This window comes from Sphingobacterium sp. UT-1RO-CII-1, assembly GCF_026711005.1.
In the GTDB taxonomy this organism is placed as follows: domain Bacteria; phylum Bacteroidota; class Bacteroidia; order Sphingobacteriales; family Sphingobacteriaceae; genus Sphingobacterium.
In genome coordinates, this window is the sequence record NZ_JAPPVJ010000005.1 from 370,599 (window position 1) to 463,166 (window position 92,568).

The 92,568-nt window shown below is 38.1% G+C and carries 66 protein-coding genes and 3 tRNA genes (1 of these 69 cut by a window edge); 25 read left to right on the top strand and 44 right to left on the bottom strand.

Features of this window, described 5'->3' with window-relative positions:
• Positions 1–2,826: the 5' portion of a SusC/RagA family TonB-linked outer membrane protein gene (locus tag ORI89_RS13375; protein WP_268230993.1), read on the bottom strand. 231 nt of this gene lie to the left of the window's left edge; the window shows 2,826 of its 3,057 coding nt (coding positions 1–2,826); it begins with the start codon at positions 2,824–2,826; the stop codon falls past the left edge of the window.
• A gap of 610 nt (positions 2,827–3,436) precedes the next feature.
• Between ORI89_RS13375 and ORI89_RS13380 the strand changes: the two genes are divergently transcribed.
• Positions 3,437–4,459 (top strand): LacI family DNA-binding transcriptional regulator, encoded by a 1,023-nt coding sequence (locus tag ORI89_RS13380; RefSeq protein ID WP_268230994.1) that lies wholly within the window; start codon positions 3,437–3,439, stop codon positions 4,457–4,459.
• Here the strand turns inward: ORI89_RS13380 and nagA are convergent.
• From nagA to ORI89_RS13410, 6 genes are read right to left on the bottom strand one after another with little or no spacing between them, the layout of a single operon-like run.
• The gene (gene nagA, locus ORI89_RS13385; protein WP_268230995.1) at positions 4,447–5,637 is read right to left on the bottom strand and encodes an N-acetylglucosamine-6-phosphate deacetylase; all 1,191 of its coding nucleotides are present in this window, start codon (positions 5,635–5,637) and stop codon (positions 4,447–4,449) included. The two genes, ORI89_RS13380 and nagA, sit on opposite strands and share 13 nt — an antisense overlap.
• Positions 5,638–5,646: 9 nt before the next feature.
• Positions 5,647–6,939, bottom strand: coding sequence for a sugar MFS transporter (locus tag ORI89_RS13390; RefSeq protein WP_268230996.1), 1,293 nt, complete (start codon positions 6,937–6,939; stop codon positions 5,647–5,649).
• 19 nt (positions 6,940–6,958) lie between these two features.
• A complete protein-coding gene (locus tag ORI89_RS13395) occupies positions 6,959–7,690 on the bottom strand; it encodes a glucosamine-6-phosphate deaminase (RefSeq protein ID WP_268230997.1) in 732 nt (243 codons plus the stop codon).
• A gap of 22 nt (positions 7,691–7,712) precedes the next feature.
• Positions 7,713–9,149, bottom strand: coding sequence for a Gfo/Idh/MocA family protein (locus tag ORI89_RS13400; protein ID WP_268230998.1), 1,437 nt, complete (start codon positions 9,147–9,149; stop codon positions 7,713–7,715).
• Positions 9,150–9,186: 37 nt separating this feature from the next.
• Positions 9,187–10,731, bottom strand: a complete 1,545-nt coding sequence (locus ORI89_RS13405; protein ID WP_268230999.1) for a SusD/RagB family nutrient-binding outer membrane lipoprotein — start codon at positions 10,729–10,731, stop codon at positions 9,187–9,189.
• A 12-nt stretch (positions 10,732–10,743) separates the two neighbouring features.
• Positions 10,744–13,824 carry a SusC/RagA family TonB-linked outer membrane protein gene (locus ORI89_RS13410; RefSeq protein WP_268231000.1) on the bottom strand — a complete coding sequence of 1,027 codons (3,081 nt, stop codon included), beginning with the start codon at positions 13,822–13,824 and terminating at the stop codon, positions 10,744–10,746.
• Positions 13,825–14,105: 281 nt separating this feature from the next.
• Here ORI89_RS13410 and ORI89_RS13415 point away from each other — a divergent pair, with 281 nt between their 5' ends.
• Positions 14,106–15,743, top strand: coding sequence for a UxaA family hydrolase (locus tag ORI89_RS13415; RefSeq protein WP_268231001.1), 1,638 nt, complete (start codon positions 14,106–14,108; stop codon positions 15,741–15,743).
• A gap of 81 nt (positions 15,744–15,824) precedes the next feature.
• On the opposite strand, the gene ORI89_RS13420 is transcribed toward ORI89_RS13415, so the two are convergent.
• The 3 genes from ORI89_RS13420 to ORI89_RS13430 are packed head-to-tail and all read right to left on the bottom strand — an operon-like array spanning position 15,825 to position 20,658.
• Positions 15,825–19,364 (bottom strand): AAA domain-containing protein, encoded by a 3,540-nt coding sequence (locus tag ORI89_RS13420; RefSeq protein ID WP_268231002.1) that lies wholly within the window; start codon positions 19,362–19,364, stop codon positions 15,825–15,827.
• 39 nt (positions 19,365–19,403) lie between these two features.
• Positions 19,404–19,910, bottom strand: coding sequence for a thermonuclease family protein (locus ORI89_RS13425; protein WP_268231003.1), 507 nt, complete (start codon positions 19,908–19,910; stop codon positions 19,404–19,406).
• Between the two features lie 34 nt (positions 19,911–19,944).
• On the bottom strand, positions 19,945–20,658 hold the full coding sequence (locus ORI89_RS13430) for a class I SAM-dependent methyltransferase (protein ID WP_268231004.1): 714 nt from the start codon (positions 20,656–20,658) through the stop codon (positions 19,945–19,947).
• A gap of 266 nt (positions 20,659–20,924) precedes the next feature.
• Here ORI89_RS13430 and ORI89_RS13435 point away from each other — a divergent pair, with 266 nt between their 5' ends.
• Entirely contained in the window at positions 20,925–21,758 is an 834-nt protein-coding gene (locus tag ORI89_RS13435) for an MBL fold metallo-hydrolase (protein WP_268231005.1), read from the top strand.
• 48 nt (positions 21,759–21,806) lie between these two features.
• On the opposite strand, the gene xpt is transcribed toward ORI89_RS13435, so the two are convergent.
• Entirely contained in the window at positions 21,807–22,379 is a 573-nt protein-coding gene (gene xpt / locus ORI89_RS13440) for a xanthine phosphoribosyltransferase (protein WP_268231006.1), read from the bottom strand.
• Between the two features lie 302 nt (positions 22,380–22,681).
• Between xpt and ORI89_RS13445 the strand changes: the two genes are divergently transcribed.
• Entirely contained in the window at positions 22,682–23,974 is a 1,293-nt protein-coding gene (locus ORI89_RS13445; RefSeq protein WP_268231007.1) for a (Fe-S)-binding protein, read from the top strand.
• 13 nt (positions 23,975–23,987) lie between these two features.
• Complete coding sequence (locus ORI89_RS13450) at positions 23,988–24,782, top strand: (Fe-S)-binding protein (RefSeq protein WP_268231008.1); 795 nt, start codon at positions 23,988–23,990, stop codon at positions 24,780–24,782.
• A 69-nt stretch (positions 24,783–24,851) separates the two neighbouring features.
• On the opposite strand, the gene ORI89_RS13455 is transcribed toward ORI89_RS13450, so the two are convergent.
• From ORI89_RS13455 to ORI89_RS13470, 4 genes are all read right to left on the bottom strand, one after another.
• Positions 24,852–24,934 (bottom strand) — tRNA-Leu (locus tag ORI89_RS13455).
• A 63-nt stretch (positions 24,935–24,997) separates the two neighbouring features.
• A complete protein-coding gene (locus tag ORI89_RS13460) occupies positions 24,998–25,879 on the bottom strand; it encodes a Ppx/GppA phosphatase family protein (RefSeq protein ID WP_268231009.1) in 882 nt (293 codons plus the stop codon).
• Positions 25,880–26,029: 150 nt separating this feature from the next.
• The gene (locus tag ORI89_RS13465) at positions 26,030–26,593 is read right to left on the bottom strand and encodes a hypothetical protein (RefSeq protein ID WP_268231010.1); all 564 of its coding nucleotides are present in this window, start codon (positions 26,591–26,593) and stop codon (positions 26,030–26,032) included.
• 75 nt (positions 26,594–26,668) lie between these two features.
• Positions 26,669–29,242: a phosphoenolpyruvate carboxylase gene (locus ORI89_RS13470; protein WP_268231011.1), complete on the bottom strand. Its 2,574-nt coding sequence runs from the start codon at positions 29,240–29,242 to the stop codon at positions 26,669–26,671.
• A 358-nt stretch (positions 29,243–29,600) separates the two neighbouring features.
• On the opposite strand from ORI89_RS13470, the gene ORI89_RS13475 reads away from it, so the two are divergent.
• Both ORI89_RS13475 and ORI89_RS13480 read left to right on the top strand, forming a co-directional pair.
• Positions 29,601–31,763 (top strand): FUSC family protein, encoded by a 2,163-nt coding sequence (locus tag ORI89_RS13475; protein WP_268231012.1) that lies wholly within the window; start codon positions 29,601–29,603, stop codon positions 31,761–31,763.
• A gap of 4 nt (positions 31,764–31,767) precedes the next feature.
• A complete protein-coding gene (locus ORI89_RS13480) occupies positions 31,768–32,748 on the top strand; it encodes a YpdA family putative bacillithiol disulfide reductase (RefSeq protein WP_268231013.1) in 981 nt (326 codons plus the stop codon).
• Here the strand turns inward: ORI89_RS13480 and ORI89_RS13485 are convergent.
• Positions 32,737–33,351: a TetR/AcrR family transcriptional regulator gene (locus tag ORI89_RS13485; RefSeq protein ID WP_268231014.1), complete on the bottom strand. Its 615-nt coding sequence runs from the start codon at positions 33,349–33,351 to the stop codon at positions 32,737–32,739. The genes ORI89_RS13480 and ORI89_RS13485 overlap by 12 nt on opposite strands.
• A gap of 99 nt (positions 33,352–33,450) precedes the next feature.
• Here ORI89_RS13485 and murB point away from each other — a divergent pair, with 99 nt between their 5' ends.
• The 3 genes from murB (at position 33,451) to ORI89_RS13500 (ending at position 35,514) form a co-directional block, all read left to right on the top strand.
• Positions 33,451–34,467, top strand: coding sequence for a UDP-N-acetylmuramate dehydrogenase (gene murB / locus ORI89_RS13490; RefSeq protein ID WP_268231015.1), 1,017 nt, complete (start codon positions 33,451–33,453; stop codon positions 34,465–34,467).
• A gap of 271 nt (positions 34,468–34,738) precedes the next feature.
• On the top strand, positions 34,739–35,251 hold the full coding sequence (locus tag ORI89_RS13495; protein ID WP_268231016.1) for an RNA polymerase sigma factor: 513 nt from the start codon (positions 34,739–34,741) through the stop codon (positions 35,249–35,251).
• Between the two features lie 17 nt (positions 35,252–35,268).
• Positions 35,269–35,514: a cytochrome b5 domain-containing protein gene (locus ORI89_RS13500; protein ID WP_268231017.1), complete on the top strand. Its 246-nt coding sequence runs from the start codon at positions 35,269–35,271 to the stop codon at positions 35,512–35,514.
• Between the two features lie 12 nt (positions 35,515–35,526).
• On the opposite strand, the gene ORI89_RS13505 is transcribed toward ORI89_RS13500, so the two are convergent.
• From ORI89_RS13505 to ORI89_RS13520, 4 genes are all read right to left on the bottom strand, one after another.
• Positions 35,527–36,450: a PfkB family carbohydrate kinase gene (locus ORI89_RS13505; protein ID WP_268231018.1), complete on the bottom strand. Its 924-nt coding sequence runs from the start codon at positions 36,448–36,450 to the stop codon at positions 35,527–35,529.
• A 55-nt stretch (positions 36,451–36,505) separates the two neighbouring features.
• Positions 36,506–36,579: transfer RNA gene (locus tag ORI89_RS13510), tRNA-Asn, on the bottom strand.
• A gap of 152 nt (positions 36,580–36,731) precedes the next feature.
• Complete coding sequence (locus tag ORI89_RS13515) at positions 36,732–36,950, bottom strand: heavy-metal-associated domain-containing protein (RefSeq protein ID WP_268231019.1); 219 nt, start codon at positions 36,948–36,950, stop codon at positions 36,732–36,734.
• A gap of 104 nt (positions 36,951–37,054) precedes the next feature.
• Positions 37,055–39,466, bottom strand: a complete 2,412-nt coding sequence (locus tag ORI89_RS13520; protein ID WP_268231020.1) for a heavy metal translocating P-type ATPase — start codon at positions 39,464–39,466, stop codon at positions 37,055–37,057.
• 1,083 nt (positions 39,467–40,549) lie between these two features.
• Here ORI89_RS13520 and ORI89_RS13525 point away from each other — a divergent pair.
• Positions 40,550–42,841 carry a hypothetical protein gene (locus ORI89_RS13525; RefSeq protein WP_268231021.1) on the top strand — a complete coding sequence of 764 codons (2,292 nt, stop codon included), beginning with the start codon at positions 40,550–40,552 and terminating at the stop codon, positions 42,839–42,841.
• 10 nt (positions 42,842–42,851) lie between these two features.
• On the opposite strand, the gene ORI89_RS13530 is transcribed toward ORI89_RS13525, so the two are convergent.
• Positions 42,852–43,271: a hypothetical protein gene (locus ORI89_RS13530; protein ID WP_268231022.1), complete on the bottom strand. Its 420-nt coding sequence runs from the start codon at positions 43,269–43,271 to the stop codon at positions 42,852–42,854.
• 51 nt (positions 43,272–43,322) lie between these two features.
• Entirely contained in the window at positions 43,323–43,490 is a 168-nt protein-coding gene (locus ORI89_RS13535) for a hypothetical protein (RefSeq protein WP_268231023.1), read from the bottom strand.
• A 796-nt stretch (positions 43,491–44,286) separates the two neighbouring features.
• Here ORI89_RS13535 and ORI89_RS13540 point away from each other — a divergent pair.
• Positions 44,287–48,006, top strand: coding sequence for a helicase-related protein (locus ORI89_RS13540; RefSeq protein ID WP_268231024.1), 3,720 nt, complete (start codon positions 44,287–44,289; stop codon positions 48,004–48,006).
• Positions 48,007–48,160: 154 nt separating this feature from the next.
• On the opposite strand, the gene ORI89_RS13545 is transcribed toward ORI89_RS13540, so the two are convergent.
• A tRNA-Asn gene (locus tag ORI89_RS13545) sits at positions 48,161–48,234 on the bottom strand.
• A gap of 123 nt (positions 48,235–48,357) precedes the next feature.
• Positions 48,358–49,731, bottom strand: a complete 1,374-nt coding sequence (gene mgtE / locus ORI89_RS13550) for a magnesium transporter (protein ID WP_268231063.1) — start codon at positions 49,729–49,731, stop codon at positions 48,358–48,360.
• Between the two features lie 615 nt (positions 49,732–50,346).
• Between mgtE and ORI89_RS13555 the strand changes: the two genes are divergently transcribed.
• Positions 50,347–53,154: a hypothetical protein gene (locus ORI89_RS13555; protein ID WP_268231025.1), complete on the top strand. Its 2,808-nt coding sequence runs from the start codon at positions 50,347–50,349 to the stop codon at positions 53,152–53,154.
• An 80-nt stretch (positions 53,155–53,234) separates the two neighbouring features.
• On the opposite strand, the gene ORI89_RS13560 is transcribed toward ORI89_RS13555, so the two are convergent.
• On the bottom strand, positions 53,235–54,425 hold the full coding sequence (locus ORI89_RS13560; RefSeq protein ID WP_268231026.1) for a phosphoglycerate kinase: 1,191 nt from the start codon (positions 54,423–54,425) through the stop codon (positions 53,235–53,237).
• A gap of 337 nt (positions 54,426–54,762) precedes the next feature.
• Positions 54,763–56,529: a signal peptide peptidase SppA gene (gene sppA, locus ORI89_RS13565; protein ID WP_268231027.1), complete on the bottom strand. Its 1,767-nt coding sequence runs from the start codon at positions 56,527–56,529 to the stop codon at positions 54,763–54,765.
• 352 nt (positions 56,530–56,881) lie between these two features.
• On the opposite strand from sppA, the gene ORI89_RS13570 reads away from it, so the two are divergent.
• Positions 56,882–57,241, top strand: a complete 360-nt coding sequence (locus ORI89_RS13570; RefSeq protein WP_268231028.1) for an Hpt domain-containing protein — start codon at positions 56,882–56,884, stop codon at positions 57,239–57,241.
• Here the strand turns inward: ORI89_RS13570 and ORI89_RS13575 are convergent.
• Together ORI89_RS13575 and rho are read right to left on the bottom strand one after the other, a co-directional pair.
• Positions 57,238–57,918, bottom strand: coding sequence for a CDP-alcohol phosphatidyltransferase family protein (locus tag ORI89_RS13575; RefSeq protein ID WP_268231029.1), 681 nt, complete (start codon positions 57,916–57,918; stop codon positions 57,238–57,240). The genes ORI89_RS13570 and ORI89_RS13575 overlap by 4 nt on opposite strands.
• A 75-nt stretch (positions 57,919–57,993) precedes the next feature.
• Positions 57,994–59,484 carry a transcription termination factor Rho gene (gene rho / locus ORI89_RS13580; RefSeq protein ID WP_268231030.1) on the bottom strand — a complete coding sequence of 497 codons (1,491 nt, stop codon included), beginning with the start codon at positions 59,482–59,484 and terminating at the stop codon, positions 57,994–57,996.
• A gap of 638 nt (positions 59,485–60,122) precedes the next feature.
• Here rho and ORI89_RS13585 point away from each other — a divergent pair.
• Positions 60,123–60,980, top strand: a complete 858-nt coding sequence (locus ORI89_RS13585) for an N-acetylglucosamine kinase (RefSeq protein ID WP_268231031.1) — start codon at positions 60,123–60,125, stop codon at positions 60,978–60,980.
• 75 nt (positions 60,981–61,055) lie between these two features.
• Here ORI89_RS13585 and ORI89_RS13590 read toward each other — a convergent pair whose 3' ends face one another.
• Positions 61,056–61,751, bottom strand: a complete 696-nt coding sequence (locus tag ORI89_RS13590; protein WP_326494315.1) for a metal-dependent hydrolase — start codon at positions 61,749–61,751, stop codon at positions 61,056–61,058.
• Positions 61,752–61,766: 15 nt separating this feature from the next.
• Positions 61,767–62,081 carry a YbaB/EbfC family nucleoid-associated protein gene (locus tag ORI89_RS13595; RefSeq protein ID WP_268231032.1) on the bottom strand — a complete coding sequence of 105 codons (315 nt, stop codon included), beginning with the start codon at positions 62,079–62,081 and terminating at the stop codon, positions 61,767–61,769.
• 125 nt (positions 62,082–62,206) lie between these two features.
• Here ORI89_RS13595 and ORI89_RS13600 point away from each other — a divergent pair, with 125 nt between their 5' ends.
• The gene (locus ORI89_RS13600) at positions 62,207–62,704 is read left to right on the top strand and encodes an ABC transporter substrate-binding protein (RefSeq protein WP_268231033.1); all 498 of its coding nucleotides are present in this window, start codon (positions 62,207–62,209) and stop codon (positions 62,702–62,704) included.
• A gap of 37 nt (positions 62,705–62,741) precedes the next feature.
• Here ORI89_RS13600 and ORI89_RS13605 read toward each other — a convergent pair whose 3' ends face one another.
• Positions 62,742–63,740 (bottom strand): hypothetical protein, encoded by a 999-nt coding sequence (locus ORI89_RS13605; RefSeq protein ID WP_268231034.1) that lies wholly within the window; start codon positions 63,738–63,740, stop codon positions 62,742–62,744.
• A gap of 278 nt (positions 63,741–64,018) precedes the next feature.
• On the opposite strand from ORI89_RS13605, the gene ORI89_RS13610 reads away from it, so the two are divergent.
• Positions 64,019–64,594 carry a thymidine kinase gene (locus ORI89_RS13610; protein ID WP_268231035.1) on the top strand — a complete coding sequence of 192 codons (576 nt, stop codon included), beginning with the start codon at positions 64,019–64,021 and terminating at the stop codon, positions 64,592–64,594.
• 58 nt (positions 64,595–64,652) lie between these two features.
• Here ORI89_RS13610 and ORI89_RS13615 read toward each other — a convergent pair whose 3' ends face one another.
• Together ORI89_RS13615 and ORI89_RS13620 are read right to left on the bottom strand one after the other, a co-directional pair.
• Positions 64,653–65,174: a glutathione peroxidase gene (locus ORI89_RS13615; protein ID WP_268231036.1), complete on the bottom strand. Its 522-nt coding sequence runs from the start codon at positions 65,172–65,174 to the stop codon at positions 64,653–64,655.
• 12 nt (positions 65,175–65,186) lie between these two features.
• Complete coding sequence (locus ORI89_RS13620; protein ID WP_268231037.1) at positions 65,187–66,050, bottom strand: N-acetylglucosamine kinase; 864 nt, start codon at positions 66,048–66,050, stop codon at positions 65,187–65,189.
• A 143-nt stretch (positions 66,051–66,193) separates the two neighbouring features.
• Here ORI89_RS13620 and ORI89_RS13625 point away from each other — a divergent pair, with 143 nt between their 5' ends.
• The gene (locus tag ORI89_RS13625; protein ID WP_268231038.1) at positions 66,194–67,924 is read left to right on the top strand and encodes a M61 family metallopeptidase; all 1,731 of its coding nucleotides are present in this window, start codon (positions 66,194–66,196) and stop codon (positions 67,922–67,924) included.
• A gap of 44 nt (positions 67,925–67,968) precedes the next feature.
• Here ORI89_RS13625 and ORI89_RS13630 read toward each other — a convergent pair whose 3' ends face one another.
• On the bottom strand, positions 67,969–68,496 hold the full coding sequence (locus tag ORI89_RS13630) for a hypothetical protein (protein ID WP_268231039.1): 528 nt from the start codon (positions 68,494–68,496) through the stop codon (positions 67,969–67,971).
• 372 nt (positions 68,497–68,868) lie between these two features.
• Between ORI89_RS13630 and ORI89_RS13635 the strand changes: the two genes are divergently transcribed.
• Both ORI89_RS13635 and ORI89_RS13640 read left to right on the top strand, forming a co-directional pair.
• Complete coding sequence (locus ORI89_RS13635; protein ID WP_268231040.1) at positions 68,869–70,629, top strand: AMP-dependent synthetase/ligase; 1,761 nt, start codon at positions 68,869–68,871, stop codon at positions 70,627–70,629.
• A 1-nt stretch (position 70,630) separates the two neighbouring features.
• Positions 70,631–71,611, top strand: a complete 981-nt coding sequence (locus ORI89_RS13640) for a YihY/virulence factor BrkB family protein (RefSeq protein ID WP_268231041.1) — start codon at positions 70,631–70,633, stop codon at positions 71,609–71,611.
• Positions 71,612–71,709: 98 nt separating this feature from the next.
• Here ORI89_RS13640 and ORI89_RS13645 read toward each other — a convergent pair whose 3' ends face one another.
• Both ORI89_RS13645 and cls read right to left on the bottom strand, forming a co-directional pair.
• On the bottom strand, positions 71,710–74,430 hold the full coding sequence (locus tag ORI89_RS13645) for a carboxypeptidase-like regulatory domain-containing protein (RefSeq protein WP_268231042.1): 2,721 nt from the start codon (positions 74,428–74,430) through the stop codon (positions 71,710–71,712).
• Positions 74,431–74,496: 66 nt separating this feature from the next.
• Positions 74,497–75,972 (bottom strand): cardiolipin synthase, encoded by a 1,476-nt coding sequence (cls, locus tag ORI89_RS13650; protein WP_268231043.1) that lies wholly within the window; start codon positions 75,970–75,972, stop codon positions 74,497–74,499.
• A gap of 350 nt (positions 75,973–76,322) precedes the next feature.
• Between cls and ORI89_RS13655 the strand changes: the two genes are divergently transcribed.
• The 3 genes from ORI89_RS13655 (at position 76,323) to ORI89_RS13665 (ending at position 82,121) form a co-directional block, all read left to right on the top strand.
• Positions 76,323–77,417 (top strand): efflux RND transporter periplasmic adaptor subunit, encoded by a 1,095-nt coding sequence (locus ORI89_RS13655; RefSeq protein ID WP_268231044.1) that lies wholly within the window; start codon positions 76,323–76,325, stop codon positions 77,415–77,417.
• 78 nt (positions 77,418–77,495) lie between these two features.
• On the top strand, positions 77,496–80,651 hold the full coding sequence (locus ORI89_RS13660; protein WP_268231045.1) for an efflux RND transporter permease subunit: 3,156 nt from the start codon (positions 77,496–77,498) through the stop codon (positions 80,649–80,651).
• A 3-nt stretch (positions 80,652–80,654) separates the two neighbouring features.
• Positions 80,655–82,121: an efflux transporter outer membrane subunit gene (locus tag ORI89_RS13665; protein WP_268231046.1), complete on the top strand. Its 1,467-nt coding sequence runs from the start codon at positions 80,655–80,657 to the stop codon at positions 82,119–82,121.
• A 41-nt stretch (positions 82,122–82,162) separates the two neighbouring features.
• Here the strand turns inward: ORI89_RS13665 and ORI89_RS13670 are convergent, their stop codons facing one another.
• The 7 genes from ORI89_RS13670 to ORI89_RS13700 all read right to left on the bottom strand — a co-directional run bounded on the left by ORI89_RS13670 (position 82,163) and on the right by ORI89_RS13700 (position 89,000).
• Positions 82,163–82,855, bottom strand: a complete 693-nt coding sequence (locus ORI89_RS13670) for a sulfite exporter TauE/SafE family protein (protein ID WP_268231048.1) — start codon at positions 82,853–82,855, stop codon at positions 82,163–82,165.
• A 2-nt stretch (positions 82,856–82,857) separates the two neighbouring features.
• Entirely contained in the window at positions 82,858–83,280 is a 423-nt protein-coding gene (locus ORI89_RS13675) for a FixH family protein (protein ID WP_268231049.1), read from the bottom strand.
• A 6-nt stretch (positions 83,281–83,286) separates the two neighbouring features.
• Positions 83,287–84,678, bottom strand: a complete 1,392-nt coding sequence (gene ccoG, locus ORI89_RS13680) for a cytochrome c oxidase accessory protein CcoG (protein ID WP_268231050.1) — start codon at positions 84,676–84,678, stop codon at positions 83,287–83,289.
• A gap of 67 nt (positions 84,679–84,745) precedes the next feature.
• Positions 84,746–85,642, bottom strand: a complete 897-nt coding sequence (locus ORI89_RS13685) for a cbb3-type cytochrome c oxidase N-terminal domain-containing protein (protein WP_268231051.1) — start codon at positions 85,640–85,642, stop codon at positions 84,746–84,748.
• A complete protein-coding gene (locus ORI89_RS13690) occupies positions 85,639–85,839 on the bottom strand; it encodes a hypothetical protein (protein WP_268231052.1) in 201 nt (66 codons plus the stop codon). The genes ORI89_RS13685 and ORI89_RS13690 overlap by 4 nt, the downstream gene beginning before the upstream one ends.
• A 38-nt stretch (positions 85,840–85,877) precedes the next feature.
• Positions 85,878–87,989: a cytochrome-c oxidase, cbb3-type subunit I gene (ccoN, locus tag ORI89_RS13695; protein WP_268231053.1), complete on the bottom strand. Its 2,112-nt coding sequence runs from the start codon at positions 87,987–87,989 to the stop codon at positions 85,878–85,880.
• Positions 87,990–88,193: 204 nt separating this feature from the next.
• On the bottom strand, positions 88,194–89,000 hold the full coding sequence (locus tag ORI89_RS13700) for a lytic transglycosylase domain-containing protein (RefSeq protein WP_268231054.1): 807 nt from the start codon (positions 88,998–89,000) through the stop codon (positions 88,194–88,196).
• A 259-nt stretch (positions 89,001–89,259) separates the two neighbouring features.
• On the opposite strand from ORI89_RS13700, the gene ORI89_RS13705 reads away from it, so the two are divergent.
• Both ORI89_RS13705 and ORI89_RS13710 read left to right on the top strand, forming a co-directional pair.
• On the top strand, positions 89,260–90,621 hold the full coding sequence (locus ORI89_RS13705) for a pseudouridine synthase (protein ID WP_268231055.1): 1,362 nt from the start codon (positions 89,260–89,262) through the stop codon (positions 90,619–90,621).
• A 116-nt stretch (positions 90,622–90,737) separates the two neighbouring features.
• Positions 90,738–91,205 carry a nucleoside triphosphate pyrophosphohydrolase family protein gene (locus ORI89_RS13710; protein WP_268231056.1) on the top strand — a complete coding sequence of 156 codons (468 nt, stop codon included), beginning with the start codon at positions 90,738–90,740 and terminating at the stop codon, positions 91,203–91,205.
• A 72-nt stretch (positions 91,206–91,277) separates the two neighbouring features.
• Here the strand turns inward: ORI89_RS13710 and ORI89_RS13715 are convergent, their stop codons facing one another.
• Positions 91,278–92,234: a TIGR01212 family radical SAM protein gene (locus tag ORI89_RS13715; RefSeq protein WP_268231057.1), complete on the bottom strand. Its 957-nt coding sequence runs from the start codon at positions 92,232–92,234 to the stop codon at positions 91,278–91,280.
• Positions 92,235–92,568: the final 334 nt, after the last annotated feature.

Here is a 92,568-nt window from a genome sequence, read left to right on the forward strand (position 1 = left end):
ATTCTTCTCTAAATAACGTGTGGAGACTTTGTTACCTTGGTCTGTGTTACCGTAACGGGCAATAGGGTGTGTAGCCACATCTCCCGGTTTTTCCCAACGGCTCCAACCTGATAATAACCTCATTTGATTTCTATCATTATATGTTCCATCCGAATCATACTCTTGACGGGCATAATTATAAGCTTTGCCACCAATAGAATAACCAAATACAGCATTCAAATCAAATTGTTTGTAGCGCAAGAAAGTAGAGAAACCACCAAACACATCAGGAGATGATTTACCTAATTTCTGATAAGTAGCTTTAGAATAATCGGAAGTAGTATTGCGCACAGTATTACCTTCATCATCTTCACCTACGACATACCACATAGGAGCTCCAGTATCAACGTTTACACCAGCCCATTCTTTCATATAATATGTATCAACCGGCAAACCTGGCTCCAACACTCGTTGAGCCGAGCCTGCAATATTCAAACCGTCACCAACAATAATAGGTCTGGTCGAGTAAGTACCATCTGCACCTTTGGTTTTATAGAGTTTAGTCAACTTGTTTACGTTATGTCCAAGATTAACATCTACACTCCACGTCCAATCATCTTTACGGATAATATCACCGCCAAGTGTTAACTCAATACCTTTGTTACGCATTTCACCGATATTCTGCCAAATAGAAGTAATACCGACAGTACCCGTTACAGGGACACGATAGAGTATATTATCGGTGTTTTTCACATAATAATCCATCGTTACACGTGCACGATTATTCCAAAAAGAAGCATCTGCACCTACACCTGTAGTATATGTTTTTTCCCACGTAAGGTCTTTATTACCCTTTTGACTAATTAATGCTCCAGGTTTTCCGTTATAGCTTGAAGACACCGAGTACAAATCATATTGTGGATATAAAGAGCTCGGGCGGTTACCCACAGAACCATAGGAAGCCCGTACCTTCAACTCATCTACCCAAGCAGCATTAAACCATGATTCTCTGTGCAAATTCCACCCTCCACTTACTGAAAAGAAATTTCCATATTTGGCATTATCACCAAAATTAGAAGCTCCGTCGCGACGGAATGAAACTTGAGCTAAATACCGACCATCATAAGAATAATTGGCATTAGATAATAGGGACTGAACAGCCCACTCAGAAATAGCTCCCTTCGTACGCTCAGGCAATGCAACAACATCCAACACTTCAAAACCCGGTATAAAACCTGTGCCATATACATCTAATGTTTTACTCCAGTAATCATTAAATTCATAACCGGCAACACCATTTAAAGAGTGTTTATCCCAAGTTTTGTTAAACCTCAATATTTGACTCGTGTAGCGGCGGGCATATTCCGAACGATAATCTGTTAAACGACCGTCTATATTTTGTCCTCCATTTGATCTTGGATCTGTATATCCTGCTGCACTATAAGTATTATATCTATAATTATTAACAGAAGCAAAAGTCAACCAATCGGTTATCTTTACATCGAAGTCCAAGTTCCCCATAAACTCGTAGTTCTTATTAGCAGAATGATTCCACTGTAAATCACGTAAGTAGTTTGTATTTGCGCTGTTTACCCAGCCACTATAACGATGTGGCACTAGATTACCGTTTTCATCATAAGGACTATCCCACGGCAAATTTGAATACATAGCTCCTACAGAATACTGTCTATCTTCCACGTCACGCTTTGCGCCAACAATCGATGGTTTAATAGAAAGCCATTCATAAGGCTTGTAGGTAGTTTTTAAACGGAAGTTGTAGCGTGTAAAATCATAACCTTTAACTGCTCCCACTTCATCGTAAAGCCCTACAGACATGTACGACTGTAATTTTTCATTACCTCCTTGAATGGAAATATTGTGATTTTGTGTGAAACCACTTTTTGTTGCTAAGTCCCACCAATCAAAATTACTTTCGCGCAATTCCGGGTTCCATCGCGGAAATTCAATGGTACTAGCATTAGCAAAAGAAGCATAATAATCATATAACTCCGCCCCGTTCATCATCTTCATCCGACCATTGCTCAACGAGTTGAAACCAATTTTGCTGGAAGCATTAATCACCGTTTTACCAACTTTCGCATTTTTTGTAGTAACGACAATCACACCATTTGCACCTTGCGAACCATAAATGGCCGTAGAAGCTGCATCTTTTAAAATCGTCATCGACTCCACATCGTCCGGGTTAATATCACCAACATTGGAACCAACAATAACCCCATCAATCACCCATAAAGGCGCGGTAGTACCATTTAATGTCGCCTGACCTCGGATAACTACAGCTCCTCTAGAACCTGGTTGACTAGAACCTGGAGAAACATACACACCTGGCGATTTGCCATTAAGCATATTCTCCAATGATGGAGTCGTTACGTCACGTAAATCATCCCCTTTAACACTGTGTAAAGCTCCTGTAAGGCTTTCCTTCTTTTGAGTACCATAGCCAACTACAACCACTTCCTCTAAAGCTTCTTCATTTGAACTTAAAAAAACTTGAACCGTACCGCTTCCTATAACCTCACTATATGAAGCATAGCCAACTGCTGTAAAAACTAAGCTTTCTCCAACGGAAGCAGAAATACTAAAATTCCCTTCATCATCTGTAGAGGTAGCTAAACCTGTTTTGCCCTTTACCGATACAGTTACGCCAGCCAAGGGGCCATTGGACGAAGTAACTTGACCAGTTACCTTGGTCTGTTGTACAACTTCAACAACTGACACATCATTAGTTGCAAAAGCAACATTAATAGCAGGAATAGCGAGCATTAAGCAAGAAGCTAAATGTAAACTCTTACATGCAAAAAAAGGATGTGTAATTTTTTTCATCATAAAATAACATCTTTAATTAATTATTAGCTAACAAATTGTTAAACTATTGTTAAAATCTAAGGTATAGTATTGAAAACAATTAATGAAAGAGCAAATAACATCAAACGATTGCGTAAAGAAAAAATGACAAAACGCACTAAATAACGTAGCTAAAACAAACAAAAGCTAAACAACTAAATAAATAAAATGAAAGCCAAAAACACCATTATATTTGCTAAACAACTAAAAATACATTATCTTTGTCGCATCATAATTTAGGTTTATAATTGGTTAGTTAATAGGTTTTCATTCTCCCCGTTTGAAAACCTATTTTTTTATAATACCATAAATCAAATCGATAATAACCTATTCCCCATCAATACAAACCATCAGTAATAACATAATAACAAGAGAAGCACATAAAAAAAGCTGTATCTCAAAATCCAATAGAAATTAGACTTGAAATACAGCTTCCTCTGTAGGAAAGGCTAATAATATGCTCCCGTTTACCTTATGCGAACGTATTGTTTAACAAATACCAGCATAAGAGACATTTCCAAATATCATTTACTTTAAGCATATTTACAGATAGCATCTATTTAAAACAACAAATTGTGATATTCAACTCTTAATGAAAAAGAACTTCGGAATCAAAGATATTGCCAAAATGCTTAACATCTCGGTATCAACTGTTTCGAGAGCTCTTCGTGATGCACATGATGTTAATCCAGAGACGAGAAGAAAAGTCCTAGATCTCACTGAAAAGCTAAATTTTAAACCAAATAAAAATGCAGCAGCGTTAGCTTCTGGAAACACTCGTAATATAGGTGTCGTATTACCTTTCATTACCAACTATTATTTTTCTACAGTTATTTCTGGTATACAAGAGGAAGCCTATAACCAAGGATACAATATCATTTTGTATCTCACACACGATGATGTCGAGAGAGAAAGAAAACTTCTAAAAAACATCGAAATGACCAGCCTTGATGGTTTATTAATATCCATTTCTTCAAATTCAGACATACTGGACCATTTTCAAAATTTATTAAACAATGGCCTACCAATCGTATTTTTTGACCGGGTTCCGCCTATCGACGAAGTCTCCAAAGTAATGCAAAGTGATTTTGACGGGGCTTACCTTGCCACATCCCATCTCCTTGAAAATGGCTATAAAAAAATTGCACATATTGCAGGTCCTGAAAATTTAAACTTCACACAAGAGCGTCTTCGTGGATATCGCCAAGCACTGCAACATGCCAATATCCCCTACCAATCAGATTACACTATTTTTTCAGGGTTCGATCAGTCGAGTGGCTTTACTGATACACTGAACCTCTTTCAACTTCCTTCTCCTCCTAACGCAATCTTTGCTGTAAACGACAGAAAGGCTGTAGGCGCAATACAAGCTCTTAAATCAATAAAAGTAAAAGTAGGTCTGGAATGTGCAGTTATAGGGTTTACAAATGATCCGATAGCAACAGTTATAGAACCCAATTTAACAACTGTTGAGGAACCTGCTTTTGAAATAGGAAAACAAAGCTGTCAATTATTAATCAAACATATAAAAAATAAAAGTTACGAATCTCGAGAAATTCTTATTCCCGGCAAACTTCTCCGACGAGATTCTGTAAAGAACAATCAATTACGATAAACTACCTTTCCCCTTATAATTGTACTTTTTACATTTATATCTTCATCAAAGAGAACCAGATCCGCATTTTTACCGACCGCAATAGTCCCCATAAATTTGGCACAATTAATTATACGCGCCGGATTAAGTGTAAGCATCTGCACGGCAGTTGATAAATCTACCTCAGCCACATTCACCATCGTTCTAATCAACCTATCTGCTGTTGCTACACTTCCTGCAAAAGAACTGCGGTCAGGTAGCTTTGCCACACCGTCCTCCACAATAACCTCAAGACCTGTAGACTTCCCTCCCAAGATACTTTTACCTTCAGGCATACCTGCTGCTCGCATAGCGTCCGTCGTAAGTATAATACTATCTTTAGATTTAATCTTACAGATCAGCTTCAAAAAAGGTTCAGGCAGATGTACCCCATCAGCAATAATTTCTACATCGATATCATCTATTAACAGACACGATTCTATCGCACCTGCATAGCGGTATGAATCTTTACGTGTCATACCCGACATCCCAGAATAAAGATGCGTGGCCAAAGTATATCCATTTTCAACCGCTTTTAGAATATCATCATACACAGCATCTGTGTGAGCTATAGAAGCAATAACACCCATCCTATTCAAATAAAGTGCAAGTTCCAAAGCTCCCGGAAGTTCTGGCGCAGCACTCCATCGTGCAATGAGATGACCATAGTTCTTTAGTATATCTAAATACTCTCTACGATCTGGATTTCGAATATATCGAGGGTCCTGCGCGCCTCTTTGATTCATTGCAAAATAAGGACCTTCCAGATGTAATCCTAAAAATCGAACTCCCTTATTACTCGCATTCAAAACCTCATCGTAAACAGCAAATGTATCAAGCAGCGCCTTCCTATCACTAGTTAAGGTAGTCGGTAACATCGACGTCGTCCCATATTTCACATGAGTTTCAGCAACAGTAAAATAAGCATCCACTTCATTATCCATAAAGTCTGCCCCACCCCCACCATGTACATGAAGATCAATAAAACCCGGAGAAAGGTAAAGTCCCCCCGCATCGATCACCTTTTCATTCACATGCTTAAGATTTGGTTTATCTTTTTCGTCCCCCATAGCAACTATAGTAGGACCTTTTGCTTGAAGCCACCCATTTTTAATAATGCGAAACGGCGTTATTATTTGTGCATTTATAATTGTTAGCATATTTATACCCTATAAACGTGTCCATGACTTTATTCTGTGCCCGTAAAAAGCGTAAAATGCAATATACGAAAAACAAGGGACTAATACCCAATAAGCTATCTGTTCCCCCACACTATCAGCCAGCCCTCCATAAACGATTGGTAAAATCGCATTACCACATAATCCCATAATCAATAACGCTGACCCTTGCTTCGCATACTCACCAAGACCATTTAAAGCCAAAGGCCAAATACCCGCCCAAATTAAAGCATTAGGCACTCCGATAAGCGCTAAAAACCAAATGGAAATATTTAAATCAAAGCCTAGCCAACCAACTTGAAACTGTACCGTACTCACTAACACAGCTAATAATAAGCCAACCAGTGCACAGATTTGTAACATAAGTTTTTGCGAAAGAAAACGTGGGATTAAAAAAATTCCCAAAAAATATCCTACAATAGTAGCAGCCAGCGTATAGGACGGAAACGCTCGAGCTTCCAATAAAGTAACACCCATCGAGTCGGCATAACTTATTATGGTATCAATAGCAATAACCTGTGTGCCGACATGCAAAAAAATAGCAATCGCACCCAATACCAAATGCGGGTATTGTAACACGCTGGTTCTCTTGTTAGCATCATTGCCTCGCTCTTCGTTCTCGATCTCGGGAAGTGGCGAAAAGCGCACAAATACACCTATTAAAAACAAAACGATAGCCATAACCGTATAAGGCACTACTACTCGTAAAATAAGTTCATCTAACGCTGCTACCCTTGTGATTTCGTCCATCAACGGAATCTGCCTAAACAATTCATTATCGGTTGGACGAAGCACTGCCCATGAAAATGCTAATGGTGCTAAAATACCAGCTCCTTTATTACAGATACCCATAATACTAATGCGCTGTGCCGCCCGTTCTTTATCACCAATTAAGGTAATATAAAGGTTAGCCACCGTCTGTAGCACGGCCAAGCCTGTACCCAAGGTAAATAAGCCCAATAAAAAAACAGGAAAGGTGCGCCCATAAGCTGCCGGGACAAAAATAAGCGCACCTAAAGCCATTATCCAAAAACCTATTACAATTCCCTTCTTATACCCAACACGCTTCAACAAATAAGAAGAGGGCATAGACATGACCAAATAGGAAATATAAAAAGCAAAAGCTACTAAATAGGATTCAAAATTTGTCAATTCACAGGCAATCCGAAAGTAGGGAATAAGTATAGCATTTACCCACGATACGAACCCAAAAACAAAAAACATCAATCCGATAATCCCTATCGATATATATGTACTCCTCTTATCTAATGGTTGTGTTGTCATTAATTCAGGCTAATAGATTTTATAATAAAGATGCAGAGTCCTTGTCTAAAAACACAACGCAATGTTCGTGCTGTTGCAGTATACTCGCCGGACTCATAACGGATACAGGCTCAGACAGACAAGCCCGTACCGCTTTTGCCTTTCTACTATCGGGAACAGCACAAACAATCTTTCGTGATTTCATTATCTGTTTAATTGACATCGATATAGCCTGCAACGGCACATCATCAACAGTTTCAAACCAACCTTCCCCTAATTGCTGCTGTCTACATTGTGCATCTAAATTAACAACCAGATAAGCATCTTCAACCTCAAAGTCTGCCGGTGGATCGTTAAAAGCTAAATGCCCATTTTCGCCTATTCCTACAAAGGCCACATCAATCGGAAACTCTGCTATTTTTTTTCCTAAACGCGTGCACTCTTCTTCTGGATTATTTTCCCCGTTGATCAAAACAACATCTAATAACCCTTCAACTTTATTAACAAAACGTTCTGTCAGATACTTTCTAAAACTGGCTTTATGCGTAATTGGCATACCAATATACTCGTCCAAATGAAACATACGAACTTTACTCCAGTCAATCTCCTTATCATTCACCAAAGTTTCCATAGTCTCAAATTGACTTTGACCTGTTGCTAATATAATATTAGCCTCACCACGTGTTTCGATAGCTTCTTTAATCCACGCAGCTCCAAGTCTACCTGCTTTTTCACCTAAAGCTTCACGTGTTTCGCTTTTTTCAATTCTCATTGTTCTCCTTAATAATATATATTTAAACTTTAATCACTTCTGTTGTAGCACCATGTGCTAAATCAATATCATGTACTTTGTTTTCTTTCCATCGTCCCATTGTAAAATCAGGTATCTTAATCGGCTTAGACCCATTAGCGACAGACCATTCACTCAACGGCCCGATTACGCTCCATGCTGCCGCATCATAAACATCCATATCTACGGGTAATCCATTGCGCAAGCAATCAATCAAACGCCAATCCATCATAAAATCCATCCCTCCGTGTCCACCAATATCTTTCGCCAATTCGCCAATATGTTTTATAATTTTTGGCTGATACTGCTCTTCTAGTTTACGCAAAGACTCCTCATCCATAAAATCATTATCACCAATAGCAATTTTTCCGGGCAGCGGATATTTTTGAGCGAAAGCTTTTGTTCCGCTTATCATATGAATTCTAGAATAAGGCCTGGGTGTGCTCACATCGTGCTGTAAGGTAATTGTACTTCCTGAAGCCGTTTTAATATTAGAAACATTCATATTTCCTCTAAACGGCTTATTGACAAACGACCCGAAACGAGCATCTTCCTGAGCCATCGCTTTCGCTTTCGGGTTTAGCATAAAATCATCCGACGACATGGACGTCATAAAATCCATCTTATTACCACGGTTAACTTTCAGTACCTGACAAATCGGGCCTAAACCATGCGTAGGGTAAAGGTTTCCATTACGTTCTGCATTTTCCCGTAAACGCCAAAAATCATAACGTTTCTCTTCCTGAAAAAAACTGTTTAAAATATCGTGTATATAAGCTCCTTCTGTATGCACTATATCGCCAAAGAACCCTTGTCGTGCTAGGTTTAACGTCAGAAGCTCAAAAAAATCGTAGCAGCAATTTTCCAAAATCACACAATGTTTTTTTGTTTTTTCTGAAGTCATCACTAACCGCCAGCAATCCTCTACAGATGTTGCAGCAGGAATCTCCAAAGCCACATGCTTACCATGCTCCATAGCATAAATTGCTATTTCAGCATGCATTGCCCAATGTGTTGCAATATAAACAAGGTCTATATCTTCACGTCGGCATAATTCCTTCCACGACTCTTCATCTTTCGTATAGAGAGTTGCTTCATGCCCACTCGACTTAATACGAGCCTTTGCTGCACTAGCTTTTTCTGGCTGAACATCACAGATTGCTTTTATATCCACCCCCTGTATTCTACTCATCCGCTCAACCGCCGCCGCCCCGCGGTTTCCCACCCCCACAAATGCGGTGCGCACAATATCTAACGCCGGAGCAGCATAACCCGACATATTAAATACTGGTTTATAAGGGCGCTCTGCTTCTTTTAATATATGTTCTAAAGCCGTTCTATCCTGACTCTTCAAAGTTGAATTGGCATGAACTTTACCCGATAACAGTCCTATACCTGCCAAACTTGATAACTTCAAAAAGGATCTTCTATCTGTTGCCATATTTTAGTATTGTTTATAGTTTTTCATAAAAAAGATCTTAATCCACATCCCACCATAGACGAGTTGCAGCATTATCCTCACCTCCCAGTAAAGCACGTCCCTTTGTTAGCTCTTCTAAATTATTTGTTTCTTCCGTCAAAGGATAAGGCAAGCGTTTAATAAAAGTACCTACTGGTAAATCTGGATTTTCTGAAACAAGAAGGTCATACATTTTCGGATAGCCTGATCGTCTAAACTCAGCCCAAGCTTCCATACCGTTAGGAAAAATCGCTATCCACTTCTGTACTCCCACCTGCTCTCTTTGCTCACTAATAGTCGATGACCAAGCAACACCTATATTGGAAACCGCTGGAGAATTATGAAAATCATCAGGCTGAGTTGGTGTAAGAGAAGATTGAATATAATCAAGAGCTTCAGTTTCTTGCACTCCCCACTGCTCCATACTCATTTTGATTCCAGACTCATAAAGTAGCTGTGCTGTTCCGCCCATATTCCACCCATTTAACGCTCCTTCGGCTCGCAGAAAGTAAGATTCCGAAGCGGCCATAACATGCAATCTAGCAGTAAGCTCACCAACAAACACTTGCCCATTATGTGAAACCCAATATTTGCCTACATTAGAATTCGAAACAGCTTGATTTCGAATATCGCCTAAGTCTGAAGAACTAAGCCCATTTCTCACACTATTAAAGCTACTAGTAGCAATACTAGGTTGAAAATAGATAGACAATCGAGGGTCATCGTAGCCCTTCAAATAAGACGCTATCGTCGAGCTCATAGCAAATTCATTCCACACAGCTACTTGTGAAAGTCCATTGGTATCATTACCCGATAGCGCTTTTGCCACTGAAGCATTCTGATTATTATTTAACATCACTCCCGACGCAACAGCTGCTTCCGCTTCTACTTTGGCTTTGTCAGAATTAACCTTCGATATCCGCAAGGCTAATCTCAAACGCAAAGAATTGGCAAATACAATCCAGTTTTGAACATCACCGTTATACATAAGATCGTAACCTTCATATATCTTAGTTCCCTGCGGAAGTGCTTTTAAATGTTCTACAGCTTTAGTCAATCGCTTAAAGAAATCATCATAAATTTCATCTAAAGGATCATAAGCTATCACACCATCAGCCTTAGCCGCATCAAAATAAGGTATAGGACCAAAATGATCGGCTAGTCTGTGAAATGCATACACCCACATAATATTAGCAAGCGCAGCTTCACCCGAGTCTTCGTCTACACTTTCTAGAATAGACAATAGTTGAGGTGCAGTATCTACATAAACAACTGTCCAAAACCGCCGCTGCCAGTCCGGAGTAAGCGCATACCTATCCGTACGGAATGAGGTCGTAGTTAATGCAAAGTATTGAGAATATAAGTCTGCACCTAAATTTTGAACAGTCTGATAAAAAGATCTATTCATCGAAGCAGAAGATTGGGCTTTAGCAAACATAAATGGTCGTTCCCTAGCACCAACGACTGTTAACCGATTAGGATCTTCATTATAATCTTCAAAATTCTTAGTACATGAAAACAGACTCATGCTGATTAATACGCTATATAAAAATGATTTTCTCATGATTGTTTCTTTTTAAAATGACAATTTAACACTCATACCAAATGTTCTTACTGCTGGAGGTAAACCTACTTCCACACCTTGGTAATTCCCAGCACCTAATGCACCTTCTGGATCGATAGGGCTGTTTGTTTTTCCTAACCCAGGGGTGTTTAACTTAGACTTCCCCCGGTAAAAAAAGAAAAGGTTTCGTCCAATAAGTGAAAATTGAGCTGCTTTAATACCTTTTATAGATTCAACATTAAATTTATAACTCAACGACAATTCTCGCATTCTAACATTTGTCATATCATAAGTAAAAAATTGCCCATAGCCATCTCGCCCCCCCTGGGAAACAGTTTGCCAAAAATCCTGCGCAGATATAGCAACATCATTCGCAGAACCATCCTGTTTAACAGCGTCAATTACCCAACCGCCTTCACGATGCTTTTCCGTAAAATCACCCACACCAAAAGCTGCTAAATAGGCTGCAGTACCCGAAACAATCTCTCCTCCAATTCGTGCATCAATCAACGCATTTAAAGAAAAGTTCTTATAAGAAAAACTATTGGACCATCCCAATAAAGCTTTGGGATTGAAGTTCCCTAACTTTTGGTTACTTTCAACAACCGGGAGCCCCTTATCATTTACGACAAACTTTCCTGTACCAGGATCTCTCTTCCAAACATGCCCATAAAGATCCCCATACTTTCCACCTTCATTTACAACGACAGTAGCATATTTTGTATTATCGGTAATATTGGCTCTCTTCGTTTTTTCATGCAACTCCAAAATCTTATTTGTATTGGTAGAAAAATTCAAATCCATATTCCATTTAAAGTTCTCTTTAAGTACAGGTGTAGCGGAAAGTTGCAGTTCAAAACCACGATTTTCAATATCACCTGAGTTAATGTATTCTCTACCAAAACCACTAGCCATAGGCATAGAGATAAACATCAACTGATTAATCGTATTCGTCTTATAATAATTTGCATCAAAAGACAACCTATTATTAAAAAACTTCATATCTAAACCTATCTCAAAAGACTTCGTAATCTCAGGCTTTAAATCAGGTATTGCTTTTACTTGACTTCTAGACACAAATCCGCGGCCAGCACCTAGCCCAAATTGGTAAAGCTGCTTTAGCAGATAAGGCTGTCCGTCATTTCCTACTCTTGTTATTGAAGTTCTTAATTTTCCAAAATCTACCCAAGACGGTAAGTTTAACCATTCATTAAACACTACTCCCAGGCCCATAGATGGGTAGAAATAACTATGTGGAGATGGCAAAGTTGAGGACCAGTCATTTCTAACTGTAAGATCTAAAAAAATATTATTGTAAAAAGACAACTGTGTACTTGCGTATACCGAGTTCAATTGTCTTTTATATCCATCTATTAATAAAAACTCTGGAGTAGTTGCCATGGCAAGAGAAAACTTATTAGGTATAGATAAGCCATTAGCCATGTTTTGAAAAGTATTATAATTGCGAGACAAAAAACTCGTTCCAATGTTATAATTTAAGTTCACATTTTCAGAGAGACGATTCTTGCCATTGATTAAAAAGTCAAAATTGTGCTCAGAATATTTACTGTGCGTTTCATAATACATTCCACCAACCCTAATATCGGCGAGGCCTTCATAAAAAGAACCGTCAATAATGTCTTGATATTGATCAAAACTATAACGTCCCAATAAGGTTAAGCCATCGGTAATATCGTAGCTAACGCTTCCTAATGCAGTTACTCTATCCCGAGCTTCATTCACCGAAGTGCGATTAATCCACCAGTTAGGATTATTATAAATTGTAGATCCTGACCAATACTTACGCATTGGTTCACCATTTGATGGGTTGATAGATTCATAATCTGCCAATTCATCAAGCGTTAAGTCTCTAGGCATAATGTATGCTTCAATTGGCACACCTACATCTCCAAGTCTAGGTCTATTATTAATTTTTTGATTAATGTAATTTAACTTGACATCTGTTTTAAGTTTCGGAATGAGCTCCGTATTCAATCGGAGATTTAAACTATTTCTATCCATATTATTTTGAGGTAAAATCCCCCCAACATGATTATTGGAATATGACATGTAGCTATTCATCTTTTCGGACCCTCCATATGCACTAATACTATTATTGAAAGTAGGTGCATTTCTAAATACACTCTTTACATTACCAGATATAGTCGTTCCTTTCTCACCCCAACTTTCTCCGACATTAGTTCCTGTCACACCTCCATTTCCCCTCCCATAAGTATTCTGAAATTTAGGAAGCATATGTACAGACTCTATAGAGGCATTACCATGATAATCGAACTGATACTTCCCCGACCGCCCCTGCTTAGTTGTAATGATAATAGCACCGTTCGCAGCTCTACTCCCATACAAGGCAGCAGCAGCAGCCCCTTTCAGTACATTAATAGACTCAATATCTTCTGGATTAATATTCGCAGCACCATCACTATTACTATAACCTGCTGATGTACCTGTAGCCTGTCTACCAGGAGAATTATCAAACGCTACCCCATCCACAACAACCAATGCATTATTATTACCTGACAAGGATTTATTACCCCTCAGCACCACTCTCACAGCAGCCCCTGGTCCTGACGACGCTGTCGTCACCGTAGCACCTGCTACTTTACCGGTTAAACTGCTCATCACATTTCCACTGTTATCCCTGATATTACTTACTGCATCACCTTTCAATTGTTGGGTAGAATAAGTTAACCCACGGGTTTCCCTCTCTATACCAAGCGCCGTTACCACTACTTCCCCAATAGACTCATTTTGAGTTCGCAGCACTACTCTATAATTGGTTTCCGAGGTCACGATAAATACTTTACTCCTATAACCAACCATCGTTACCTGAATCGAATCACCAACAGAAGCATCAATAGAAGTCGGTGTAGCAGCCACGACACTCGTACTGCTCTTTGTCTTGATATTCTGAATAGTGGCACCGATTAAAGGTTGTTGTGTCTGTTCATCGACTATAGTAACTAATCGAGAAAGTTTTGCATTTTCCTGTCCGTAAAGACTAAAATTTAAAAAGAAAATAAAAAGAGAGAATCCAAATGTAAATACCCTCTTACGGTAATTTTTACATGTCATAATCTAAAGTGGTTTACTTTATTGTTTATCTAATTATTCGTACCCGATCAACCCAAAGAAATGGCTATATTTTTTTATTTACAATAAAAACGGCGAATAAAACACCGATAACGCTACCGATAATATATTTCAAATCGTCACATAAAATGGATAATCTTGTCAAAAAACCTAGGAGATTTATGTAAAAAAAAGCACACCTAATCAAACAATAACACGATGCTTATAAAGCTATAAGCAGACTTAAAAACAAATGAATAGGTGACAAAAAACACTTTAAAAATATGAGAAAAACACTTCAATTAGATCCGAAAGACAATGTCATCGTAGCTTTACAGGACTTAGCCATCCACGACACAATAAAAGATGAAAGCCATACATATAAACTCCTCGACAACATACCAGCTAAACATAAGTTCTTCGCCACAGACTTAGCTGTTGGAGAGCATATTATCATGTATGGAAATGTGGTAGGCACCGCGCAAACCGATGTAAAGAAAGGTCAAATCATGACCACATCAAACTCAAAACACGCAACATCAAAATATTCCTACAAAGGCTACCAACATGACTGGGTACGCCCCGCTATAGATCAATTCAAAAACCGCACCTTTAAAGGATATATACGAGATGATGGCAGGGTGGGTACGGCTAACTACTGGCTTTTTATTCCTACTGTATTTTGCGAAAACAGAAATCTAGATATTATCAAAGAGGCATTAATAGATCAGTTGGGATACGGGGTTCCTAACAATTATAAAGACTATGTTAATGAATTAATAGCAGCATATAAAAAAGAAGATTCTGTAACAACTATTTCGCTCGGCACACCCGGAAATAATACAAGCAAAAGACTTTTTAAAAATATAGATGGTATAAAATTTTTAACACACCAAGGCGGGTGTGGCGGAACACGTGAAGATGCTGTCATATTGGGCAAACTTTTAGCTTCATACATTGACCACCCCAATGTTGCAGGAGCAACAATACTGGGCCTAGGATGTGAAAACCTACAGCTTAAAGCGCTAGAGGAAGAACTTCAGAAACGCTGCCCTAACTCTACTAAACCCGTACTGAAGTTCGAGCAGCAACAAGTAGGAACCGAAAGCGCATTGATACAAAAAGCTATACAAAAAACCTTTGAAGCATTGATAAACGCCAATACAACCACACGTTCCGAAGCGCCTTTACATAAACTGGTATTGGGTGTAAAGTGTGGGGGCAGTGATGGCTTTAGTGGCATCTCAGCCAATCCTGCAGTAGGTTACGCAGCAGATCTACTCGTTACTTTACAGGGCTCTGTATTACTTGCCGAATTTCCTGAACTATGTGGTACAGAGCAAGAACTACTTAACCGCATGAAAAAAGAAGAACATGCCGAAAAGTTCATTAATCTCATGGAAAGCTACGGGCAGGCAGCAGAACAAGTAGGCTCGGGCTTCCACATGAACCCTTCGCCGGGAAATATCCGAGACGGCTTAATTACTGATGCTATGAAAAGCAATGGAGCCGCTAAAAAAGGAGGAAACTCACCAATAGTTGATGTCTTGGACTATACAGAGCCGATACGCAATACAGGACTAAATCTAGTGTGTACACCTGGCAATGACGTAGAGGCTACAACGGGCAAAGCCGCCTCTGGCGCTACCCTGATTCTCTTCACCACCGGCTTGGGAACACCGACCGGAAACCCCATATGTCCAACAATTAAAGTCGCAACAAACAATGCGCTCCAACAAAAAATGCCTGATATTATTGACATCAATACGGGTGCTATTATAACAGGCGAAAAGACTATTCCTGAAATGGGTGCAGAAATTCTTGAACTTTGTATAAAAGTTGCTAGCGGTGAAGTTATTCCTAAAGCTGTAGAGTTACAGCAGGATGATTTCATCCCTTGGAAAAGAGGTATAAGCTTATAAAACAGCACACATAATCTCCCTCATTTTTATTGAGGGAGATTACCCATTAATCACAAAGAAAGCTTAATTAAAAAAACCGAACTACCCTTCGTAATGGCTTACCAGCTTACGCGAGCTATAAATAAACTTATACGCCAATATATCTGCTATAGGCATATTTATATATTCCCCCCGTGACTTGTAATGTTCTATCAACCGTAAATAAATAGGCTCTTTCGACAAAATTTTATCATTACCTATTAAAATCATTTGTTCACGGGCTCGTGTTAAAGCAACATTTAACTTCCTGTCCACATCACCATCATCATTCAAACTGACTATACTTCGTAGCTGATGAGTACTGTTCAACGAAAACGAATAAATAATAATATCACGTTGGCTACCTTGAAATCTTTCAACAGAATCTACTGTTATAACATCGTAATAAGGAAGTTTAGCTTCCTCCATTTTTTGCTTTATCAAAGCTATCTGATTACGAAAAGGAGCGATAACGCCTACTGTCTTTTTAGGGTCAAAAACCTTATCGTTACTCGCATATATTGAACAAATTTCCTGAATCAAACATACCACCAAATCTGCTTCACATTCGTTATACTTAGTATATGCTTTTCCAACTTCAGGATTATTAAAATAAATCATCCGTCTTGTACTTAGCAAATTTGCCAACGAATTCTCATCGGCTGTTTTAAACGGCAGGTCCGAAACTTGCCTACTCAACAATTGCTGCTGCTCTTTCTTCAAGCCGGGCGTATCGTACGCTTCGGCAAGCATCCCGCCATAAAATGCATCATTAGGAAACACAGCAATCTGCTGATGCATTCGCCCCTGATAAGTAAGACTACCGTAAGCATCCTCCAACTTATTCTTTTCACAAAACTTATAAAGTCTTTCAAACAAAGAATTGTTTCGATTCATTAAACCAATGCGATGCAATTTTACATTTGTGGTTTTCGACCGCTCTGAAGGTTGCAGCGAGATCGCAGGCAACTGTTTATGGTCCCCTATCAATATAAATTTTTCAGCATGCCCCAAAACACCTATCAAATAAGGTTCTAATATCTGAGAAGCTTCATCAACAATAACGTAATCAAATTTCTTAAGGTCATAAACCTGTTCTTTGCTATTCATAGAAGCAACGGTCGAAATATAAACCTGGTAGCTCGTTAATAGAGCTCTTACATCAGCACGTGTGAAGCGTTTTCCTTTTTTTTCCAGTTCTAGCTTTTTTCGGCTGATAACCACATCTAACAGACTGCCTCTATGCCTTTCGGAGCACGACAAACTATTCCCAAAACGGATAAAGTAATCACTACAAGCTCCCCCCAGCGCTTCTAAAACAGCATCACACAATTCATCAACAGCCCGATTCGTATAAGCCAAAATTAAGATGTTTTTTTTCGTCCCAACCAGCTCTTTCACTAAGTTTCTCACAATAATGGACGTCTTGCCTGTTCCCGGCGGACCATTCAGCAGAAAATAATGGTCTGCCGATAAAGCTTTATTAATAACCTGCTGTTGTTCAAAAGATAGCGCATCATTTTCATAGCCATAGTTTCTACTACTTGTAGGTCTTTTCTGTGTCAGGATCAAATCTCTAAACTCTTTCTCAAACCCTAAAAAACGATACATATTCCTATACATAGCAGTAAAAGAACCATCCATTGTATCCGTCTCCAAAGCCCAGAGCCCCTCAGGTCCAAAACTATCAAAGTACTTCGTGTTTCTTTGCTTATATTTGAAAACCACCACCACGCTATCCTTATTAATCGCTTTAATCGTGCATTTAAAGACCTGGCTTTTAGAAACGACATCTCCCTCCCTATTTCTGGGGTACAATAAGCATAAATCTCCCTGTCTAAAATTAGTATGATTATTTCCTAAATTTGTTCGTCTAAACTCAATACTCTTTGTCTCCTCATCAATTGTATTAACAACAATAACCAAGTCATAGAGTATCTCAAATTTATCTTTTTTCTCCTCAAAACTATCCAGCCACAGCTTCGAGTTACCTTGTTGATATGCATCACCATCAGCCCCACCTACTTTACTCAAAAATTGTTCGTAAGCAATATAACTTACATAAGATGCAAGATAAGAACGTTCCAACGCTGATGACTTTTCCATACGTTGCCCGAAACTATCAATCTGAGGTTCTAAAAGTCGACGAAAATTTAAATTAATATTTTTATTGATAAGATTCTTCGAATTAATCTTCCCTAGCAAAGACATTGTCAAAGCCTCATCATCTCTTAACAGAATATATTCCTGCGCGATAATCCTATTTCTAAGATTAACCACTCTTTGAAACTCTTTAATATAAACAGCTATACCCCGTAAATTATCTTTCTCAGGTTTCGAATACATCACATAGCCTTGCACTTTCCTATTGAGCTTATCTAATGATATATTTTCCACCTGCGAATACAACAGATAATACATAAACAACTGTGCCTGGTGATTTTCCTTTACTCCTGCGCCATCATCAGGAAATGGCGGACGCCCCGATTTGAGTTCTACCACTTTAGATATGGCTCCATCTTTTCTCCAATCCAACATATCCATCCTTCCTTGAATTCCATATTTTTCCGAAAGAAAAGAAGGTTCCAAAGAAACATTATCTAAATCAATATCTATCGTGGTAAAATCTTGCTGAATAAGTTCTTTTATTTTTTCAAAATGCCGTTCACTATCAAAACAATAATCTCGAAAATCAGGTGCTTTACTTATATCCTTACAAGTTGAATATTCTAATGGATTAGCCTTAAAATGTTGAATAAAAGTATGACTAAAATCCAGCGAATTTTCTTTAGTAGAAAAAATCTCATCAACTACTAGATTCGCATAATTACCTAAAAGAATATGTTTGGAGTTGGCAACAGACTCAAATTTAGATTTCAGAAAAAACAATTCACTATGTCCATAATCCTGCAGGCATTCTGCAATAGCCGACACATCCAACAGATAATCAGGCTCGAGGACAACTAGCTTTGGGTGAAAGACTCCCTCAGCATCCATATTAATATCAATAAGATACAGAACGGCTCCTACCCAAAAAAAATCAAATGATGGGAATAAACCATCTACAAACTCGTCGTCTACCTGTACTCTTATCAGGGCATTAGCCTCAAAGCCGTGCTGCAGCTCCCTATTACCGCTAATATCCAGCTGACAAACGAGTTCCCGATCTTGTATTTCAATAATAGAAACCTTAGCATCTTTAAAGCTCGTTCTCTCTACACTCCGTGTCTCAGTATAGGGTTTTGTCCCTTGCGTGAACTCGGTCGGAATTTGTACTTGATATATATTTCTAAGCATCTTCCCCACCAACGATACATGATATATATACAATTCTTCTGTAGGTATATAATTTTCATGGAATACTTTATTTGCAGTAACTCTTACATCTTGAATTGTAGAAGCAATACCATACTTACTGCAAACAAAACTAAGACGAGAAAACAAACCTGAAAACTGAACAGACTCACTATACGTCAACCCTTTACACATCTTATCTAATAAGACACGCAGTTGTAAATATCTTTTATCAATAGGTTCTGATACGTTGTAGTAAAGATTCTCAAGCTCATCTACAAATTCCAACATCCCCAACTTATCCGCCATAATCTGTGTTATGCACTATTAATTAATAATCAACACCTTTTACTCCTCTACTAAATACTCTTCACCCCAAATACCTAAGCTATTATCACGGGCATATTTTTGCGATTCCAGAAATAAATCAGCATATTTAACATTAGGCTGCACAGTCATAATAGTAGCATAGCCATTTCGCACCATATGTTCATTAATAAACTCTCCATCAGCAGTATACACATAAGCCAGGGTACGTCCATATCTATCCAGCGAATCTACATCAAACTGAACCCGAACGGCACTTCCCAATATTAAGTCGGTTAAATATTCTTTTGAGACCTCACCGTAAGGATGCTTTTTTTTATGAAAAACATTCCGGGTTTCGGGCGCATCAACCCCAATCAAACGTATCTTCATCTCACTACCTAAACTATCTTGCACCCAAAAAGTATCACCATCTATAACTTTATTTACCCTATACCACCCATCCTCAAGGGCTTCGTCTTCAACTAAAAAAATATCCTGTAAAAACTTAATGGCATCGGACTGACAGCTCGTAAAATTAAAAAACAAGCAAAATATTAAAAAACAAAACCTCAAATCTCTCCTATTTATAGCCTACAAAAGAAGCAAAACATAAATTTTTATGCAGAATATCAACTTTCGAAAAACCCACTTCTTCCATCAGGTTCAGTTGATACATCAAACTTCTCGGCGAATCCTCTTTCGCTATATAAGCAAAAACATGGTCACGGTAATTTTCATCTTTCAAACTTGTTAAATAGCCACCATACAAATCATGGTATATATACTGCTGCAAATTATCATCAACCTGATGTACCAAATCAAAAATCCACAAACTACCACCTTCTTTAAGCAGCGAGTATAGCTTACAAAAACACGCTACCCAATCATCATTACCCCGCAAATGATGCAACACATTCGTAGCAATAATCACATCGTAAGACTCTTCTTTAAAGTCCAACGTCCTAAAGTCTCCTTTCATTGGTAAAACCTTACCTGTGGTTTCAGCAGAGACACGCTGCACAGCACGATCCAACATGTTTTGACTTAAATCTACCAAAGTAACATCGGGGTTCCCCACTTTATGCAATAGCTTAACGGCATAGTTCCCAGCGCCGCAACCAATATCAAGTACCGTTGCTAAATCCGTATACTGCCTAGAAATAGCTTCTGTCATCAGTTCCAAATTAAAAACAGCATCTAAGGTTGTCTGCTGTGCCGTCTCTAAATTTGAAAACCGTTCAACATCGTTATCAAACCGTTCTTCTATCTCTTTAATCGTCGATTTATTATTCATATGTGTTTCTAATTACTAGGTGAGCTTGCAAGCTCAGTTTGTTCTTTAATTGTCCTATAATTGTCCTAGGAAATATCCTTCCCTTTACCTTCATGTAAAAACTAAGCATTCAAGTTATACAATTTCCAGACGAAATAAAAGAGTCTCTCTTATAGATGATAAGACATTCTTCTCTTAAAACAGTATACTAATTTAAATTTCATAATTTTGATTAAAATTATGAAGATGATTACAATCATCCCAGCATACACTTTAAAAAAAGCACCATGAAACTATATAGCATAGATACCGGATTTTTTAAATTAGATGGCGGAGCAATGTTTGGAGTTGTGCCAAAATCAATATGGCAGCGCACCAACCCTGCTGATGAACGAAACCTATGTACTTGGGCAAACAGACTCCTACTCATAGAAGACGGTAAAAAACTCACCTTAGTAGACACCGCTCTCGGCGATAAACAAGATGAAAAGTTCTTCGGACACTATCATCTACATGGAGATGCCACGCTTGATCGCTCTTTAGCTGCACATGGATTTCATAGAGACGATATAACGGATGTCATTTTAACCCATCTACATTTCGACCACGTAGGCGGAGCTGTAAAAAGAGAAAAGGACCTGCTAGTGCCTGCTTTTAAAAACGCTACTTTCTGGAGCAATCAAAAACAATGGGACTGGGCTATAAATCCTAACCCAAGAGAGAAAGCCTCCTTTCTGCGTGAAAACATTATCCCTTTACAGGAAAGCGGACAGCTCAACTTTATAAAAGAAAACGAAATATACAGTCCCGATATTTCATTTCGTTATGCCTACGGACACACCGAGGCTATGATGCTACCACAGATAAATTATAAAGGTTACACCATACTATACATGGCCGATCTTCTTCCCTCTGTCGGTCATATTCCTCTTCCTTATGTCATGGCTTACGATGTTCGCCCACTAACAACAATGACCGAAAAACAAGATTACTGGCAAGAAATAGTCGACAAAGAGTACATCCTCTTTTTAGAGCATGACCCCGTCAATACTTGCTGTACACTTCAACATACAGAGAAAGGCATTCGTCTCAAAGACACCTTTACATTAAATGATCTTTAAAATACTCAGTAGGAAAATGTAAATTATGACCCTACATTTTCCTACTATTTAATCTTCAAAAACCACTTCACCTTCTTTTAGCTCTTTTATACGTGCCAAAGACTCCACTTGAACACTCTCTAAGCCTGCTAAACGTTCTGCACCTTGCTGAAAAGACTTCTCAATTATAAAACCCATTCCTATTAGTACAGCACCTGCCCTAGTAACTAAATCATGTACTCCTAAGGCTGCATTACCATTAGCCAAAAAATCATCTATAAATAAAACTCGGTCATCGCGACCTAAAAACTCTTTACTCACACAGATATCGTAGGTGCGGTCTTTTGTAAACGAATAAACCTGTGCACTAATCATGTCATCCATTGTCTTAGGCACTGCTTTTTTCACAAAAACAACCGGCAGCTCTAAAAGATATCCCAACATAATAGCCGGAGCTATACCACTTGCCTCAATAGTAATAATTTTATTAAAAGATTGCCCACTAAAACGACGCATAAACTCTACAGCAATAGACTTCATCAAAAGAGGATCCATCTGATGATTAATAAAGCTATCTACTTTTAAAATTCCTCCATTAAAACTTTTTCCATCACGAAGAATTCTATCTTTTAATAATTGCATATGTAAGTATATTTTTAAAACAGCTCCTTATCAATGCCCATTAGAGCTATAAAGCAACCATAGCATAAGGACAATCGTATAAAAGATGCAAATATACGAGAACTTGCTTAAGAAATTAGCTGTATATAATAATATCAGCCCCTCTTCACATTTATAAAAACAAGGACAGTTAAAAAATGACTAACTTGTATTCCATATATACAAAAATGATAAAAGTAATTTTTAATCCTTCCAAATTAATACTATGCATGCATAATATTAATTTATATATTTATATTTGGTTAAAACCCTAAAAGATAGTTATGATAAGTCAAATCATTTTTTTTATTCTTTTATTTTCTGCTGTATTTTTATTTAGTAAAAATGCACGTAAAATCTATAGAAATATAAAACTGGGTCAGCCACTTAATCGTAGCGACCGCCCTGGAGAACGCTTAAAACTAATGCTGCTCGTAGCATTTGGACAAAAAAAGATGTTCAAAAAACCGCTACCGGCAATTCTCCATCTTTTTGTATATGTTGGTTTCTGTATCATAAATATAGAAATGCTGGAGATAGTTATTGATGGTTTATTCGGAACCCACCGTATACTTTCTGCGCTAGGCAGCTTCTATAATTTTTTAATTTTCGCCTTCGAGTGGCTAGCACTGGGAGTATTGGTAAGTTGTGTTATATTCTTTATACGAAGAAATCTACTGAATATTTACAGATTTAAAGGGATTGAATTAAAAGACTGGCCAAAGACCGATGCCAATTTAATTCTAATCACTGAAATACTTTTAATGGCTGCTTTTCTCTTTATGAACGCAGCGGACTATTCATTACAGCAACAGGGCGCGGCCGGCTACCATGAAGCAGGAGCATTTCCCGTAAGCCAGTATTTAAGCGCTATGCTTCCCGAATCTGCAAATACTTTGGTGTTCATAGAGCGTTTTTGTTGGTGGTTTCATATCATAGGCGTTTTTGCATTTCTGAACTATCTTCCTATTTCGAAACATTTGCATATTATTCTTGCTTTTCCGAACACCTACTTCTCCAAGCTTGAACCTAAAGGCCAGTTTACTAATATAGAGTCAGTCACCGCTGAAGTAAAGTCTATGTTAGACCCATCTATTCCGCCTCCAAGTGGTGAAGTGGCTCGATTTGGAGCAAAAGATGTACACGACCTGACCTGGAAAAACCTTTTGGACGCTTATACCTGTACAGAATGTGGCCGATGTACCGCAGCATGTCCGGCAAATATTACCGGAAAACTACTTTCTCCTCGAAAAATCATGATGGATACCCGTGATCGCTTAGAAGAAGTCGGACGTAATATTTCAAAAAACGGCACTTTTAAAGAAGATGAAAAGTCATTAATAGACAGTTACATAACGAGAGAAGAATTATGGGCCTGTACCACCTGCAATGCCTGTGTCGAGCAATGCCCGGTTAATATAAACCCTTTAGAAATCATTGTCGGACTAAGGCAATACGCTGTTATGGAAGAGTCACAGGCACCTAGCAGTATAAACGCTATGTTTAGCAACTTAGAAAACAACGGCGCCCCTTGGAAATATTCGCAGGCCGACCGTGCGAATTGGGCAAATAAATAAAATAATACAACGTATGGAAAATAATATTCACGTCCCAACAGTAGCCGAGCTACTCGCAAAAGGAGAATCTCCAGACCTATTATTTTGGGTAGGCTGCGCAGGAAGCTTTGATGAAAGGGCACAACGAATAACCAAGGATATATGTAAAATATTACAGCATGTAGGTATCAAATACGCTATCCTCGGAACAGAAGAAAGCTGCACAGGAGATCCTGCAAAACGGGCCGGCAATGAATTTTTATTTCAGATGCAAGCGATGATGAATATAGACATTCTCAATGGCTACGAAATAAAAAAAATAGTAACCGCATGCCCGCACTGTTTTAATACGTTAAAAAATGAATACCCGAGTTTAGGCGGGCATTACGAAGTTATCCACCACACCGAACTTATTCAATCGCTGATAGACGAAGGCAAGCTAAAACCCGCAGACGGAAACACCTTTAAAGGCAAAAGAATAACATACCATGACCCTTGTTATTTGGGCCGGGCGAACGATGTCTACGAAGCTCCACGTAAAATTCTTGAAACATTAGATGCTGATCTTGTCGAACTTAAGCGCTGCCGGAGCAATGGTCTTTGTTGCGGCGCCGGGGGGGCACAAATGTTCAAAGAACCCGAACCTGGAAAAAAAGATGTAAATATCGAACGCATCGAAGATGTCATAGAGACAAAAGCAAGTTTAGTAGCCTCTGCCTGCCCGTTTTGTATGACCATGCTCCAAGACGGTGTAAAAATAAAAGAGCAAGAAGCAAATATAGAAGTCCTAGATATCGCCGAAATTACAGTAAAAGCAAATAAGTTATAAACTTTTACAAACCCATAATAAAAAAACGCTTTGTATAAATATACAAAGCGTTTTTTTATTTCTTTGAAGTGCCCAGGAGCAGATTCGAACTGCCACGCCCATAAGGCGCCACCCCCTCAAGATGGTGCGTCTACCAATTTCGCCACCTGGGCTTATTCTATCAGCAAAAGTAACGTTTTTTTACTCCATTTGAAAAGAAAATTAGCGTATTTAAACTACTCTTCCTTTAACTCTCTGTCTATCAAAGTCTGTATAATTCCATCAACCAACCCCACACGTGGCGCAACAATATTCTTCAGCTGTCCCACCTTCATAATCGTCAGAAATATTTCCGCTGCCGGAATAATAACATCAGCACGATCTTGCTTTAACCCCAAAACATGAATACGATCTTTAAGCGAATACGAGCTTAAATAATCATATATAGCTTTAAGCTTTGCAAACGATATGGGTTTATCTTCTTTTTCATTCGCAAACCGTGACAATTTGTTCATATTTCCCCCTGTACCTATTCCATAAATATTCTTATACGGTTTTGTAACTCCACGAACCCACTCTTTCAACTCTTGCCATATCTCGGGGCTGTCCTGATTATCCAAGATCCGGATTGTGCCTAAATTAAACGATTTTGACGCCACAACTTCTGCATTCGCAAACAGGGAAATCTCCGTGCTCCCCCCTCCGACATCTATATATAAATACACTTTGTTGACATCAATATTATCACGCAACTGACTACTATAAATAATCTTCGCTTCCTTACCTCCATCAATAATATTGATATCAATGCCAACCTTCCCACAAGCCACAACAATCTCATCTCCATTATCGGCCTCCCGCATCGCTGAAGTTGCACAGGCCATATAATCAGATACCCTATAAACATCCATTAAATTTCGAAAAGCCTGCATCGTCTTCACCATATTATCAAACTTAGCATCAGAAATATGATGATGAATAAAAGCATCATCCCCCAACCTCAAAGGCACACGAATAAGCGCTTCTTTTTTAAATTTAAAAGGTACTTTTTCTTTATTTACCTCCGCAATTAATAATCTAACTGCGTTTGATCCTATATCAATAGCCCCGTATCTCACAAATTATATCTGTTAAAAGTAAAACGAAATTTCACAATATTACTCAAATCTACATTAACCTGTTGTTAATTTTCAGTTAATTTAAAACAAAAAAGGAATATGCTTCAGCATATTCCTCTAATTAATATTTCTTTAACTGGCCTATTTTTGTTAGTGTCCAGTGTGTGCTTCCTCTTTACCTCCTGCTAAAATATAAAGCTCACTTACCTTTTCAAGATTAGCCTTTGCAAAGTCTTGCAAGCCTGCATTTGTATTTCTAACAATGCGCTCTATCTGCGTCTTAACAGCTGCAGCTTCCTTTTGTGCATGTAACAAATAAGCCTCATCACTGTAAACCTTCAAATCTGCTTTTGCAGAATCAGCTGCTACACCAAACTCTTCCGCTTTAAATACCTCTGCTCCTCTGATCGGGAAAACAACCTGATTTACTATAGCTAAGTTATCCATAGCAGGCAGAAGTGAAGCATAAACCTCTTTAGATTTCGCAGCCACCTGTTTTGCCTGTGAAGAATTAGCTACTGTCTCTACATAGTCTGCATAATCCGCTTCATATACAGCTTTAGCTCCAACAATCTGAAAAAACTGATAAGCGTCACCATCAACTAAAGTTGTTTGCGTAAAATTCAGTTGATTATCCGTAGCCGTTTTAGGATTACAAGAAACCAATAAAGCACTTGCACATACAGCTGCAACAAATAAAGTATTAAATTTCATCTCTCTTTTGTATTTATCCTACAAAATTAAAAAAATAATCGACTTCCTGTCTTAAAATAAACAACTTAGTGTACATTAAGCGATATTTCTTCCAGCATTGACCACTCCATAAATCGTACGGGCTATTAATTTTCTAAAAACAGCTTCTTTTTTATCAGATATCTTTCCTTGCGCTAATGATCGGATCGCATAATGCTGAATGATAAGCAACGGTAATACAATCTTCTCCCGTGCCAATATCGAAGCACGATCCACAGGGTAATCAGCCATCAATACATCCGAGTTACTTAGTTTAAGAGCATATTTTTTGGTAAGCTCAAACTCCGCTCTCAAATCTTTCCAAAACTCTCCAAAAGTCGGATCGTACTGCATATATCCCGTTAAGTCAAAATTAGACTTTGTCATAGACATCATACAATTGTCTATAATGGTTTTAAACATACCTGAGCTTTCGTACAAGTTTTTAACATAAGACCACAGGTTGTTCTCTTCGGCCCAGCGCAAAGCTGTACCCACACCATAAAACCCAGGTATATTTTGCTTCAGCTGGCTCCATGAGGTCACAAAACTAATCGCCCGCAGATCCTCTAAACGCAACTCTTTTCCCGAGTTTCTCTTCACTGGCCTACTACTGATATTCACCTCAGAAAGTTGTTTTAAAGGGCTCATTGTTTCTAAATACTGTAAAAACAACGGATGCTTCCGTAAGCCCATAAACTTCACGTGGCTTTCGTGTGCCATCTGATCAATAACTTCTTTCTGCTTAGCGGTCAGTGTATCACCATCCTTTTGTTGAATTTCAGAAGCTATCCCCGCTTGCAGCAACTGCTCAATGTTGTAGCGAGCACTCTCAACAGAACCATATTGGCTACTGATCGTTTGCCCCTGAATAGTCAACTGTATATGTTCATTTGCAATTTCTTTCCCCATAGAGGCATAAAAACGTTGTGTTTTACCTCCTCCACGTGCTGGTGGCCCTCCACGTCCGTCAAAAAACACCAAATCAACATCATACTCACGGGCAATGGCGGTCAACTCGATTTTAGCACGGTAAATAGACCAGTTGGCCATTAAATACCCTCCGTCCTTCGTACTATCTGAAAAGCCTAACATAATGGTTTGCTTATTACCTCTTCTCTGCAAATGCTCGGCATATGAAGGGTTAGCGTACAAACTACGCATCACATCTGCTGCTCTTGACAAATCGTCAACCGTTTCAAATAATGGTACAAAGTCAATACTTAAACTTTCTTTGCTCCAGCCACGCCATAAAAACAACTGCATCAGACTTAAAATATCCGATGCCTGCTGGCAATTACTAATAATAAAACGCTGCGCAGCACGCTCACTCCCCGAACGTTGTATAGCTTTCAAAAGCTCTATTACTTCCAACGTATCAACAATCAGCTTGTCTGCATCGTCACCATAATTAAAATCAAATTCATTGAAAGTAATTTGGTTCTGCTTATCAGTTTCAGACAAACTAGTTTTATCCAAATCAATACCAGTCTCCGGAAAACGATTAACAAGATAGTCAAAAGTATTGCGCAGTATACTGCTATCCTGACGGATATCTAGCGTTGTAAAATAACAGCCAAACGTTGTTACCTTACGAATGAGATCTTCCACAAGTTCTACAAAAAGCCCATCATGCTGCTCTTCCAAAACGCTCTTAATTGCATGAAGATTTTCCAATATCAACGCTGTATCATCTTCCGGGTTTTCAATCGGATTAAAACTATTCTCATAAAAAATATTTTGTAAAACCCCCAAATACTTCTCCACGCCCCTAAAGGTGATACGTCTTTTTACCACTCTAAAGTCGCGGTAATAGCAACGGAAAAGTATTGTTCTCAGCATGGCAGCTACTTTTTTAGTGCTCTCTGCTGTAACATTTGGGTTTCCGTCACGATCCCCTCCTGGCCAAAAACCTAACTCGATCAATTGCTTTACATCTTCCATGGGCAACTCGAGATCCGAATCAATTTTTGACTGAATCTCCGATGCTACTTTATAAAAAACATTCTCTAAAAACCAAGCTAAGCTTGCAGCTTCATCCACGGGAGTTGGTTGTTCCTTATTAATAAACGGTGTTTTCCCCAACTGTTGAAGCAACTGTTGAATATTAGGGAAGTCATTTGTTTTTAAAGCTTCTATCAGATCCGTAATAATGGCTAACACCGGCCCAGGGTAAAATTGCGTAGGGTGTGCAGTTAATACAAGTCGGACCGAGAAATCGCGCAATTTATCAACCACCTGCTTCTTCAATTCGGGATTATCTTTCGAGCGCTGAAAAAGCGCCTGCAAAACCCCAAACTCATCCGACTTACCTACAGCTTGAAATGCAGAATCCTCTACCGCATCAAACAAAACCACCTGCCGTTCTATATATTGAACTATTCGAAATAAAAAATCAATACGATCATCCGCTTGCACATACTGTTCGTATTGTCCGAAAAAACTCTCTATAATATTTTCAGGCGTTAAGTTTTCCTCCACCCCCTTCTCGCAATGTGTTGTAAAAAAAGGAAGAATCGTTCCAGTATGTTTCACACTTTGAAAAGGCAAAGTCAAGAAAAGACTCTTGTATAGATCAAATCGTGTTAGAACCTCATTATTAAAGACAGATTGTTTTTGACTCAATTTCATGATTAACTATAAGAGATAAGTAATGAACGAACGGTTAATTCTATTCGAACCGGACTAAATTATACAATAATTACATTAAATACAACCATAATATGAAATTTAAGTATTAAAAAATTATATTTTTTATCAAAAAACCAACAAAACAGCATATTCGCAAAACTATTGTTAGAAACCTAGGTCAAACAACGCCTAGCCTAGCATAAAGCCTTTCTACCACTATAAAACTACACAATTCGCAAAACAATAATAACCCCGCACGAATAAATTTGCTATATCTTTCATACAACCGGATAACTTACTATTTTTATGTAAATTTGAACAACCTTATACAGTTCTCACATTTTACTATTTCTTAACTATGCATAAAACAAAAGAAATTTCACATTTCTTAAATAGTCAATACTTTGCGGAAGGCATCAAAATCACACTGGGATGTATAGCCCCCATTCTAGTGTGTGCTTATACAGGCTATTTTGAAGTAGGAACGTTAATTTCTTTAGGTGCACTTGTTGTCGGCTTATCAGACACACCTGGCGCACCTTCCCACCGGCGGCTCGGGATGCTTTCAACATTACTTTTATGCTTAGCTTGTTATTTTATCATTATACATGTCAATTTCTCGATAAGCTTAACAACCATAACATTTGCCATCCTTACTTTCCTGCTGGCAATGCTCGCTGTATTCAATGCACGTGCTGCAACCGTAGGAACGATGTCAACACTTATTATGGTATTTAACATCCACCCGGACTTGATCGCCGCCAACAAATGGCTATACATGCTTTACATAGGTATCGGTGGTCTGTGGTATATGCTCATCAGCATGTCTATGATGCGCATCCGCCCTTATCGTATAGCGCAGCAGCAGCTATCAGAGTCCATTAGACAAGTAGCCGACTACATCCGTGTTAAAGCTGATTTTTATGACCTCAAAATCAATGAAGATAAAAATTACTTAAAGCTTATCGAAACGCAGGTCAAAGTACATGACGAGCAGGAGTCGGTCAGAAATATATTGTTTCAGAGCAAAAGATCAATTAAAGATACCACAAAAATCGGGCGTTATCTTACGCTTGTCTTCCTAGATATGGTCGATCTATTTGAACAAAGCATGACCACTCAATATGACTACAGCACCATACGCTCGACCTATGGGGCCACGGGGGTACTTTTGTCATTTAAAAATGTCTTACTCAAAGTCACTCATGAAATGGATAATATTGCTTACGCAATAAACGCCAACCGCATCCCCAAACCCACCTATAAGTTTGACAACGATATCATCCAGTTAAAAGCTGCTCTTGATAAATTGGATGAAGAGGGAGTAAACACCTTCCCTTTAAAAAAGATTATTATAAATATACGTGATATCGTTAAGTTTTTAGACAATATTTACAGCTACGGTTCATCCAATCTTTCGGAAATCCCTAAAGAGGAGATGGACTCTGTATCCCAGTTTATCACGAAAGACCAAATTGACTGGAAAAAGTTTAAAGACAACCTCAGTCTAGAGTCATCATTTTTCAGACATGCACTCCGGACAGCTTTAGTCCTATCGGGCACCTACCTAAGCCTCCGACTTATGGACTTCAATCCAAACGGAATATATTGGACTTTATTAACCATACTCGTCATTTTAAAACCGGGGTTTGGTTTAACCAAGGAAAGAAATTTCCAACGGCTTATCGGCACAATAATTGGCGGTATTATAGGTGGAGTTGTCGTTTTTACTATTGATGACCCTACGATCCGTTTCGTCCTGCTAATTCTATTTTTCTTGATAGCATACAGTATGTTCCGGGTAAACTACATCGTGGCCGTCGTCTTTGTAACCCCTTATGTCCTGATACTGTTAAGCTTTAGGGGCATGAATAGTCTAGAGCTTGCACAAGAACGAATATTCGACACTTTTCTAGGTGGAATGATAGCATTCCTCTCCAGCTATATTATATTCCCTAACTGGGAAAGCTCCCAATTTAAAGGCAATATGCGAAGCCTGTTAATAGCCAACTATAACTACATAGCACTAGCCGTACAAAGGCTCAATGGTCAAAGCATATCTGTCACCGCCTATAAGTTGGCAAGAAAGGAAGTCTACATTACATCCGCCAACATGGGGTCAACCTTTCAGCGCATGTTGACCGAGCCTAAATGGAGACAAACCTACACGACGGATGTCAACAGGTTTGTCATATTAAGCCACATCTTATCATCCTACACAGCCAACTTACTCACCCAAGTGAACAAAACCTATGTAGAGCTTTTCAACAAAGAGCATGTAAACTTATTAAAAAGGATTTTATCCGAAATCGAAAAAGCGATCTTACTCCTGCCTGATGACAGCAGAAATAGTGCTTTCACTCCTTTCCAAGACTTTCCCACGCTACAAGAATGTGTCCATGAAGAAGAGGATGCAAATTTAATTACGGAACAATTACAGTTTTTAAGTAAAATTTCGAGAGATTTACACAAAGTAACACAAGACCTATCTCCTCAACAGATAGAAGGTCACACAGCTTGAAAGAATGAATAATTATTTTGACGTATTAATAATAGGCGCAGGCCCCATCGGTTTGGCTTGCGCTATAGAATTGCAAAAAAAAGGACTATCTCACATTATATTAGAAAAGGGCTGCTTGGTCAACTCATTGTACAACTACCCCGTCAATATGACTTTCTTTTCATCAGCCGAACGTCTCGAAATCGGAGATACACCATTTGTTACTACTCTTCCGAAACCAAAACGCGCAGAAGCCTTAGAATACTACAGACGGATAGAAGATAAATTTGCACTCAACACCCACCTTTTTGAAGAAGTGCAAGAAGTAGTAAAGAAAGAAAGCCTCTTCTTTGTGAAATCCTCAAAAGATAATTATGTTGCAAGATACGTCATCATTGCAACAGGTTTTTACGACATTCCTACTTCTTTAAATATACCTGGCGAAAACCTACCGAAAGTATCCCACTATTATAATGACCCACATTATTATGCAAAGCAGAATGTGGTAGTCATTGGCGCAAGCAACTCCTCCGTAGATGCTGCTCTAGAGACTTTTCGTAAAGGTGCGAATGTCACGATGGTCGTTAGAGGTCCTGAAATTGGGCCACGGGTTAAATATTGGGTCAGGCCCGACGTAGAAAACAGAATTTCCGCAGGCGAAATTAAAGCTCATTTTAACAGCCAGTTACTTGAAATAACAGAAAATAACGTAAAAATAAATACGCCACAAGGTATTCTTGAAATCCCGAATGACTTTGTTTTGGCTCTAACTGGTTATCAGCCCAATTTTGATTTTCTACGCAAAGTTGACGTTAAAATAGACACAACGAATGCCATGATTCCGCAACACAACGAAAGCACTATGGAAACTAATATTCCAGGGCTTTACCTCGCTGGCGTAGTCTGCGGAGGATTAAACACACATCTTTGGTTTATTGAAAACTCAAGAATTCATGCCGAAATTATAACCAAACATATTGTAGAACAACAAGCATTACGGACGTAATCCTCGCAGTAAAATAGACATCATTTTTTTCTGTTTACGCAAAATACGCTCAAACTCTTCAGGTGTAGGGAATAAGAAATTATTGTTACATTCTTTATTTAACACACCTGTTCGCATGCCCATTAGAGCAAAGAGAAAAATCTCTGCAGTTTCTTCCAATCCGTCCACCACAATTTCATTATTCTCAACCCCCATCTGGAGGATACGAACAAATTGCTCTTTAACTTTTTCAAAGAATGGGCCTAAGCTTTTCGTCATTTCGCAGGGGTTCTGAATAAACAGAGAGGAAGAATATTCAAACAGATTATAATTCTCTTTCATAGTCTGCATACGCACTTCCAAGGTAAATAAAAGTGCTTTCTCCACACTTCTGGACTTCATCAGGTATGTATCCACACGATTAACCATTTCGTTAATCACATACTCCATTACTGCCGTATATAAACTATGCTTATCCGGATAATAATAATACAGTAAAGCTTTCGAGAACGACAGATCCTTAGCAATCTCTGCCATCGTCGTTTTCGCCATCCCAAAATGGGCAAACCGACGCTTAGCAACTTCCAAAATTTTAGCTCTTTTTAAATCAACATTCTTCGACATCAATAATTATTACTTTAATACTGTTGTTTATATTATCTTTACACTATAGTATAAAGTTAGTCCTTTTTTTGATTTATTAAAAGGATCAGTCAACATAAAATGACAAAACACATCCATCAAAACGCTTCATTAAAAGCATATAACACTTTCGGAGTCGATGCATCATGCAATAAACTCATACATATTTATTCAGAGAACGAACTGCCAAACATCTATGAACAAGGCTATTTCGATCAAAACACATTCATTCTAGGAGGTGGCAGCAATGTCCTTTTTACGAAAGATTATCCGGGCACTATCCTGAAAGTTGATAATAAAGGAATTAGCCATTTCATCGAAGGAAATTACATCTATATAACAGCTAAAGCTGGAGAAATATGGAATGACTTCGTCTGGTATTGTATTGACCGTGGTTTTGGCGGAGTCGAAAATATGGCGCTCATCCCTGGTACTGTTGGCGCCTCCCCTATCCAAAATATTGGTGCTTACGGCACCGAGCTCATGGATGTATTTTATAGTTGTCAAGCATTTGACACCCATACTGGCAGCTTCACTAGCTTTAGTAAAGACGATTGTAAATTCACTTATAGAGACAGCATATTTAAAACAGAATATAAGGGACGCTACGTTATCACTGCTGTTACTTATAAGCTATCTCTACAACATAAAATAAACACCTCTTACGGTGCTATAAACACCGAATTAAGCCGCAAAGGAATAAACAACCCTACTATAAAAGAAGTAGCGGAAGCGGTTTCAACAATTAGAGTAGAAAAACTACCCGACCCTTCAACAATCGGCAACGCGGGCAGTTTCTTCAAAAATCCTATTATAGCAACAGATTTTCTCCAGAGCCTTAAAGAGAAATTCCCTGATATCATATACTATATTGTAGACGACAGAAAAGTAAAACTAGCTGCTGGCTGGCTGATTGAACAATGTGGCTGGAAAGGAAAAAGAGATGGAAATGCTGCTGTTTGGAAAAACCAAGCACTGGTTCTCACAAATACTGGCGAAGCTTCGGGAACAGAAATTTACAACCTATCGTCTAAAATAATGAACGATGTGTATCAAAAGTTTAATGTAAAACTAGAACGTGAAGTAAATGTTTTATAATTTTTTGAAAAAAACATCATTTTTTTGCTAAAACTGAACAAAAAGCGACCAAGAGCATAGTAAACAGCTATTTATATTCAACAAAAAAGACAATTATTAACTTAATAATAATCTAAAATTTATTCATTTTTAACCTGTTTTGAAAAGTTTAGCACAGCGTTTGTATTGTTTATACCAAACGCTATACTTCATATGGCATGAGGTGTTGCCTATTAATGACTGATTGATTAACGATCAATTAGTATTTGTAAACTTTTTAATCCAATCAATAATGAACAAATTAGAATTCAATGCCTTGATTACGGATCATGCTGACTCATTAAAGGTCTATGCAAGAAATTTCACTAGAGATCAGGATGACGCAAACGACTTAGTACAAGAAACATTATTAAAGGCAGTAACCTATTTTAAAAACTTCAAAGAAGGCACCAATTTGAAAGGTTGGTTATACACCATTATGAAGAACACCTTCATAAACAATTACCGCCGCTTAGTAAAAACTAATTCATTTATAACCAAAGAAGAAGAAATTACGAGCGCAAACTTATTTGTTTCCGCCAGTAAAAACCGTGGAGAAAGTAAATTTATTATGGACGACATCAATGATGCCCTGTCCAACCTATCCGACGAATATTATATACCTTTCACCATGTACTTTGAAGGCTACAAATACCACGAAATATCAGACCACCTCAATATTCCCATAGGTACCGTCAAGACACGTATACATGTGGCAAGAAAGTCAATGAAAAAAACATTAAACGCCTACAAATTCACTAATTAAAGCTGTACCTTTAATTAGTGAAGCAAGAAGACAAACTTCCTACTATCAGTAGGGCACAATTATCTTTAAGAAATGGGCAGGATAAACCTGAAATATGGGTATGCTACCAGGGGCAAGTATATGATGTTACCGCAAGCAGATTATGGCGAAACGGACAGCATTACGAACATTGGGCTGGACAGGATCTGACGCAAGAACTTCAGGACGCTCCGCATTCGGCACATGTTTTCAAAAAGTTTCCGATTATAGGCCGATTAGCCTAAAATCGGAAACCACTATCTAAAAGTAATATCAAACCTAGAGAGCGCAACAAATTGACGTATTCTCTGATTGATATCTTCTTGCGTCAATTCTAACAACCGCTCGTTTCCGAATTTCTCCACACAAAAGGAAGCTAAAGTTGATCCGTAAATAACAGCGTTCTTCATATTGGCAAAGTTTATCGTTTTTACTTTCGCCAAATAGCCTATAAATCCGCCTGCAAAAGCATCTCCTGCTCCGGTTGGGTCAAACACTTCAGCCAATGGTAATGCTGGAGCAGAAAACACTTCGCCCTCACCAAACAGCAGTGCTCCATGTTCTCCTTTTTTAATGATAAGATACTTCGGCCCCATTTTCAATATGCTATCAGCTGCTTTCACTAAAGAATACTGTCCAGACAGTTGGCGGGCCTCTGCGTCATTAATAGTCAGCACGTCTACTTTCAACAAAACCTTTTTTAGATCGTCTAGAGCAAAGTTCATCCAATAGTTCATCGTATCCAAAACGACCAGCTGGGGCTGATGGGCCAAGCGCGCCAAGGTCGACAATTGCACCTGTGGTGTAAGGTTTCCCAGTAATAAATATTCACAATCTTGATAAGTCACCGGAATTTTAGGATCAAAATCAGCCAGTACATTCAACTCTGTTCCTAACGTATCACGGCTATTCATATCATTATGATACCTGCCGGCCCAAAAAAAGGTCTTCCCCTCTTTCACAATTTCAACACCGGTTATATCAATTCCTCTAGATTTAATCACATTCAAATTATCGTCACCGAAATCCCCTCCCACCACACTAATCAATTTCGTTTTACTATATAAGTAAGAAGCTGCTATACCTGCGTACATAGCGGCACCTCCAACAATTTTATCAGTTTTTCCAAAGGGTGTTTCAATGGCATCAAAGGCCATCGTACCGACGATAACTAAACTCATGCTTTTAAATTGCTTATAAACAAAAAAACCGGCTGAATAGCCGGTTTAAATATTGCTCCTGAAGCTGGGCTCGAACCAGCGACCCTCTGATTAACAGTCAGATGCTCTAACCAACTGAGCTATTCAGGAAACTCGCCTTTAAAGCAGGCTACAGGGCCTTTTCTAAAGTGATACAAAGATAGCCAAATCTTTTACAGATGCAAAATAAATTACAAAAATATTCAACTTTCTTCTACCGGTCTACGCAAGCTGTTATAAAACAAGCCTTAAGCTTTTACTAGTTAACCTATAGGCTCGGCTTTAAAACCTTTGCTTTTAATAATCGCAACGACCTCATCTTCCGAAATACCTTTCGAACTTACCGTCAATATCTTATCCGCATTAGCCGTGTCCACATCCCAGTGGCACACACCTTCTGCACTATCCAGATCTGCTTTTACTTTTGATACGCATCCTCCGCAATTGAGGTTTGTTTTAAATTGAAACTCTTTATTTTCCATTGTGTTTTTTTTAAAAATTTATTACTATTACAAATTTCGATCTATTAACCGACTTTATTCTTACACTATTCCTGCTTTCTTTTATACAATTTCAGTGACGAGCCTTATTTCTTCCATTTCAGGCGTAAACTGTTGCTCACCACACTTACGCTGCTTAAAGCCATAGCAGCTCCGGCGATCATCGGATTCAATAAGAAACCATTAAATGGATACAATATCCCTGCCGCAACCGGTATGCCGATTACATTATAAATAAAGGCCCAAAACAGATTCTGTTTTATAGTAGCAACAGTCTGCTTCGACAGCTTAATCGCCTGCGGTATCTTTGTCAGATCCGACGATATAATCGTCATCTTCGCCACATCCATCGCAATATCACTTCCTCGTCCCATCGCTATACTCACGTCCGCCGTAGCGAGCGCAGTACTGTCATTAATACCATCACCTACCATCGCTACGACCTTGCCCTGCTTCTGAAGCTCGCTCACAAAATCAGCTTTATGCTGTGGCAGCACCTCTGCTTTATAATGCTTTATACCTGTTTGCTCAGCAATGGCTTTTGCGGTCGCTTCATTATCGCCTGTCAGCATATACAAGTCTATTCCCATATCCTGCATCTCCTTTATAGCCTGAACTGAAGTTTCTTTAATTTTATCCGAAATAGCCAGTACCGACAATGCTTTTTTGCTATCTGAAAACCAAATTACCGTCTTCGACTCCTTGCCCCAATCTTCGGCTTGCTGCAGTAAGCTTTCATCGATTTGCACGCCATTCTCCGTCAAAAGCTTTTTATTACCCACATAATAAGTTTCCTGCTCATAATCGGCTTTCGCTCCTTTGCCCGTTATACTATCAAACTGCGAAATATTGGCCAACGCCACCCCTTCCAACTCTTTCACTACCGCTTCGGCCAAGGGATGCTCAGACTGTTTCTCAATGCTCAGTAGAATATTTTTAGTCTCATCACCTGCTAGCCACTTCACTCCCGTCACCTGTGGTCTTCCCTCGGTAATCGTACCCGTTTTATCCAAAACGATCGCATTTACTTTCTTAGCTAGCTCTAGGCTCTCCGCATCTTTAATCAAAATACCCTGCTCGGCTCCCTTGCCCACCCCAACCATTATAGCTGTAGGCGTAGCCAGCCCTAAAGCACAAGGACAAGCAATAACCAATACCGTTACCGCAGCTAGTAAACCTTGCACCACACCACTCTCTCCTCCAAAAACTATCCACACTATAAATGTCAGCACAGCAATGGCAATAACGATAGGAACAAAAATACCTGCAATTTTATCTACCAACTTCTGCACAGGCGCTTTACTTCCCTGCGCATCCTGCACCATTTTAATAATTTGGGCAAGCATAGTTTCTTTGCCTACTTTTACTGCCCGAAACTGAAAGCTACCTTTCTGATTGATTGTACCTGCAAATACCTTTTCGTTTTCTTCTTTCAATACCGGCACCGGTTCTCCGCTCAGCATACTTTCGTCTACATACGACGTTCCTGAAACAACCATCCCGTCTACTGCGATCTTCTCGCCTGGCTTCACAAGAATGATATCCCCCTCATGCACATCCTCAATAGCCTTCTCCACCTCACGTCCATCTGTCTCAATAACCAAAACAGTTTTCGGTTGCAGGCCCATCAACTTTTTAATAGCCGAGGAAGTATTCCCTTTTGCTTTTTCTTCTAAAAGTTTACCTAATAAAATAAAGGCAATAATAACGGCCGCCGCCTCAAAATACACATGCGCTTCCAAACCTCTTTTGTGCCAAAAATCTGCAAACAGCATATTAAACACACTAAATACGTAAGCTATTCCCGTACTCAGCGCCACCAAGGTATCCATATTAGCCGAACGGTGCTTCAACTGTTTCCATGCATTGATGAAAAAGTCTTTCCCTAACCATAAAACCACTGGAGTAGAAAAAAAACACATAATAGGATCGGCGTACGGCATATCCATAAAAAACATACCGATTACGACTACAGGCAGCGACAAGATTATAGCCCAGGTAGTTTTCGTTTTAAGCTTCTGGAACCGCTCGGCGTGCATAGTTTCCAAAGTTTCCTGCTGGGTAGATTCGTCTTCGATCAAAAGATCATAACCGCCCGCCCGAATAGCTTTTTGCAAAGCTGCCGGGTTTGTCACATTCGGCAAATATTCTACCGTAAGGTTTCCTGTCGCAAAATTAACGGCTGCTTGCACTACCCCCTTTTCATGCTGCGCAATGCTTTCTGCACTACCCGCACACGAAGCACATGTCATCTCTAAAACCGGAAAGGATTTTTTAACAGTGGGCACACCATAACCTAAATCTTTAATAGCGCGAACAGCTTCAGCCACTGCTTCATTACCTTGAACGGTAATTGCTACCCTACTATTATTTACTTCAACCTTTTGCGTCTCTACCCCCTCTACTTTGCCCAGCCCCTTCTCCACTATCAAAGCGCAATGCTCGCTTTCCACACCTTCTAAAGGAAGGTAAATAGGTTCTTTTATATTTGTAGTCATATTCGTTTGCTTTAATTTCACATTACAAAGATGACAACAATAAGGCAAGTAAATGTTACGTAATTTTGGAAAAAAGTTACATCTTTTGGGCAATCATCAGCTGATAAATTCGCATTAGCATACTAACACACAACTACTCATTTACGCCCACGATAGCACTACATCGCTGTAAAACAGCTTTCAGTTTTCTTCAATTTTGGAGAAGGTTTCACTCCCAAACGACCAGATACAGCTTTGTCTCTTAAAATTTTGCTCAACTTATAAAGAAAACGCCTTAATAGCCTCTGTTCTATAACTTCCCCAATTTTTTGTAGTTTCTTTAAGCTGATCAAAAAAATCTGATTTTGAAACTGGTTTTTCATGAGGTCCATATCAATTATTTTTCTATCTTAGTCTTACAATTAATTCAGCCGTACTATTTTCCATTTTTTTGTTTATTGCTCTTTAATTAAGTCCGTGAAAGTCCGTCGAAATGCGTGGAAGTCCGTGAAAGTCCGTGGTTTTCCTGGCTTAACCCGTTCATACCCCTATGATATCCCGTGTTCACCCTATGTTTGTTTCGTGCAGTATATGCTTTGTACAGCGTGTTGGACCTCGCTTTGTTCCATGACGCCCTGTACTGGTATCAGCTTGGTCGAGAGACTTTGCTATATGCTCTCAAGGGGTACCCTGATCAATAAGCCTGAGCACGGTATTGAGTGTATAATAAACAGGTAGGAAGAAAAATCGCTGTAGGATCGCTATAAGCATACCGGAACTACGTAGAATAAATGCTTACTGGCGCCATGGGACTAGCGGACATGCTCTAATTTCACCTAAAAAAAGCGCAGTTCCTTTTCTACTTAAAAAGATAACATCAACTTCCCGTTCTTTCATAAGGAAAACTTCTAGAGCAAAAACCTGCATATCTTCAGTGTATAAAGTGAATATAAGAGTTGATATATCGGATATACCTTACTATCTTTAAGATTATAAACCACTCTTAAACAATAAAATAATAAAACACACATGAAAGAGAACGGCTAATAACAGATACTCATGATAAGTGCTGGCACAAGCAGCTGTCTTCATAACTGAGTTCAAATGAATCATCGTAAATTACTTTTTATAATCCAAACAATTATCCTTTTAAGTACAGGGTATGCAAAGGCGCAGGCTCGTAAGGATAAATTAGACTCTTTAGCCCATCAGTTAAAATTGTTGACTGAAGGTATACAGACGAACTCTATATACCTGCGCACCAGCAAGGATATTTATGAGTCTATGGAAGATCTATGGTTCAAAGCCTACACTGTAAATGTACAGAACCAGCTGCTCTCCAACATCGACCAAACCCTACACGTACAATTGGTGCATAGTGCTACTGACAGTGTCGTCTGGGAAGAACTATACCCTATAGAACAAGGAATAACTTCAGGACATATCTACCTGAACAACACCTTTCCAAAAGGTACATATTGGCTTTGCGCCTACTCTGCCCATAGCCTAAAAAAAGAACAAGATCATTTTATAGATGTACGGAAAATCGAGCTGGTTGAAGATTTCAAAGAACTTACGGGAGACAAAAGCAATAATCAAAAACTAAACGACAGCCCGGATAACAGGATACAGTTCAACTTATTCCCCGAGGGGGGCAATCTTTTAGCAGGCGTTGATAATAAGGTGGCATTTAAAGCTATTGGTAGCGACGGGCTACCCCGGACAGTATCGGGACAATTGCTCGAAGGAAACAAAACCATTTCAACGTTTAAAAGCATCCACGACGGAATGGGATACTTCCACATCCGCCCCCTAGCGGGAGAAAAATATACGGTAAAACTAAATGGAGCTTACACAGATAGTATGTACCGTTTACCGCCGATTCAGGAGCAAGGACTCTCCCTAAAACTAGTCGAAAACCGAGAAGACCAGATCGCTTTTTTAGTTTATAATAAAACAGGTGCTCCACATCCTTTTTACTTACAGATACAGACAAGAGGTTTGCCCGCTGTTATGGCTGCTTCAGAGGTTAAAGACAGCGTACTGGTCCGATTACCTTTAGACGATGTCGGTTCGGGCATAGCTGAAATCACACTACTCAATGAACAGCTACAGCCCCTTGCCGAACGGCTCATTTATTTAAAGCCGAACAAACAAATAACCATTAACACAACGCTATCCCGTCAAAATGAGGGCAAAAAAGAAAAAATATCACTGGAAATTCAAGCAACCGACCAGCAAAACAAGCCCGTAATAGCACAGTTGGGAGCAACAGTTTATGACAAACTATATCATGACCATAAAGACGCCAAAGATATACAGACACACTACCTGCTGTCCAAGCATATGCGCGGAAACATACATAATCCCGCTTACTATTTCGATAAAAAAAATGCAGACCGCACTGCGGCACTGGATCTTTTACTTTTAACGCAAGGCTGGCGTTCTTACATCTGGAATCCACACGACCTTAAAGAAAAGTCGAAAAAAGACACTTCTTCTATTTTAACCGATGGAATCACAGGACAGCTTATCCCGAAGAGAAAAAAAGAGCAACAAGCTGTTATGCTATTTGATCCCGAACAAAAACAAAGTAACCTGCTAACGGTAGAAAATAACACTTTCTTTATTTCGCCCCAAAATATGCTTATCGCTCCAAGTATTTATATAAAACACTTTGGCAAACCTGAAGATTTCTCCATTTGCGTCGAAGATCCTTTTTCCAAAATAAACGATATAAAACCCTGGACAAAAATATCCTATCCTAAGACAAATTTATTAAAGTCGCAAAAAGAAACCAAAAGCAGTGTGGTAAATGCGCTAAACAGGACAACTGTAAAAATAGAAGAAATTGTTGTCACTCATAAAAAAGGCACTGCCTATCGGGATAAGTATATAGGCCAACTGGATAGTATCGCAAAATATGTAAATAACCCTGATCGGACGCATGGTGGAGCAGGAGGTGGCTGGTTAAATTGTCCAGTAGGTGATTGTGATGAGATGCCTGTTGAAGGTACAACATATCTCGTTTGGATTGGCCCCAACCCACCGACTTCACACCCATTTACATTTGGAGCAAACGACGTGAAAAGCGTCGTGTACCGCTATCCTAAATATACAGAAGAAGAATTAATGAAAATGAACGGGGTAGCCCGATCAAAAGGATATTATCCCAAAAAAAAGTTCTACGAACCCATCTATGATAAAGAAAAGGATACTGCTCCCGACTTTAGAAACACGCTCCTATGGGCACCCCAAATCATAACAGATGAACACGGAATAGCACGTTTAGATTTCTACACTTCAGATATAGAAAGTGAGTTCTACGGCATCATAGAGGGGATAGACGGAGAAGGGAATTTAGGAAAGTCTGATTTTCAGTTTACTGTAAAATAAGAATGCTCTATTACTTTACACGTTTAAATTTTTCTCCACATCCTTCGAAGCAATTGTAATAAAGTGTTAGCTCATCTGCCTTTATTTCAAAAGACATTTCAGTTTCACATTTTTCAAGAACAATTTTATTCAGCCCACCATACGTTTCTTTAATTTCAAAATTAGAGCTTTCATTAGCACTACTGTACGGGTTTATAGAACATAAATCACCATTCGTTGACTTTACCTGGCCTTCTTTTGTAAACTCTAATATTTTTTTTCCTTCTATTTTTCTAAACCTACCTGTCCCATCTCCAATGTCTGCATAGACCTCTGTCAATTTCCATTGACCAACAAGTTCAAAAGGATCTGTTAAAATCTCATCGGACTTCTTACAAGAGCAGAGTAATACTGTAAAAATAACAGCAAATATTAAGCAAAATCTTTTCATATATGTATAATTTAATGGTACGCTTTTATTTTTCAATGCCCCTCTAGCAAGCTATCGGACCCATTGGTTAATATTTAATAGTAAAACGTTACCTTTCAACACTCTGCTACAGTGATTTAAATATTTAAAGACCTTACCAACAGAAGCCAGAAGCTTTCCCATAGTACGCTCTTTGTCGTTCTTCTTTCCTTTATATACTTTACGTTCTTGCTTGCTCATATTTTTAACTCAAATAAAAATAAATTTAAAGATTGGAATCAAAATACAAAATAAAACAGCCAATTATTAACTAGGTTTTACAATTGATCCCCCCTTCTATCCGCAGTACAGCTAGAATCAACTATCGATCAGAGCGGATCTTACTACCCCACATTAACATCCTAAGATCAGCCCAAGCCGCACCTTACATAACATTATAACCTCTCTAAATTTAATCTATGACCAAAAAAAAATATCATTCAACAAACAAACAGAATTATAAAATTGGGGAGGAAAAGACAACCTGTATAAAACAACACTTTTAAGGCGTTAGGTTTTGGATAAATCAATAAATGGTCTAAAAAAGATACCTAAAAGAATAGACAATGTCCGTGTATATCTGAGACTATATCATATCTCGACTTTACACTAAATTTGACGATAAAATCGAAATTGAGGAAGGTCTATAGATTTTGGTTAATTATCCGATGACACAGCTTGAGCTATCCTTCAGTCAATCTGCACAGCTCCTGAATAATCAACTATTAGATACAAAACTAATTTCGCAGCTTTTCTTATAATTATTTTTTTAAACGAAAAACAACCAAGCATTAAAGCTTAAATAAGCACATTTAAAAATGCAATCAATTTCTAATTTCGACAGAAACAACTCTCACATTTTCTTCTGAAGATGTATGTATTTTTGATTATCAAAAGTTTTCGTACTTCGTCAATGGAGCATGAAAATTTGTTTTATGAGAAAAAGAAGCTATCTTAAAGCTCTGATAATTAATTACAAAAGCTAATCAAAACCATCATGACGAATTCTTTTAACAACTATTACGTAGAAAGGATAAGTGCTATTATTGCATCCGAAATGGCCGAACGTCCAAATCTCATATTTGTTTTATTAGGGCAAACATCCTTGTGGCATTCGCTATTACCTCGCAACAATATTGCCGATAGTCGCCATCTAATAAATGAAAACAAACACTATTCCTATAGCAAAGGCTGGTATATGCAAATGCAAAAAGCACTAGCTCTAGTGAAAGATTATCACCTGATATCCTATGCCCAGCTTTGCTATCTACAGGCCTACGCTAGCGACACTTCGCTTCCCTTTGAAGATCGCATAATAGTTATTGAAGACAATCTACGCCAATTATTCCCACTTGATAAAGAAGATTACATACCGACCAACGGCCAAGATAATATAGATAGCAGACCAGCAGACCTACCATTACACCACATCGAACAATGCGTTCTGAACCAAAAATATTATTATTCAACACGCCGACCAACCAACAATTATAAAGTCGTTCCACTTTTCCAAGAAGAAATAGAAATTGAAAAAAGCAACCAGAAAAATGCAGAGACACACAACCTGTCCTTTGACAACTTCGCCATAGACCTACTTATCAATGACCACATCAGTCAACCTATTTTAAGTACAGTCACCACCATAACGTATTATAAAAAACAGTTTCAGAACAATCGTTTACTGAGCAACCTCCGGAAATGGAACGCAGTATTAAACCGATTTGGCGGAAAACTCCAGTATAGCGCTATCCCACAAATTGAAGAAGACAATCCCACACGAAAAGCTACGACCCAGTTATTGCAGCAACATTGGGGAGCCGACGCCACCTTTAGAATGCTCTTCATCTACAAGAACCCCGACCACACGAATGAAGTCATTCCTATTTCGCAGGGCGATATCGTAGATACGATTATCACGGCCTATGACAACAGCAAGGCACAGCAGGAAAACAGAGATGTATTCTTGACAGCACCTACTGGCGCAGGCAAATCACTTATTTTTCAACTCCCGGCCTTTCATATCTCTAACCAAGGAGATGTCACGATTGTTATCTCTCCCCTGATCGCCTTAATGAAAGATCAGGTTGAAACCATACTCGGGGAGCGAAATTTCGAAAAAGTAGCTTACATCAATGGTGAGCTCTCTTTTTTAGAACGAGAACGCATCATTCAACAATGTCAATCCGGATTAATCGATGTCCTGTACATGTCACCTGAATTATTCCTCTCGTACGATATCACCTACTTTATAGGAAACCGAAAAATCGGTCTATTGGCTATAGATGAAGCACACCTCATCACCACCTGGGGCAGAGACTTCAGAGTAGACTACTGGTTTCTCGGCGAACACCTGCGCAAACTGCGTGAAGTAAACCTGCAGCATTTCATCATTGTGGCCGTAACTGCTACAGCCGTATTCGGCGGGGCCAATGATATGGTTTTTGACAGTATCAGTAGTCTTCATTTAAAAAATCCGCATCTTTATATCGGTCAGGTAAAACGAGAAGACATCACCTTTGTATTTCAGAACTACTCTCCTTTTGAAAAAAAAATCCAAGCAAACAAGCTTGAACAAACGATTTCGTTTAGCAAGGACATTCATGAACTACAGTTAAAAACACTAGTATACACGCCCTATACCAAACAAATCAATAGCATCATAGAAAGTCTGAATCTAGGATTTAGCACCATCGCCACAGGATATCACGGAGGCATGACTAGCGAAAATAAAAACTTCGCTTTAGCCCAATTCAAAACAAACAAAAGAAAAATAATGTTTTGCACCAAAGCATTTGGAATGGGCGTCGATATTCCAGATGTAGATATGGTGTATCACCATGCCCCATCTGGGCTATTCTCTGATTATATTCAAGAAGTGGGCAGAGCAGCACGAAATCCAGATCTTAAGGGTTTTGCAGTTATAAACTATCACCCTGACGACCTGCTGTATGCAAAAACGCTGCATAAGATGTCTGCGATTACTCCCTCACAGATACAACTCGTATTACGGAAAATACTACTCGCTTATCATAGCAGTGGCAAGCAAAATAACCTCTTACTATCGACAGAAGACTTCGAATATATATTTGACAAAAATCAAGATGTTCAACAGAAGATGCTTACTTCACTGATGTTTCTAGAGAAAAACTACCTTCTCGAACAAGGATTTCCAGTTTTCACAGCAAGACCAAAAAGACGTTTTATAACAGGCTATGCCAAACTTACAGACGAACACTTAGAAAAACTATCGCATCTTTACCCAAATACCTATGAACTGATTAGTAGCCGAAAAAACGGCGAGCACATCATTGAATTTGATATCGAAAAATTCTGGAACCACTACGGTCAGAAACAAAATTTTGAAAACTTAAAATTAGCGTTTTACAACAATACGATTTTCCAGACAGATGAGATCAGCCTAGAGCCCCAACTAAAGATAATATTTGAGCGTACTGCAGAACCTTTCAAGGACCAATCGCGTAAACTGCAAAACACTTTTCATGCCATACAACGAGCTCTTCAGTCGTTTGAAGGTTTTTTCACAGCAAATCAATTTGAGCATAAATTGAAAGAACTCATTACCGACGGATGGATGGTTTCCAAAATCAGCGACCTACTTTTTACAGCCTATATTAAAAAATCTTATGGAAGCCGTTACGGTGTGCCAAATGTTTTTTTGAGAAAGAGAACTTTTGGTGATGAACTAAAATATCTCAATGACCCCATAGCGAGTAAGACCACTTTTGCAAGGCTGCTTACCCGATTCAATAATCTTTTTGAAAACAACGACAGCCGTCGATCGAATCGTTTTTGCACACAAAAAAAAGTTAACTCAGACAGCTATGTAAAATTGGGCAACTTCCTCGAAACATTGGGGGTCGCCACTTTCGAAATCAAAGGGGGCGATAAGACTATGGTACATATCCGCATCAATGCGGCTAAATACCTTGAAGTTGATAACAACAACATTGAATATAACAATCAATTACTTACCGACTCCGCCGAGCGACAAGAAATCAGCTACGCACTATTCAATCATTTTTTTCAAAATGATTGGAGCAACCAAGAGCGCTGGGCGTTTATCGAAAATTACTTTTTAGGAGAGTCTACAGCAAGTTTATTAACACCCTATCCACCGACAGAAGTAAACAAAGCGGATCTAAAAAGTAGGCTGGAAAAAATCGTACATAATAGAAAAAGCATAGCCGAAGACTCTACTGAAGGAGAAAATGCCTCCGTACCTCATACGGAAGCCACGGACAGCAATCTGCATATCTTTACAGCGACCAACGACTCTATACTCGAGCAACGTAAACTGCTCACCATTCAGACGGAAAAAGAGGTTCGAACTATGCGTGTTTCTGAATGGCTAATGAATGACCCGGTAACTCTTGATAAAGAAAGAATTAAAATAGGGTTCAAGCTGGAAGGAAGAGCCTATCAAATATTAAATTCGAAACTAAGAGCTCATCATTTCGACTATTACCGTGACACTTTGCGCTTACAAATGCGTATCGACTTCCCCAAATATAGCACATCGGTAAAAGCCCTATTGCCCTATACCGACAAGCCCACTGAATTTTACAAATGGTGGTGTGACAACCCAAATGCAGTAACACTAAACTTCAAAGAAAAATTGATGCTATTTGAGAAAGTGAATCGCAAAAATCCGAAAACACTAAAAAGCGAACACCGAAAGATGATCGGTGGAAAATAACGAAAACAAATAGCTGTCAGAAGCACATGCCCTTGCTTTTACATAATTTATACTCCTGTCTGCGAAGTTCAGCTGAGGAACTGGTCAATCTGTGCGAGAAAACACAAAGCTCTATAAAACACAAAAGACCTTTAAAAAAGGTCTTTTGTGTTTGCTCCTGAAGCTGGGCTCGAACCAGCGACCCTCTGATTAACAGTCAGATGCTCTAACCAACTGAGCTATTCAGGAATTTCTTGAAACTTCATTTCCGTTTCAGTGATGCAATTATCGGAAGTTTAAACGAACTATCCAAATATTTATTTCAATAAAAACACAACTCTCTCACTTCCAATCAGATTTTTTTTTAATGTTTTACATCAAAATATCACCCAGCACAAATGTCGCAATCGTAAAGTATATGATAAGCCCCGTAACGTCTACCAAAGTAGAAACAAACGGCGCTGAAGAACTTGCAGGGTCTGCACCAAGCTTTCGAAGAATAAAAGGCAACATCGCACCAACCAACGAGCCCCACATCACGACACCTACCAAAGAAAAAGCAATAGCAAAAGCATAAAAACTCCAATCGTTGCCATAGATGCCCGAATAAGCCTGATCTACAAAAATGCGGAAGAAGCCCAGCACCCCCAGTATAATACCAAGAAGAAGACCTGAAATAATCTCTCTGCGCATAACCAGCCACCAATCCCGGAGTGTTACCTCGCCCATAGCCATAGCCTGGATAATCAATGTAGAAGCCTGAGAGCCGCTATTACCACCACTAGACATGATTACAGGCATTAAAAGCACTAAGATGGTAGTTAGCCTATCCTCATAGTGTTTAAGCACGTTAAACGTCAGCAATTGGCCTAAAAACAAAACGATAAGCCATCCTCCCCTTTTCTTTACCAGATGAAAGATAGAAACATCCAAATAGGGTTCATCCAAAGCTTCTGTACCCCCGATTCTTTGCATATCCTCGGTATACTCCTCATTGGCTACCCAAAGAATGTCATCGATCGTGACAATACCAAGCATGATACCCTGCTCGTCAATAACGGGTAGAGCCACCCGGTTATTCATCCTAAAGATATTGACCGCATCTTCCTGGTGGTCGTTAGCATTTAAAGAAATGAGCCGGTTATCGATTAAATCGCCAACAATAGTTTCGGGATCTGAGATAAGCAAATCCCGGATACGAATATCATCTATTAATTTTCCGTCTGAATCTAAAACATAGAGCACATCGATCGTCTCCGACGCATTCCCATAACGGCGGACGTGATCCAAAACCCGAGTGATGTTCCAGTGTTCTTTTACCGTAATATAATCCGGCGTCATTAAGCGACCGACACTATCTTCCGGATAGCCCAAAAGCGAGAGTGCTTCCTTCCTTTCTTCCGGCGACAGCATGATGATTAAACGCTTCACAACATCCCCTTTTAGTTCACTAAAAAAAGACGTACGGTCATCCGGCGGCATCTCATTAATCAGCTCCCTGATTTTAGCTGCGGAAAGCTTTTTAAAGATACGTTCTTGAGTAGGGAAATCTAAAATACCGAACACATGAACAGCCCGGTTTATATTCAAGGTTTCAATAAAAAGAGCGGCATGCTCAGGAAGCTCATCGATGAGTTCTTCTACATCCGAAATGTTCTGCTCATTTAAAAAATCTCTAAGCTCGGACAACTGTCCGTTTTCCACCCAAGCCTCAAGAAGTTCCACCTTCATTTCTAATTCTTCCATAACACCCTCTTTATTAAAATTCCTACATTGGTAATATTTTATTTTGAGCAAAAGTCGGTTTTTTAGTTGGAAATAACTAATGTTTTATAAACAGCATGAAACAGTAAATTAAAACAATTCCAAGAGCGATGTAAACCGTCTAAAAAAAACAACAAAAGACAAAATGACAGTACGCCCATTTTTACCCAAGGCAGAATAAAATAGCTTACTTACCTATAAACACAGACACGTGCTAAAGGTTTAAATGTATCTTCAAAAATTTCGTTTTAAAAAAAAGATAGAAAATAAAAGCTCGTAAACGAACATCCCGTCGCTTCGAAAACAACATTGTCTCAATTCGCTCAGATAATTATTTAACTTCTACTATGAGCAAGAGTTATAAAAAATACATACCTTGCACTTATATAGACGGCAGTATTCGGCAACTATATATGCATAGCAAAAAATGAATAAAGCCTAAAAAATATTTATAAATAAGCATTTTTAAAAAGAAAAAACTAAACACATTAAAACCTATAAATCAATACTATAAAACAATTTAACAAAACTAAAAGTTAACAAAAATAGCACAATAAAAACTAATATATTTAGCTATACGTATTTTTAAAGATAAAAATGACACTAAAACACTTTAAAATCAAAATATTAGCAATACTTACATTAACATTAAGTACACATAAGGTTTCCTCTCAGATTTTCGACAACATTCAAGCGCACCCATCGATCAAATGGAAGCAAATAGACAACCCATATTTCAGGCTTATGTTCCCGGAATCGTTCGAAAAAAAAGCCCTAATATTGGCCGACAGTCTCCACTCCTATCACGGAAAAAGCAGTAGAGACCTAGCACTAAATCCTAAAAAAATAAGCTTTATCCTCCATGCAAATCATATAGAACAAAATGGTTTTGTGCAATTAGCGCCCCGAAAATCCGAGCTCTACCCTATCCCATCGGCAAGCCCCGACAACCAAGAATGGCTACCTAATTTAGCCCTCCATGAGTACAGACACGTTGCACAATTTGACAAACTGACAGGAAAAATAAAGGGGCCTTTTTTCGAACAACTGGCCTTAGCCCTCTTCGCCATCAACCTGCCTTCTTGGTATTTTGAAGGCGACGCAACACAAATTGAAACCATACATAGCAAAGGAGGGAGAGGCCGCCTACCCTCTTGGGAGATGCCGCTCCGAGCAAATATTCTATCTAGCAGAAACTACAATTTCGATAAATATGTAATGGGGTCATTCAAAGATAATGTCCCGTCCTACTATGTAATCGGGTACATGATGAACAGCTACCTGACCAATAATTTCGGAGTAGAAAGTCATGAGAAAATATTAGAGAGCATGAGAAAAAACCTGATCAAACCTTACAATTTCCAACAGGCATTAAGGGCAACATCAGCCCTCAACTCGCAGCAGCTTTATAAAAAAACAACAGAAGATTTAGCCGAAAAATGGACGAAAGAAAAACCAAAAAACATCTCCGAAACAACAAAAATAGCACTTAAAAAAAGTCCCTATCCGACCAACTATTTACTACCTCAGATAGGCGAAGACAACAAAATATACAGCTTAAAAACATCACCTCAAAACACTGCCCAGATAACGAGACTGAGTGATAATGGCGAAGAAAAAACAATAGTAAAAATAGGCTACCAAATCACTCCGAACTTCCATATCAAGGCAAATAATATCGTATGGGATGAGTATAAAAAACACCCTCGGTTTGGAAAAGAAACCTATAATATTATAAATATTCACAATATAAAAACAGGGAAAACAAAAAGTTTAAGCAGTAAAACACGCTATTATTTCCCATCATTACACCCTTTTGCTGAACAAATAGTAACCGTAGAAGTTGACAAATCCGGCTATAGTAGCTTAATAATACTAGATGCGCAGCGTGGAAATATCGTAGAAAAAATCGCAGCTCCACAGGGAATGCACCTGCAGCAACCAAAATACAACAACGCCGGAACACGCATAATTGCTATAGCCGTGGCAGCACAGGGCACAAATTTAATAGAGTTTGACCTAGCATCTAAAGACCACAAATTCTTACTTAACTGGGGAGATCAACAGCTCGAACAGCCATTTTACGAAAAAGAAAGAGTGATTTTTAAAGCCCACTACAATGGAATAGACAACATATACCAACTGGAAGAAGGCACGATCAAGCCACTTACACAGGCAGAATATGGCGCGTTTAACCCTTTTATAGACCAGAAAGGAAATCTATTATACAACGACTATCAATATAATGGCTACAAAATATCTAAAAAAGAGTCCACTCCAGTTAGCGATGACCGAACAGTACGCCCTTTTTACATACAAGCTACATTGGATAGCCTAAACGAGAACAACCCCTACACTCTTAGAGATACCGCATTAAAAATCAGCAATTACAAACCGGATACACATTTATTTAATTTTCACAGCTTATCGATTAGCAGTAACGACTTTGAAAGCTTTGACAACTACGTACCTGGGTTATTCTGGCTATCGAATGATCTCTTAAATACAACACAGATGAAAATTGGCGCAGAGTATGACACAGATATCAATAAAACAAGATACTCGGCAGAGATCTCTTATCGTAAATTTCTCCCCATATTCACCCTAAAGTATGCAAACCGTGGGCAAATAGGTCAGGCTGTAAAAAATAACAACGATAAAGAATTGATCCCCTACAGCTTTAGAGACCACCATATCAACATGGAGATGAATATACCACTCTCCATATACCTAAAAAACCAAGTTTACAGCTACGGTTTCAATATGAGTAGCTCGTACACCAAAAGATATAATCCCAGTATTTCATTAAAAAACTTTACGGACGTCATTGCTTTCCCAATAGCTTACCAAGTATATTTCAACCGAAACAATATGCGGAGCAAAATGGATATTATGCCAAAATGGGGGCAAAATATTAGTGTGACCTACCGACACCTACCTTTTGAAAATAGGCTTTCAGGTCATATATTTTCGGTCCGTAGCAATTTTTACTTTCCTGGGCTGTTTAAAAATCACAGTATACAGTTCCGTTTGGCCTTCCAGGAAAGTAGTGGAATTTACGATTATAATTACGATATCCCCCTACCCACAGGATGGGGGCACTACAATTCGCCGATTGTAAAAAACACCAGTATGATTAATTATAGTCTTCCACTGTTGTACCCCGACTGGAGCATAGGCTCTTTAACTTATATTAAGAGACTGCAAGGGCTTGTATTTACGGATTTTCAAAATATACACCAGAGTTTATCACCAAAAAGCATAGGCATAGGCTTATCAGCAGATCTTAACATATTTCGCTACCCCCTTCCTGATATAAATTTAGCCAGCAAACTGTCTTATATTAACGACGCTACAACAAGCAGACGCATAATACCTTCCTTTAGCATAAGCTATACCTACTAAAAGAGAAAGACCGTTGCCTGAAAGTAAAAAGGCTATTCCGATATTCCGGAATAGCCTTTTTCATTATAGATTAAGCTGGCTTAATCATTCAAAGCCTTAACCCCTGGCAATACTTTACCTTCCATATACTCCAATAAAGCCCCTCCACCAGTACTTACATAACTAACATGCTCTGTCATTCCAAACTTAGATACAGCTGCTGCCGAATCGCCACCACCGATTAAAGAAAAAGCACCTCTTTCTGTCGCACCTACAACTGCATCAGCAACCGCACGTGTTCCTTTGGCGAAAGTATCAAATTCAAAAACACCCATCGGGCCATTCCACAACAACGTATTGGAAGCATGAATTACATCCGCAAAGTGCGCTGACGACTCAGGGCCGATATCTAAACCTTCTCTATCAGCAGGAATAGCATCGTTCGCTCCATTATATACATCCGCATCATTGGCAAAACGATCTGCAATCTGCGCATCTGTTGGAAGAACAAGGTTAACACCTTTTTTCTCTGCTTTTTTAAGTAGTTCATTAGCCAAATCAAGCTTATCCAGTTCCACTAAAGATTTACCGATCTCGCCACCTTGAGCTTTCACAAAAGTATAAGCCATTCCACCGCCAATGATAAGATTATCTACCTTGTCCAACAACGCTTCGATCAGCTCAATCTTATCAGACACTTTTGCTCCTCCCATAATTGCTGTAAAAGGACGATCCGGGTTATTCATTATTTTTTCAGCGTTATTGATTTCCGCCGCCATCAAATAACCTGCAAACTTATTGCCTGGAAAGAAATCTGCAACCACAGCTGTAGAAGCGTGTGCACGATGTGCTGTTCCAAATGCATCGTTCACATATACATCGCCAAGTTTAGACAATTTCTCTGCAAATGCACGATCGCCTTTTTCTTCCTCTTTATAGAATCTTAAGTTTTCCAACAAAAGAACTTCACCAGCAGCCAAGTTTTGACTAACTTTTAAAGCTTCCTCACCAATACAGTCATCAGCAAATTTTACCGCAACGCCCAAAACATCAGAAAGATGCTTAACAATATGTCTTAACGAATATTTATCTGTAGGGCCATCTTTAGGCCTGCCTAAATGTGACATTAACACTACTGAGCCGCCATCAGCCAAGATCTTTTTTATGGTAGCTTTAGCTCCCTGAATCCGGTTATCATCCGTTATAGTAAAGTTCTCATCTAGAGGAACGTTAAAGTCTACGCGAACTAAGGCTCTTTTGCCCGAAAAATTCAACTCATCAATTGTTTTCATACCTGTATATATCTATTTTTTTTTATCTATTATATGAAATACGCATACGCATTTCTATTTATTCACTATTTATTACCCTGATCTTATCGATGAACGCCTGCCCACTACTTCCTAAAAAGAACAACCACAGGCACAAATAACCTTATATCACCCGACTTTTAAAGCAACAGCGTCAATAACCAACCTCTCCAGCAGAAGGGAAGCTATATAAACACGTCTGACCTTACAGATCAACTATGTGTATAAGTAAGAAGTATGGTTTCAAGTTGATCTTTTATTATTAAAGCCATAAATATAAAAAAAAGCACCGAATTTTATCATTCGGTGCTCTATATTTTTAATGAACTTCTAAACTATAGGGCATTCGCGCCTGAATACCCGAAGATCGAACTACAGTCTTCAGCTGCATGACATAATTCCGCAATTCGCCAAGCTCATCAGCAAGCATCCACATTTTTATCTTTTCTTTGGAAGTGCTCATCAACGATGAAAAAGGATCTTTTATAGAAGGATAATTTACCACTCTATAATTCTCTAAATTTGCCTTTGCTGCCGCTGCTGCCACAGCACGGTCCATACCGCCGATTGCATCTACCAAACCTATATCTAAAGCTTGAGCTCCCGTCCAAACACGCCCCTGCCCTATACTGTCAACCTCAGCAATGCTCATATTACGCCCATCAGCCACTTTACCCATAAAAGTTGTATAGACACGCTCAACTTCTTTTTGAATAATAGACCGTTCTTCTGCCGTCATAGGACGGTCAGGAGAACTTAATAAATTAGCAAACTTACCTGTTTTAACCTCATCGATATGCACCCCTAGCTTGTTATTAAGTAAGCCTTTAAAGTTAGGGATCAACCCAAAAACACCAATAGATCCGGTAAGCGTTTCGCGCTCGGCAAAAATAGAGTCAGCCAAAGCCGAAATATAATAACCTCCCGAGGCCGCATAATCGCCCATAGAGACAATAACGGGCTTTTCTTTATTAGTAAGCTCCACCTCACGGGCTATAATATCAGATGCCAGAGCCGAACCACCCGGCGAATTTACACGCAAAACAACAGCCTTAACCCGTTTATCACGGCGCAATTTGCGAAGTTCTCTCGAAAACTTATCGCCACCGATATTAGTTTCCGTCCCCTCACCATCCACAATATCTCCCGATGCATACAGCACAGCTATACGATCAGCAGAAACATCAGTCTTCGCTTTCTCAGCATAATCCAACAAAGACACACTAGCAACATCTTTCGATTCTTCAATATTTAACTTCTTTTTAAGAAGAGTCAATAACTCATCCTTATACAACTTGCCATCAACAAACTTAAGCCGAACCGCATCATCCGCATTGCGAATCAAATATTGGTCAGCTATAAGGGTTAAAGAATCTACACTGAGACCTCTAGCACGTGAAACATCATCTAAAAAAGAAGAATACATACTACCCAGATAAGCAGAAACCTGCGAACGGTTAGCATCGCTCATTTCGTTTAGAATAAAAGGTTCAACAGCAGATTTATAGGTACCCACTTTAACTACCTGCATATCTACGCCTAATTTATCCAGCGCTTCTTTCATAAAAGTTATGGAAGAAGAGAAGCCTTTAAAATCCAGAGACCCCTCAGGGTTTATGTAAATTTCATCTGCTAAGGAAGCCAAATAGTAAGCTTTCTGCGTGTAGGTATCGCTATAAGCAATGATAAACTTACCTGACTCTTTAAAATTCAATAATGCGTTATATATTTCTTTCAAACTAGCCATGCCTACATTAATAGAGGAAGGATTAAAATAAATCCCCTTAATACGGCTATCATCTTTTGCAGCCTTCAGTCGCCCAAGAATATCATTCAAACCCATGGTCTTATATTGTCCATATCCCGGAATTTCTAAACCTTCAAACGGATTTACTGCCGCACGTTCCGTGATGCCATGATTTAAAGAAACATACAATACTGCATTTTCAGGGACTTTGCTCTCTGCGCTACTTCCGACTTGACTGATCATACTGGTAATAAGACCGACAGTTATCATAAACAAAACGACGATAACGATACCAATACCAGTAATAGTCGCTAAAACATATTTAAAAAAAGATTTCATAGTTGCTAAATATTAAAAGCAGTAAATAATTTCATTTCTAGTTAGTGAATTTGAAAATTCAATATACAATTCAATGGTCAAGTAGAATGCCAAAATCAAAGAATAAGTATAATTTTCCATCAAAGCGTTACACTTCATCTTAAAAAAAAGAAAATCATACCCAAATGCAAAAAATCTTTAAAGATAAAAATCACTAATTAAAATTTGAATACCCTAAATTAAATCTTTATTTTGATTTCCTCGAATATTTTAATGCATATCCTTTATCTTTAAATTACAACTGTAGTTTTTGATTTATTGAGCTAAAAACACTATTATTAAGGACTAATACACCGTAAAAAAATATTTATATATGGAAGAAAATTTTCAAATTATACAACCCGCTCTTATCGCTGAAACCCTCATGCATAACGCAGAAATAATAAAACAGTTTATAGCACTATATGAATCGCAGATACCTGTCGATTTTACTGCACTCGAGGAAGCTATTAAACAGGAGATACACACTGAAATAGCCAGCGCAACACATCATATTAAACCAACGATGAGCTACATTGGTGCCATAACAATAAAAGAAAAGCTAGAACAACTAGAAGAACTCGCAAAAAACAACAGCGATATAATCACTATAAGGCAGCACCATGAGCTCGTAAAAGATGACTATCATGTGCTAATCGAAGAAATTAGCAGGTATGCGAAGTCGCTTAACTAGGACTTTTCAACAATAGCAAAATGCACCTTAGAAAGAAGCATATACAGCACCAAAATGACAGGAAAAGCTATGAATCCTAAAGAAACTAATAAGAGGATGCTAAGTAATAAAAATAAATACTTAAACTTATTCTCTCTCCAGGAAAGAGAAGATAATTTCATGCTGAACAAACTGATTTCGGAAACTAACAGATAGCTACCAACTAAGACAAGGCCTAGCAAAACAAATTCATTATATACAAGAGCAGGATATTTCTCCCCGATAAAAGGCAAAGACATAACAACAAAAGTATGCATAGGTGTATTCAAGCCTATAAAGTCGGTGTTTTGCCTCTCATCTACATTAAATTTTGCTAAGCGTAAAGCCGAAAAAACAGTGACCACAAAACCTAGGTAAGGAAGGTAAGCGGAATCCGAGCTCTCTTTCAAAAGCATAAAAAATACAGCTCCGGGTAAAAAACCAAAACTAACCATATCTGCCAACGAATCGAGCTCCTTACCTATATTAGATTTAACATGCAGAGCCCGAGCTGCCATACCATCGAAAAAGTCAAATATACCGGAAGCCAAAACGCAATAAAAAGCAAATAAATAAGATCCTTCAAGGATAAATAAACCCCCCAAGCATCCACTAAAAAGATTTAAACACGTTATAGCATTTGGAATATGTCTCTTCATTTGTAAAGAATTTGTATAAAAAAACCACCTCCTGAAATTCAAAAGGTGGTTCAAAAATATTAAATAAAGAGCAGATTAGCCATTCATGCTGATCAAAAACTCTTCGTTGGATTTCGTTCCACGCATACGCGATAATAAAAACTCCATGGCTTCTGTTGAGTTCATGTCGGCTAAATGATTTCTCAAAACCCATAAACGCTGCAAAGCATCTCTATCCATCAACAAGTCGTCTCTACGTGTACTCGAAGCCGTCAAATCAATAGCTGGGAATATACGTTTATTAGATAGCTTACGATCAAGCTGCAACTCCATATTTCCAGTTCCTTTGAATTCCTCAAAAATAACTTCATCCATTTTAGAACCGGTCTCTGTTAGAGCAGTGGCCAAAATGGTCAATGAACCACCGTTTTCAATGTTACGTGCCGCTCCAAAGAATCTTTTAGGTCTATGAAGAGCATTCGCATCTACCCCTCCTGACAATATCTTACCAGAAGCAGGAGCAACTGTGTTATAAGCACGCGCTAAGCGTGTAATAGAGTCTAATAGAATAACTACATCGTGGCCACATTCAACCATACGTTTTGCCTTTTCTAGAACAATATTGGCAATTTTTACATGGCGCTCTGCAGGCTCATCAAATGTTGAGGAAACGACTTCCGCACGAACATTTCTCGCCATATCTGTAACCTCCTCAGGACGTTCATCAATTAACAAAATAATAAGATAAACCTCAGGGTGGTTTTTAGCAATAGCATTTGCTACCTCTTTTAACAAGTTTGTTTTTCCCGTTTTCGGTTGAGCTACGATAAGTCCACGTTGCCCTTTACCTATAGGTGTAAATAAATCCATAATACGGGTAGAGAAGTTACCCATACCGAGATCTAAATTTAGCTTTTGATCTGGAAATAATGGAGTTAAATAATCAAAAGGTACACGGTCACGGATTTCGGCCGGATTTTGTCCGTTAATAGCTTCGACACGAACCAATGGAAAGTATTTCTCTCCTTCTTTTGGAGGACGTATAGAGCCTCTTACATTATCTCCCGTTTTAAGACCAAAAAGCTTAATCTGAGATTGAGAGACATAAATATCATCAGGAGAAGTCAAGTAGTTATAATCAGAAGAACGAAGAAAACCATAACCATCAGGCATAATTTCCAACACCCCCTCATTAACAATCACATTATCAAAGTCTGTAGCTGCAACAGTTGTAGGGTTATCAACACGTCCTAAAACATTTGAATTATCAGGAGCATGATTCGCCGCTCCAGACTCTACCGTGTTTGAAGAAGACTCGACCTTTCTATCGTCGGCTCCAGGTCTCTTAACTACAGAGATTGGTTCTGTTTTGACAGTTCTTACACGTTTTCTTGGACGCTCAGCGCCCTCAGCATCATCTACTTTCTGTACTGCGGGTTCAGTCTCTTTAGTAGACTGCTTCGCTATGTCTGATATGCGATCAATCAATTCCTGCTTACGCAGTTTTTCTACATCGGCTATGCCTAATACTTTTGCAATCTCGCGTAACTCCGACACGAGCTTGGTATTTAGTTCATTAATATCCATTAACTTGTTATTATGAGATATAGGATTTTACTAATTTTTGAATTCACCTGATTCTTTTCAGCAAATGCTACTATACTTAAGATACACTAAAAAAATTTAAGCGAGGTGTTCGCTAACGATTTAAACTTTCCAAAACTTCTAAAGATGAATTTGAGAATCGGCACAAAAATAAGATAATATTTGTAACTTCAAAGAAGTTTTTAATAAAAAAATATTTAATACGTGACTATACGGTATTAACGGAACAATATAGAAAATGTTTTACGATAAACCAAGTTTATATTTATTTCATCCGTTTTCGTGACTGAAAAAGATGTGAAGAGGAATATATAATCAACTCATAAAAATTAGATCATAATTTAAACCAAGCAGGTACATTTCAACAAAAAAACAGCTTCGAAATAGCAATGATATTGTACAAAATACACTAAGTGTTTAAAAAAAAGTCAAATTAAAAAAGCCCGTTTATAGCATCACAAAGCAGCTTTTCCCACTAAATCGCACTTTAATCAAAATTTGATCAGCATTTAAAAGCTTTTAAATTCTTGTTTTTAGAGAGAAAAATGTATTTTCGGAAAGATTATATGGTAAATAGGTAGAAAATAAACTAAAAAATAACACAATAAAACCAATATATAATGATCATCATTGCGGACGGAGGATCAACAAAAACAAACTGGTGTTTGTTGGATGATTCTAATAAAAAAATATATTTCAACACCGAAGGGTATAACCCGTACTTTGTTGACAGCGAATACATTGTCAACTCCTTAAAAAAAGGACTACCCCACGACTTACCTTTTGACAAAATAACAGAGGTAAATTACTACGGAGCAGGCGTTCATAATGAAGATAAAGCTCAGATTGTCGAGGTTGCAATGAGTAAAGTTTTCCCAAATTCAAAAGTAGAAATTGGACATGATTTGTTAGCTGCTGCCCGTGCTTTATTGGGTGATAAACCTGGTTTTGCAGCTATCTTAGGAACAGGAACTAACACCTGTATTTATGACGGTGATGTAATCACACATCATATAGACTCTGCGGCCTATATATTAGGTGATGAAGGCAGTGGAAGTTATATAGGCAAAAAGTTATTGACAGACTTCATACGTGGCTTAATGCCAGAAAATGTAGCGAAATCATTTTTTGATACCTATAAGTTGACACCAGACGAAATTATGGACAACGTATACACAAAACCTTTAGCAAATAGATTTTGTGCAAGCTTCAGTAAGTTTGTCTATGACAACAACGTCAACATAGAATACACAAGAACTATCGTAGAAGATGCATTTGAAGCATTCTTTAAAAACCTAGTTAGCAATTACCCTGACTATCAAAAATATACTTTCAATTGCATTGGTTCGGTAGGATACAACTTCCGCAATGTACTGGAACATAAAGCAAGCCAATACGGCATGCAAGTAGGAAAAATACTAAGATCGCCTATTGATGATCTAGTTACTTTCCATATTAATAGATCTCAAAAAGCTTAATAAAAGAAGAAGCCCCTAATAGTTATTAGGGGCTTCTTCTTTTATAGACCTTTATTATTTCACTACAGCCAAATTTTACTTGCTTTCCAAAGTTAAAGACTCGCCTATATTTAGTAAATGTAAGTTCAGACCGGCTTTTGTAAATTTATCTACAGCATCTGTACGGTCAATTGCTATTGGAGGGAAAGTATCATAATGAACTCCTATAATATTTTTGCAATTAATTAACTTTGCAGCTTTGATCGCATCGGAAACGTCCATGGTATAATGTCCGCCAATAGGTAAAAAAGCCCAGTCAAGATTTAAATCCTCTAAAAGTTGCATCTCCTTTGTCAAAGCAGTATCTCCAGCAAAGTAAACCTTTTGCCCATCAACAGAGAACACATATCCTACAGGTGCACCCGCATAATCTCCCTCAGGTGTACTATTCGTATGCAAAGCATAAACCATTTTAACCGTACCAAAAGACAGATTCAATGTACCTCCAAAATTTAGCTCTATAACCTTATCTTCAGCCACCCCTTGTCTACGTACCCAACTTGCCGTTTCTACAATAGCAACAACCTCTGCATTACTGTTTTTTTGTATAACAGCCATATCAGCAACATGATCTTGATGACAATGGCTCAATAAAATATAGTCTGGTTTAATGGTATTTATGTCAATATCCTGGGCAGCACTATTATAAGTGATAAAAGGATCTAACAACACCTTACTTCCATTAAAGTTAATCTCAACACATGAGTGCCCATAAAAAGTAGTCTTTATCATAGAAATTATCTGTTATTATTTATTAAATAAATTACCCAAACCCCCTAAGCCTCCTAACAAATCTTTAGACATAGCTTGCATCTCCGTCTGACTAACGCTATCAGCAGCTTCGATAGCCTTATTAACAGCAATAATTAAAAGTTCTGCAAGTTCCTCACGCTCTACATCCGCAAAGAAAGCTTCATCGATTAATATATCTTTTATTTCTTTATTACCCGATGCGATAACCTTAATCTTACCGGCCTCAACCTCACCCGAAACCGTAATATTATTTAAACGTTGCTTCACTTCCTCTGCCTTCTGCTGCGCAGCAAATAATTTATCAAACATAATTCTTAACTTTTAAAATATAAACGCAATTTACAAAATACAGTCAAAAATAAGCTCATCCAAAAACATATCTATTAGGTTCTTTACATGAGCTTCATTACATTTGCTAAAAAAATGCCCGAAGCATGTTAGATTTAAAATATTACGAGCGTATCCTCGAAAATCAAAAAAGAACAAACACTATAAAAGCGGAAATTTTAGAGGAAGAAATTGATATTATACTACACAAATTAAAGTTCATCGAGCAACAACAGCGCCCCTCAGTTCTTGTGCTCGATCAAAAAACAAACTTTAAGCCGAAAGCTGATGAAGCTATACGAAACATTATAGCAATAGCCGGAGGCAAACTGTTAACAAGCGAGCTAGATAACGAAGTAGATATTATATTGATCCAGCAATCAGATGACTCACTTTACAGCGAAGTAATTAACATACTTCAAAACACTGCTTTCAAGGACAAGAATGCTATAAAAGCTAATAAAATTTATATTATTCAAAAAGAAAACTTTGGAAAAGACCCCGAGGATTTTCTGGCTGATGTAGAAATTGCTGCCGAAACAATACAATCCAAATACTTTATTTTTGGAAGACAAGGTACAGATTGGGTACAATTTGAATTATAATAAAAGCGGGTTACCCGCTTTTATTATAATTCAGCACTTAATTTAAAAATTTTTTGCGCAAAACAACATACAGTTTTTCTACTGTTTGAGGTTTATCAGCCCAGTTATTCTTAAGCGCATAATTTGTTTGTAAAAAAGCATCGGCCTCTGCAAAAGATCTATATCTATTTAAAAGCTCTATAGCTTCACTATAAGCTAATGAATAACCATTAAACAGATCTTTAATAAAAAGCAGTTTATCATTTAAATTAATAGAGGTCTTCAAGTCCAGATCAGCAGTTTTACTTTCAACCCGGTTGATTCCCAAACCGGCTTCAGTAGCAACTTTCCTTTGTTGCTGTAACATCTCATTCAAAGTAAGTGGTTTTGTCACTTTCTCTTCCTGAACTCCGGTATCCGAAATAACATTTACAGGCCTACTTTCCTCAACGATTTGCTGCACAACAGCTCTTTCTTCAACTATTTCTTCCTGTGCTTTCTCAAAATGAGGGACAGGCTCTTCATTCTTAATTTCTACATTTTCAGGAACAGTGTTCTTCTCAATATTCTCAACAACAGGCTGTTCTGCCTCAGAAAAATCAAACTCTGGTTTACCCTTGTTATCTGCTGGTGCTGTATAAGCTAAAGGAGGTTCTTGTGCAACAACATTAGGCTCTTCCTGGGCAGGCACAACGGGACTTTCATTAACAGCTTCCTCCTTTGCTTCAGCTACGCTTGAACTTACCGGCTCCTCCTCCCGATCTTTAACACGATTAATTGGCGGTGTAAAAAAGATAGCAGGATCAACCTTTTTTACAGGATCTTTCATCACATAGTCTTGTTTTTTGCTAGAAGAAGAATCACTTTGCTCACTAGTCAATCGCCGGTATGCTTCAAAGTGAGCTGACAAGTATTGAATATCAGCTTCCAGCATTAAGAAATCCTCAAATGCAAAGTCAGCAGGTGCATTTACAATAGTTTGATAATCTGTATTTATACTTTCCAGTAACTCTCCAATCTTAGAAAGTACTTTTTCCTTGGCTTTTACCATTTTCATCTATTAAAATTAAACTCGTGTTCACTCTATCACTACCACTCATTGTTAAAGTTCATATGTGTATAATCTATTTTTAGCGCTCATATGAAATACTCATAGCTATTTGTCCGTAGCTACACATGAGTATTTTACATTAAACAATCTGATAGCGAAAAGATTCTGATTTACACACAAAGCTACATATCAAATTTAATAATATAATTTCGATATTAGCAGAAAGGAGCACAATATTTAACGATTGTTAACGCGTCGCCCTTTTAAAAATAAAAATAGATTTAATGTTGTTTTCCGAACATAGTTTTATAAATAAAGACAATAATATAGGCAGTATAGAAGTCATCTGTGGATCGATGTTCTCTGGTAAAACAGAAGAACTTATTCGCCGAATGAAAAGAGCCCAGTTTGCCAAGTTAAAAACAGAGATATTTAAACCCAGTATTGATATTCGCTATGACAGTGAAGCTGTAGTTTCGCACGATAGCAACAGTATCCCTTCTACACCAGTCTCTCACTCCTCAGCAATTTTATTATTAAGTGCTGAAACTAAAGTTGTCGGAATTGATGAGGCACAGTTCTTTGATAACGATTTGCCAAATACCTGCATTAAATTAGCTAACAAAGGAATTCGCGTGATTGTTGCCGGCCTAGATATGGACTTCAAAGGTCAACCTTTTGGCCCAATGCCCGCGCTGATGGCTATTGCCGAGCATGTCACAAAAGTGCATGCTGTCTGCATGCAGTGTGGAGCCCCTGCTAATTATTCCTTTCGAATAACAGCGCATAATGAGACTGTACTAATCGGTGAAAAAGACAATTATGAACCTCGCTGTCGAAGTTGTTTTTACACGAAATAAATTTTAGAGCCTCAATAAACCGCATCCATGAAACAACTCGAGGGTGATAAATATCCTGCTATTTTTTCAGATATTGAACAATTTCATCACTTAAAGGATTGACCTTAGAACGATATCGTTGAACAAGATTACCATCTTTATCGATCAAAAATTTCTCGAAGTTCCAGGCTATTTCTCCCGTAAACTCGGCTCCCTCCAGAGAAGTCAGGTATTTGAACAAAGGAGCAATATCTTCGCCCTTGACATCTACTTTTTCGGATAATAAAAATGTCACCCCGTAATTTCGCTCACAAAACCCCTGTATTTCCTCATTCGAGCCCGGCTCTTGTGCTCCAAAATTATTTGCAGGAAACCCGATAATAACTAAGTCTTTACCATACTGCTCATGCAAAGCCTGTAAATCTTTATACTGCCCCGTATAGCCACACTTAGAAGCAGTATTGACAATCAAAATATTTTTACCCTTAAAGTCTGCCATACTAATTTCTTCACCATCAATAGATGTAAAGCTAAAGTCGTATATAGAAGGGGCTGCACTAACCATAGCTGCTAACAATAAAATAGTATTTACGAATATCATAATAATCTGTTTTTATGTATGTAAAACCTGAGTTTCTCTATCAATCACAAAATTAAAAAGCTTATCAATAGGGCTCTCTAAAATTGTCCCTACTTTAACCCCCAGCACTTCACACACTTCCCGCAACTGCAAGTCAAAATAGTATGCTATGCGTCCGACAAAATTCACATGAAAATCCCAGTAGTTAGGATAGGTCATAACATTCGTGCGTATGAACTCATCAAAACCATTCCGCACTAACCGATCAATATAAGGGTGCAATATATGCTCTGACATAAACTCAGCAAATGATGCAAGATAGGCATTGGGTCTATCCTTCTGATAAACGTTTTTAATGACGATATCTTTATTAATTCTATATTTTGCAGCAAATTTATCACTCAGATCTTTAGGCATATTACCGTAAAGAAAAGAAGTTATTAATTGCTTGCCAAACCAAGCTCCTGACCCTTCATCACCCAGCACATAACCTATACCATGTACGCTAGTTTTCAAATATTCTCCATCAAAAAAACCTATATCCGATCCCGTCCCCAGGGTACAAACATAGCCCTTATCGTTACCGCAAGTAGCATATGCACTACCCAAAAGATCACTTTCCACAGAAATAAAAGCAGTAGGAAAAATTTCAGTTAATGCATTAGAAACAATTTCTCTACGATCGGGTGTAACACAACCTGCTCCAAAAAAATGAACTTCATGTATCTCATTCGCATAAGGCAAAATTTCAGGAACATCTTTCATTACTTTGGCAATCTCTTTCTCGTTAACAAAAAAAGGATTTAATCCTTTTGTTCGGAATGACAATGGTTTACTATCCGGTAAATTAAGCATCCAATCGGAATTTGAAGACCCGCTATCGGCAACTAAAATCATACAGCAATATAATATATATATCCTAAATCAAAGATAATAAAATAACATTAAATATAAATTGAATAAGAAATCTACTGCGAATTACCCGTACTATAATAATAAGCTTAACTTTGTATTTTGTTTTCAAAAGCTAAATATGCGACATGATATCTCAAATCCATTATACCGTATCTTTTAAAGAACCTCAAGCACACTATGCTGAAATAGAACTCCAAATAGTTAATTTCACAGAGGAGTTTATCACATTAAAAATGCCGACATGGACTCCCGGATCTTATCTCATCCGTGAATATGCAAGACATGTAGAATCTCTGACTGCATATAGTGACGGAAAAATAGTAGAACACGAAAAAATAGATAAAAACACTTGGCGTGTAAAAAATGAAAAAGAAGGAATAACCATCAAATATGCAATTTATGGTTTCGAAACTTCCGTGCGCACGAACTTCATCGATAGTGACCATGCTTTTTTGAGCTCGGCAGCAACATTTATGTATATAGATAACTACATAGATCACCCCATCACCATTGAAGTAAAGCTACCGTCGCAGTGGTCAAAAATATCAACAGGACTACAAGCCGTACCCAATAAAGAAAACTGCTTCTATGCAGCAAACTTTGACATCTTATTTGACTCTCCTCTTGAAATAGGAAATCAGGACATTTGGCACTTTGAAGCCGCAGGTATTCAGCATGAGTTTGCAATGGTAGGCGGCGGATCGTATAATAAAAAACGCCTTACCGAGGATATAACAAAAATAATTGAAGTGGAGACTAAGATTTGGGGAGAGAACCCCAATGACAGATACGTTTTCATTACACATAATTACCACAATGGATATGGAGGCTTAGAACACCTGAATTCTACAGTATTAGCAGCAAGCCGAAATGCATATAAAATACCTGCAGCATACAAAAACTTCTTAAGCTTAGTAGCCCACGAATACTTCCACCTTTGGAACGTAAAACGACTAAGACCATACGCGCTGGGGCCTTTCAATTACGACGAAGAAAACTATACGGAAGGACTTTGGATAATGGAAGGCTTCACCTCCTACTATGATAACTTAATCGTGAGACGTGCCGGGTTATATTCTGTCGAAGAATACCTTTCCGCCTTAGCCAACGAATTTAATCTGGTATACAACAGAGCTGGTCACAAAATACAATCTGCAGCTTTGGCCAGCTTCGATACCTGGATAAAACAATATCGCCCCGATGAAAACTCTCCAAATACTAGTATATCTTATTATAATAAAGGAGCCATGTTAGCGGTTGCACTAGATCTTAAAATAATAAGTGATACCGACGGAAAGCTACGTCTGGACGATGTGCTAAAAGCAGCATACCAACTTTTCTACAAAGAAAACGAACGTGGGTTTGAGGAGCATGAGTTTAAAAAATTAGCTGAAGAAATAACGCAGGTAGATCTATCAGAAATATTTGATGCAGCGCATACCACCAATGAACTTGATTATAACAGCTACTTTAACCGTGTTGGATACAGCTTTATTAACACGAGTAAAGACAGTAATGAGCGCAGTTTGGGGTTAAAAACACATATCGTTGACGGGCGGATACTGATAAAAACGACGGAAAGAAATTCAGCAGCATGGGATGCAGGCTTAAATGTAAATGACGAAATTATAGCCATTAACAACAACCGGTTAGATACCGCCAGTAAAGACCTGGACTTTATTCTCGAAACCAGCGAAATAGACGAAATCTTGGATATTTTAATCGCTAGAGATGGTCTGATAAGAACCGTCCACACACCTGTCCGTAAAAGTTCTAAAGAAACTTGGGTTATACGAAAAAACACTGATGCCAGCCCTCGCCAAAAAGAACTTGGCGAAATATGGCTCTCCGAATAATAAAAGAAAAGTGCTGTTACCAGAACAGCACTTTTCTTTTATTATTAAAACTTATAGCGTATTGAAAAACCTATTGGATCAAAAATTTTGATCGTACTCTCCTGTAAAAAATCAAAATAAGGCTTAACATCCAAAGAGAGACTAATCGGTGCTGTGGGAATATTATACTCAATACCTACAATACCATCAATACTAAGCGAAAGCTCTGTTTTTTCCTCACTCCAGGCATTAACAGGATTATTATTCTCGTCTATTGTCTGCATCAGATAAGACTTTTCTTTAAAGCTACCGATACTTCCACCAAACCCGTAATACCAGTTAAAGTCTCCTGTCAAAGGTTTTACATATTGGTATAACCCTGTTAAGCGAAACCGTGCTCGTTTAGAATTGCTCTGCATGCTGACAATAGCTTCTAATGCCCGCTGTTCATCAGAAGTATACCGATAAGTGAATCCGGTAGAACTACCAAATCTCCCTCCAATACTATGTTGATTAGAAGTCTGTGCCTGAGCATGGATTGAAAAAAATAAAGCTAATCCTAGCGAGAACAATAACGCACCTGCTTTTTTCATATGTATACAATTTATTTTTACTTATCATATGGAATACTCACCCGTATTTTCATTTCATTAAAAATGAGCATCCTTTGTATTATAATCATTTGATTGAACCATACCTTTTTCTGCATCAACAAAAAAGATTACATACCGACTTCTGTTATTTTTTTTAATTTAAATAACTATGTCAGCATAATAATTTTATATAGTTACTAAAATTTAGTATATTCAAATGTACTATTTTTTTTCAATGAACTAGTCCGCTGAACACGTTAAAAACTGTTATTCTGCTGACTGTTATTTCTTTTAATCTTACAAGAAATAAGAAGGCAAATAGTTAACTTAGTAAAACATTATATCATTATAAACTGTTAATTATTGAGATTTATGAACAAAGTAAAGAGAATATTCGACATACTTGAACACTATAAAGAGCAACACAAAAGCTCATGCATTGTTGCAGGTAAAAAGGATGGTGTATGGGTGAAATACTCCAGTGAAGAGTTTTTATCACATATCGACAACCTCAGTAAAGCTTTAATTGCAAAAGGTGTACAAAAAGGGGATAGAATTGCCCTTATGTCGGGAAACCGGCCTGAATGGAATATTGTAGATTATGCGTGTAACCAGCTCGGAGTTGCTATTGTACCCCTCTACCCCACTTTATCACCTCAAGACTTGTCTTTCATCATTAATGATGCTGATATCAAATTAATATTTGTCAGCAATGATGCGTTATGTGAAAAAATAGACTACGTGATACAGGAACACCAGCTCAAAATAGAAATTTTCACTTTTGACGATGTTCCTAATAAAACAAACTACAATGAGTTGATAGAAGCTGGCGGTCAATTATCTACAGAATTGCAACCCTATCGAGATCTTGTTCAACGAGATGATCTATTAACACTCATTTATACATCAGGAACAACGGGAAAACCAAAAGGAGTTTGCTTAACACATGGCAATATACTTAGTAATGTCGAGGCCTGTGAACACTTGGTGCCCGCCCATGTTAAAACAGCGCTAAGCTTCCTCCCCCTATGCCATATATTTGAAAGAATGGTTGTATACCTTTACTTTACAAAAGGCATGCAGATACACTATGCAGAAACGCTGGATAATATTGTCGTAGATATTAATGAGGTTAAGCCGCAAGTTTTCACTACCGTACCTAGAGTATTGGAGAAAGTTTACGATAAAGTTGTTGAAAAAGGAAAAAACCTAACAGGCATAAAAAAGGCACTCTTCTTTTGGTCATTAGATTTAGGACATGTATACCAGGAACCACCAAAAAACAGCTTCTTTTACAACCTAAAACTAGGTATCGCCCGAAAATTAGTTTTCTCAAAATGGCAAGAAGCACTAGGCGGAAATATAGAGCTCATTATCTCGGGAGGAGCAGCCCTCCAAGAAAGGTTAGCACGTGTATTCTGGGCTGCGGGGATTAAAGTCCTGGAAGGTTATGGGCTCACAGAAACATCCCCTGTAATAGCTGTTAATTCACATGTAGAAACTGATGTTAAGTTTGGTACAGTAGGCCGCATATTAAAAAATCTGGATGTAAAAATTGCAGAGGATGGTGAGATACTCGTCAAGGGGCCGAGTATCATGACGCATTATTATGAGAACGAAGAAGCTACAAAGGAAGCTATAGACGCAGAAGGCTATTTCAAAACTGGGGATATAGGAGAAATAACCCCCGACAACTTCCTGAAAATAACAGATCGTAAAAAAGAAATTTTTAAAACTGCAGGCGGAAAATATGTGGCTCCACAGGTTTTAGAAAACAAATTCATGGAATCTGTTGTTATTGGACAAATAATGGTAGTGGGTGAAAACCAACGTTTCCCTTCGGCCTTAATAGTTCCGGCTTTTGAAGAACTAAAAAAATGGTGTACACATAAAGGAATACCATACACTTCAAATGAAGAAATTATTAAAAACCCATCAGTGATTGACAAGTTTCAGCGAGAGGTCGATCGTCTAAATGCAGATTTTGGACAGTGGGAAAAAGTAAAAAAAATAGTACTATTGCCTAAAGAGTGGACAATAGATGGCGGTGAACTCACGCCTAAACTAAGCTTAAAAAGAAAAGTATTATTACAACGCAACGAAGAGGTAATAAATAATATATACAAAGAATAATATGATAAAAGAGACGGTGTTACCAAAGTTAAAACGATTTATAGGACTTATCTATAGGGCAATCGTAGACTTTATGGATGATAAATGTCTCAAAAAGAGCGCCTCACTAGCTTATTACACCGTATTTTCAATAGGTCCCTTAATTTTAATTTTAATAGGGGCCTTAGGCTTTTTCTACGGAGCACAAATGGAAAGCCCAACCGGTCCGCGCGATGAAATAATGAAAGAACTAAATGAAATTTTCGGACCGGATATCGCGACGCTATTGGAATCAACCATTCAAAAAATTTCCTTCGAAAGTAAAAACAGCATAGGGGTATATATAGGTATAGGTACTTTAATATTTTCCGCAACCACGACCTTTGTTGATATCCAAAACTCGCTGAATGAAATTTGGCGAGTTAAGCCAAAACCCAAAAAAGGATGGTTAAAAATAATATTAGACAGGTTGCTTTCCTTTTCCATGATCATTGGCCTAGGCTTTCTTCTTATGGCATCTCTCGTATTAAGTAGTATTCTTAGTGTGATGATGAACTACTTTACACAATACCTAGTGGATGTAGATATGGAACTCATTAATCTCCTCAATTCGACAATCTCTTTCTTGGTCATCACTACATTATTCGGCTGTATTTTTGCATTTTTACCAGATGCAAAATTAAGGTTTAGAGATATTCTTTGGGGAGCCATATTCACCTCACTATTATTCCTATTGGGAAAATCGTTTCTTGGCTATTACCTATCCACAAACGCAACAGCTAGCTCCTTTGGCGCTGCAGGTTCCGTGATTATCTTACTCTCTTTCATCTATTATTCTGCAGCTATTTTATATTTTGGTGCCGAGTTTACAAAATGTTACGCGATAGAATATGGACGAGGCATAATCCCCAGGTCCTACGCAGTCATACTCAAACAAACAGAAATTGAGGTCGATCACGATGAAAATCATGAAAAGGAGATAACAACTACACACAAGTCTTAATAGGCGGCACTATAATGCTATATAAAGTAAAAACGGATTCTACACTTTCATAGAATCCGTTTTTACTTTTATAATAAACGAAAGACTTACCTTTCCTATTATTTTACATGATAATAGTAAACCTTACGCCCGATCGTCCCCAGCTCATCTTGCCCCTCGACAACTACTTTATATTTCCCCGCCCCATCGGCATTATAAAAATCTAATGTAACTGCCCCATCCTCATCCAATATAACCTCAGGATTCCAATAGATCGTTGTTCTATAATCGTTAATGTTTTTACTATCTGCAGTTTCATACTTTGGCATATAAAAATTTCTTTCTTTCACATAGCCCAGAGGTACCATATCAATAATATTGGTCTTCGGAAGCAAACTTTCTATTTCTGCTAAAGACATACGTGGTTGTTTTTTCTGCGAATCTTTTTTCATCATAATAGAAACAACCCCGTCATTTTGGTACATTCTACTAACAGTTCCTAAATCATCCCGCATAAATATCTCAATCGCCTCAATCTGTGACGGCTGTATAGAATTTAAAGAAGGTTCATCAATCGGCATCCCATCCAAAAAGAACTGAACGGGAACACGGCTCCCCTGGTTATAATTACGACTGACGTAATATTTTAAAGTCTGATTGTCATACGTTATTCCGGTTAACAGGGTAGACAAACACATAGTCAACACATTACAGCCCGATATTCTATCTGCTTCAATTCTATGCTCAGGCATCGACAGTCCTGATAAAGAAGAAAATTCTTTACTGGTAACCTGCTTTTTTTGAATGCCTGTTACTTCAATCTCATCGATTAAAATCGATGTCCTATATTCGCTTTTACTATTGCTAAGGTAGGCTTTCATAGCCTGATCTATATTCTGTACGTTATTACTTGAATAGGGATTGCTCTGATCAATTGCAGGGAAGAAAGTAGGGTCCATATTGATAACCAAATTTCTAAAATTATCATTACCCCGTGCATTTATGGTAGCCGTAGAAGAGTCAGGAAAAACTAAGTTTTCAAAAACAAACCTTCCATTATTATCCGTATAAGCGTCCTTACGGATATTTCTTGCAGGAATTGATAACAACAACCCTCCATTAGGATAAGGTCTTCCCGTATTTAAACGCAGAGTACCCGATAAACTTATCCCTTGTTCAGGGAAAAACTGTATCTGAGGTAATTTTTCTGCTATTAAATCTTTGTAATCAAAGCGTCTAAAGCCCTGAGTCATTAGGAGTACATTTAGCGCTTCCGCTCTATCCTCATTTTCTGCATTAAAATAGTAATTTGGGTTCTCGACATAACCCTTCAGATCAGATGTTAACAAATAATTACTTAAAATACCCAGCTCTTGATCATCATCATAAGGTACTTTAACATCATCAGTAACAGAAACCGAAAAACTACCTTTGATCGAATCTTGCATCGGCACATTTATAGCCAGCTTTACAAGCTCTTTTTGCCCATAAGTAGGTTGATCAGTCTTCACATCAATTTCTAATAATCGTTGTGATTGATTAAAAACCAAACGTTCACTGATCAGTTCACCTGTAGGTTGCATAATAGTCATCTGAACGATACCATTGGGCAGTTTATCTTTAGGGATATTCACTAAAACTGAAGAGTTCTTTAATGTTGCCTGAGCAGCATACACCAAATAACCATTAGACTGCCCTAGAATGTAGAAAGATTTACCGTTCATCTTCTCAAAATAAGCATCGTTAGACACAAGCCCTAACTGCAGATTTTGATCATCATTATTTACCAACACCACATTGATCCCCTCGTCCTTGACCTCAGGAAGATCATAAGTGCGCTCCTGTCCATTCTCAAAACTAACTGTAGCTTTATATTTTTCACCCTTCAAAGGCATAAAGTCGATCACACCCATACCGAAATTCAGATCTGAAAAAGTTACAACCTCCTTTTTCTTACTATCTGTAATTTTTCCCTTTACCCGAAGTCCTTTTCCATCACTGCCCACGGCTTTAAATGCCAATTTTTTCGACAATCCACTGATCAGGTCTCCTCCTTCTGGAAAAAACTGTACATCGGCATCCCATAATGCATTTTGCAAGGAATAGCTACCCACCAAGGTAGGTGATGCTTTATCAACATCCAGCTTTACGATAAGTCGTCCTTTTTCTAAAAACTGTCTATCTTTAATAGTCAAACCGATGGTCACTCTCCCCATGTCATCCGTCTCTGCTTTCCCTTTATCAAAAGGATCCCATCCATCAATCGCCTCCCAAGTCAGCTTTTTACGGGACAAAACCTGACCTTCTTTATCACGAAACTGAATAGTCGCTTTTGTTTTCGTATTATTTTCAGGAGCAAACACAACATCCGCACCTAACTTTTTATTAATAGCATCTCCGACGGGTACAATCTTGTTATAAAAGTAAGAAGGATCAAAGTTTGTCATCCACTTTGTATAGGCTCTGAATCTATAGCTATCCTGCGCTATAAACTGAGGGTCAAGTACCAATTGTCCTTTTCCTGTATTCCCCTTCAATGGAATCCGAAGAGTCTGCATTAAAGAGTCTTTACTGGTCAAGACATCAACATAAACTATTTTACTAACATCATAATCGAAGATGTTATGGTTTAAATACGTTTTAAACCATAAAGTATCCCCCACAGCATAGTATGGTTTATCAAAATGCAGGTGCACCTTCTCGACAGGATATACACCAAAATACTTCTGTACCTTCTCTACAACCGTATTAATAGGGATTTCAGGAAGCTGTTGTGCATTTAATGAAGAAAATCCTAAAGAATAAAAAAGTACGGCCAATAAATAATAATGTCTTCTCATAAGAATATAGCTGTAAGCGGAGCTAAATATATTGTTTTTTATTGCAATAATAAAGAATTTAACAGCTTATAACAGCGGAGCCAATAATCTGCACAAAGAATCTACCCCTCTTTTCCAAACATTTCTCTTTTTCCACTCAACTAAGGTCATTAGCTCACTATCACGTTTATCCTGCTCAAATTGCGCCTCCATCTGTGCACATAAATCTTCATCCGCAATAATAGCCGCGATTTCAAAATTGATATAAAAACTGCGAATATCAAGATTGACAGTACCAATATAGGATACCTTCCCATCTATCGTAAGTGTTTTGGCATGAATAAAACCCTTCTTATAAAAATAAACCTTTACACCGCGCTGTAACAAAGGCTTAATAAAAGAAAGGCTCGCATGCTGCACAACATAAGAGTCAGAATATTCAGGTAGCATCAATTCTACATCTATTCCTGCCGCTGCTGCAATTTTCAAGGCTGTTGACAACTCATCACTGGGTATATAATAAGGAGTAACCAGACGTATGCTTTTATCTGCTTCACCGATCCCGATCAATATAGCTTCCATATTATATGGGCCAACAGATCCTGGATCGCTAGAAACAAAGGAAACATCGGCATTCCCTTTTTTCAGTTGATAAGGCTTACTGTGCAAGTAGCCTTCTTCCAACTGGAAAGGCTCCCCATCGGTCAGGTTCCACGATTTCCAAAAACTGATCTGCAGCATATTAATAGCCGGGCCTTCAATGCGTACGGAGGTGTCTCTCCAAAAGACTTGATTTGTCGAAGACGCATCATTAATATAACGGTCTGAAATATTGATCCCACCGATATAACCTATTTCACCATCAATTACAGCTATTTTTCTATGATTTCGATAATTACTATTCGCTAACGAGGTGAAAGTAACCGGCATACATTCACTAAAAAAAAACTTTAAATCCTTTTTCTTTCGTAATACACGAACCAGTGACGAGGAACCGATACTATCCAACAGTAACCTGACAATTACCCCCGATGTAGCCTTTTCTTCTAAAATATCAAGGACTTGTTCACCGATGTTACCTACTTCAAAAATATAATATTCCAGATGTATAGAATGCTTCGCATTTTTTAAAGACATTATAAAATCAGGAAACTTTTCTTCACCATTCGTTAATAACTTTACATAGTTACCAACCGTGGGAGACGAAAGTCTTTCATTCTTTAAAAAAGTAAATACACGTGCTAAATTACCGATACGTTCACGAATTTGAACCATATCCTTTTTCATATAAGGCTCCAAGTGTTGCCACTCTTTACGCATACGGATATCCTGCATATGGTTGCTTTTTTTTATCCGATTTACTTTTGAGAATTTTTGACCAAAAAAATAATAAATAAGTAAACCAACGATAGGAAGAAAAACAATAACCATAATCCAGGCCATTGTCTTCGATGGATTCCTATTTTCAATTAAAATAGTACTGATCACACCTATATACAAAAGAAGAATAGGCAACCAATACCATTCTTTAAAAATATGTAAGAAACTATCAAGTATCTCCATAGCTTAACCTTAAAACGCTAAATTTAAGCTTTTAAAACGATCTGCACCACATCAAAAAAAGCATTATTATAATTAACCACAAGAATTTAAAGGAAAATATTGTTCTATATAGACCAAAAGCGTACTTTTAGGGCATATTCTACTTTGAAAACAACATGCAGACAACGTTAAGAATTGTTAAAGATTTAACATTTTCAAGATGGAGTTGTTATTATTGCAACACTATGTAACTAAACCGTTACAGTAAAACAAATCATATAACTCATATATTGGAAATGAAGATGAAGTTGAAAAAAATAATATTAAATAGAATTGCTTACTCAGTAATTTTCATATCAGCTGTAGTTTCTATGACAAATTGCAGTAATGGTAATTCCAAAGAAAAAGATACAAATGCTAATGCCTTAGCCCTGCCTGTCTATACAGTAGATACCAGTGATGCTGTTACAGTTAAAGATTATCTCGGAACGATAGAGGGAAAAGTCAATGTTGAGATAAGACCCCAAGTAGAAGGAATTCTTCAGGAAATTTATGTAGATGAGGGCTCCTTTGTAGATAAGGGACAAAATTTATTTAAAATAGATGCTTCAACCTATCAGCAATCATTAAATAATGCTGTAGCAGCACAAAATGTTGCTAAAGCTAAGTTAGAAAACGCAAAACTAGAAGTAGATCGATTAAGACCTTTAGTGGATAATGACGTCATTTCAGAAGTGCGTTTACGCTCGGCAAAATCAGAATATGATGTAGCCAAAGCCTCACTCGATCAAGCAACAGCTGAAGTTCGAAGCGCCGAGATAAATAAAGAATACACTATTATTACTGCACCTGTAAGTGGATACATTGGAAGGCTGCCAAAAAGAATAGGCAACTTAGTTAGTAAAGGTGATTCAGAGCCATTGACTGTGCTATCCGACGTTCAGGAAGTGTATGTTTACTTCTCGATGAACGAATCTGACTTTCTTTACTTTACAAAACAAAAAGCAAAAGAGGACAGTATTGCAGGATTAAAATACCAACGCAATCAACTAAATTTTCCTGAAGCGACTTTAATACTGGCCGATGGAGAAACCTACCCTAAAAAAGGAAAAGTGGATGCCGTCAACGGACAAGTCGACCGTACAACAGGTGCAATTTCATTACGCGCTTCCTTTGTAAACATGGAAAACATGCTTAGAAGTGGTAGTACAGGAACTTTAAAAATATCAGAAATTAAAAAAGGGGTTATCCAAATCCCACAGATCGCCACAAGCGAGCTACAAGACAGAACTTTTGTATATATTCTTGATAAAGACAATAAAGTTGAAAGACGCTCTATAACGATTAAGGGCACGAGTAAAGATAAGTATATCATAGCCTCCGGATTAGACATTGGAGATCGTGTGTTACTATCTGGATTAGATAAAATTACAGATGGCTCTGTAGTCAATCCTATCCAACAGTAAAAAGCTATAATCTTTACACATCAGCGCCCTTTCCTTCTGTAGGGAAAAGGTCAATTTTTATTTTATCAACCTGCTACTATGTTAAAAACATTTGTAAATAGACCCGTATTAGCTACTGTAGTATCATTAGTCTTAGTGATATTAGGCTTAGTCGGCTTAGAAACCTTGCCTATCAGTAGATTCCCAGAAATAGCTCCGCCTAGTGTCGTAGTTTCTTTAAGCTACCCGGGAGCAAACTCTGAAACTGTTGCCGAAAGTGTGCTCCTCCCTGTAGAAGAAGCAATTAATGGTGTAGAAGATATGACCTATATTAAATCTTCAGCGACCAACTCGGGATCAGGTTCGGTACAGGTATTCTTTAAAACCGGCACAAACCCAGACATTGCCTCTGTAAACGTACAAACCAGAATATCGAAAGCAATAAGTAATATCCCCTCAGAAGTAAACGAAAATGGTATCAGCGTACAGCCAAGACAAAGTGGTGCTATAATGACCATCAACCTGTATTCTGACCATAAAGACTCCATATACGACGAAACATTCTTACAAGCTTACGCACAGATCAACATGATACGGCCCCTACTTCGTGTCGATGGCGTAGCACAGGTTTCACGTATAGGCGCACGGGATTATTCGATGCGTGTATGGCTTAACCCTGAAAAACTAGCCGTTTACAACTTAGTACCACAAGATATTACTAAAGCATTAAGCGATCAGAACTTCGAAATCGCACCGGGTAAATTCGGTGAAACATCAGATGAAGTCTTTGAAACCGTTATTAAACATAAAGGGCGTTTCTCCAAACCTGAGGAGTTTGAAAATATGGTCATCAAGACCAACAAAGACGGTTCCGTACTTTACTTAAAAGATATAGCACGCATAGAGTTTGGAGCGACCAACTTAGGAAGTGACAATAAAGTAAACGGATTTCCAGGACTAACGCTTAACATTACACAAACCAGTGGCTCCAATGCCCATGCCATTGACATGGAGGTCCGCAAAGTATTAGAAGATGTTTCAAAGGCTTTCCCTAAAGGAATGCATTATGAAATTTCATATAGTGTGCGCGACCAGATTGATGAGTCTATCAACCAAGTAAAAAGCACCTTATTTGAAGCTTTTATATTTGTATTTATAATTGTATTCATTTTCTTACAAGATTTTAGATCGACGATTATACCCGTCATTGCGATTCCCGTATCGTTAATAGGTACATTCTTTTTCTTAAGTCTTTTTGGCTTCTCTCTCAACGTGCTTACCATGTTTGCACTAGTATTGGCCATAGGTATAGTTGTTGACGATGCCATTGTCGTGGTAGAAGCCATACACCAAAAAATGCATGAAACAGGCTTAAAAGCAAAAGCAGCGACCCTGCAAACCATGTCAGAAATTACAGGAGCCATCCTATCCATCACCATGATTATGGCAGCTGTTTTTCTACCCGTAGGTTTTATGGAGGGACCGGCAGGTATATTCTATAGACAATTTGCTTATACCTTAGCAACAGCCATTTTAATATCTGCTGTAAATGCACTGACTTTAAGCCCTGCATTATGTGCTTTACTCCTCAAACCCGTCAACCCGGAAGAAGTGAAAAACGAGGAGAAAATGAACACATTCAATAAGTATAAGACCCGTTTTTTTACTGCTTTTAATGTTTCATTCGATAGGTTCACAGACAAATACATAAAAGGTGTAAAATACTTAGCAACACATAAAATGGTAGCCTGGGGAGGCTTGGCTATCGTTACATTAATAGGTGGCTTTTTATTAATGAAAACACCAAGAAGCTTTATCCCTACCGAAGACGATAGTTTTGTAACCTATTCCTTAACAATGCCTCCTGGAGCATCACTTTCAAGGACTACAGCTGTCTTGAGAAAAGCAGATAGTATATTAAAAAGAAGGGATGATATAGAAGGAATGACAACTGTATCTGGGTTTAATGCATTAGATGGTGGGACAAGCCCCGCATTTGCAGCTGGATACATAAATATGACACCGCATAAACAGCGTAAATCTATTAAAACGATTGATGCTTTTATGGATACAATCCGAAAAGATTTATCACAGATCAACGAAGCAAGTTTTCAGGTCTTTCCAAGACCAACCATTCAAGGATTTGGAGACTTTGCAGGTATAGAGTTAGTACTACAAGACCGCCTTGGTGGAGATATTAGAGATTTTGATGTGCTGGCAGATAGTTTTATAAATGAAATAAATAAATTGCCAGAAATCAGTAATGCATATACTTCCTTTAAGTCAAACTTCCCTCAATACGAAGCAGATATTGATGTAGTCAAAGCTAAAAGTATGGGCGTAGACATTAAGGAGATGATGAATACCATCCGCATGTATTTTGCACGTGTAAATGCTGGAGACTTTAATAGATTTGGCCGTACGTACCGCGTGTATATGCAGTCTGATTTTGATTTCAGAACGGATCCAGAGTCCTTAAATTCCATTTACGTACGTAACAAAGATGGCGCAATGGTTCCTGTCGGGACATTGATGACTTTAAAAAAGGTAGTAGGTCCAGAAACGATTTCGAGGTATAATCTATACAATGCGATAACTGTAAATGCAACTCCATCCAGCGGCTACAGTACCGGTGATGCCATGGCAGCTATTGAACAACTAGCAGAGGAAAAGCTACCCGGCAACTACGGCTATGAATGGACAGGTATGTCCTACGAAGAAAGTAAAGCAGGCGGACAGACCATTCTGATCTTTGGTCTAAGCTTCCTATTTATTTACTTTTTATTAGCGGCCCAATATGAAAGCTATATTTTGCCATGGGCGGTTCTATTATCCGTTCCCGTAGGCTTAATAGGTGTTTTCGCCACCGTATTATTAGTAGGCCTACAAAACAACATTTACGTGCAGGTCGGTTTGATCATGTTGATCGGCTTACTCGCTAAAAATGCTATTCTAATTGTAGAATTTGCTGTGCAGCAAAGGCAAAAAGGTCTTAGTATAGTAGACGCAGCCATTATGGGAGCCAAACTAAGATTAAGACCCATACTGATGACTTCCCTAGCATTTGTAGCTGGTTTAGTTCCTTTAATGTGGTCAGTTGGCCCCTCTGCAATAGGCAACCACTCTATAAGTTTTAGTGCCGCAGGAGGAATGTTATCAGGCGTAATATTTGGTATTTTCATCATCCCAATACTATTCATAGCCTTCAAAACATTAGATGAAAAAGTTAGGAGTAAATTTAAATCGGAGGAGTAAGACATGAAATATACAATAATTAAAAATATCTTTATTACCCTCACTATTCTTTTAAGTTTAGCGGGGTGTAAAGTAGGTAAAAAATACAGTCAGCCCAACTTATATCTTCCCAACGATTTTAGAGGAGATACCTTAACGGTAAACCAAGACACCATTGTATTTGGAAACATAGCTTGGCGCGACTTTTTTAAAGACGAAAAACTAATAGCACTCATTGATAGCGGACTGGCGAATAATTATGATATGCGGACTGCAATTAAAAATATTGAAATCGCGAATCGTTACTTACTTCAGAACAAACTGGAATATCTTCCTTCAGTCGACGTAAATATCGCATCAGTAACCAAGCAATACCGCTCAAAGAACTATTATAGTACACCATCCTCAAAATGGTATGCACACAAGGGAAAAGAAGCTCCTGATAACTTCTTCAACAGTCAGTCGCAATTTTCGACCGATCTAGGCTTCAGTTGGGAACTCGATATTTGGGGCCGTATTGCCAATCAAAAGGATCAATTACAAGCTGATTTTTTAAATACATACGAGACTCGAAATGCAATACAAACCAGACTCATTGCAGATATAGCACATGGCTATTTTAACCTCATGATGCTCGACGCTCAAATTGAAGTAGCTAAACGAAATCTCCGCCTCAATGACAGCACACTGCACATGATACAATTACAGTTTGATGCAGGCGAAATTACGGCTCTAGCTATACAGCAAACTGAATCTCAACGTCTTCTAGCAGCCTCACTTATTCCTGAGTTAGAAAAAGAGATCGCTGTACAAGAGAACTCCCTAAGTGCATTAATCGGTGAAATGCCGGACGCTATAACACGTGGTTCACATATTGAAAATATGATGGATACAGAAGCTGCTATAAATCTAGGAAGTCCTTTAGAGATCGTGAGAAACAGACCCGATATCAAGTCTGCGGAATTTTCACTTATCAGTGCAAATGCACAAATGAATATCAATCAAATTATGCGATATCCACAGCTATCTTTAGGGGCTGTTTTGGGAGTAAACTCAATGTTACCCAAAAATTGGTTTAATATCCCAGGTTCCTTACTTGGTAATTTCACAGCAGGACTGACAGGCCCCGTTTTTGACAAAGGTCGCTTAAAAAGAGATTATGAGATCGCAAAAATTGAAAGGGAAAAAGCAGAGCTCGCCTTACAAAAAACAGTAATGGAAGCTGTCAGTGAAGTATCAAATACTGTGATTATTGTCGAAAAACAAAAAGAGCAGATGGAGCTGGCTAAAAAGAGGGTTGAAAACTCTGAACTGGCAGTCAAAAACGCTTCACTGCTGTTCAAAGGAGGTTATGCCACTTATCTTGAAGTAATAACAGCTCAAAGTAATGCATTAACAAGTGAATTGGATTTAGTAGATATTCAACAAAAACAGTTAAATGCTTTTGTTGATCTTTACCGCTCTTTAGGTGGAGGTTGGAATAATAAATAAAAAGTTAAAGCAACAATCTTCCTTTGAAGGTTGTTGCTCTTTTAAGCACAGTTCATTGCGCCTTCCACGTTCAGTAATGGACTTAAATAGGGAATATCTAGATTAGCTCCACGTAAAATAAACCAAGCTCCCATCAGTAAATATAATATTGGAATAAACTTAGAAAAGCCTCGTTTAAACATCAGTTTAGGAAAGCTCCCGGCAAAAGAAAACACCAATAATAAAGGCAAAGTACCTAAACCAAAAAAGATCATAAAGAAAAAGCTATTCGCAATAGAGTCTGCATTCATCGCCGAAGCAATAGCCATATATACCATACCACAAGGAAGGATACCATTCAAAATCCCCGCTATAAAAGAACCGCCAGGTCTATATAACCATTTCCCCATCATTTTAGCAAAAGGCTGTATAGCTTTCGTTTGAAATTCAGCAAAGGCTTTAGATTGCTTCCCAAATAACTGAAAGCAACCAATTGCAAATAAAATTAAGCCCACAAACAAACTAAAATATTGCTGCCATCCCTGAATAATTGCAATATTCCCAAACAAACCTAAAATAACACCAAGAAAACCATAGGTTAATATACGCCCTATTTGATAGAGCAATTTACGAAAAGCGCTCGCCCAGCTGAATGAATGGTTACCATTAATAGCCACTAATAAAGGACCGCACATTACTGCACAATGTACACTACCGAACAGCCCCATAAAAAATGCCAAATAGTGATATGTCATTTTTATAAAAACACTGGATGACTAGATATATATGCCTTCCCATCCCCAACCCAGTCGATCTCTAAGCTCCAACTACCTTTTACATAATCATCAATAGGCAATAAATAAGTAGCCGTCTTAGTCTCAAACAAAACCGACTTATCTAAACTTCCATTCGAAGGACGTTTAAAATTTAATTTACCTTTATTTCCTACCTGTTTAAAAGTTATTATAAGCGTATCTACTCCTACTTTCACCACCGGTTTAGCATTGTCATTCACTAAGTTTTGCTTTTTAACATAAACTTCATCATAGCTCAGGCTTTTCTCATAATAGTCCTTATCCACCAATGAGTCTGTATCTTTGCTTACCATGTAAATCCCCAGACTCACAATAAAAACAATAAAAGCAGCAAGCCCTATAACAATCTTCAATCCCCAATTCATAAAAAATTATTTTGAGTCCGGAGGTGCAATAAACGTTGTTTTTAATGTTTCAATCACTTTTCCATCCGAAACAACATTTACCTTGACATCCTGTTTATATTTCTCAACATTCACCCGATCCGTTAGCATAAAAAAGCTCAGGGTAGCATGTCCCTCCCTCTTAAGCATATGAATATCATTGACCATCTTTATCTTCATACGATCATCCGTAGGCTCAATAACAAAGTTCATTTCTTTATTCGCTTTATTGATAAGCTCAAGTGTATACAAATTACTCACTGTACCATCCTCATGCAATTGATAGGTACTCCCTTTAGCCCGCAATAAACGCCCCCCAATATCTGTGCGACTAAAAATCATGGCAACAAAAACGCTCATCAACCCTAAAAGTACAATAGAATAAGCAATAGCCCGCACATTTTTCTTCTTAAAGTTTTTATTGTCCACAATTTGCCCCATCGAGTAAAAACCAATCAACCGTTTAGGCTTATTAATTTTCACCATTACTTCATCGCAGGCATCAATACAAGCCGTACAACTCACACACTCCATTTGCAAACCATCGCGGATATCGATCCCTGTTGGACAAACCTGCACACATAATTTACAGTCTATGCAATCACCAAGAACCTGTGTTTCACCCTTTCTTAGCTTACCACGAGGTTCGCCACGATTAACATCATAAGCCACAGTGACACTTTGGTCATCCATAAGCACACCTTGCAAACGGCCGTAAGGACATATAGTTGTACAAACATATTCGCGTACATGCGCAAATACACCATAAAAAACAAAACTGAATAAAAGTATAGCAATAAAGCCAACGATGTGCGCATCAAGCGGATCACTTACAATTTTATACAGCTCATCAACCCCGATAATATACGCTAAGAAAATATTGGAAATCAAAAAAGAAATAGCGTAAAATATACTATGCTTAAGCAGTTTTTTCCACGCTCTTTTATCAGAGTCCGGACCTTCATTTAACTTCTTCTGCTGTATCCAATCTCCTTCAATAAGATACTCAATACGCCTAAAAATAAGTTCCATAAAGACCGTCTGAGGGCAGGTCCACCCACACCATATGCGACCAAAAACAGTCGTAAACAGCACTACACACACCATCACGATCAACATACCAAAAACAAAAATATGAAGATCTTGAGGGTAAAACATTTGACCGAAAATAGAGAATTTACGTTCTAAAATGTTAAACATCAAAAATGGGTTGCCATCTATCTTAATAAATGGCGCACCAAAAAGGAACAGTAACAAAGTGTAACCAACCCACTGCCTGTAGTTATAAAAAGTTCCTTTAGGCTTCTTTGCGTAGATCCACTTGCGTTTCTCTTTTAGCGGCTTAGGTTTAGTCTCGTTATTTAATGCTACTGTTCCCATGATAGTTTTATATATAAATTATAGCTTACGCTCTTCTCCTACTTACTCAATTTGCTTCATTCTCACTTTAATTTGCAGTTTCCTCTTCAGCACCGTCCGGTAATGCTTCTTCCGAGTCAGCTCCTGCACCATCTTGATAGACAACTTTTTCTCCCTGCGGTTCTTTAGCATTAGGTGGCGTAGTTCCCCGCAAGCTCACAATATAGTTACTTACTTCAGCAATCTGTCCTGGTGTTAAAGTCTGCTCCCAAGGCACCATACCTTTATCAGGCACTCCATATTTAACTATACGAAATACATCACCGATTTCACCTCCATGTAACCAATAATCATCAACCAGGTTCGGACCGATGCCCCCCTCGCCCAAAGCACCGTGACAAACCACGCAATTAGCCACAAATATAGATTTACCTGCTGCAGCCAATGTTCCGGTTTCATCAATCGTAATAGTAGATTCGTCAAATAGATTGGCAGCCTGCGATAAATATTCCTGCTTAGCCTGTTCAGCCATCGCCATTTCTCGCTCGTATTCCTGCTCCTGATTTAATCCCCAACCAAAAACATGGTAAACAAGCAGATAAACGACACCAAAAACAACCGTAGAATAAAACAAAGCGTTAAACCATACTGGAATCGGATTATTTAATTCTTTAATTCCATCATACTCATGGTCAATTTCTACATCTTTCTCCTCTTCGATCGGACGTAGCTCTAAGAACCAATTCCAGAACCCATTCCAGGTGATCTTCTTCTTTTTCTTCTTTTTTTCCTTCTCCTCTTTTGCCAACTCAGGCATAGTCAAATTGATAATGACTTTTAGCGCCTTTTGAACCACAACTGCAGAAAGCAATAGTGAAATCATAACAACGATTAATGCAATAATAAGGAGATCATTGTACAAATTACCTGACCCTAATGTCCATTGTGCCGCTGTTGCACTTGCTGTTAATATTAATATATTCATAATCCCTCCTTTTGCTCGTTTGGTTCTTCTTTATTTTCAGCCGGTTTATCAAAAGGAAGATCCTTCATATACTTTATATGATCTTTATTCATCCATATCAACATACAGGCAACAAGGATAAAAAAGAGAAGAAATATCCATAATGATGCGATTAAATAAATTTCATCGCCATGTAAATTTGTTATTTGCTTAAACATAGTGTTCTACTTTATTCTTATAAAAAAGACACAGATCCTTATTTTGCTTCTGCCTTGATATCTACTCCCAAACGTTGCAGATAAGCGATCATTGCTATAATCTCCCTGTCAGACGTCACACTGACCTGGTTATCTGTCAAGTCCTTAGTAATCTCAGCAGCTTGCTTCTCTGCATCTGCAACAGCATTCTGAATCTCAGCATCCGAATAAGGAACGCCTAACATACGCATTGCCTTCATCTTATCAACCAATAAAGTATAGTCGATCTGCTGCTCAATTAACCATGGGTAAGCCGGCATAATACTTCCCGGTGAAGTAATCGTAGGATCCAACATATGATCAAAATGCCATTTGTGTGGGTATTTATTTCCCAACCTGTGCAAGTCAGGCCCAGTACGCTTCGACCCCCAAAGGAACGGATGATCATAAACAAATTCGCCAGCCTTGCTATACTCTCCGTAACGTGCTGTTTCCGAACGGAAAGGTCGTACAGTTTGCGTATGACAGTTCACACAGCCTTCTCTGATATATAAATCACGTCCCTGCAATTCTAAAGCAGTATATGGCTTAACTGACGCAATCTTAGGGATATTATCTTCTATGGTAAATGTTGGTACCATTTGAACAATACCACCGATTAAAATCGTAATTAAAGCCAATACTAAAAATAGAACGGGCTTACGCTCTAAGCGACGGTGTTTAGTAGGTTCCATAACAGTTAACGGCTGTAGAGCAGGCGCTTCAGCAGCCTCATTAGCCAATAACTTACCTGACTTCATCGTTTTAGCTAGGTTATAAATCATCAAGATAAAACCTGACAGATACAAGGCACCACCTAAAGCACGCATCATGTGCATAGGCAAGATCTCCAACGTAGTCGCTAAGAAGTTAGGGTACTTTAAAACTCCCTCAGGGGTAAATTCTTTCCACATTAGTCCCTGTACAACAGCTGCCCAATACATTGGAACTGCCCAAAACAGAATACCTAATGTACCGATCCAAAAGTGCATATTAGCAAGCTTTTTCGAGTACAATTCTGTTCTATATAATATAGGTATCAAATAATACAGAACAGCAAAGGTCATAAAACCGTTCCAGCCTAAAGCCCCAACGTGTACGTGAGCAGGAATCCAGTCTGTAAAGTGGGCAATAGCGTTAACCTGCTTTAACGAAAGCATAGGTCCTTCAAAAGTTGCCATACCATAACTCGTTAATGCCACAAGCATTAACTTAAGTGTAGGCTCTGTACGCACTTTATCCCAAGCCCCCCGTAAAGTCAATAGTCCGTTAATCATACCTCCCCAACTCGGAGCAATTAACATTAGAGAGAACACGACCCCCAGAGATTGTACCCATGAAGGCAAAGACGTATATAATAAATGGTGAGGCCCTGCCCAGATATAAATAAATATTAAAGACCAAAAGTGTAAAATACTTAGTTTATAGGAGTATACAGGACGATTTGCCATTTTTGGCAAGAAATAATACATCATCCCTAAAAAAGGAGTCGTCAAAAAGAACGCCACCGCATTATGTCCATACCACCATTGCACCAAAGCATCCTGAACACCAGCATACACATAATAACTTTTCCACATACTCACAGGCAACTGTATCGAATTCACAATATGCAATACTGCAACAGTTACGAAAGTGGCTATATAAAACCAAACAGCAACATACATATGTCGCTCTCTGCGTTTTATGATAGTACCAAACATGTTGACACCAAAAGTAACCCAAATAACAGCAATAGCTATATCAATAGGCCATTCCATTTCTGCATATTCATGCGATGTTGTCAAGCCCAGTGGTAGAGTAATAGCTGCAGCGACAATAATTAATTGCCATCCCCAGAAGTGAATTTTACTCAGTACATCACTAAACATACGCGCCTTAAGAACACGCTGTAAAGAATAATATACACCCATAAAAATTGCGTTACCCACAAAAGCAAAAATAATTGCATTCGTGTGTATTGGACGAACCCGACCAAAGGTTGTATACTGGGTCAAAAAGTTCATCTCCGGCCAGATTAATTGAGTAGCTATCAATAACCCGATAGACATTCCAACCAACCCCCAAACGATTGTTGCGATACCGAAATCACGCACAATCTTGTTGTCGTAATTAAATTGCTCTAACTGCATATCATATTGTTGATTATTTCAGCAGTAAAAATAGAGTATTTTTTATGACATTCTAATGATACATATTTTTTAAAAAAATGACTAAAGTCACAAAATGAGAATTAGCAAATCAATATTAACTTATAATCAACTACTTAGCTATTTTTTTACACAAAAAAAAGAGGCTTCTTTTAGAAACCTCTTTTTTATATAAAACTCACTCTGTTACAATAAGTTGCTTTCAAAGCTGTTTTGGTACTTATCATCAAGTTGAGCAAACCGCTTATATCCAAACTTATTAGGATTTTCAATAACCTGCTTCACCGATACTAACTTATATACATAAGCAGCAGTCTCTTTATTAAGACGTAAGCTATAATAATCATTAGTACCTTGTCTGCGAATAGATCCTTTCAAACTTCCACCACCAACATTATAAGCAGCAGCAGCCAAAGTCCAATCGCCAAACTGATCATACAAACTATTCAAATAACGAGCAGCAGCATGCGTTGATTTGACTAAGTCTTTACGCTCATCAACTTCGGCATTCACCTTTAATCCATAAAGACGTGCTGTTGCAGGCATAAACTGCCAATATCCACCAGCTCCTTTATGAGATACAATCCTAGGGTTCATGTCACTTTCTATAAGTGGCACATACTTAAAGTCCTCAGGTATACCGTATGATTTTAAAATTTTCGCAATCTCAGGCAAGTGCTTGGCAGCCTTCTGATGTAAATCATATGATTGTTGATTACGAAATGAAAATTTTGCTAAATAATGTTCAAACTTAGTTTCAACAGCAGGAATGTTCAAAGGAACTTTCACATTAGCAAACTTAACAGAACTATAATAAGCTCTTTTTTGATTTTCCGGAGACATAGCTATCTCCCTTTTCTTTTTCACGATCTGCTCCAGCAAAGCTTCCCTTACAGGGTCATTACCGGAATCTGCATGAGCGTCGGAGTGTATATTGCCGACCAACATAGTTGACAATACCACACTACAACAAAGTAGTTTTTTTCTATTCATTAAATCCCTTACTGCTATCTATCCACGAAAAAAAGCAAAAATTAAATTACTTAAAATCGATCAAAAATAGCTTGGTCAAATTTTCAGGGAACAAAAGTACCAATTATTAGACTACCTTCCAAATAGTTAGGAAATCCCGAGACTCTATAAACAGAAAACAGACAGATTATCAGTAGATTACAACAAAAAGCACTTCGTAACATTTTTTTCCTACAACCAAATATAAGTTGTACCTTTGTAGCTTAATTAAAATAAAATCATGCCATTCAAAAATAGACGGAACAGTCGTGATGACAACTCCAAAAAAGATAGAAGTAACTCAGAAAACTTCAAGTCAAAGAGTGGTCGAAGTCAGCAACAATCTTCTTCTAGAGGTGCTTTTGGAAAACCTAGTTTTGACAAAAGAGATGACAGAGGCTCTTTTAACAAATCAGATAGAGACAGAAGCGCAGGCGAACGCTCTTTCAACAGATCGGACAGAGGTAGAAACACAGGCGAACGCTCTTTCAATAGATCGGACAGAGACAGAGACACAGGCGAACGCTCTTTCAACAGATCGGACAGAGACAGAAACACGGGCGAACGCTCTTTCAACAGATCGGACAGAGACAGAAACACGGGCGAACGCTCTTTCAACAGATCAGACAGAGATAGAAACGCAGGCGAACGCTCTTTCAATAGATCGGACAGAGACAGAAACACAGGCGAACGCTCTTTCAATAGATCAGATAGAGACAGAAACACAGGCGAGCGCTCTTTCAATAGATCGGACAGAGACAGAAACAAAGGCGAACGCTCTTTCAACAGATCAGATAGAGATAGAAACACAGGCGAACGCTCTTTCGACAAAGGTGGTAAAAGATCATTCCCTAAGAAAAATAATACTTTTAAAGAAGTAGCCGATGACGGTTTAATCCGCTTAAATAGATACATTGCTAATTCAGGCGTATGTTCTCGTCGTAAAGCTGATGAACTCATAGAATCCGGTGTAGTAACGGTGAATGGCATTGCTGTAACGGAATTAGGCACTAAAGTTGATCCCGCAAAGGACGAAGTACGCTATAACGGAGAACGTCTCAAACGTGAAAAAATGGTTTATGTCCTATTAAATAAACCAAAAGACTACATCACAACAACAGATGACCCGCAAGAGCGCAAAACAGTAATGCACCTGGTAGAAAAAGCAACTAAAGAACGTATTTATCCAATAGGACGCTTAGACAGAAATACTACAGGTTTACTATTATTGACAAACGACGGCGGATTAGCTGAAAAGCTATCACATCCAAGAAATAATATTAGCAAAATATACAACGTAGAGTTAAATAAAAGTTTAACACAAGGCGACTTTAATAAAATACAATTCGGTTTAGAACTTGAAGATGGTTTTGTAAAACCTGATGATTTAAGCTATGTACAAGGAGCAAGTAAGCGTGAAGTAGGCATACAGATACATTCTGGAAAAAACAGGATTGTACGCCGTATATTTGAGTCTCTAGGCTACGACGTTGTAAAACTAGATCGTGTGGTTTATGCAAACCTCACCAAAAAAGATTTACCACGGGGTCGCTGGAGATATCTCGAAGAACGTGAACTCGTACAACTAAAACATTTCATATAAATAGTAAAAGGTGCTTTATAGCACCTTTTATCATAAAAAACGAAAACCACAGTACGCAAAAACATTTCTACTTTACGAGAACATGATAATTTAGTACTTTAGTAAAAAAACTAAAAATGACAGATCCGAAAACACTTACATCCGTTGCAGAATTTCACAAAACATTTCAACATCCAATTTTAGAAAAACCGGCAATACCTTCAGCGGAACGCTGTGCACTACGCGTCTCATTAATAGCAGAAGAGCTCAAAGAACTTCAAGAAGCCATCGCAGACAACGATTTGATAGAAATTGCCGATGCATTATGTGATATACAATATGTATTATCAGGAGCAGTACTGGAATTCGGTTTTAAAGACAAATTTAATGCGCTTTTCGAAGAAGTACAACGCTCTAACATGAGTAAAGCATGTAAAAATGAAGAAGAAGCAATTGCTACCCAAGAACATTACCGCAAGAAAGGTGTAGAATCATACTATAAAGAAGTAGACGGTTTATTCTTAGTTTTTCGCCAAGAAGATAATAAGACATTAAAGTCTATCAATTATTCGCCGGCAAACTTAAAAGATATCATAGAGAAATAACATATATTATATCTACAATAAAAAAGGTCTGTTGTTACACAGACCTTTTTTTATTAACTAAAATATGTAAACTTATACAATATCAGGCTGATAAGCAGACCCCTGACGCACGCCCCTAGCCTCTAAGCCTTTATCTATATACGTTTGAATTCCTGATTTAGGCCATCCCCATTCCGGCGCTATCAGCAGCTCCCGATCAGCAATACCAAAAACACGCTGAATAATAATATCTGGACGGAGCAAAGGAATAAACTTACTTAAAAACTCCGTATACTCCTCCATACTGAATAGTTTAAAAGGCTCTTTCTTATAGCGAACTCCCATAATAGAACCTTCTACAATATGCAAATGATGTAATTTTACAAACTTGATATGTGCCTGCTTATTGATCTCATTAGCATAAGCTAACATCATCTCTTCTGTTTCCCATGGAAAACCAAAGATAGTATGTACACAGATCTCCAAAGGTGAGTTTTTCAACATTTCCATGATGTCCAAAAACTCTTGGTGAGAACACCCTCTATTGATCTGGTTCAATGTATCATCATATATAGACTCCATGCCCATTTCTAGGTCTACATCTAACCTATCGGTGTAAGATTCCAATAAAGCTATCTTTTCAAAATCCAAACAATCGGGCCGCGTACCAACAGACAACCCTAAGGTATTCTCAGGATCAATACTTAATGCTTCATCATACATCATCTTTAATAGATGCGCAGGAGCATAAGTATTTGTATTAGGCTGAAAGTAAATGATAAACTTTTCTGCCCCATAAGATTTACGTGCTCTTTCAATACCATTCAATACCTGTTCACGTATAGACGGGATCTTACGTGCTGTATCGGGTGTAAAAGAATCTACGTTACAATAAGTACATCCACCATAACCTTTTGTACCATCACGGTTCGGGCAGGTAAAGTTGCCGTCTACAATAACTTTAAAAACTTTCTGCCCGTTATATTTTTCCTTCAAATATGCGCCATAATGATTATATGGCTTTATTCCTTGATCTAATAATGTACCCATTCTAATGCAAAGATACCTAAAAAACAAAATGTTTATGGTTTTTATAAACATTTAGATTTAAATTATAAAAAATATAAAAGCCACACCTTATATAGTTTCGACTTGTAAAACATTTTTAAAAGCACTTTATCAAACTAACAGGTCGAAAGGCAATCTGACAAAGTAAAAGATTGGGGAATCTACAGCTCAGTACGCGAAGCTGACAACGGTTTAATAAAAACGCTATAACACAAAAAAGCCCTTGCTGATCTAGCAAAGGCTTTCTGTATAAAATTAGGCACCGACCTACTCTCCCACCTGTTACGGCAATACCATCGGCTCTGGCGGGCTTGAC

Excerpts from the sequence above, each read along its gene's own strand:
- ORI89_RS13380 (WP_268230994.1), top strand. The coding sequence starts at position 3,437 with ATGAAAAAGAACTTCGGAATCAAAGATATTGCCAAAATGCTTAACATC.
- nagA (WP_268230995.1), bottom strand. The coding sequence starts at position 5,637 with ATGCTAACAATTATAAATGCACAAATAATAACGCCGTTTCGCATTATT.
- ORI89_RS13390 (WP_268230996.1), bottom strand. The coding sequence starts at position 6,939 with ATGACAACACAACCATTAGATAAGAGGAGTACATATATATCGATAGGG.
- ORI89_RS13395 (WP_268230997.1), bottom strand. The coding sequence starts at position 7,690 with ATGAGAATTGAAAAAAGCGAAACACGTGAAGCTTTAGGTGAAAAAGCA.
- ORI89_RS13400 (WP_268230998.1), bottom strand. The coding sequence starts at position 9,149 with ATGGCAACAGATAGAAGATCCTTTTTGAAGTTATCAAGTTTGGCAGGT.
- ORI89_RS13405 (WP_268230999.1), bottom strand. The coding sequence starts at position 10,731 with ATGAGAAAATCATTTTTATATAGCGTATTAATCAGCATGAGTCTGTTT.
- ORI89_RS13410 (WP_268231000.1), bottom strand. The coding sequence starts at position 13,824 with ATGACATGTAAAAATTACCGTAAGAGGGTATTTACATTTGGATTCTCT.
- ORI89_RS13415 (WP_268231001.1), top strand. The coding sequence starts at position 14,106 with ATGAGAAAAACACTTCAATTAGATCCGAAAGACAATGTCATCGTAGCT.
- ORI89_RS13420 (WP_268231002.1), bottom strand. The coding sequence starts at position 19,364 with ATGGCGGATAAGTTGGGGATGTTGGAATTTGTAGATGAGCTTGAGAAT.
- ORI89_RS13430 (WP_268231004.1), bottom strand. The coding sequence starts at position 20,658 with ATGAATAATAAATCGACGATTAAAGAGATAGAAGAACGGTTTGATAAC.
- ORI89_RS13435 (WP_268231005.1), top strand. The coding sequence starts at position 20,925 with ATGAAACTATATAGCATAGATACCGGATTTTTTAAATTAGATGGCGGA.
- xpt (WP_268231006.1), bottom strand. The coding sequence starts at position 22,379 with ATGCAATTATTAAAAGATAGAATTCTTCGTGATGGAAAAAGTTTTAAT.
- ORI89_RS13445 (WP_268231007.1), top strand. The coding sequence starts at position 22,682 with ATGATAAGTCAAATCATTTTTTTTATTCTTTTATTTTCTGCTGTATTT.
- ORI89_RS13450 (WP_268231008.1), top strand. The coding sequence starts at position 23,988 with ATGGAAAATAATATTCACGTCCCAACAGTAGCCGAGCTACTCGCAAAA.
- ORI89_RS13465 (WP_268231010.1), bottom strand. The coding sequence starts at position 26,593 with ATGAAATTTAATACTTTATTTGTTGCAGCTGTATGTGCAAGTGCTTTA.
- ORI89_RS13470 (WP_268231011.1), bottom strand. The coding sequence starts at position 29,242 with ATGAAATTGAGTCAAAAACAATCTGTCTTTAATAATGAGGTTCTAACA.
- ORI89_RS13475 (WP_268231012.1), top strand. The coding sequence starts at position 29,601 with ATGCATAAAACAAAAGAAATTTCACATTTCTTAAATAGTCAATACTTT.
- ORI89_RS13480 (WP_268231013.1), top strand. The coding sequence starts at position 31,768 with ATGAATAATTATTTTGACGTATTAATAATAGGCGCAGGCCCCATCGGT.
- ORI89_RS13485 (WP_268231014.1), bottom strand. The coding sequence starts at position 33,351 with ATGTCGAAGAATGTTGATTTAAAAAGAGCTAAAATTTTGGAAGTTGCT.
- murB (WP_268231015.1), top strand. The coding sequence starts at position 33,451 with ATGACAAAACACATCCATCAAAACGCTTCATTAAAAGCATATAACACT.
- ORI89_RS13495 (WP_268231016.1), top strand. The coding sequence starts at position 34,739 with ATGAACAAATTAGAATTCAATGCCTTGATTACGGATCATGCTGACTCA.
- ORI89_RS13505 (WP_268231018.1), bottom strand. The coding sequence starts at position 36,450 with ATGAGTTTAGTTATCGTCGGTACGATGGCCTTTGATGCCATTGAAACA.
- ORI89_RS13515 (WP_268231019.1), bottom strand. The coding sequence starts at position 36,950 with ATGGAAAATAAAGAGTTTCAATTTAAAACAAACCTCAATTGCGGAGGA.
- ORI89_RS13520 (WP_268231020.1), bottom strand. The coding sequence starts at position 39,466 with ATGACTACAAATATAAAAGAACCTATTTACCTTCCTTTAGAAGGTGTG.
- ORI89_RS13525 (WP_268231021.1), top strand. The coding sequence starts at position 40,550 with ATGAATCATCGTAAATTACTTTTTATAATCCAAACAATTATCCTTTTA.
- ORI89_RS13530 (WP_268231022.1), bottom strand. The coding sequence starts at position 43,271 with ATGAAAAGATTTTGCTTAATATTTGCTGTTATTTTTACAGTATTACTC.
- ORI89_RS13535 (WP_268231023.1), bottom strand. The coding sequence starts at position 43,490 with ATGAGCAAGCAAGAACGTAAAGTATATAAAGGAAAGAAGAACGACAAA.
- ORI89_RS13540 (WP_268231024.1), top strand. The coding sequence starts at position 44,287 with ATGACGAATTCTTTTAACAACTATTACGTAGAAAGGATAAGTGCTATT.
- mgtE (WP_268231063.1), bottom strand. The coding sequence starts at position 49,731 with ATGGAAGAATTAGAAATGAAGGTGGAACTTCTTGAGGCTTGGGTGGAA.
- ORI89_RS13555 (WP_268231025.1), top strand. The coding sequence starts at position 50,347 with ATGACACTAAAACACTTTAAAATCAAAATATTAGCAATACTTACATTA.
- ORI89_RS13560 (WP_268231026.1), bottom strand. The coding sequence starts at position 54,425 with ATGAAAACAATTGATGAGTTGAATTTTTCGGGCAAAAGAGCCTTAGTT.
- sppA (WP_268231027.1), bottom strand. The coding sequence starts at position 56,529 with ATGAAATCTTTTTTTAAATATGTTTTAGCGACTATTACTGGTATTGGT.
- ORI89_RS13570 (WP_268231028.1), top strand. The coding sequence starts at position 56,882 with ATGGAAGAAAATTTTCAAATTATACAACCCGCTCTTATCGCTGAAACC.
- ORI89_RS13575 (WP_268231029.1), bottom strand. The coding sequence starts at position 57,918 with ATGAAGAGACATATTCCAAATGCTATAACGTGTTTAAATCTTTTTAGT.
- rho (WP_268231030.1), bottom strand. The coding sequence starts at position 59,484 with ATGGATATTAATGAACTAAATACCAAGCTCGTGTCGGAGTTACGCGAG.
- ORI89_RS13585 (WP_268231031.1), top strand. The coding sequence starts at position 60,123 with ATGATCATCATTGCGGACGGAGGATCAACAAAAACAAACTGGTGTTTG.
- ORI89_RS13590 (WP_326494315.1), bottom strand. The coding sequence starts at position 61,751 with ATGATAAAGACTACTTTTTATGGGCACTCATGTGTTGAGATTAACTTT.
- ORI89_RS13595 (WP_268231032.1), bottom strand. The coding sequence starts at position 62,081 with ATGTTTGATAAATTATTTGCTGCGCAGCAGAAGGCAGAGGAAGTGAAG.
- ORI89_RS13600 (WP_268231033.1), top strand. The coding sequence starts at position 62,207 with ATGTTAGATTTAAAATATTACGAGCGTATCCTCGAAAATCAAAAAAGA.
- ORI89_RS13605 (WP_268231034.1), bottom strand. The coding sequence starts at position 63,740 with ATGAAAATGGTAAAAGCCAAGGAAAAAGTACTTTCTAAGATTGGAGAG.
- ORI89_RS13610 (WP_268231035.1), top strand. The coding sequence starts at position 64,019 with ATGTTGTTTTCCGAACATAGTTTTATAAATAAAGACAATAATATAGGC.
- ORI89_RS13615 (WP_268231036.1), bottom strand. The coding sequence starts at position 65,174 with ATGATATTCGTAAATACTATTTTATTGTTAGCAGCTATGGTTAGTGCA.
- ORI89_RS13620 (WP_268231037.1), bottom strand. The coding sequence starts at position 66,050 with ATGATTTTAGTTGCCGATAGCGGGTCTTCAAATTCCGATTGGATGCTT.
- ORI89_RS13625 (WP_268231038.1), top strand. The coding sequence starts at position 66,194 with ATGATATCTCAAATCCATTATACCGTATCTTTTAAAGAACCTCAAGCA.
- ORI89_RS13630 (WP_268231039.1), bottom strand. The coding sequence starts at position 68,496 with ATGAAAAAAGCAGGTGCGTTATTGTTCTCGCTAGGATTAGCTTTATTT.
- ORI89_RS13635 (WP_268231040.1), top strand. The coding sequence starts at position 68,869 with ATGAACAAAGTAAAGAGAATATTCGACATACTTGAACACTATAAAGAG.
- ORI89_RS13640 (WP_268231041.1), top strand. The coding sequence starts at position 70,631 with ATGATAAAAGAGACGGTGTTACCAAAGTTAAAACGATTTATAGGACTT.
- ORI89_RS13645 (WP_268231042.1), bottom strand. The coding sequence starts at position 74,430 with ATGAGAAGACATTATTATTTATTGGCCGTACTTTTTTATTCTTTAGGA.
- cls (WP_268231043.1), bottom strand. The coding sequence starts at position 75,972 with ATGGAGATACTTGATAGTTTCTTACATATTTTTAAAGAATGGTATTGG.
- ORI89_RS13655 (WP_268231044.1), top strand. The coding sequence starts at position 76,323 with ATGACAAATTGCAGTAATGGTAATTCCAAAGAAAAAGATACAAATGCT.
- ORI89_RS13660 (WP_268231045.1), top strand. The coding sequence starts at position 77,496 with ATGTTAAAAACATTTGTAAATAGACCCGTATTAGCTACTGTAGTATCA.
- ORI89_RS13665 (WP_268231046.1), top strand. The coding sequence starts at position 80,655 with ATGAAATATACAATAATTAAAAATATCTTTATTACCCTCACTATTCTT.
- ORI89_RS13670 (WP_268231048.1), bottom strand. The coding sequence starts at position 82,855 with ATGACATATCACTATTTGGCATTTTTTATGGGGCTGTTCGGTAGTGTA.
- ORI89_RS13675 (WP_268231049.1), bottom strand. The coding sequence starts at position 83,280 with ATGAATTGGGGATTGAAGATTGTTATAGGGCTTGCTGCTTTTATTGTT.
- ccoG (WP_268231050.1), bottom strand. The coding sequence starts at position 84,678 with ATGGGAACAGTAGCATTAAATAACGAGACTAAACCTAAGCCGCTAAAA.
- ORI89_RS13685 (WP_268231051.1), bottom strand. The coding sequence starts at position 85,642 with ATGAATATATTAATATTAACAGCAAGTGCAACAGCGGCACAATGGACA.
- ORI89_RS13690 (WP_268231052.1), bottom strand. The coding sequence starts at position 85,839 with ATGTTTAAGCAAATAACAAATTTACATGGCGATGAAATTTATTTAATC.
- ccoN (WP_268231053.1), bottom strand. The coding sequence starts at position 87,989 with ATGCAGTTAGAGCAATTTAATTACGACAACAAGATTGTGCGTGATTTC.
- ORI89_RS13700 (WP_268231054.1), bottom strand. The coding sequence starts at position 89,000 with ATGAATAGAAAAAAACTACTTTGTTGTAGTGTGGTATTGTCAACTATG.
- ORI89_RS13705 (WP_268231055.1), top strand. The coding sequence starts at position 89,260 with ATGCCATTCAAAAATAGACGGAACAGTCGTGATGACAACTCCAAAAAA.
- ORI89_RS13710 (WP_268231056.1), top strand. The coding sequence starts at position 90,738 with ATGACAGATCCGAAAACACTTACATCCGTTGCAGAATTTCACAAAACA.
- ORI89_RS13715 (WP_268231057.1), bottom strand. The coding sequence starts at position 92,234 with ATGGGTACATTATTAGATCAAGGAATAAAGCCATATAATCATTATGGC.